Source organism: Massilia sp. CFBP9012, from assembly GCF_034045115.1.
Classification (GTDB): Bacteria; Pseudomonadota; Gammaproteobacteria; order Burkholderiales; family Burkholderiaceae_D; genus Telluria.
Genome location: NZ_JAXCWM010000018.1, coordinates 1 through 112,239 on the forward strand (window position 1 = coordinate 1; position 112,239 = coordinate 112,239).

Annotated in this window: 88 protein-coding genes and 1 tRNA gene; 41 read left to right on the forward strand and 48 right to left on the reverse strand. The window is 66.7% G+C overall.

Going from position 1 to position 112,239, the window contains the following annotated elements; all coding sequences use genetic code 11:
* Positions 1 to 134: 134 nt before the first annotated feature.
* Both SOM61_RS23815 and SOM61_RS23820 read right to left on the reverse strand, forming a co-directional pair.
* Entirely contained in the window at positions 135 to 1,646 is a 1,512-nt protein-coding gene (locus tag SOM61_RS23815; protein WP_320476377.1) for a tryptophan halogenase family protein, read from the reverse strand.
* A gap of 82 nt (positions 1,647 to 1,728) precedes the next feature.
* Positions 1,729 to 4,608 (reverse strand): TonB-dependent receptor, encoded by a 2,880-nt coding sequence (locus SOM61_RS23820; RefSeq protein ID WP_320476378.1) that lies wholly within the window; start codon positions 4,606 to 4,608, stop codon positions 1,729 to 1,731.
* Between the two features lie 442 nt (positions 4,609 to 5,050).
* Here SOM61_RS23820 and SOM61_RS23825 point away from each other — a divergent pair, with 442 nt between their 5' ends.
* On the forward strand, positions 5,051 to 6,904 hold the full coding sequence (locus tag SOM61_RS23825; protein WP_320476379.1) for a glycoside hydrolase family 13 protein: 1,854 nt from the start codon (positions 5,051 to 5,053) through the stop codon (positions 6,902 to 6,904).
* A complete protein-coding gene (locus tag SOM61_RS23830) occupies positions 6,901 to 9,807 on the forward strand; it encodes an alpha-L-rhamnosidase-related protein (RefSeq protein WP_320476380.1) in 2,907 nt (968 codons plus the stop codon). The genes SOM61_RS23825 and SOM61_RS23830 overlap by 4 nt, the downstream gene beginning before the upstream one ends.
* Positions 9,808 to 9,981: 174 nt before the next feature.
* On the opposite strand, the gene SOM61_RS23835 is transcribed toward SOM61_RS23830, so the two are convergent.
* The 4 genes from SOM61_RS23835 to SOM61_RS23850 form a co-directional block, all read right to left on the reverse strand.
* On the reverse strand, positions 9,982 to 10,977 hold the full coding sequence (locus tag SOM61_RS23835; protein ID WP_320476381.1) for a diacylglycerol/lipid kinase family protein: 996 nt from the start codon (positions 10,975 to 10,977) through the stop codon (positions 9,982 to 9,984).
* A gap of 74 nt (positions 10,978 to 11,051) precedes the next feature.
* Positions 11,052 to 11,594: a GNAT family N-acetyltransferase gene (locus tag SOM61_RS23840; protein WP_320476382.1), complete on the reverse strand. Its 543-nt coding sequence runs from the start codon at positions 11,592 to 11,594 to the stop codon at positions 11,052 to 11,054.
* Between the two features lie 6 nt (positions 11,595 to 11,600).
* Positions 11,601 to 12,128, reverse strand: coding sequence for a GNAT family N-acetyltransferase (locus tag SOM61_RS23845; protein ID WP_320476383.1), 528 nt, complete (start codon positions 12,126 to 12,128; stop codon positions 11,601 to 11,603).
* A 64-nt stretch (positions 12,129 to 12,192) separates the two neighbouring features.
* Complete coding sequence (locus SOM61_RS23850) at positions 12,193 to 13,497, reverse strand: amidohydrolase family protein (protein ID WP_320476384.1); 1,305 nt, start codon at positions 13,495 to 13,497, stop codon at positions 12,193 to 12,195.
* 184 nt (positions 13,498 to 13,681) lie between these two features.
* On the opposite strand from SOM61_RS23850, the gene SOM61_RS23855 reads away from it, so the two are divergent.
* The 3 genes from SOM61_RS23855 to SOM61_RS23865 all read left to right on the forward strand — a co-directional run bounded on the left by SOM61_RS23855 (position 13,682) and on the right by SOM61_RS23865 (position 18,135).
* Complete coding sequence (locus SOM61_RS23855; protein WP_320476385.1) at positions 13,682 to 14,434, forward strand: phasin family protein; 753 nt, start codon at positions 13,682 to 13,684, stop codon at positions 14,432 to 14,434.
* A 148-nt stretch (positions 14,435 to 14,582) separates the two neighbouring features.
* Positions 14,583 to 16,343 (forward strand): ABC transporter ATP-binding protein, encoded by a 1,761-nt coding sequence (locus SOM61_RS23860; RefSeq protein ID WP_320476386.1) that lies wholly within the window; start codon positions 14,583 to 14,585, stop codon positions 16,341 to 16,343.
* Positions 16,333 to 18,135 (forward strand): ABC transporter ATP-binding protein, encoded by a 1,803-nt coding sequence (locus SOM61_RS23865; protein WP_320476387.1) that lies wholly within the window; start codon positions 16,333 to 16,335, stop codon positions 18,133 to 18,135. Before SOM61_RS23860 ends, SOM61_RS23865 begins: the two co-directional genes overlap by 11 nt.
* Before the next feature lie 36 nt (positions 18,136 to 18,171).
* Here the strand turns inward: SOM61_RS23865 and SOM61_RS23870 are convergent, their stop codons facing one another.
* Positions 18,172 to 18,933 (reverse strand): DUF2243 domain-containing protein, encoded by a 762-nt coding sequence (locus SOM61_RS23870; protein WP_320476388.1) that lies wholly within the window; start codon positions 18,931 to 18,933, stop codon positions 18,172 to 18,174.
* Positions 18,934 to 19,263: 330 nt separating this feature from the next.
* Between SOM61_RS23870 and SOM61_RS23875 the strand changes: the two genes are divergently transcribed.
* Positions 19,264 to 21,345, forward strand: a complete 2,082-nt coding sequence (locus SOM61_RS23875; RefSeq protein WP_320476389.1) for a diguanylate cyclase — start codon at positions 19,264 to 19,266, stop codon at positions 21,343 to 21,345.
* A gap of 427 nt (positions 21,346 to 21,772) precedes the next feature.
* On the opposite strand, the gene SOM61_RS23880 is transcribed toward SOM61_RS23875, so the two are convergent.
* The 7 genes from SOM61_RS23880 to SOM61_RS23910 form a co-directional block, all read right to left on the reverse strand.
* On the reverse strand, positions 21,773 to 22,327 hold the full coding sequence (locus tag SOM61_RS23880; protein ID WP_320476390.1) for a porin family protein: 555 nt from the start codon (positions 22,325 to 22,327) through the stop codon (positions 21,773 to 21,775).
* A 246-nt stretch (positions 22,328 to 22,573) separates the two neighbouring features.
* A complete protein-coding gene (locus SOM61_RS23885) occupies positions 22,574 to 23,026 on the reverse strand; it encodes a DUF6130 family protein (RefSeq protein WP_320476391.1) in 453 nt (150 codons plus the stop codon).
* A gap of 11 nt (positions 23,027 to 23,037) precedes the next feature.
* The gene (locus tag SOM61_RS23890) at positions 23,038 to 23,457 is read right to left on the reverse strand and encodes an organic hydroperoxide resistance protein (protein WP_320476392.1); all 420 of its coding nucleotides are present in this window, start codon (positions 23,455 to 23,457) and stop codon (positions 23,038 to 23,040) included.
* A gap of 11 nt (positions 23,458 to 23,468) precedes the next feature.
* Positions 23,469 to 24,530: an alpha/beta fold hydrolase gene (locus SOM61_RS23895; RefSeq protein ID WP_320476393.1), complete on the reverse strand. Its 1,062-nt coding sequence runs from the start codon at positions 24,528 to 24,530 to the stop codon at positions 23,469 to 23,471.
* Between the two features lie 14 nt (positions 24,531 to 24,544).
* Positions 24,545 to 25,282 carry a 3-oxoacyl-ACP reductase family protein gene (locus SOM61_RS23900; protein ID WP_320476394.1) on the reverse strand — a complete coding sequence of 246 codons (738 nt, stop codon included), beginning with the start codon at positions 25,280 to 25,282 and terminating at the stop codon, positions 24,545 to 24,547.
* Positions 25,283 to 25,317: 35 nt separating this feature from the next.
* On the reverse strand, positions 25,318 to 25,839 hold the full coding sequence (locus SOM61_RS23905; protein ID WP_320476395.1) for a thioredoxin family protein: 522 nt from the start codon (positions 25,837 to 25,839) through the stop codon (positions 25,318 to 25,320).
* An 11-nt stretch (positions 25,840 to 25,850) separates the two neighbouring features.
* Positions 25,851 to 26,558: a cytochrome c biogenesis CcdA family protein gene (locus tag SOM61_RS23910; protein WP_320476396.1), complete on the reverse strand. Its 708-nt coding sequence runs from the start codon at positions 26,556 to 26,558 to the stop codon at positions 25,851 to 25,853.
* 192 nt (positions 26,559 to 26,750) lie between these two features.
* Between SOM61_RS23910 and SOM61_RS23915 the strand changes: the two genes are divergently transcribed.
* Both SOM61_RS23915 and SOM61_RS23920 read left to right on the forward strand, forming a co-directional pair.
* Positions 26,751 to 27,491, forward strand: coding sequence for a response regulator (locus tag SOM61_RS23915; RefSeq protein WP_320476457.1), 741 nt, complete (start codon positions 26,751 to 26,753; stop codon positions 27,489 to 27,491).
* Entirely contained in the window at positions 27,488 to 28,801 is a 1,314-nt protein-coding gene (locus tag SOM61_RS23920; RefSeq protein WP_320476397.1) for an ATP-binding protein, read from the forward strand. Before SOM61_RS23915 ends, SOM61_RS23920 begins: the two co-directional genes overlap by 4 nt.
* A gap of 3 nt (positions 28,802 to 28,804) precedes the next feature.
* On the opposite strand, the gene SOM61_RS23925 is transcribed toward SOM61_RS23920, so the two are convergent.
* A complete protein-coding gene (locus tag SOM61_RS23925; RefSeq protein WP_320476398.1) occupies positions 28,805 to 31,789 on the reverse strand; it encodes a sensor histidine kinase in 2,985 nt (994 codons plus the stop codon).
* Between the two features lie 145 nt (positions 31,790 to 31,934).
* Between SOM61_RS23925 and SOM61_RS23930 the strand changes: the two genes are divergently transcribed.
* The 4 genes from SOM61_RS23930 to SOM61_RS23945 all read left to right on the forward strand — a co-directional run bounded on the left by SOM61_RS23930 (position 31,935) and on the right by SOM61_RS23945 (position 35,964).
* A complete protein-coding gene (locus SOM61_RS23930) occupies positions 31,935 to 33,080 on the forward strand; it encodes a fumarylacetoacetate hydrolase family protein (protein WP_320476399.1) in 1,146 nt (381 codons plus the stop codon).
* Between the two features lie 81 nt (positions 33,081 to 33,161).
* Positions 33,162 to 33,929, forward strand: a complete 768-nt coding sequence (locus tag SOM61_RS23935) for a MipA/OmpV family protein (RefSeq protein WP_320476400.1) — start codon at positions 33,162 to 33,164, stop codon at positions 33,927 to 33,929.
* Between the two features lie 51 nt (positions 33,930 to 33,980).
* Positions 33,981 to 34,679, forward strand: coding sequence for a response regulator transcription factor (locus tag SOM61_RS23940; protein ID WP_320476401.1), 699 nt, complete (start codon positions 33,981 to 33,983; stop codon positions 34,677 to 34,679).
* Entirely contained in the window at positions 34,672 to 35,964 is a 1,293-nt protein-coding gene (locus SOM61_RS23945) for a sensor histidine kinase (protein WP_320476402.1), read from the forward strand. The genes SOM61_RS23940 and SOM61_RS23945 overlap by 8 nt, the downstream gene beginning before the upstream one ends.
* 10 nt (positions 35,965 to 35,974) lie before the next feature.
* On the opposite strand, the gene SOM61_RS23950 is transcribed toward SOM61_RS23945, so the two are convergent.
* The 6 genes from SOM61_RS23950 to SOM61_RS23975 form a co-directional block, all read right to left on the reverse strand.
* Positions 35,975 to 36,298, reverse strand: coding sequence for a hypothetical protein (locus SOM61_RS23950; protein WP_147936034.1), 324 nt, complete (start codon positions 36,296 to 36,298; stop codon positions 35,975 to 35,977).
* Positions 36,299 to 36,371: 73 nt separating this feature from the next.
* On the reverse strand, positions 36,372 to 36,983 hold the full coding sequence (locus SOM61_RS23955; RefSeq protein ID WP_320476403.1) for a hypothetical protein: 612 nt from the start codon (positions 36,981 to 36,983) through the stop codon (positions 36,372 to 36,374).
* Between the two features lie 2 nt (positions 36,984 to 36,985).
* Positions 36,986 to 40,642, reverse strand: a complete 3,657-nt coding sequence (locus tag SOM61_RS23960) for a tubulin-like doman-containing protein (RefSeq protein WP_320476404.1) — start codon at positions 40,640 to 40,642, stop codon at positions 36,986 to 36,988.
* Between the two features lie 20 nt (positions 40,643 to 40,662).
* A complete protein-coding gene (locus SOM61_RS23965; RefSeq protein WP_320476405.1) occupies positions 40,663 to 41,121 on the reverse strand; it encodes a hypothetical protein in 459 nt (152 codons plus the stop codon).
* Between the two features lie 20 nt (positions 41,122 to 41,141).
* Positions 41,142 to 42,656: a hypothetical protein gene (locus tag SOM61_RS23970; protein WP_320476406.1), complete on the reverse strand. Its 1,515-nt coding sequence runs from the start codon at positions 42,654 to 42,656 to the stop codon at positions 41,142 to 41,144.
* Positions 42,653 to 44,155 carry a hypothetical protein gene (locus tag SOM61_RS23975; RefSeq protein ID WP_320476407.1) on the reverse strand — a complete coding sequence of 501 codons (1,503 nt, stop codon included), beginning with the start codon at positions 44,153 to 44,155 and terminating at the stop codon, positions 42,653 to 42,655. The genes SOM61_RS23970 and SOM61_RS23975 overlap by 4 nt, the downstream gene beginning before the upstream one ends.
* Positions 44,156 to 44,393: 238 nt before the next feature.
* Here SOM61_RS23975 and SOM61_RS23980 point away from each other — a divergent pair, with 238 nt between their 5' ends.
* The 10 genes from SOM61_RS23980 (at position 44,394) to SOM61_RS24025 (ending at position 61,213) form a co-directional block, all read left to right on the forward strand.
* The gene (locus tag SOM61_RS23980) at positions 44,394 to 45,434 is read left to right on the forward strand and encodes a hypothetical protein (RefSeq protein ID WP_320476408.1); all 1,041 of its coding nucleotides are present in this window, start codon (positions 44,394 to 44,396) and stop codon (positions 45,432 to 45,434) included.
* A gap of 72 nt (positions 45,435 to 45,506) precedes the next feature.
* Positions 45,507 to 46,682: a GAF domain-containing sensor histidine kinase gene (locus SOM61_RS23985; RefSeq protein WP_320476409.1), complete on the forward strand. Its 1,176-nt coding sequence runs from the start codon at positions 45,507 to 45,509 to the stop codon at positions 46,680 to 46,682.
* Between the two features lie 76 nt (positions 46,683 to 46,758).
* Positions 46,759 to 48,189 (forward strand): serine hydrolase domain-containing protein, encoded by a 1,431-nt coding sequence (locus SOM61_RS23990; RefSeq protein ID WP_320476410.1) that lies wholly within the window; start codon positions 46,759 to 46,761, stop codon positions 48,187 to 48,189.
* Between the two features lie 100 nt (positions 48,190 to 48,289).
* Positions 48,290 to 50,665: a M1 family metallopeptidase gene (locus tag SOM61_RS23995; RefSeq protein WP_320476411.1), complete on the forward strand. Its 2,376-nt coding sequence runs from the start codon at positions 48,290 to 48,292 to the stop codon at positions 50,663 to 50,665.
* Positions 50,666 to 50,772: 107 nt separating this feature from the next.
* Complete coding sequence (locus tag SOM61_RS24000) at positions 50,773 to 53,136, forward strand: M1 family metallopeptidase (protein WP_320476412.1); 2,364 nt, start codon at positions 50,773 to 50,775, stop codon at positions 53,134 to 53,136.
* Positions 53,133 to 53,639 carry a DUF6702 family protein gene (locus SOM61_RS24005; RefSeq protein ID WP_320476413.1) on the forward strand — a complete coding sequence of 169 codons (507 nt, stop codon included), beginning with the start codon at positions 53,133 to 53,135 and terminating at the stop codon, positions 53,637 to 53,639. Before SOM61_RS24000 ends, SOM61_RS24005 begins: the two co-directional genes overlap by 4 nt.
* Before the next feature lie 23 nt (positions 53,640 to 53,662).
* Positions 53,663 to 55,735, forward strand: coding sequence for a TonB-dependent receptor (locus SOM61_RS24010; protein ID WP_320476414.1), 2,073 nt, complete (start codon positions 53,663 to 53,665; stop codon positions 55,733 to 55,735).
* Positions 55,736 to 55,800: 65 nt separating this feature from the next.
* The gene (locus tag SOM61_RS24015; protein ID WP_320476415.1) at positions 55,801 to 56,538 is read left to right on the forward strand and encodes a 2OG-Fe dioxygenase family protein; all 738 of its coding nucleotides are present in this window, start codon (positions 55,801 to 55,803) and stop codon (positions 56,536 to 56,538) included.
* A gap of 360 nt (positions 56,539 to 56,898) precedes the next feature.
* A complete protein-coding gene (locus SOM61_RS24020) occupies positions 56,899 to 58,062 on the forward strand; it encodes an efflux RND transporter periplasmic adaptor subunit (RefSeq protein ID WP_320476416.1) in 1,164 nt (387 codons plus the stop codon).
* 10 nt (positions 58,063 to 58,072) lie between these two features.
* Positions 58,073 to 61,213 carry an efflux RND transporter permease subunit gene (locus SOM61_RS24025; RefSeq protein WP_320476417.1) on the forward strand — a complete coding sequence of 1,047 codons (3,141 nt, stop codon included), beginning with the start codon at positions 58,073 to 58,075 and terminating at the stop codon, positions 61,211 to 61,213.
* Here SOM61_RS24025 and SOM61_RS24030 read toward each other — a convergent pair.
* From SOM61_RS24030 to SOM61_RS24060, 7 genes are all read right to left on the reverse strand, one after another.
* Positions 61,206 to 61,598, reverse strand: coding sequence for a diacylglycerol kinase (locus tag SOM61_RS24030; protein ID WP_320476418.1), 393 nt, complete (start codon positions 61,596 to 61,598; stop codon positions 61,206 to 61,208). The two genes, SOM61_RS24025 and SOM61_RS24030, sit on opposite strands and share 8 nt — an antisense overlap.
* Positions 61,576 to 62,352 (reverse strand): phosphatase PAP2 family protein, encoded by a 777-nt coding sequence (locus SOM61_RS24035; protein WP_320476419.1) that lies wholly within the window; start codon positions 62,350 to 62,352, stop codon positions 61,576 to 61,578. Before SOM61_RS24035 ends, SOM61_RS24030 begins: the two co-directional genes overlap by 23 nt.
* Before the next feature lies 1 nt (position 62,353).
* Positions 62,354 to 63,991 (reverse strand): phosphoethanolamine transferase, encoded by a 1,638-nt coding sequence (locus SOM61_RS24040; protein WP_320476420.1) that lies wholly within the window; start codon positions 63,989 to 63,991, stop codon positions 62,354 to 62,356.
* An 86-nt stretch (positions 63,992 to 64,077) separates the two neighbouring features.
* Entirely contained in the window at positions 64,078 to 65,319 is a 1,242-nt protein-coding gene (locus SOM61_RS24045; protein ID WP_320476421.1) for a sensor histidine kinase, read from the reverse strand.
* Positions 65,306 to 65,995, reverse strand: coding sequence for a response regulator transcription factor (locus SOM61_RS24050; RefSeq protein WP_147936051.1), 690 nt, complete (start codon positions 65,993 to 65,995; stop codon positions 65,306 to 65,308). Before SOM61_RS24050 ends, SOM61_RS24045 begins: the two co-directional genes overlap by 14 nt.
* Before the next feature lie 20 nt (positions 65,996 to 66,015).
* Complete coding sequence (locus tag SOM61_RS24055; protein ID WP_320476422.1) at positions 66,016 to 68,031, reverse strand: LTA synthase family protein; 2,016 nt, start codon at positions 68,029 to 68,031, stop codon at positions 66,016 to 66,018.
* Positions 68,032 to 68,197: 166 nt separating this feature from the next.
* A complete protein-coding gene (locus tag SOM61_RS24060; RefSeq protein ID WP_320476423.1) occupies positions 68,198 to 68,896 on the reverse strand; it encodes an ElaB/YgaM/YqjD family protein in 699 nt (232 codons plus the stop codon).
* A 444-nt stretch (positions 68,897 to 69,340) separates the two neighbouring features.
* Here SOM61_RS24060 and SOM61_RS24065 point away from each other — a divergent pair, with 444 nt between their 5' ends.
* Complete coding sequence (locus SOM61_RS24065; RefSeq protein ID WP_320476424.1) at positions 69,341 to 70,231, forward strand: cupin-like domain-containing protein; 891 nt, start codon at positions 69,341 to 69,343, stop codon at positions 70,229 to 70,231.
* Between the two features lie 10 nt (positions 70,232 to 70,241).
* On the opposite strand, the gene SOM61_RS24070 is transcribed toward SOM61_RS24065, so the two are convergent.
* The 5 genes from SOM61_RS24070 to SOM61_RS24090 form a co-directional block, all read right to left on the reverse strand.
* Positions 70,242 to 72,173, reverse strand: a complete 1,932-nt coding sequence (locus SOM61_RS24070) for a metallophosphoesterase family protein (RefSeq protein WP_320476458.1) — start codon at positions 72,171 to 72,173, stop codon at positions 70,242 to 70,244.
* Between the two features lie 110 nt (positions 72,174 to 72,283).
* Complete coding sequence (locus SOM61_RS24075) at positions 72,284 to 73,039, reverse strand: iron ABC transporter ATP-binding protein (protein ID WP_320476425.1); 756 nt, start codon at positions 73,037 to 73,039, stop codon at positions 72,284 to 72,286.
* A complete protein-coding gene (locus SOM61_RS24080; RefSeq protein ID WP_320476426.1) occupies positions 73,040 to 73,999 on the reverse strand; it encodes an iron chelate uptake ABC transporter family permease subunit in 960 nt (319 codons plus the stop codon).
* Entirely contained in the window at positions 73,989 to 74,984 is a 996-nt protein-coding gene (locus SOM61_RS24085) for an ABC transporter permease (protein ID WP_320476427.1), read from the reverse strand. Before SOM61_RS24085 ends, SOM61_RS24080 begins: the two co-directional genes overlap by 11 nt.
* 5 nt (positions 74,985 to 74,989) lie before the next feature.
* On the reverse strand, positions 74,990 to 75,940 hold the full coding sequence (locus tag SOM61_RS24090; protein WP_320476428.1) for a siderophore ABC transporter substrate-binding protein: 951 nt from the start codon (positions 75,938 to 75,940) through the stop codon (positions 74,990 to 74,992).
* 323 nt (positions 75,941 to 76,263) lie between these two features.
* Here SOM61_RS24090 and SOM61_RS24095 point away from each other — a divergent pair, with 323 nt between their 5' ends.
* From SOM61_RS24095 to SOM61_RS24105, 3 genes are all read left to right on the forward strand, one after another.
* Positions 76,264 to 76,995: a response regulator gene (locus SOM61_RS24095; protein ID WP_320476429.1), complete on the forward strand. Its 732-nt coding sequence runs from the start codon at positions 76,264 to 76,266 to the stop codon at positions 76,993 to 76,995.
* Entirely contained in the window at positions 76,995 to 78,365 is a 1,371-nt protein-coding gene (locus SOM61_RS24100; protein WP_320476430.1) for an ATP-binding protein, read from the forward strand. The genes SOM61_RS24095 and SOM61_RS24100 overlap by 1 nt, the downstream gene beginning before the upstream one ends.
* A 578-nt stretch (positions 78,366 to 78,943) precedes the next feature.
* Complete coding sequence (locus tag SOM61_RS24105) at positions 78,944 to 80,131, forward strand: DUF2325 domain-containing protein (protein ID WP_320476431.1); 1,188 nt, start codon at positions 78,944 to 78,946, stop codon at positions 80,129 to 80,131.
* A 1-nt stretch (position 80,132) separates the two neighbouring features.
* On the opposite strand, the gene SOM61_RS24110 is transcribed toward SOM61_RS24105, so the two are convergent.
* Positions 80,133 to 81,389: an aminotransferase class V-fold PLP-dependent enzyme gene (locus tag SOM61_RS24110; protein ID WP_320476432.1), complete on the reverse strand. Its 1,257-nt coding sequence runs from the start codon at positions 81,387 to 81,389 to the stop codon at positions 80,133 to 80,135.
* 159 nt (positions 81,390 to 81,548) lie between these two features.
* On the opposite strand from SOM61_RS24110, the gene SOM61_RS24115 reads away from it, so the two are divergent.
* Positions 81,549 to 82,523, forward strand: coding sequence for a LysR substrate-binding domain-containing protein (locus SOM61_RS24115; RefSeq protein WP_320476433.1), 975 nt, complete (start codon positions 81,549 to 81,551; stop codon positions 82,521 to 82,523).
* Between the two features lie 76 nt (positions 82,524 to 82,599).
* On the opposite strand, the gene SOM61_RS24120 is transcribed toward SOM61_RS24115, so the two are convergent.
* The 3 genes from SOM61_RS24120 to pepN form a co-directional block, all read right to left on the reverse strand.
* Positions 82,600 to 82,675, reverse strand: a tRNA-Thr gene (locus SOM61_RS24120).
* A gap of 139 nt (positions 82,676 to 82,814) precedes the next feature.
* The gene (locus SOM61_RS24125) at positions 82,815 to 83,816 is read right to left on the reverse strand and encodes a class 1 fructose-bisphosphatase (RefSeq protein ID WP_320476434.1); all 1,002 of its coding nucleotides are present in this window, start codon (positions 83,814 to 83,816) and stop codon (positions 82,815 to 82,817) included.
* Between the two features lie 31 nt (positions 83,817 to 83,847).
* Positions 83,848 to 86,517 carry an aminopeptidase N gene (gene pepN / locus SOM61_RS24130; RefSeq protein ID WP_320476435.1) on the reverse strand — a complete coding sequence of 890 codons (2,670 nt, stop codon included), beginning with the start codon at positions 86,515 to 86,517 and terminating at the stop codon, positions 83,848 to 83,850.
* Positions 86,518 to 86,701: 184 nt separating this feature from the next.
* On the opposite strand from pepN, the gene SOM61_RS24135 reads away from it, so the two are divergent.
* Positions 86,702 to 87,349, forward strand: coding sequence for a DUF4136 domain-containing protein (locus tag SOM61_RS24135; RefSeq protein WP_320476436.1), 648 nt, complete (start codon positions 86,702 to 86,704; stop codon positions 87,347 to 87,349).
* Positions 87,350 to 87,599: 250 nt separating this feature from the next.
* On the opposite strand, the gene SOM61_RS24140 is transcribed toward SOM61_RS24135, so the two are convergent.
* The 7 genes from SOM61_RS24140 to SOM61_RS24170 form a co-directional block, all read right to left on the reverse strand.
* Positions 87,600 to 88,952, reverse strand: a complete 1,353-nt coding sequence (locus SOM61_RS24140; RefSeq protein ID WP_320476437.1) for an enolase C-terminal domain-like protein — start codon at positions 88,950 to 88,952, stop codon at positions 87,600 to 87,602.
* A gap of 93 nt (positions 88,953 to 89,045) precedes the next feature.
* Complete coding sequence (locus SOM61_RS24145; protein WP_320476438.1) at positions 89,046 to 90,107, reverse strand: LacI family DNA-binding transcriptional regulator; 1,062 nt, start codon at positions 90,105 to 90,107, stop codon at positions 89,046 to 89,048.
* Between the two features lie 35 nt (positions 90,108 to 90,142).
* Complete coding sequence (locus SOM61_RS24150; protein WP_320476439.1) at positions 90,143 to 92,008, reverse strand: glycoside hydrolase family 2 protein; 1,866 nt, start codon at positions 92,006 to 92,008, stop codon at positions 90,143 to 90,145.
* A gap of 135 nt (positions 92,009 to 92,143) precedes the next feature.
* A complete protein-coding gene (locus SOM61_RS24155) occupies positions 92,144 to 93,064 on the reverse strand; it encodes a TIGR03571 family LLM class oxidoreductase (protein ID WP_320476440.1) in 921 nt (306 codons plus the stop codon).
* A gap of 4 nt (positions 93,065 to 93,068) precedes the next feature.
* The gene (locus tag SOM61_RS24160; protein ID WP_187271644.1) at positions 93,069 to 93,230 is read right to left on the reverse strand and encodes a hypothetical protein; all 162 of its coding nucleotides are present in this window, start codon (positions 93,228 to 93,230) and stop codon (positions 93,069 to 93,071) included.
* Positions 93,227 to 94,228 (reverse strand): quinone oxidoreductase family protein, encoded by a 1,002-nt coding sequence (locus SOM61_RS24165; RefSeq protein ID WP_320476441.1) that lies wholly within the window; start codon positions 94,226 to 94,228, stop codon positions 93,227 to 93,229. Before SOM61_RS24165 ends, SOM61_RS24160 begins: the two co-directional genes overlap by 4 nt.
* Positions 94,229 to 94,248: 20 nt before the next feature.
* On the reverse strand, positions 94,249 to 94,656 hold the full coding sequence (locus SOM61_RS24170; protein WP_320476459.1) for a methylglyoxal synthase: 408 nt from the start codon (positions 94,654 to 94,656) through the stop codon (positions 94,249 to 94,251).
* A 378-nt stretch (positions 94,657 to 95,034) separates the two neighbouring features.
* On the opposite strand from SOM61_RS24170, the gene SOM61_RS24175 reads away from it, so the two are divergent.
* The 12 genes from SOM61_RS24175 to SOM61_RS24230 all read left to right on the forward strand — a co-directional run bounded on the left by SOM61_RS24175 (position 95,035) and on the right by SOM61_RS24230 (position 107,253).
* Positions 95,035 to 95,868 carry a DUF2182 domain-containing protein gene (locus SOM61_RS24175; RefSeq protein ID WP_320476442.1) on the forward strand — a complete coding sequence of 278 codons (834 nt, stop codon included), beginning with the start codon at positions 95,035 to 95,037 and terminating at the stop codon, positions 95,866 to 95,868.
* 90 nt (positions 95,869 to 95,958) lie between these two features.
* Positions 95,959 to 96,684 (forward strand): YebC/PmpR family DNA-binding transcriptional regulator, encoded by a 726-nt coding sequence (locus SOM61_RS24180; RefSeq protein WP_123069365.1) that lies wholly within the window; start codon positions 95,959 to 95,961, stop codon positions 96,682 to 96,684.
* Positions 96,685 to 96,696: 12 nt separating this feature from the next.
* Entirely contained in the window at positions 96,697 to 97,962 is a 1,266-nt protein-coding gene (gene purD, locus SOM61_RS24185; RefSeq protein ID WP_320476443.1) for a phosphoribosylamine--glycine ligase, read from the forward strand.
* A gap of 85 nt (positions 97,963 to 98,047) precedes the next feature.
* Positions 98,048 to 98,959, forward strand: a complete 912-nt coding sequence (gene hemF / locus SOM61_RS24190) for an oxygen-dependent coproporphyrinogen oxidase (RefSeq protein ID WP_320476444.1) — start codon at positions 98,048 to 98,050, stop codon at positions 98,957 to 98,959.
* The gene (locus SOM61_RS24195) at positions 98,956 to 99,642 is read left to right on the forward strand and encodes a nicotinate-nucleotide adenylyltransferase (protein WP_320476445.1); all 687 of its coding nucleotides are present in this window, start codon (positions 98,956 to 98,958) and stop codon (positions 99,640 to 99,642) included. Before hemF ends, SOM61_RS24195 begins: the two co-directional genes overlap by 4 nt.
* On the forward strand, positions 99,642 to 100,364 hold the full coding sequence (rsfS, locus tag SOM61_RS24200; protein ID WP_320476446.1) for a ribosome silencing factor: 723 nt from the start codon (positions 99,642 to 99,644) through the stop codon (positions 100,362 to 100,364). The genes SOM61_RS24195 and rsfS overlap by 1 nt, the downstream gene beginning before the upstream one ends.
* Positions 100,365 to 100,372: 8 nt before the next feature.
* Positions 100,373 to 100,843: a 23S rRNA (pseudouridine(1915)-N(3))-methyltransferase RlmH gene (gene rlmH, locus SOM61_RS24205; RefSeq protein ID WP_320476447.1), complete on the forward strand. Its 471-nt coding sequence runs from the start codon at positions 100,373 to 100,375 to the stop codon at positions 100,841 to 100,843.
* A 28-nt stretch (positions 100,844 to 100,871) separates the two neighbouring features.
* Positions 100,872 to 101,489, forward strand: coding sequence for a Maf family protein (locus SOM61_RS24210; protein ID WP_320476448.1), 618 nt, complete (start codon positions 100,872 to 100,874; stop codon positions 101,487 to 101,489).
* A 68-nt stretch (positions 101,490 to 101,557) separates the two neighbouring features.
* A complete protein-coding gene (rng, locus tag SOM61_RS24215; protein ID WP_320476449.1) occupies positions 101,558 to 103,021 on the forward strand; it encodes a ribonuclease G in 1,464 nt (487 codons plus the stop codon).
* A gap of 75 nt (positions 103,022 to 103,096) precedes the next feature.
* Positions 103,097 to 103,618, forward strand: a complete 522-nt coding sequence (locus SOM61_RS24220) for a molybdopterin-dependent oxidoreductase (protein WP_320476450.1) — start codon at positions 103,097 to 103,099, stop codon at positions 103,616 to 103,618.
* A 145-nt stretch (positions 103,619 to 103,763) separates the two neighbouring features.
* Positions 103,764 to 106,175 carry a catalase gene (locus SOM61_RS24225; RefSeq protein WP_320476451.1) on the forward strand — a complete coding sequence of 804 codons (2,412 nt, stop codon included), beginning with the start codon at positions 103,764 to 103,766 and terminating at the stop codon, positions 106,173 to 106,175.
* A 130-nt stretch (positions 106,176 to 106,305) separates the two neighbouring features.
* Positions 106,306 to 107,253 carry a zinc ribbon domain-containing protein gene (locus SOM61_RS24230; protein WP_320476452.1) on the forward strand — a complete coding sequence of 316 codons (948 nt, stop codon included), beginning with the start codon at positions 106,306 to 106,308 and terminating at the stop codon, positions 107,251 to 107,253.
* Between the two features lie 6 nt (positions 107,254 to 107,259).
* Here SOM61_RS24230 and SOM61_RS24235 read toward each other — a convergent pair whose 3' ends face one another.
* From SOM61_RS24235 to SOM61_RS24250, 4 genes are read right to left on the reverse strand one after another with little or no spacing between them, the layout of a single operon-like run.
* A complete protein-coding gene (locus SOM61_RS24235; protein ID WP_320476453.1) occupies positions 107,260 to 108,063 on the reverse strand; it encodes an ABC transporter substrate-binding protein in 804 nt (267 codons plus the stop codon).
* A 15-nt stretch (positions 108,064 to 108,078) separates the two neighbouring features.
* Positions 108,079 to 108,732, reverse strand: coding sequence for an energy-coupling factor ABC transporter ATP-binding protein (locus SOM61_RS24240; RefSeq protein WP_320476454.1), 654 nt, complete (start codon positions 108,730 to 108,732; stop codon positions 108,079 to 108,081).
* Positions 108,729 to 109,436 carry an ABC transporter permease gene (locus SOM61_RS24245; protein ID WP_147936172.1) on the reverse strand — a complete coding sequence of 236 codons (708 nt, stop codon included), beginning with the start codon at positions 109,434 to 109,436 and terminating at the stop codon, positions 108,729 to 108,731. Before SOM61_RS24245 ends, SOM61_RS24240 begins: the two co-directional genes overlap by 4 nt.
* Entirely contained in the window at positions 109,436 to 110,338 is a 903-nt protein-coding gene (locus SOM61_RS24250; protein ID WP_414675060.1) for a formate dehydrogenase accessory sulfurtransferase FdhD, read from the reverse strand. The genes SOM61_RS24245 and SOM61_RS24250 overlap by 1 nt, the downstream gene beginning before the upstream one ends.
* A 197-nt stretch (positions 110,339 to 110,535) precedes the next feature.
* On the opposite strand from SOM61_RS24250, the gene SOM61_RS24255 reads away from it, so the two are divergent.
* Positions 110,536 to 112,038 carry a class I adenylate-forming enzyme family protein gene (locus SOM61_RS24255; protein WP_320476456.1) on the forward strand — a complete coding sequence of 501 codons (1,503 nt, stop codon included), beginning with the start codon at positions 110,536 to 110,538 and terminating at the stop codon, positions 112,036 to 112,038.
* Positions 112,039 to 112,239 lie beyond the last annotated feature (201 nt).

Genomic DNA, 112,239 nt, shown 5'->3' on the forward strand with positions numbered 1-112,239 from the left:
GGCGCTCGATGGCGGGAGGGTTACATCCGTCGAGCAATTGCTTCGCATCGCATTCGGGGCCATCAACAGCTAATGGGTACAGCGCCAAAAAAAGGCCGCCCGAAGGCGGCCGTGCGGCAGAGTTGACGAGCGCGCTAGGATTTTTTAGCCGCGCAATGCTTGGCGATGTATTCGTCATGCGACGGCATCACGTCCACGCATTTGCGGATCACGTCGCGCACGCTGCCCATGTAGTCGGCGATATCCGCCTCGGACTGGGTATCGGCCAGCGGGTGGTAGCCGTCGATCGGCATGTTCTGCCCTTCGAATACCTGCAACCAGCCGACTTCCGAAAACAGCTCATTATCGACGCGCACGATCTTGCCGCGCGAACGGTACAGGTCCATTTTCTGGCGCAGCGTTTCCGGAATCGCCATATTGGCGCACTCGGTCCAGTAGGCCGAATCGGTGCGCTGGTTCAGGTGGTAGTGCAGGATGATGAAGTCGCGCACGCGCTCGTATTCGAAGCGCGACTGGCGGTTGAACTCGATGCGGTCGGTCTCGCTGAAGCGGCGGTCAGGGAAGAATTCGACCAGGCGCGCGATCGCCGACTGGATCAGGTGGATGCTGGTCGACTCGATCGGTTCCAGGAAGCCGCCCGCCAGGCCGATCGCCACCACATTGCGGTTCCAGGCCTGCTTGCGCATGCCGGTGCGGAACTTGATCATGCGCGGTTCGGCCAGCGCGCGGCCGTCGAGGTTCGACAGCAGGGTCGCGGTTGCCTCGTCGTCGCTGATGAAGCGGCTGCAATACACATGGCCGTTGCCGGTGCGGTGCTGCAGCGGGATGCGCCACTGCCAACCCGATTTATGCGCAGTGGCGCGTGTAAACGGCGTCATCGCCGGCACCGATTCGCAGGGCACGGCCAATGCGCGGTCGGCCGGCAGCCAGTGATTCCAGTCTTCGTAGCCGGTCTCCAGGGTCTGCTCGATCAACAGGCCGCGGAAGCCCGAACAGTCGACGAACAGTTCGCCCTCGATGCGCTGGCCGCCTTCCAGCTCGACCGCTTCGATGAAACCGTCCGGCTCGCGCTGGATGGCGCGGGCAATCTTGCCCTCGATGCGGGTCACGCCGCGCGCCTCGCACAGTTTTCTCAGGTACTTCGCGTACAGGCTGGCGTCGAAGTGATAGGCGTAGGCGATGTCGCCCAGCGGCGAGTTCGGCACATCAAGGCGCGCCGGCATGAACTTGCCGGCCTTGGCCGCCATGCGCGTGATCGAGTATTCCTCGAGCGGGGCGGCCTTGCCCAGCGCGCGCATCTTGTGCCAGTACTGCTCGAACGGCACGGTGGCCAGGTCTTGCCCCATGCGCCCGAAGCCGTGCATATAGCGCTCGCCCAGCTTGCCCCAGTTGACGAACTCGACGCCCAGCTTGAAGGTGCCCATCGTCTCGCGCATGAACTCTGCCTCGTCGATCCCGACCACGCGGTTGAAGCGCTGGATCATCGGGATGGTTGCCTCGCCCACGCCGACGATGCCGATCTCGTCCGACTCGACCAGCCGGATATTGTAGCGGCCGTTCAGCATGCTGCTCAGCGCCGCCGCCGTCATCCAGCCGGCGGTGCCGCCGCCGACGATGAGGATGTCCTTGATTGCCTGGTTTTCCATATTTTCTGCCCTAGTCTCTTGCAACGAAAAACAACCCCCGGGGCCGGGGGCCGCGAGGGTTGCATTGTAGTGTGCCTTGCTATCAGAACTTGTAGTTGGCGCCGAACTGGTAGGTGCGGCCGTACTCCACGCGACGGGTGATCGAATCGCTGTTGTCGGTGTACTCCTGGTACGGTGCGTTGTTCCAGTTGTTCGCCTGGGCGAACACCGACATGCCTTTGGCGAAGCCCTTCTGGATCTCGTACGAGATCTGGAAGTCGACGATGGTCTCGCCCTTCACGAAGGTGTACTGCAGCGTGTCCGAGAAGTCGGGCGACTGGCCCAGGAAGTCCGAACGCTTGCGCGCCGCGGCGGCGATCTGGAAGCCGTTCTTCTCGTAGTACAGGCGCAGGTTGCTGACCTTGCGCGACAGGCCCGGCAGCGGGATGGTGGTCGCCGCCGTCTGCACATTGCCGAAGCCCAAGGCCGGCAGGTCGATCTTCGACGTCGTGTTCGAGTGGTTGGCCAGGATGCCGAAGCCGTCCAGCCATGGATGCACCATCTCGAGCGGCACGTTGATCGCCAGCTCGTAACCGCGGATGGTGCCGCCGTCGCCGTTTTCAGGACGGTTCAGCACACCGATGGTCGAACCGGCGAACGAGCCGGAGGTCGGCAGCGGCGTGGTCTCGGTGACCCACGGCGCGAAGTCGTATTCCGATGGCGTACGCAGGATGAAGGTGTCGAGCTTCTTGTAGAAGCCGGCCGCGCTGATATAGCCCTTCTTGCCGAAGTATTTTTCGTACGACAGGTCGAACGACTTGGCCTTGAACGGCTCGAGCATCGGGTTGCCGCCGCCGCCGCTGATGAACGGATTGGTCACGCCGGTGTTGACGCCGAAGCCGATGCCGCCGCGCAGGTCGTCCAGGGTCGGACGCGACAGCACTTGCGCCACGCCCATGCGCAGCACCTGGTCGTTCTTGAGGTCGAACGACAGGTTCAGGCTCGGCAGCACGTCCCAGTAGTCGTGTTCGCCGGTCGTGCGCACCACCGGGCAGGTGTCGGCGGTCTCGCCGGTGCAGTTGCCGCTGTTGTAGCCGCCGCCCATCTGCTTGGTGTGCACGAACTGGGTGCCGACGTTACCGCGGTATTCCAGGCCGAACAGTTCGCCGTTCAGGTCGCCCATGACGTAGGCGGTCTGCACGGTTTCCTTGACGTCCCACATCTTGGTGAGGATGTCGGCATTGACCTTCGGCGCCAGTTCGTACACCGAGCCGAGCGAGCCCAGTGGATTCCAGGTGGAGATCGGGATGCCGCTGGTGCCGGCCGTGTTCGGGGTGCTGCCCGGCATCGGCACCGCGCCGAAGCGGTCGCCGCCGATGATCATCAGGCGGCCTTCGTCGCCGGTACGGGCTTTTTCGCGGTCGGTGAAGTTGTAGCCGAACTGGAGCGCCGACATCGGGCCCCATTCGACGTTGCGCTTGGCGTTCAGGCGAATCGACTTGAGCGTGTCTTCGATGTACGGCTGGGCCAGGTAACCGGCCTGGGCCAGCGGATTGTCCGCCGTGCCAGACCAGCCGTTGACGTCGGTCAGGCGGGCGACGTTGGGGTCGGCGTAGTTCAGGCCGGTGCGCCAGGCGACATCGGTGAAGTTGCCGCCGTTGAAGCCGGTCCACGAAATCGTGTCCAGGTTGGCCGCATTGCCCGGCAGGCCGGCGCTGGTTTCATAACGCGAGCTCAGCTTGGTCGCCTTGGACCAGGTGATGTCGGCGCTGGTGCTCCACTCGCCCAGTTTCAGCTCGTTCTTCCAGCCGACGGTTTTCAGGTCGTCGTCCGCCGATTCGATGTGGTTGCGGACAACGGCCTTGTAGTTGGTCAGGGTGCCGCTGGTGGCGATGCCGTTCTGCACCGTCACGTTCTCCAGCACGCCGGCCGGATCGTACAGGCCCGAGGTGTTGGCGCCGACGGCGCCTTCCAGGCCGCTGCGCTTGTAGCCGGTTTCGCCGGCCGAATAGAACAGGTCGACCGTCGAACGGAAGTTGCGGTTCGGGCGCCATTGCAGCGAGGCGAAGGCGCCGTCGCGGTTGTGGTAGCCGGTTTCGGTGTCGGCGGTAAAGCCCATCGGCAGGATCACGTCGCGGCCCTGGTAAGGCAGGACCGAGGTCTGGCCGCCCCAGGCGTCGAATTTGCGCTGCTCGCCGCCGGTTTCGTCGTACGAGGTCAGGCCGACCGCCACGCCGATCGTGCGATTGGCGAACTGGTCGATGTACGACAGCGAGAAGCGGTCGCCATCGCCTTCTTCGGCAGTGCGCACGCCCAGGCGGCTCTTCTTGTAGTTGACGGCGATGACGCGCTTGCCGAAGTCGAGCGGCTGCACGGTCTTGAGGTCGATGGTCGCTGCCAGGCCCTGGCCGATCACGCTCGCGTCCGGGGTCTTGTAGATCACCACGCCGCCCATCAGCTCGGACGGGAACAGGTCGAATTCAGGATTGCGGGCGTTACCGGTCGAGGCCATTTCGCGGCCGTTGAGCAGGGTGCCGTTGAAGCTCGGCGACAGGCCGCGCACCGAGATTTCGGACGCGCGTCCCGAACCGCGGCTACGCTGGGCGGTCACGCCCGGCAGGCGCGCGATCGATTCGGCTACCGAGGAGTCCGGCAGCTTGCCGATGTCTTCGGCCGAAATCGCTTCGACGATGGAATTGGAATTGCGCTTGACCGAGATCGCCGCCTCGATGCCCTGGCGGATGCCGGTCACGGTGACGGTCGAGACGCTAGGGGCTGGCGTCGGGGTGGCGATGACTTCGCTGGTAGCCGCCGCGGTCGGCGTGTTCGGTGCGACGGCGGTCTGCTCTGCGCTGCCGGACGCCTGCGCGAAGGCCTGGCCAGCCAGCGCCGACAGCAGGACGGCACAGCCCGCGGCGAACGGGTTCAACGGGAATGCGGTACGCGCCGACTTGCCGGCGCGCCTGGTGGCGGTAGCTTTCATGTGTCTCCTCGGTGAAAGGCGGTTCCCCGCGGCGCGGCGTTGCCGCTGCCGGGGTCATTGCCTCGACAATTTTTATCAGCCCCGACCGAACGTCTGTACTAAAACTAGATGTTGCAGTCGAAAAACTGTGTGTATCGACAATAATGGCAGGTTTCGAAAAAAACAGTATCGCGCTCGTTGTAGCTGGGCTACAGAAATAGCCATGTTCGGCTGCGCGGAAGAAGGTTTCACACTGTTTCTAAAGGAAATCTTAAGATTCGAAGAGAGGATGCCCGTGTAGTTCCACTAGAGACGGCACGGGGTGTATTGATTGTTAGCGACCATTTTCTATAGTACTCTTTCGCTAACACAACAACACTTAGCGCCCGATCCGCACTCATTCTGCATGGGTTTGTAGTCTTACTACCTGGACAGTTGACGATGGGAACGGCGCTCAATAATCATGAGACAACTCCTCGCCAGCATCGTGCTGGGCGGCGCTTCGCTTGCCGTCCACGCCCAGACCCCCGATATCGCCCGCATGGAGCCGCCCTTCTGGTGGGCCGGCATGCAGCACGAGCAGGTGCAGCTGATGGTGTATGGCGACAAGATCGCCGACCTGGACCCGTCGCTGGCGTATCCGGGCGTGCGCATCGCCTCGGTGACCCGCACCCCGAACCGCAACTACCTGTTCATCGACCTGGCGCTCGACCCGAAGGTCAAGCCCGGCAGCTTCGACATCGCCTTCAAGGGCGCCAACCGCACGGCCAACTACACCTATCGCCTGCTGGAGCGCGAAGCCGGCTCCGCCGAGCGCCAGGGTTTCAGCAGCAAGGATGCGATCTACCAGATCATGCCGGACCGCTTCGCCAACGGCGATGCGTCCAACGACAGCGTCGAAGGCATGCCCGATAAACTCGACCGCAACGGCGGCCTGGGCCGTCACGGCGGCGACATCAAGGGCATCATCGACCGCCTCGACTACGTCGCCGGCCTGGGCTTCACCCAGCTGTGGCCGACGCCGCTGATCGAAAACAATATGCCGGGCTACTCCTACCACGGCTATGCAGCGACCGACCTGTACAAGATCGACCCGCGCTACGGCAGCAACGAGGATTTCAAGCGCCTGTCGCAAGAAGCGAAAAAGCACGGCATCGGCATCATCCAGGATGTGGTGCTGTCGCACATCGGCAGCCACCACTGGTGGATGAAGGACTTGCCGACGCCGGACTGGATCAACTACAGCGACAAGTTCGTGCCGACCCACCACTACCACACGGCGGTGCAGGACCCATACGGTTCGAAGGAAGATGCCGACAACTTCACGCGCGGCTGGTTCGTCAAGAGCATGCCCGACATGAACCAGTCCAATCAGCTGGTGTCGAACTACCTCATCCAGAACAATATCTGGTGGATCGAGTACGCGGGTTTGTCTGGGCTGCGGATCGACACCTTCGGCTATTCGGACAAGGCCTTCCTGGGCGAGTACACCAAGCGCCTGATGACGGAATACCCGAACCTGAACCTGGTCGGCGAAGAGTGGTCAACCAAGGTGCCGGTGGTGGCCTACTGGCAGCGCGGCAAGCAGAACTTCGACGGCTACCAGGCATACACGCCAAGCCTGATGGACTTCCCGGTGGCCGAGGCGATGCGCCGCGCGCTGGCCGATAAAAAAGGCGGCAACGTCTTCACCGACGTCTACGAGACGCTGTCGCTGGATTACCTGTATCCGGAGCCGGGCAACCTGGTGCTGTTCGCCGACAACCACGACATGTCGCGCATCTACAGCGAAGTGGGCGAAGACTTCGACAAGTACCGCATCGCCATGATCTTCATGATGACGGCGCCGCGCATTCCGCAGTTCTACACGGGCGACGAGATCCTGATGACCAGCGCCGTCGGCGAGCGCAACGACGCCACCTACCGCACCCCGTTCCCGGGCGGCTGGGCGGGCGACAAGGTCGATGCGTTTGCGGGCGCCGGCCTGAGCACGAAGCAGCGCACTGCACAGGATTTCGTGCGCAAGCTGGCCAACTGGCGCAAGGGCCAGCCGGTCATCCACAGCGGCAAGATGATGCATTACGGCCCGCAGGACAATACCTGGGTTTACTTCCGCTACAACGATGAGAAGAAGGTGCTGGTCGCCTTCAACAACAACGCCAAGGAGATGTCGCTGGACGTCGATCGCTTCCGTGAAATGCTCTCCGGCGTGGCCAGCGGCACCGACGCGCTGACCGGCAAGACCTATGACTTGCGCGAGAAGTTGACGCTTCCCGCACGCGCCGCGGTCCTCCTCGAGCTGGACGCGCCACGATGAAGCGCCATGCCATCGCCCTCGCCGCCCTGCTCTCTTGCGGGTCTGTTCTCGCCCAGAACATCGACGGCCTGTACGTGCGCGGCGCCTTCAATGGCTGGGGCACCGCCAGTCCGCTGGCGGCCAAGGGCGATGGCATCTACCAGGCCGACGTCGAGGTCATGCCCGGCAACCACGCCTTCAAGCTGGGCACGGGCGACTGGAGCGCCGAGTGGGTGATCGATCCCGATAAGAGCACCAGCGTCAGGCCCGATACCGACTACCGCCTGGAGCGGCAGTCCGGTCCCGAGACCTTCCTGTTCGTGCGCCAGCCGGGCACCTACCGCTTCACGGTCGATGCGCGCAATCCTGCACAACCCGCGCTCAAGGTGACGCGCATCGCCGACACCCAGCGTGGCGCCGGCCCCGATCCGCATGCCGGCCACGCGGCCCAGGCATCCCAGCAATGGCCGACCTGGGACGGCAAGGTGGAAACCGTGCGCTACTCGACGCCGGATGCGAACGCGCCGCTGCGCCGCTACGTCCAGTCGAGCACCATGCTGCTGCGCGATCCCGGCCCGCAGCACGTCGAGTATGCCGAAGAAGACGGCCTGCCGCGCGTACGCAGCGGCAACCTGGCGTTCGACGCCCTGTTCGCCATGGCCGGCCGCGAGATGCGCCAGAATTCGGTCAGCCAGATCAATGACGGCAACTACAACGGCGGCAATGCGATCGACTGCGCTTGCTTCGCCACCGGCGAGAAATGGGCGTATGTCTGGACCCGCGACCTGTCGTATGCGGCCGACCTGGGCCTGGCCCTGCTCGATCCGCAGCGGGTGCGCAACTCACTGGATTTCAAGCTCTCGGGCTGGCGCCCTGACATCACGGCCGCGCCGCAGATCCCGGGCACGCTGGACGGCCTGCAGATCGTGCAGGACACCGGCAGCGGCGGCAGCTGGCCGGTCAGCACCGACCGGCTGACCTGGGCCCTGGCGGCCGAGGAAACGCTGCGCACCCTGCCCGCCTCTGAACGTACACCGTTCGCCGCGCGCGCCTTGAAGGCGCTGTCGAACACGATCGAGATCGATCGCGTGGCCGCCTTCGATCCGGTGTCCGGCCTGTACACGGGCGAGGAATCCTTCCTCGACTGGCGCGACCAGACCTATGCCGCCTGGATTCCGGGCGACCTGGCCTCGATGGCCAGTTCCAAGGCGCTGTCGACCAACGTCGTGTATTACCAGGCGCTGAACCTGGCCGCGAAACTGGCGCGCGAGCATAACGAGTCGGACAAGGCGCAGCGCTACGCGCGCTGGGCAGCAGAACTGAAGCGGGCGATCAACGACCGCCTGTGGTTGAAAGACGCAGGTATGTACAGCAGCCTCACCGCTGGCCACCTGGACGACGCGCCGCTGCACAAGTTTGACTGGCTGGGCCAGGCGCTGGCCATCGTCAGCGGCGTGGCCGACGAGAGCCAGGCGCGCTCGATCCTGGCGCGCTATCCGCATGGCCCGCTGGGCGCCCCGATGATCTGGCCGCAGCAGATTGGCGCACCGGTGTATCACAACCGCTCGAGCTGGCCGTTCGTGACCGCCTATGGCCTGCGCGCCGCTGCCCAGGGCAAGAACGCGGCGGTGGCCGACGTGGCCTATGCTGGGCTGATGCGCGGCGCGGCGGTGAACCTGTCGAATATGGAAAACCTCGAGTGGCTGTCCGGCCAGCCGCTGCTGCTCGACGAGAACAAGCCGGGCCTGAGCGGTCCGGTGATCAACTCGCGCCGCCAGTTGTGGTCGGTCGGCGGCTATCTCGGCATGGTGATCGGGAATGTGTTCGGCGTGGAGACGCTGGACGACGGCATCGCGTTCAAGCCTTTCGTCACCGCCAAGTTGCGCCGCGAGACCTTCGGCGCAACGAACGAAATCTCGCTGCACGACCTGCGCCTGCAAGGCAAGCGCATCGACGTGCGCCTGCAACTACCTGCCGCGAGCGAGAAAGAGGGCTATTACGCCGTCGAGCGCATCGTCCTGAATGGCAAGCAAGTTGCCAGCACCATCCGCCTGACTGATCTGGCGGACAGCAACCGCATCGAGATCGTGCTCGGCAAGCTGGTGGCCGGCCAGCAGGACATCCGCCGCGTCAATGCCAATCCCTATGAAGAAGCGAGCGCCGTCTTCGGTCCGCGCGAGCCGACCATCGACAGCCTGGCGCGCGCAGCCTCTGGCCCGGTCACGCTGCAGATCGGCGCCAACGGCAATGCCGCCAACGTGCGCTACCGCGTCTACCGCGACGGCAAGCTGATGGCCGACAAGCTGCCGGCCGGGGCCTGGGTCGATCGCAAGGCCGGCGCCACGTCCTGCTACGCAGTCGAGGCCTTGTTCACCGACAGCGGCAACGTTAGCCACCACAGCCAGCCACGCTGCGTCGACGCGGGCATCGAGATTCCCGTGACCGATGCACGCGTCGCCTCGAACCTGAAGGCGACGGCGCCCGATGCGCGCTTCACCCAGGCTCACCTCAAGAATTGGGGCAAGCCGGATGACCGCTTCGCCGTCGAAGGCATCCGCATCGAGCGGCCGGGCGATTACCGCATCCAGGTGCGTTATCACAACGGCGCCAACCAGGTGAACCTGGGCATCAGCGGCGGCGTGAAATGGCTGGCACTGAAGGATGGCAGTGGCAAGGTCGTGGCCCAGGGCGTGATCCAACTGCCGCATGCGCCGCTGCTGCAGAAGGACACGCCAAGCGTGTATTCGACGCCGCTGGCGGCGCGCATCGAGGCTGGCAACGAGGCGGGCAACTACCGTCTCGAGATGACGGACTTCTACAATATGAGTTATCTCGACAGTAACCGCAGCTTCACCGGCGCCGGCGGCGCGGAGACGTCGAACCGGTTCGATATTTATGGGGTGCGGTTGTTGCGGGTGAAGTAAAGCCTGGCCAGATAGTCAGCTACCACGTCGTTCCCGCGAAGGCGGGAACCCAAGTTCGCGAGCGGGCCACTTCGTCGACCGACAGTGGTCTGCTGAAAACTTGGGTCCCCGCCTTCGCGGGGACGACGTTCTGGCGGCAACGATGGACTTTGAGACCGCGTGGATGCGCTGGTTTCAGGCCGTCTCGAACGTGCCGCCCGCACTCTCCACCGGCCGCGGCTCACCGCGCCCCTGCTCCAACACCAGCAGCTTGAGCCGCCCCTCGAGCACCCTGAATTCGAACGGCGTCGCCATCTTGCTCACCTCGCCGTCGGCCGCCACTTTCAGGCGCTTGCGGCCATAAAAAGACGGCGTGCGCACCGTCATGCTCTTGAACGCGAAGGCGACGACGTCGTCGCCCGCGCCGAGCTTGCCGAAAGCGCCGCGGATCAAGAGGCCCAGCAGCCCGAGCTTGCCCATCGGTTTGGGCGCCAGCGCCACCAGCTGCCCTTCTTCCACCGCCTCGGTCAGGCCTTCCATCCCGACCTGCTCCATCTGCAGCCGATTATTACCGACGAACAAAGTCGTGGTGCGTAAACGCTTTTCCTTGCCGTCGAGTTCGAGCGTGATCCGCAGGTGGCGGTGGGGCCGCAGCGCCATCTTGATCGCCGACAGGAAGGCCACGACGCGGCTGCGGCCATACTCGCGCTTGTCGTGCTCGCGCTCCTCGAGCAGCGCCGGATACAAGCCCACGCTGGCATTGACCAAGAAGATCTTGTTGTTGAGCATGCCAATCTGCACCGGCCTCACCTCGGCGCGCAGCATCGCATAGACCGCCTCGGCCAGGTCTTCCGGAATGCCGTGGGTGCGTCCAAAATAATTGAAGGTTCCCTGCGGCAGCACGCCGAACAGGCAGCCGGCCAGCACCGCCTGGTGCGCCACCGTGTTGATGGTGCCGTCGCCGCCGGCCGCTACCAGCACGCCGCCGTCAGCAAGGGCCTTGGCGGCCATTTCGCGCGCGATGTCTTCCAATCTCTCTGGATCTTCGACCACTTCCAGATGGCAGACCCGGCCCGACTTGTCCATGACCTCGCGGATCGTCGAGATACGCTCTTCGGTCTCGGAATGCCCGGAACCGGCATTCAAGACAATGTAGAAATGGGCGTCTGGCAGCAACTCGTTGGATGGCATCGGTGTCGTTTCGGTAAGCAGGCGTTGGAGATGCGCCATCGTACCACCGTCAATACCCGCACAAGGTGCGCTACTCAACCATCCAGATCGGCCAGGTAGACCTCTACCTCCGGCTGGCCGGGGGCCAGGCTGGCACGGCGCTCCAGGCGCAGGCCCAGGCGCTGCAGGAGCGCGATCGAGGCCGCATTGGCGGGCGCGACGATCGCCGCCAGGCGCCGGATGCCCAGCCGCGCCGCAAGACGCACCACCGCCTGCCCCGCCTCGAAAGCGTAGCCGCATCCGCGGTATTCGGGCAGGAAGGCATAGCCGATGTCGACGTGTTGCAGAGTGTCGCGCTTGACCAGGCCGGACAGGCCGATCGGCGCGCCGTCAGCCAGCCGCTCGACCAGGTACAGCGAATGGCCATATTTCTCCTGCATCGCGATCGGTCCTTCGAGCAGGCCGCGGCGCGCGGCGTCGACGGTGCGCAGCTTGCGGTCGCCGATATGCTCGATGAAGGCGGGGTCGTTGGCCAGCGCCAGGTAGAACGGGGCATCGTCCTCGGTGACGAGGCGCAGGCGCAGGCGGTCGGTGGTGAGGATCTCGGTCATGGCCGGGATCATATCGCGCTTGGCCAAGTTCTACTACTCGTCGGTGGTGGGCCAGTGGTCGGGATCCTGCAGCAGCTGGTACATCACATAGGCGTCGACATAGCCCAGCCGCTTGTGGCGGAAAGCCTTGGGCAGGGTGCCGACGATGGAAAAGCCCAGTTTCTTCCACAGCCCGATGGCGGCGGCATTGGTGCTGACCACGTGGTTGAACTGCATCGCCAAGAAGCCCAGGCTGCGCGCCTCGTTCAGGCTGTGTTCACCCATCTGGCGGCCGATGCCCGCGCCTTGCGCCGACGGGCTGACCATATACGAGGCGTTGGCCACGTGGTGGCCGCGTCCGACCTGGTTCGGCACCAGCTTGTACATGCCCAGCACCCGCCCCGCCGCACTCACGGCGACGAAGCTGTTCACGCCCTGGCCCAGCCAGTAATGATGGCCGGCCTCGCGCGAGGTGGCGTTGGTGAAGACATAGCTTTCACCGGCCACCACGTGGGCGCAAAAAATGGTCCAGATCGCCTCGAAGTCGGCTTCGACGGCGGGACGGATTTCAATATCTCTCACAACAGTCAGTATGCAAATGCCAGAACCCGGCGGTCAGTTATTTTGCCTGAAAACTCACAAATAATCACGGAGCGCCCGGATTTACGGGATTGTTGCCGTGGGGCATCCGGAAGTCGACGCCATCGGGCCGCCCGTCGAGGTACAGGCGGCTGGCGGCGGCCGGGGACTCGGCCACCACCCGGCCGCGCCGCAGCACGAGCCGGCGCGCCGCGCGCAGGCGGATCGCCTCGACCTTTGATCCGGCAGCCAGGATCACCAGGTCGGCGTGGCAGCCCGGCGCCAGGCCATAGCCCTCTAGACCTAGGATGCGCGCCGGCGTCGCGGTGACCGCGTCGAAGCAGGCCTCTATCGCCTCCAGCCCCGTCATCTGCGCCACGTGCAGGCCCATGTGCGCCACTTCGAGCATGTCGCCCGATCCCATGCCGTACCAGGGATCGAGCACGCAGTCGTGGCCGAAGGCGACGTCGACGCCGGCCGCCATCAGCTCGGGCACGCGGGTCATGCCGCGCCGCTTGGGATAGGTATCGTGGCGGCCCTGCAGGGTGATGTTGATCAGCGGGTTGGCGATCGCCGCCACGCCGCTTTCCGCGATCAGCGGCAGCAGCTTGCTCACATAATAATTGTCCATCGAGTGCATCGAGGTCAGGTGCGAGCCGACCACCCTGCCCTGCAGGCCGAGGCGCTGGGTCTCATACGCCAGCGTCTCGATATGGCGCGACAGCGGGTCGTCGCTCTCGTCGCAGTGCATGTCCACGCGCAAGCCGCGTTCGGCCGCGAACTCGCACAGCAGGCGCACCGACTCGGCGCCTTGCGCCATGGTGCGCTCGAAATGGGGGATGCCGCCGACCACGTCCACGCCCATGCCGATCGCGCGTTTCAGGTTGTCGAAGGCGGTCGGGCTGCGCAGCAGGCCATCCTGGGGAAAAGCCACCAGTTGCAGGTCGAGGTATGGCGCCACCCGGCGCTTGACGTCGAGCAGGGCTTCCACCGCCAGCAGGCGGTCGTCGCAGATGTCGACATGGCTGCGGATCGCCAGCAGGCCGCGCGCCACTGCCCAGTCGCAATAGCGCAGCGCGCGCTCGACCAGGGCGTCCTGGGTCAGCGTCGGTTTCAGCTCGCCCCACAGCGCAATGCCTTCGAGCAAGGTGCCGCTGCGATTCACGCGCGGCAAGCCATAGCTCAGCACCGCATCCATATGGAAATGGGCGTCGACGAAGGGTGGACTGACCAGGTCGCCAGCGGCATCGATTTCGCGCGCTCCCCGGGCAGCCAACCGTGGCTCGAGGGCGGCGATGCGGCCGTCGGCGATGCCGATATCGATGTCTTGCCGGCCGTCGGGCAGCGTCGCATTGCGAATCACGAGGTCCATATCAACTCCATCCTTGATTGGTCATTGTAGCAATTCAGGAACACGGTCCTTGAGCTAAATCAAACAATGCTGCGATGCAATATTACCCTTAATAAATAAGCCACCTTTGTGCGTTGCAACACCCGCAAATCGTGGGTACACTGGTCGATATTGCAGCGCGCCATACTGACCGATAGGAAATCCAATGACTTCACTTCCCGAGCAATTGTCCGCAGCATCTACCAGGCAACTGAGCGCCCAGCTGGATGCGCAGTTCCGCTTCTTCAATACTTTCGCCACGCAGGCGCTGGACAACGCCAGCCGTCTCGTGTCGCTCAACCTGTCGGCCTCGCGCGATTCGGTCGAGCGCTCGTCGCACACCTTGCGCCAGCTGATCGGGGCGACCCAGCCGCAAGACCTGCTGGTGCTGCGCACGCACGCCGAAGAACAGGTACGCAGCCTGCTCAACTACAGCCGCGAACTGGCCAACATCACCGCCAATGCCCAGCCATACGGCTTACGCACGATCGCGCCCCAGGCCGCATCCCCGGCCGTCGTCGCGCCGGTCGTTCAGAAAGCGCTGATTTCCGAGGCCGTGCAGGAAGCGCCGAAGGAGGCTATCCAGACTGCCGAGAAAGTCACCGGGGAGGTCACGGGAAAAGTTCCAGAAAAAGCCACTGAGCAGATCAAGCAGGCTGCCGAGCAGATACCCGAACCGGCAGCCGCGCCAGAGCCGTTCGTGGTCGCGCAAGCCGAGCCGATCGCGACGGCGGCAGAGGTGCAGTCGACTGTCCTCGAAGAGCCTGTTCCCGTGTCCGAGCAGAAGCCGATCGCCAAGGCCGCCGGCAAGGGCGCCTCGAAAGCGGCCGCGGTGCCGCAACCGCTTGCGGCCCCGGTCGAGGACAAGGATTCGGCCACCGTCACCCGCATCGGCACGTCGTCGAAGCGCCGTAAATAGGCTGCACGACAGGATGCGCGAATAATGCCGCAAAAAGCGCCGCAAAATGCGCGGCGAAATGCACGGCGAAATGCGCCGGATAGGCAAAACGACTACACTAGCGGGCTCTGGCCCGCTTTTTTTTCGGGCGCATTTCCAAGGATTTCGAATGAGTTTGTCCAGGCTGATCGGTGGCTTCGTGCGCCGGCATTGGCAATCCTATGCCTCGTCGGCCGCCATGCTGGTCGGCGTCGCGATCTGCACCGTCCTCATCCCGCGCAAGGTCGGCGCCATGGTCGACGCCCTCGCCGCCAACCGCCTCGGCCAGCACGACCTGCTGCTCGGGATCGCCGAACTGGTCGCGCTGGGCGCGGCGATCTACGTGCTGCGGGTCTGCTGGCGCATCCGGCTGTATTCGGCCGCCTACAACCTGGGCGTCGAGCTGCGCACCCGCCTGTACGCGCGCCTGGCGGCGCAAGGCCCGGCCTTCTACCAGCGCCAGCGCACCGGCGACCTGATGGCGCTGGCCACCAACGACATCGACGCCATCGAGATGGCGGCCGGCGAAGCCTTGCTGGCCGCCTTCGACGGCACGCTGACCCTGGTGATGGTGCTGGGGATCATGATGCTGGGCGTCGACTGGCGCCTGGCCCTGGTCGCGCTGCTGCCGTTCCCGCTGATGGGCCTCGCGTTCTGGTACATCTCGACCCATATCCACACCGCCGAAGGCGATGCGCTCAAGCGCTTCTCGGCCCTCAACGACCACGTGCAGGAGTCGCTGTCCGGCGTGCGCACCCTGCGCGCCCTGGGCCTGGAAGGTCGCAGCGCGAACCAGTTCGGCGAGCTGGCCGGCAACGCCGCGCAAGCCAGCCTGACGGCGCAGAAATGGGAAGCCGCCTACGAGCCGGCGGTGGGCCTCACGCTCACCGCCGCCACCGGCCTCACGCTCGGCCTGGGCGGCTACCTGGTGTGGCAGAACGAGCTCACGGTGGGCGCCCTGACCAGCTTCACGATGTACCTGGGCCAGCTGATCTGGCCGATGTTCGCGGCCGGCTGGGTGCTGACCCTGATCGAACGCGGCCGCGCCGGCCTGGCGCGCCTGCAACCGCTGCTCGACGCCCCGCTCTCGGTCGAGGACACCGGCACGGTCGGACAGGTCGGCCAGGGTCCGCTGGTGCTGGACAAGGTTACCTTCGCCTATGGCGGCCAGGGCAATCTGCAGCAACCGGCGCTCGATGGCGTATCGCTGCGGCTCGAGCCGGGCCACACCCTGGGCCTGGTCGGCCCGACCGGTTCCGGCAAGTCGACCCTGCTGCGGGTGCTGCTGCGCCAGGCCACGCCGCAGGCCGGCCGCGCCGAATGGGCCGGCCAGGCGCTGGACGCCTATCGCCTGTCGGCCTTGCGCAGCGCGACCAGCTGGGTGCCGCAAGAATCCTTTTTGTTCTCGGCCACGATCGCCGAGAACATCGCGCTGGCCCGTCCCGGCGCCTCGCGCGCCGAGGTGATCGCGGCGGCCCAGATGGCCGACATCCACGACGACATCCTGCGCTTCCCGCACGGCTACGACACGCCGGTCGGCGAAAAAGGCATCACGCTGTCGGGCGGCCAGCGCCAGCGGGTCGCGATCGCGCGCTCGCTGCTGGCCGACAGCCGCCTGCTGCTGCTGGACGACGCCCTGTCGGCGGTCGACACCGGCACCGAGACCCGCATCCTCGAACACCTGGCCGAGCTGCGCCGGGTGCAGCCGGGACGCGCCGCCATCATCGCCAGCCACCGGTTATCAAGCGTGGTCGCGGCCGACCACATCGTCGTGCTCAAGGCCGGCCGCGTTGTCGAAGCGGGCACCCACGATCAACTGCTCGCGCTGGATGGCTGGTATGCCAGCCAGTGGCGCTACCAACAACTGGAGGCCAGCCTCGATGCCATCTGACGCAAGCCTTGAGAAGTCCGTGGAACGCGGCGAACTGCGCAACCAGGCGAAGCTCGCCACGCGCCTGCTGCGCCGCGCCGCCGCGCCCGAAAAACGCCACCTGGCCGTCGCCACCCTGTGGCTGATCCTGGCCGCGGCCTTCGAAGTCATGGGCCCGCTGCTGGGCAAGGCCCTGATCGACGACCACCTGCTGCCGCGCAACCTCGACTGGACGCAGATGACGCTGCTGCTGGGCGGCCTGGTCGTCACCGGCTGGATCTCGAGCTGGGTGCGCTACCTGCAGCTGATCCGCCTGTCGGGCCTGGCGATGCGCTCGGTGCAGCGCCTGCGCGAATGGGTCTACGGCCACGTGCTGCGGCTGCCGATGGCGTTCTTCGACCGCGCCATCACCGGCCAGCTGGTCAGCCGCGTGACCAACGACACCGAGGCGGTCAAGACCCTGTACATCCAGGTCCTGTACGTCATGCTCGACAACTCGATCGTCCTGATCGGCACCATGATCGCGATGGCCTGGCTCGACTGGCGCCTGATGCTGATCGTGCTGACGCTGGTGCCGGCGGTGGTGGGCATCGTCTGGCTGTACCAGCGCCTGTCGGCGCCGGCGGTGACGCGCGCCCGCGCGCTGCGCAGCGACATCAATGCCCAGATGGCCGAGTCGATCGGCGGCATGAGCGTGCTGCAAGCCAGCAATGCCGAAGTGCGTTTCGGCGAGCGCTTCCTGGGCACCAACCGCAACCACTACACGGCGCGCGTGGCCGAGCTGCGCGCCAACGCCTTCCTGCTGCGGCCCGCGCTCGACCTGCTCAACGTCGCCCTGCTGGCGCTGGTGATCTTCGCCTTCGGCCAGCGCGAGGTCGGCGCGGTCGAGGTGGGCGTGTTGTACGCCTTCGTCAGCTATATCGCGCGCGTGGTGGAACCCCTCATCCAGATCACGATGCAGTTCAGCGGTCTGCAACAGGCGGTGGTGGCGGCGGCGCGCGTGAACACGCTGCTCGATGAAGCAGGCGCGCCGGAACACGATCCCAAGCGCGCCCACGACGACAGCGTCTTCTCGGCGACTGCGCCGGCGGTGCGGGTACGCAACGTGGAATTCGCCTACGTGGCCGGCCAGCCGGTGCTGCACGACCTGTCGCTCGACGTGCCGCAAGGCGCCTTCTTCGGCATCGTTGGGCACACCGGCAGCGGCAAGTCGACCCTGCTGTCGCTGCTGCTGCGCTACTACGTGGCCGACAAGGGAAGCATCGAGATCGGCGGCCTGCCGCTGGCCGGCATCGGCAACGAGCGCTTCCGCAACGAAGTCGGCCTGGTGCCGCAAGACCCGTTCATCCTGGCCGCCACCGCGCGCGAAAACATCGACATGGGCCGCGGCCTGCCGCTCGAGCGCCTGCAGGCGGCGGCGCGCGCGGCCCACGCCCACGACTTCATCACCGCGCTGGAAGACGGCTACGAGACCCAGCTGGGCGAAGGCGGCTCGCGTTTGTCGTCCGGCCAGAAGCAGCTGATCGCGATCGCGCGCGCGCTGGCGGGCGAGCCGCGCATCCTGCTGCTGGACGAGGCGACCTCGCGCATCGACAGCGCCACCGAGCAGATCGTGCAGGAAGCCCTGGAAGAGTTGCGCGGCAAGGTGACCATCATCGCCATCGCGCACCGCCTGTCGACCATCCGCGAAGCCGACCGCATCATCGTGCTCAACCACGGCAAGATCACGGAAGCCGGGCCGCACGAGGAACTCATGCGGATCGAGGGCGGCTTGTATCAGCGGTTGTATCTGTTGCAGCAGATCGCGGTGTAGGGTGGACGGCTCGGCCGTCCACCCTATGCTCCAGGTTCATATCCGGCTCCAGTTGAAGCAACCGGCCGGCGCGCCGCTGCCGCTCACCAGCAGCGCCCCGTGCCGGTACAGGTCCCAGCGGCGTGCTTTTGGCAGCGCCATCACAACCACGCCCATGGCGCGGTCGCTCCATACGAGGCGGCCGTCGACCGCGTCGAGCGCCGCGAACACCTCGCGCGGGCCGGCGCCGGGGTGGAATACGACGGTGGCCAGGTCTTGTCCCGGAGGCGGCGTCAGCGCCCAGGCGCCGGCGCCGGCCGTGCCGGCGGCCAGCAGGGCCATCGCCACGGTCGCATTGTGCATCCCACCGCCGCTGCCGCCCTGGCGGCGCAGCCAGCGCCAGCCGAGCACCACCGGTATGATTCCGAACGCGGCCAGCCACAGCACATCCCAGGCCAGCGGGTTCGGGCTGTCGATGCGAATGCGGTGGATGCCCAGCAGCCAATGCGAGAGCAGCGCATCGACCGAGTGCCAGACGCCGAACCCCACCAGCATCGCGCCCGCCAGCGGCCGGCCCCAATCGACTGCGCCGCGCCGCTGCGCGCGCCACAGCCCAACCAGGCCGGCCAGGGCGATCACGTACATCAGCAGGTGGAAGTAACCATCCCACAGCACCTGCAGGCGCAGGTCGTCGATGCCGGGCACCAGGCTCAGAAGGTGGTGCCACTGCAGGATCTGGTGCAGCAGGATGCCGTCGAAAAAACCGCCCAGCGCGAAGCCCAGCATCGCGCCCCACCTGGCGCAGGGTGACTTCCACATCGCGTTCTCCTCGTCGCCAATCGTGGCCCCCAGTATAGAAGCCGGCGCAAATCGGGATCGCACCGTTGTCGCCACAATTTGGTGCGTGATTTTTGCTATCGGTTACTTCCAACGGGCGACATTTTGTTGTCGCACTAGACACGCGATTCCAGCAATTTTGCCTGGATTGACAGGCTTCCCGGGGCAATCGCCTATCGCCGCGGGGACGCCCCCAAATCGGCTGTGTCATTTTTGTGACAATTAAAGAGAAAGTGAAATTTCTACTTTGCAACAGCCATATAATGGCCCAAACAACTTCCGCCGGACCGCCCCGGCGCGACGAGAAACGGCATGTTCGCTGTCCTGCATTGCGCATTCGCGCGCTCCCGCTTCCACGCGCTGGCCCTGGCATTGTGCGTGGCGGCGCCCATGGCGTTCGCCAGCGGCGTCCTGCCGCTGGACCAGCGCATTGCAGAGATCCGCGAACTCAATCGCTTCGTCCCTGAGCGCGCTCTGCCGAAGCTGAAAGCGCTCGAGGCGGAAGTCCGCAACGCGCCGCTGGCGCAGCGCATCGAATTCCTGAACCAGCTTGCCATGGCGCGCCATGGCCTCGGCCACCATGGGCAGTCCTTCACGCTCGCCAACGAGCTGATCGCCCTGGGCCGTGAATATGATCATGCCGGCGCGCTGGCCAAGGGCCTCCTGATGCAAGGGTATTCGGCCTTTGCCCAACATCGTCCGAGTGAAGCGCACCGCCTGGTCTGGGAAGCGGAAAAGCTGGCCAACACCACCGACGACATCGACCTGCGCGTACGCGCCGCGATCTCGTCGGGCGAATCGCATGCCGAGGAAGGCAATCTGCCGAGCGCCCTCGAGCGCCTGCAGGCGGCGGCCGCGCTGGCGCGTACGAAGGGCGAGCCGGTGCACGTGGTCATGGCGCTCAATTCGCTGGTGCGCCTGTACGCCCAGATGCGCGAGCCCGAAAAAGGTTTCGGCCTGCTGGACGAGGCGTTCGCCGCCGCCCGCAAGGCGGATTCGCCAGGCCGCATGGCGACCATCAGGAACGCCGAGTATGGGCTGGCGATCGATACCGGCCAGCGCGAACGTGCGCTGCGCGCGCTGCAGGAAGGACTGGCGCTGGAACGCTCGATCGGCGCCACCAAGCGCGTCGCGGTGTCGCTGATCAATCTGTCGGACTTCTATCTCAAGACCGGCGCCTACAAGCAAGCGGCGGGCTACGCTGAACAGGCGGTGGCGGCGGCGCGTCCGCTGAACGACCGCAAACTCGATGCGACCGCGCACCTGAACCTGGGCCAGGCCTATCTGGGCACCGGCCGCCTGGCCGAAGGCAAGCGCCAGATCGAGCTGGGCATGGCCGGCTACGAGGGGATCGGCGACAAGCCGGAACTGCAGAACGCCCTGGTCGAATACGGCCTCGCGCTGGAACGCGCCGGCGACCTGCCCGGCGCGCTGCAGGCCTATCACCGCGAACGCAAGATCTCGAACGAGCTGTTCGAACGGCGTCGCCAGCAGGCGATGCTCGACCTGCAGGAAAAGTACGAGGGCGACAAGAAGCAGCGCCAGATCGAGCTGCTGCGCAGCGAAAACCTGATCAAGTCGACCGAGATCGACAACCGCCGCCTGCAACAGCGCGTGTGGTGGCTGCTGGTCGCGGTGTTCGCGCTGACGGCGACCGTGGTCGGCCTGTTGTACCGCAAGGTGCGCCATGCTAACGCCCAGCTGCACGAAAAGAACCGCGAACTCAAGCAGCAGAGCGTGCGCGATCCGCTGACGGGGCTGTACAACCGGCGCCACTTTTTGGAGTACATGCGCGCACTGCCGGCGACGGGAGTCGAGGCAAATGAGCAGTCAGATGAGCAGACAGGCGGCGGCGCCTTGTTCCTGCTCGACGTCGACCACTTCAAGAACATCAACGACACCTATGGCCATGCGGCCGGCGACGCGGTGCTGACCACGATCGCGGCGCGCCTGTGCGAGATCCTGCGCGAGACCGACATGATCGTGCGCTGGGGCGGCGAGGAATTCCTGGCCTACCTGCCGACGGCGCCGGCCGGCACATCGGGGCTGGACGAGGTGGCCGGGCGCATCCTGGCCGGCATCGGCGCGACCGTCGTCGACCATGGCGGCACGGCCCTCTCCGTGAACGTCTCGATCGGCTATGCGCCCTTCCCGCTGTCGGTGGGCAAGCAGAACCTGGCGTGGGAGCGGGTGGTGAACCTGGTGGACATGGCGCTGTACCTGGCCAAGTCGCACGGGCGCAACCGGGCGTACGGCGTGCGCGGCTTCGCCGACGACAGGCTGGCCAGCATCGATGCGATCGAGCAGAACCTGGAGCATGCGTGGCGCGCGGGGCAGGTCGATTTGTCGGTCGTGATGGGCGAGCGGGAGCCGTTGAAGGCGGCGAATGGTTGAAGCAGTTCCACCGACAGCAGCTTGCCCTGGAGTGTCTTCAGGTCGAGCGCGGCGTCATCGGAAAGTAGCTCGACGACATAGGCGAGATCGCGCGGCAACGCTTCGCAGGCGTCCAGCTTGTTGACGAGCAGCGTGGACGCCGGGCCGTCGTCATGAGGAAACGCCTGCCGCAGGGACGAATCGCGCCCCCTTGTGCAGGGTCGATCGTGTGAAGCTTAGCCGGCCGCGAAGGAGCCGGCTGGCAGATGAGCTGTTCAGTAAACTTCTTGAGTTAGCATAAAAACGTCGTCCCCACGCAGGTGGCGACCTAAGTACTGCAAACGTCGTCGAAACGCTTGCAGGATTAGGTTCCCGCCTGCGCGGGAACGACGTATTTGACGGCTAGCTCAGCTAGCTTAACTTAACGCTATCAGCGGCTGGTAAGTCGTCAGAAGCCGTACTGCACGCCCACCGATACCACGTCAGCCTTGGCGCCTACGTCCTTCTTCTTGCCATAACGCTCATATTCGCCAACCAGCGCCACGTTCGGCGCCAGCGCATACTGCAAGCCCAGCGCAGCGTAGGCGCCGGTGTCGCGATTGGTCCGGCTGGCGTTCATGAAGCTGGTCTTGGTTTCGTTATACGACGCGCCCAGCTTTGCGTAGGCCGACAGCTCGGCACTCACCGGCATCGTGTATTTTCCCGCGATATAGGTGCGCGAGCTCTTTACCTGGGCATCCGGGAATTGAGGCGCTGCGGTCGCCCTGAAGTCTTCCTTGCCAAAGCGAGAGTGACCTGCTTCCACCGCCCAGTTCTGGTCGATGTTGTAGCCGCCGAAGATCTTGCCGCCGGCCTGCCAGTCATCCGTCGTCTGGTTCTTGGCGCCGGATACGGCGGCGCCGATATAGGGGCGCCCCGTGCCGCCCTCGGAAACGACGGTCTGGGCTTGTGCGGAACCGATGGCGGCCACGGCGGCTGCGAGCGTAATGAACAGTTTTTTCATGATGTCCTCTGTCTGGTCTGGTTCGCAATTCCTCATTGAATTGCGTATTGGAAAGGTAGCACCAATAGCAAGCCGAGCTGAACCGTTGATACGTAAGCGCTTGTAACCGCGGGATCCCCGGGCGTCGGCCTGCCAGCCGCCGAGGGCGACTAGCAGACACGATGCACGCCATTCGCCGCACGATCAGGCCCGATGCGATATATGTACGGCGTTACCTCTGGATACAACTTGGTCGCGACCTTGCGATCAATGCCCGTGCTGGCCTCCCGCCACCGCCGGCACGACGAATTCCACCGTCTTGCTGGCGATGACCATGTGCGTGGGATCGGCCAGTTCGATCAGCACCTTGTGCGGGCCGGGGGGCAGGCCCACCAGGATGATCGGCTCGTTGCTGGCGTCGGCCCAATGCCATGGCGTGCCGTCCACCGTCACGTGCAGGTGGCCGATGCGCGGCGACACGTCGAGCGCGCCCTTGTTATATACCGGCACGATGCGGATGTTCTCGGTGCGGTAGCCGATGAAGACCTGGCCTTTCGCCAGCGGTCCTGGCAGCGGCTGGTCGACGATCAGCCTCGGCGCCGCCTCGTTCTCGATCGCCACCACGGCGATCGGACGGGCGCCGCCGACATCGCCCTGGGCGAAGACCGGCAGGGACAGGGTGGCTGCGAGGCCGAGGATCAGGGTAGGAAGCAGTCGCATGATGCTCTCTCTCAGACGAGGTTGATCTGGACGTCGATATTGCCGCGCGTCGCCTTCGAATACGGGCAGGTCTGGTGCGCGCTGTCGACCAGCGTGCGCGCCATGTCCTGGTCCAGGCCGGGCAGGTGCACGTTCAGGCGCGCCTGCAGGAAGTAGGCGCCGCGGGCATTGCACAGGTCCACTTCGGCATCGACCGCCAGCCTGGCCGGCAGCTTCACGCCCAGCTTGCCCGCCGCGAGCCCGATCGCGCCGATGAAGCAGGCCGACCAGCCGGCCGCGAACAGCTGCTCCGGATTGGTGCCCGCGCCTGTCGAACCGGGCGAGGACAGCTGGATGTCCAGGCGGCCGTCCGCGCTGCGGGCCGCGCCATCGCGACCGCCCGAGGTGGTGTGGGTCTTGCCGGTGTAAAGCACGTTTGCATTGGTGTTCATGGTCGATCTCCTCAAATCCATTTGGCGACGTCGAGGATGGCCTGGGCGAAGTCCCGGGGCGCTTCCTGCGGCAGGTTGTGGCCGACACCCTTGGCGAGGTGGCGGTGTTCGTACTTCTTCAAGAATTTTTTGGCGTAGTTCTTCGGGTCCGGATGCGGCGCCCCGTTGGCTTCGCCCTCCATCGTGATGGTCGGCACCGCGACGTCGGGGAATGCCGCGAGGCGCCGCTCGATGTCTTCGTACTGCGGCTCGCTCGGCGCCAGGCCCAGGCGCCAGCGGTAGTTGCTGATCGAGATGGCGACGTGGTCAGGGTTGTCGAGCGACCTGGCCGAGCGGGCGAAGGTCGCGTCGTCGAACTTCCACTCGGGCGACGCCAACTCCCAGATCAGGCGCGCGAAGGCGTGCGTGTTTTCGCGATAACCGAGCTCGCCGCGCGGGGTGGCGAAGTAGTACTGGTACCACCATTGCAGCTCGGCCTTCGGCGCCAGCGGCTTGATATTGCCTTCCTGGCTGCCGATCAGGTAACCGCTGACCGAGACCAGCGCATTGAAACGCTGCGGCCACAGTGCGGCCAGGGTGTTCGCGATGCGGGCGCCCCAGTCGAAACCGGCGACGATGGCGCGCTCGACCTTGAGTGCGTCGAGGAAGGCCACGGCGTCGGCCGTGAAGCTGGCCTGCTGGCCGTTACGGAGCAGGTCCGGCGACAGGAAGCGCGTGCTGCCGTAGCCGCGCAGGTGCGGCACGATCACGCGGTAGCCGGCCGCGGTCAGGATCGGCACCACGTCGATGAAGGCGTGGATATCGTAGGGCCAGCCGTGGAACAGGACGATCGGCGTGCCGGTGCGCGGGCCGGCATCGACGTACCCGACGTCGAGCACGCCGGCGCGGATCTGGCGGATGTCGGTGAAGGTGTTGCTGGCCGGGGAAATCCCGCTGCCGGCGGCGGCGAAGCTTGCCCTGGCGCCGGCAGGCGCCGCCTGTGCGGCGCCCATCAGGCTGGCCTGGGCAGCCACGATGCCCAGCGCCGCGGTGCTCAGGAAACCCCTGCGTTTCAGGTTGGTGGTGTCGTTCATGGTGTTCTCCCGTATTACAGCGACATGCCGCCGTCGATGGTGAGGCTGGCGCCCGTCATATAGCCCGAATCCGGGCCGGTCAGGTAGGCCACCAGGCCGCCGATCTCGGCCGGCTGGCCGACGCGCTTCACCGGGATCAGGGGCGTGATCATCTCGAGCATGTCGGCCGTCAGGTCGGTCGCGATCGGGCCGGGCTGGATGTTGTTGATGGTGATGCCGCGCGGCGCCAGGTCGACCGCCAGGCCCTTGACCATCACCGCCACCGCGCCCTTGGTCATGGCGTACACGCTGGAACCCGGATGGCTGCTGCGTTCGGCGACATTGCTGCCGATGGTGACGATGCGGCCGCCCTCTCCCATATGCGGCAGGGCCGCCTTGATCGCCAGGTAGACGCCACGCACGTTCACGTCGAGCATGCGGTCGAGGTGGTCGATGCTGAATTCGGCCACGTCGGCGATGTGCAGGATGCCGGCGGCGACGACGACGATGTCGATGCCCCCGAAGCGTTCCACAGCCTGGCGCACGGCCGACTGCAGGTCGGCGGCATTGCCGCTGTCGGCCTGGATCGCCAGCGCTTCGCGGCCCTCCTGTTCGATGGCGATGACCACTTCATTGGCCTTGGCGGTGGCCGCGGCATAGGTCAGGGCGACGTTGGCGCCTTCCTGCGCCAGGCGCAGGGCGATGCCGGCGCCGATGCCGCGCGAGCCGCCGAAGACGAGTGCGATTTTTGCTTGTTCGGTGATGGTGTTCATGGTGGTTCTCCTTCGTGGGTTGAAAAAATGATGGCTTACGCCGCTTCGGCCAGCAGGGCCTGGATTTTGGCTTCGGTCTCCTGGTAGGCGCCTTCGCCGAAGTGCGTGTAGACGATGCGTCCGCGCTTGTCGATCAGGTAGACCGCCGGCCAATACTGGTTCGAATAGGCTTCCCAGGTGGCGTAGCGGTTGTCCTGGGCGACCGCATACGGAATGCCGAAGCGCTTGATCGCGGACTGCACGTTCGAGGTCGAGCGCTCGAACGGATACTCGGGGGTATGCACGCCGACCACGACCAGGCCCTGGTCCTTGTACTTCTCGTGCCAGCGCTTCACATGGGGCAGCGTGCGGATGCAGTTGATGCAGGTGTAGGTCCAGAAGTCGACCAGCACGACCTTGCCGCGCAGGCCCTGCATGGTGAGGGGCTGCGAATTGATCCATTTGTCGATGCCCGTGAATTCAGGTGCGGGCTGGACCTTGGCGATCGGCGCGCCATGGGACGAGGCGGCGTTGAAGAAGGTGGCGCCGGCGAGCAGCAGGGTGAACAGGCGTTTCATGATGATTCCTTTCAGAGCGAGATGAAGTTGGCGAGATGGGCGTACAGCAGGACGTCGTACTGGAAATAGATGGCGGTGGCGGTGGCCAGGATCAGCGCGCCGAACAGCTGTTGCAGGCGGTCGGCGTGGCGCGCTACGGCGCGGATCCGGGTGCGGACGAATTGGCCGCCGTAGGCGATGACGAGCATCGGGATGCCGGCGCCGATGGCGTACAGCAGAAGCAAGCCGGCCGAGCGGCCGATATCCTGGGCCTGGGCCACCAGCACCAGGATCGACGCCAGTACCGGGCCGGCGCAGGGCGTCCACACCGCGCCCAGCGACATGCCGAGCAACAGGCCACCGAGATTGCCGGCGCGGGCCTCGCCGCCGGCGGGCAGCGCGCGGCTCACCAGGGCGCTCAGGTGGTTCATTAACCACGCATACGGCGCCTTCCACAGCATCGCCACGCCAAGCACGGCCAGGATGGCCAGGCCCGCGTAGCGCAGCGTTTCGTGGGCCAGCACGACGTGCTGCGAGGCGCTGGCCAGCAGCATGCCGAGCGCGGCGAAGGCAATGACGAAGCCGGCCACGATGAACAGCGGACGTGTATTACGTTGTCCCTCGGCCCGGTCTTGCAGGGTGCCGCCCAGGACGATGGGCAGGATGGGGAGCACGCAGGGCGAGGCGATGGTCAGCACGCCGCCGAGCAGGGCAAGTGGTGCGTCGATGAGAGTTGGCATGGTACGGTCCTCCTGTTGGGATGACCGTATTGGACCGCCGTGGCGTATCCGGGATGTGTCGGGAATGGAGGTTCTTGCAATGTACTGTACCCGGCCCGGGCCCGGATACACTGGCATACAAAAGTGGTCGGCGGTTGAGATATAAAGGCAGCACTGCTACTCTTGAAACAGACTCCCTGCCAGGTGCCGACCATGGAACATACCGACCATATCCTGATCGTCGACGACGACCTCGAGATCCGCGAACTGCTCGCCAGCTACCTGGAAAAACAGGGCATGCGCGCGTCCACTGCAGCCAACGGCCGCCAGATGCGCGCGCTGATGGAACAGCACCAGTTCGACCTGGTGATCCTGGACCTGATGCTGCCGGGCGAGGACGGCCTGACCCTGTGTCGCGACCTGCGCGCCGGCAAATGGCGCGCCTTGCCGATCCTGATGCTGACCGCGCGCGACGAAGAGACCGACCGCGTGGTGGGCCTCGAGATGGGCGCCGACGACTACCTGACCAAGCCGTTCGCCGTGCGTGAGCTGTTCGCCCGCATCCGCTCGGTGCTGCGCCGCGCGCGCATGCTGCCGCCGAACTTCGAGGTCAAGGAGCCGGGCCAGTTCCTGGCGTTCGGCGGCTGGCGGCTCGACACCGTCGGCCGCCACCTGCTCGATGCCGAGGGCACGATGGTGGCCCTGAGCGGCGCCGAATACCGCCTGCTGCGGGTGTTCCTGGATCATCCGCAGCGCGTGCTGTCGCGCGACCAGCTGCTGAACCTGACCCAGGGCCGCGACGCCGACCTGTTCGACCGCTCGATCGACCTGCTGGTCAGCCGCCTGCGCCAGCGCTTGCGGGACGATGCGCGCGAGCCGCGCTACCTCAAGACCCTGCGCAGCGAAGGCTATGTGTTTTCGTGCGCGGTCGAGGTGGCGGACGGCCAGGCATGAGCGCTCCCCTGTTGCGCTGGCCGCGCACGCTGTTCGTGCGCCTGGTGCTGATCCTGTCGCTCGGCCTGGCGCTCGCGCATGCGCTGTCCTATGTCCTGATCATGAGCGAGCGGCGCGAAGCCACGGTGGGCCTGATGCTCGGCTACCTGGAGCAGGACGTCGCCAGCTCGGTGGCCCTGCTCGACCGCCTGCCGGCCGCCGAGCGCGCCGCCTGGCTACCGCGCCTGGAGCGGCGCACCTACAGCTTTTCACTTGGCCCCGGCGACCTTGGCCACCTGCCCGACACGGCGCATGCGCGCCGCATCGCCGAGGCCTTCATGGATGCCATCGGCAAGCAGTACCAGGTCACCGCGCGGGCGGTGCCGGGCCATCCGAACCGGGTGCAGGCGACCGTGATCCTGAGCGACGGCACGCCGCTGACGATCGACATGCGTCCGGCCGGCCTGCCGGTGTCGAACTGGCTGCCCGCCGTGCTGCTCGGCCAGCTGGTCCTGCTGGCGGCCTTCACCTGGGCCGGCGTGCGGCTCGCAACCCGGCCCCTGGCCCGCCTGGCCGACGCCGCCGACAATCTCGGGCCCGACCTCAAGTCCGCGCCGCTGCCCGAATCCGGCCCCCACGAAGTCTCGCGAGCGGCGCGCGCCTTCAATGCGATGCAGGCGCGCATCGCCAGCTACATGACCGAACGCACCCAGATATTGGCCGCGATCTCGCACGACCTGCAGACGCCGATCACCCGCATGCGCATGCGCGCCGACATGCTCGAAGACGGCGTCCAGCGCGACAAGATGAACCGCGACCTGCGCGAGATGGAGGCGCTGGTCAAGGACGGCGTGGCCTATGCGCGCACCCTGCACGGCACGCTGGAAGCGCCGTGCCGCATCGATGCCGATGCGATGCTGTGCAGCCTGGTCGGCGATTACCAGGACGCGGGACGCGCGGTGACCCTGCGCGGCAAAGCCGGCACTTCCATGGCAACCCGTCCCCACGCACTCAAGCGCATCCTTGGCAACCTGGTCGACAATGGTCTCAAGTATGGGGGCGCGGTCGAAGTCAGTGTCGGGCAGGCTGCAGCGGGCGAGCTCGCGATCCTGGTGCGCGATTTCGGCCCCGGCATTCCCGCGGAAGAGCTGGAGAAGGTCTTCGAACCGTTCTACCGCCTGGAGGCCTCGCGCAACCGCGATACCGGCGGCACCGGGCTCGGCCTGGCGATCGCGCGCCAGTTGGCGGCCACGCTGGGCGGCACCTTGGCACTGGCGAACCACCCCGAAGGCGGGCTGGAAGCCAGGCTGGTGATGCGCGACCTGGCCTAAAGCCTATCCCTGGCCGGCGGCGAGCGGCACGGCCAGCCGCACCGTCGTGCCGCGGCCGGCGACGCTGTCGACGGTGAGCTGCCCGCCGATCTGCGCCGCGCGCTCGCGCATCCCGACCAGGCCCCAGTGCCCATCGCGCCTGCCGGCCTGCAGCACCGCCTCCGCGATGCCGCGGCCGTCATCGGCCACCTCCAGCGCCAGCCGGCGCCGGCCATACGTCAGGCGCACGTCGATGCGCGTCGCGCCGGCGTGGCGGAAGGCATTGCGCATCGCCTCGCGCGCGATCTCGGCGACTTCCTCGGCCAGCGCCGGCGCCAGCCGCGCTGCGCTGCCGTCGACCTCGAAGCCGGCCACGACCCCGGGATGGTCTTCCTGCAGCCTGCGCAGCGCGTCGTCGATCACGCACTCCAGGGTGACGTTGTCGCTCATGCGCAGCTCCTGCAAGCGGTCGCGGCCCTCGGCAATGGCCTGGTCGGCTTCGTCCAGCACCTGTTCTAGCCTGGTGCGGGCCCGGTCGCCATCGGGCATGGCGCGCACCACGGTGTCCAGGCGCAGGGCCAGCGCCTCGACCGTCTGCAGGAAGGAATCGTGCAAGGTGCGGGCGATGCGTTCGCGCTCGGCGGTGCGCATCCGCAGACGCTCGGCCACCCGCCGGGTCAGGTGGCGCACGCGGTAGCGGTACAAAGAATAGCCCAGCGCCAGCGCCGCCAGCGCGCACGCGAGCTGGAACGGACGGCTTTCGAACAGGGACGGCGCGATCTCCAGCTCGAGCGACGCGGTATTGGCGCTGGCCACCCCGTCCTCGTTGCGCGCGCGCACCTGGAAGCGGTATGCGCCCGGCGCCACATTGGTGTACCAGGCAGCGCGCCGGTTGCCGGCGTCCTGCCAGTCGCGGTCGACGCCGTCCAGGCGGTACTGGAAACGCAGCCCTTCCGGACTGCGAAGGCCGAGCGCGGTGAACTCGATGCCAAACTCATTCGATCCCGCCGGCAGGGACAGCGGGCCAGCAGCGCCAACGGCCACGCCGCCGGCCTCGGCGCCAAGGATCGCGACCCGCGGCGCGTGCCCATTGCGCGACGATGGCGTGTTGTCGATGCTGACCACGCCGCCATCTGTCACCAGCCAGATACGCCCTCCTCCATCGGCCACCGCCGTGGGCATGCGGATCTCGGTCATCGCCTTCCCGGTGTAGCCGTCCTGCACGCCGAACAGCCGGTAGCGCAGCGGCAGGCCGGGGTCGGCCATGCTGCGCCGCCAATCCTGCGCGCGCACGTGCACTGCGCCACCCGCACCATTGAGCCAGCGGTCGCCCTCGGGCGTGACGTACATGCCGGTGACGTTGCGCAGCGCGTCCGGATCCGGGGCGCGCAAGAGCTGCACCCGGCCGTCCTTGAGCACGCCCATGCCGCGCGCGCCGCTGATCGTGATGTCGCCTTCGGCGAAGATGCGTGACGCCATGCCGACCGCGGACGCATCGTACACCTGCCTGACGCCGTCATCGTAGAAGACCAGCTCACCGTCGGCCAGGCCCAGCCACTGCTGGCCAGGTTTGGCGCCAGCCGTCGAGACGCCGATCTTGGGCGGCAGCGGAAAGGCGCTGCGCGGCAGCCACTTGCCATCGATCAGTCCCATCAGGCCGGTCGGGGCGGAGAATATCCACAACACCTTGCCGTCATGACCCAGGCCGGCAAGGCGCAACGCGGCCGGCTTGCCATCCGGTCCCGGTGGAAAAGGTATGCGTTCGACCGCGCCGCGATAGCGCACCTCGATGCCATGCGTTCCGGCCAGCATCAGCGCGCCCCGGTGGTCATTGGCGACCATCGTCGCATGCTGCCCGCGCTCGACCTGCGGTGCGCGGCCGGGCGCCATGCGCCACAAGGCGCCATTGCTGCGGTCGGCGGCCCAGACCACGCCATCGGTATCGCGCGCCAGGGTGTAGTAGTAGCCCGCCCCCGACAGGGGCGAGCGATGTACCCGCTGCTCGCGAAAGCGGTCCAGGCCATGCTGGGTCGCGACCCAGACATTGCCTTCAAGGTCTTCGAGGATGTATTCAGGATCGTCGCCCGACAAAGGTGGAGAAGCGACGACTTCGCCCTTGCCCTGTGCAGCGTCGAAGGCGGTATCCGGCAGCGTGCCGGCGCCATAGCGCAGGCGCAGTTCACGACCAGCGCCGAGCGACCACAGCGTGCCATCCCGGTCGAACAGCGCCGCGGGTCGTGCTTCGGCGCGATTGAACCCTTCCGGTGGCGGCAGCACGTGGCCATCCGGTGCACCAGGCAGCAGCGACATCCTGCCCCCGTTCGCCAGCCACAGGCGGCCGTCGGGCGACATCGCGAAGAACCCGCCATGCATGGCAACGCGCACGAAGCAGCCACGCTGGCGATCCAGGCGCCAGGCGCCTTCACGGTCCGACACCCACATCTGGCCATACTGGTCGACCAGCATATTGTGTACGCCGCCCACCTCCGGCACGCCATCGAACGGGACCGCCTGCCAATGCTGGCCGTCGAAACGGTGCACGCCGCGCTCCGCGCCGGCCCAGATGCTGCCGTCGGCGTCGATCGCCGTGGACAGGATGAGGCCGAGCGGCTGCTCGGCGTCAGGCAAGTCTTCCAGGCGGCCGTCCGGATGCAGCATCGACATGCCCGTGCTGGCATAGGTGATCGTCAGCCTGCCGTCGCGCTCCGCGCCCAGCGCGTAGATGCGATCGCGCGCCAGCATGCCGCGCCGCGGCAGTTCCACGCGTGTAAAACGCACGCCGTCGAAGCGGTACAAGCCATCATTGGTACCGAGCCATAGCCAGCCATCGGGCGTCTGCGCCATCGACATGATCCGTGACGGCGCGCCCTCGAGCGCGGTCCAGCGGGTGTGATGGATATTGGCCAGGCCGACCTCACGGTCCAGCGCCCAGGCAGGCAGGCCGGATGACAACAGGCACAGGGCCCAGAAGCTGTTCAACAGGAGTGACGGCAAGGAGAGGCGGGACATGGCTGCTGGATGACTCCTACTTGCGGTAGCAGAATTTAATACCAGAAATATACCCCATGCGTGGATATGCTGAGCAAGTATTGAACGACAACTTCGCGACATCGCCTCGCTACGATGCCGGTTCGCTCACCACCTGGAGTCCAACATGTTCCGCCTTCGTACCGTCCTTTCCTGCGCCAGCCTTGCTCTCGCTGCGGCCAGCACACCGGCAGCGTCGCCCGCCGATGCCGGCCCTGCTCTGGCGCCCCTCGCGCAGGCCCATACCTTCGCCCAGGTACGCCAGGGAGAACGGGTCCACACCCTGCTGGCATTGACGCTGGGCGCCGGCAAGCTCACCGCCATCGACCTGAGCGCGGCCAGCGGCCTGTATAGCCCGGACGCCTTCGACGTCGTCAAACGCTTCGACGCCGCCGCCCTCGACGGCCTGGCGCGGCAGGCGCGCGGAACCGTCAACCATCCGCTCGAGCGCCTGCTCGGCGTGGGACCGCGCGGCCTGGCCCACATCGCCGCCGGCACCAACTACCCGGCGCACGGCGAAGAAGTCGGCATGCACGAGGCCTTCCTGTTTCCCAAGCTGTCGGCGACCGGCGGCCCGCGCTCCACCGTCGCCGCCGCCCCCGGCGCCCTGCTGGACTACGAGGTCGAAGTCTGCGCGCGCTTCGACCGCGAACTGCGCTCGGGCGCCGATTTCGACGCCGCCCGCAAGGGCTTCTTCCTGTGCGGCGATTTCTCGGACCGCGCCACGCTGGTGCGCAATATCGACCTGCGCAATCCCGCCTCCGGCGACGGCTTCGCCGACGCCAAGAGCGGGCCGGACCGCTTCCCCACCGGCGCCCTGCTGGTGGTGCCGCGCGACTGGAAGGCCTTCCTGCAGGACGTCACCATCGCGACCCACGTCGATGGCCGCCAGCGCCAGCAGGCGAATGCGGGCGACATGATCAAGGACCTGCGCGCGATCGTGACCGAGACGCTGGACGGGGCGGAAAGCCGCACCTGGTCGTATGCAGGCAGCCGCATCCCGATGGTCGCACGAAAGGCGATCGGCACCGAGAGCGCTGTGCTGACCGGCACCGGCGACGGCGTGGTGTTCCAGGAGCCCGAGCCGGCCGTGATCAGGGCGGTGATGGGCGCAAAGGACCGCGCCGCGCAACTGGCGCAGATCGAGCGCTACCTGGCCGGCGAGGCCGCCAGGCGCATCTATCTGCAGCCGGGCAACCGGGTACGCCATTCCAGCAACTACCTTGGCTGGATCGACGCCACCGTCGTCGCGGCCGGTGCGCCGACCAGGTAAGCCACCGTGCCAACGACATTTCATCGACACGCCTGCCGCATAGTGCAGGCATTCAATCAGCGACCACCGACAGGACCATCCATGAAGCCCTTCTTTCTCTTTGCTACCCTTCTCGCCGTCTCCAGCCTCGCCAGCGCCCAGCAACCGCCGCGCTGGGGCCTGGGCGTCGGCGCCGCCGTCTCGGATTCGGTGTATGCCGGCGAAGGCACGCGCGTCACGCCCTTCCCGCTCGTGACCTACCAGGGCGAACGCTTCTACTGGCGCGGCATCGGCGGCGGCGCCCACCTCGTCAAACGCGGCGGCTTCGCGCTCGACGCAACCTTGTCGGCTCGTTTCGACGGCATCGACAGGGACGACTTCGGCGGGCCTGAACTGGCCGAGCGCGGCATCGACCGCGCCTTGCTGGAAGACCGCGACGACGCCTTCGACCTGGGCCTGGCCGCCAGCTGGCGCGGCGCCATGGGCCAGGTCGACCTGGGCATCAAGGGCGACATCACCAGCACCAGCAAGGGTTACGAGGCCAGCCTGACCTATGGGTATCCGGTCCAGTGGGGCGCCACGCGCATCACACCGAACGTCGGCGTCTCGCACCTGTCGAAGAAGCTCGCCAATTACTACTACGGCACCTTGCCCGAGGAAGTCGCGCGCGGCGTGGCCAGCTACCAGCCGGGCAGCGCGGCGGTGGCCCGCATCGGCGTCGACGTGATGCGCCCGTTCGCCGGCAACTGGGTCTTCATCGGCAACGTCGCCTACCGCAAGCTGCCGACGAAGCTGTCGGACAGCCCGCTGGTGGAGAAGGACAAGGACGGCTCGGTGTCGGCCTTCATCGGCTTCAGCCGCGGTTTCTAAGATTTTGGTGCGATACTGCTCCGGCCCTTTCAACCGACCTCGTTGCGCCCCATGATCAAGCAGCCCCTGAGCATACTCATCATCGAAGACAACGCCGGCCTGGCGGCGAACATCTACGACTACCTGGAAGCCTGCGGCCACCATCCCGACGCGGCGCCGGATGGCGAATCCGGCCTGGGGCTGCTGGCCATCAACCGCTACGACGCCATCGTCCTCGACTGGATGATGCCGCGCATGGACGGCATGACGATGCTGGGGCGGCTGCGCCAGGACATGAAGTCGCGCATACCGGTGATCGTCCTCACCGCGAAGGACCAGCTCGAGCACAAGCTGCACGGCTTCCTGACCGGGGCCGACGACTACGTGGTCAAGCCGGTGGCGCTGGCGGAGCTGGAAATCCGCCTGCGCGTGCTGGTGCAGCGCACGCGCGGCGCAGTGGCCGAATCGCAGGTGCTGGAGGTGGCCGACCTGCGCTTCGACCTCGGCACGCTCGAAGTGAGCCGCGCCGGCAAGGTGCTGTCGATGACGCCGGTGCGGCGCCAGCTGCTCGAACTCCTGATGCGCCGCTCGCCCGCGCTGGTGCGGCGCGAGGAACTCGAAACCCTGATCTGGAAGGACGACGTGCCCGACAACGACGTCCTGCGCTCGCATATGCACATGCTGCGCAAGGCGGTCGACGGCGATGCGCCGCGCAAGCTGCTCAAGACGATCGCGGGCAGCGGCTATCGGCTGGGGCTATCGGATGAATAAGCGCAGCCGCGGCATGTCCAGCCTGCAGCGCAAGATCAGCGCGGTGTTCGTCCTGTTCTTCCTGGTGATGGCGCTGGGCCTGACCATCCAGGGCAACCTGAGCCAGCACCTGATCGTGCATCCCCTGTGGGAGGAACTACTGGAATCGAGCACCGCCCGGATGCTCGCGGACGGCAGGCCGGCGCCCGCCGCGAAGCCGTCGCCGACGGGCCTGATCCGCGGCTGGCGCCTGGGCGCAGGGCCGATTCCGGCCGACATGCCGCCCTATTTCGCCCAGCTGCAGCCCGGCTACTACGACGAAGAGCGGATGGACAGTCATGAGTCGGATCTTAGCCATGCGGTGCTTGTGACGCCGGTCGGCGACGGAGAACGCATCGTGATGGCGGTCGACATCACCGACCTGGAGAACTACCAGAACAATATGGCCCTGGTCAGCGTGCTGATCGCGGTGCTGAGCGGCGCGATGATCGCCGGCTCGATCGCCTGGGTCTACCGCAGCCTGCGGCGGCCGATGGGGGTGCTGGCAGAGCGGATGGAAGAACTCGATCCCGAGCAGCCGTCGCAGCGCCTGGCGACCGACTTCGCCCTGAGCGAACTGCACGACATCGCCGTCCTCGTCAACGGCCACCTGGAACGGGTCGAACGCTTCATCGAGCGCGAACGCAGCCTGCTCGACCAGGCCAGCCACGAATTCCGCACGCCGATCGCCGTCATTGCCGGCGCCGTCGACGTGCTCAAGCTGCACGAGCTGCCGCCGGCCGCCGAGGCCCCGCTGGCGCGCATCGAGTCGACCGCCGAGAACCTCACCGAGATCATGTCGGCGCTGCTGTTCCTGTCGCGCGAGGACGGCAAGGCGCCGCTGGAAACCACACGACTGGATGCGCTGGTGCTGACGCTGATCGACGACCACCGGCATCTACTGGAGGGCAAGGATGCGCACTTCGTCGTCGACATGTTGGAGCCCCTGACGGTGAACAGCCCGGAAGCGATCGCGCGCATCGTGGTGGGCAATCTGCTGCGTAACGCGGCCGAGAACAGCTACCAGGGCGCCATCCGCGTGCGGCTGACGGAAGGTCGTCTCTCCATCCAGGACAGCGGCGCAGGTTTTGACACGGTCGCCGCCGCGCGGCGCTACACGCAGGCGCTGCGCAAGTCGGCCAAGCAGGGTGGCGGCCAGGGCCTGGGATTGTTCCTGACGCGCCGGGTGTGCGAGCGCTTCGGCTGGACCTTGACGATCTCGTCCAACCCCGCGCACGGCACGCTGGCGGAGATGACGTTCACTTAGAGGACAACGCTCAGTCGTCTTCCTTGATCTCGTCTGCCTTCTCCTGGATCTTCTCGCCGGCGCGTTCCACCGACTTGCCGACTTCCTCGGTGGCGCGATCCAGGCCGCGGCTGGCTTCCTCGGTCGCGTCCTTGACCTTGTCGCGCGCCTCGTCGACCGCGTCGTCGACCCGGGCCAGTTCGTCCTTCATCGAATCGGTCACCTTGGCGCTGGCTTCGTCCATCGCCTTGCCGATGCGTTCCGCCGGGCCGGCGCCATCCTCGTCGCGGCTGCAGCCTGCCAGCGCCATGAGCATCACCGGCACCAGCAGCGCCTTGGTCATGGTTGCCTTCATTCTCTACTCCTTGCGGTTTTCTCAACGCCGTCCATGATACACGGGGCCATCGGGCGTGGATGTACTTACAGGATCAGCCACCGCGCTTCGGGTCGGCCAGCGGATGACTGCGCCGGCGCCGCTCCTCGCGTGTGCAGGCGGCGGCTGCGGCATTGAGCGCATCCTGCACCTTGCGCAGCTGCTCTTTGCTGGCGCGCGTCTTGCGCAGCGCGATCAATTCGTCCTGCGCCTGTTTCGGCTTGCATTCCTTCGCCAACGTGACCGCCTCCTCCATGCGGCGCTCGATGCGCGCCTGGGTCGGCTTGGTCAGCATCCAGGCCAGCCATAGCAGGCCAAGCGCGATCAGCCACCAGCGCAGGCGGATCGGCTTGCGCGCCGGCGCGGTGGGCTGGGGCGCAGCGCTTGGGCGAATCGGTGGCGGCGCTGGCGGCCTGGGTGGCGGTGGCGGTGGAGGTTGCGATGGCGATGGCGGTGGCGGAATTGGCGCCGCAGGAACCGGGACAGGCGGCGGCGGCGGGACCACGACCGGCTCCGGCCGTTTCACCAAGGCTGGCGCCGGGGGCACGACCGGCGCGGCGACGGGTCGCTGCGCCGTGCCGCACCACGGGCAGAAATCGACCCGGCGCGGAAAGGCGCGTCCGCAGCCGACGTTCACGCAGCGGTGCAGGATCTGGGCTTGCTCCATGTTCAATCCTGGTCCGGATCCGGCACGCTGTCGTCGGGATCGGGTATGCCCTCATCCCGCGTCCGGCCAAGCACGATTGCCAATTCCGGCAACTCTCCCACCGTGCTCCACTTGCCGATCTTCGGATGCCAGCGCATGTCCCAGGCGCGGGTGGCATGATCGATCTCGCCGCGCGCGGCCTGTTCCGCGATCTCGTCGACCGTGAACGGCCCACGTTGGGCGCCGCCGAGGAAGAGCTTGAAACGCGGTGACGTCGTTGGCAGTGGCGGGGGCGCTACGTGGGCCGACCGTGGCACGAGGGCCTGCTCCGCCGCCGCCTCATCCGCCAGCAGAGCGGGCAGGATCACGCGCTTGTCGACCGCGCGCTCGACTTCCCAGCTGTAGGCGTCCTGACTCGAGCCGGGAACGGCCTCGGTCCAGCGTTCGACATGGCCGAGCAAAGCTTCGATGCGTGCCGGCCCCACCGCCGGATCGGCTGCCTGCGCGCGCCGGATCCAGCTGTCGTACAGGCGGCGCGCGGTGATGTTCGGCAGCGAAGGCGATGGCAGCTGGGCGCCGGTCTCGTCGACTTCCAGGCGCGGTTCATACACGCGCAGCTGGTAGTAGCGCATCAGCGCCGCCAGCAGGCCAAGGCGCTGCGGGCCGAGCTTGGCCAGGCGCGCCTGGACGGCCGCAACGATCCCCTCGCGATAATAGGGCGGCAGGCCGTTGGAGCGGATCGCGAATTCGTTGCCTACCTGGAGCCATTCGCCGGACCCCGCTTCGACCTCGAACAGGTACTGGCCGCGCGGCTGGAAGGCCGCCTCGCGGTCGCCCAGCTCCGGTTTGCGCCGGATGACGCCCAGCGCGATCGCCTGCAAGTACCACTCGTAATCGTCGGCCAGCCGTCCCAGCTCGTCCATCGACGGCGAGATCGGATGACGAAAACGTGTGGCGTCGAAATGCAGGTGGGTCGGAATCTTCGGGTTCTCGATCTGGTACGAGGCGCGCCAGGTCGGCAGGCCGCGCAGCACCGTCATCGGATAGCCGGACAGCTCGATATAGCACACCGCCCTGCCGCTCACGCCGGTGTTGACGATCGACACCAGCTCGCCATGGAAGTAGCCGGTCGGCACGGCGGCGCGGATCTCGGCCTCCATGCGCCGCCACGCGATCGGATCGCCCACGCCGATGAAGCACTTGAACTGGTCGGCATTCGGCGTGAACTCGGCCGAGAAGCGCGCATTCACCCACGGCATCGCGCTGCGGATCCACTCGGCGAAAATGCGCTGGCGCTCCTGCGGCGACAGGCTCGATAGCCGTTCGAGCAGCGGATCGGCGCTCTCCTGCTGTTCCAGATCCTGGCTGGACAGCTGCAACTGCGCGCGGCGGAACAGCTTGAGCAGCAGCTCGGCGCGCAGGCGTTCGTCGCCCAACTGCGGGAACAGGCGCGCCGAACCGCCGAATTCGAGCAGCACTTCCTCGCTCCAGATGCTGGTGTCGCCGCTCAAGCGCACGGGCGCCGGGGTCGTATCAAAGCCGAGCTTGATCGTGGTCGCATGTTCCTGGCGCGCGTCGGCGCGCAGCTGCATGATGCGCTGGTCCACCGCTCCGAGCATCGCCTGCACGGCGCGCCGGCCTTCCTGGAACTCGCCGGCGATGCCGCTCCACTGCGCATGCCCCTGTTCATCGGTCGATTGCGGATCGCCCAGCCAGCCGGACAGGGAGCGCATCACCTCGATCGACTGGCCGGCCGCCACCGCGAGCAGGTGGAAGCGCAGGTAGTCGGCCAGATCGCGCTTGAGGTGGCCCATCACTTCGCGCGCCTGCGGCTCCTTGCCGAACAGGCGTCCGGCGGCCTGGCCCAGGTTGTTCAGCGACTCCTCGACCTGGCGCGTGCGCAGCGCGTCGCGGATGTCGCGGTAGCGCCGGCCATTGCGTTCGGCATGGGCCAGGTCGCGCTGCGACAGGCGCGCCTTGACCTGCTCCAGCAGCGACAGCACGAATTCCAGACCGCCCTGTCGGCGGTCGTCGAGCAGGGCGTACAGGCGCTCGCGCACCCTGCCCTTCAGGCGGTTCGACAGCTCGCCGGTATGGCGCTTGATGCGGTCCTCGCTCGTCTCGGCGGTGGCGCCGGCCTCGCGGATCGCGTCGCGTTCGAGCTGCGGCAGCAGTTCGGACACCTTTTCGCGCCACAGCTTGATGTCGTAGGACGCCATGATGCGGTCCATCTCGAGCTGGACCCGGCTTTCCACGCGCTCGAGGAGCGAGCGGCCATCGCGGTCCTGCAGCAGCGCGGTCGTCAGCGCGTACTCGGTGAACGGCGTGACGTCTACCGAACCCTTGCGCAGGTCGGGGAACTCGTCGAACGGCCGCTCGGTCATCTCCATCTGCTCGCGCATGAAGGCATCGCGCTCGGCGTCGCCGGCGCGCCGCGCCGCATTGTTCCCACTTGCGCCATCGGCGCCGGCAAGACCGAAAAACGCCTTCACCATCAGCGCCGCCAGCTCATAGGCGCGGATGTCTTCATGCAGGCTTTGCTGGGTGTCGAGCACCGACTGGCCGAAGCTCGAATACACCTTCGAGTACGACAGCCGCATGTCGCCGAAGCGCGCCTCGGGCACGCGCGGGTTGTACGGTCCCAGCTTGTGCTGCTGCTGGTTGACCGCCACCGAGCGCTTGCGGTTGGCGAAATCGGCCGAGGCGAAGTCTTCGAACAGCGTGTCGGCCACCATCTGGTAGACGTCCTTGACGTCGAGCGTGGCCTTGTTGGCCAGGTTGGCGGTGTCGACGAAATACACATCGTCGTAGGGCGCGCCGCGGCCCGCGATGCTGTCCGGCTCCGCCCACGCCACACTGGCGTTCATGTCGCGCATCGCCGTCTCGAGTTCCATCAGGGTGGCGTAGGCATTGGCCTCGGTGCGCTCCTTGTTGGCCTTGGCGAAACCGGACGGCATCAACAACACCAGGTCGACCTGGCTGTCGGACACTTCCTGGCGCGCGATCGCCTTCGACAGCCAGCCCAGGTCGAGCACGCTGCCGGCGCCGGTGCCGCCGGCGGCGGAGGCGATGACCACGATGCGGAACTTGGAGGTGTCGACCTGCAGCCCGAGGCGCTGGTAATTCTCCTTGCGCTCGATGCCGGCATTGCTGCTCAGGTAGTTCAGCGCGCCCTTGATGCGGCCGCGCAGCTTCGGATACTTGTCGAACAGGTAGAGCCGCGCCAGCGCGCGGATCTGGCCCGCGCCTTTCGACGGATCGATGCCGAGCGAGCGCAGCTTCTTGGGCCGCAGCGGCATCCAGCTTTCGATCAGCGGAAAGCGCGCCAGGCTGTCGTCGGACTCGTGGTATTGCGGCAGGTCGAGCGGCTCGACCAGGCGTTCTTCGTCGGTCAGGCGCACCAGTTCGTACCAGGGATCGGTGCGCTGCGACTTGCCCTCGTCGATGACGGCATTGTTATCGAGGTCGAAGTGCAGGAAGCGCGCCACCGGGAAGTCGGCGATCGATTCGACCCGGGTCGGATGGCGCCGGTTCCAGACCGCCGACAGGATGCGGCGCCGGATGCGCATCATGACTTCCATGCCGGTGCCGCCGGCGCCGATGAACAGCGTCGGCCGCAGGTCGACCTTCAGTTCGGCCGGGCGGGCGTTGACGCTTGATGGGTTCGGGAATTCTGCCATGGTGTAAAAACTCCCTCTTTTTAACGACGGCCGATGAACAGCGAGGCGACCAGCGCTACCAGGCCCACCGCCACCAGCGGACCGGTGACGGCGAAGGTCAGGAAACGGCTGGCATTGATGATGGCCAGCACCGCCGCCGCCGACAGGAAGCCGAGGCCGACGAACAGCAGCCAGCCCGCATTGCCGGCCGAGGAAGGCGCCACGCGCTTCCTCACCAGATGGTGCACATAGGCGCCGCGCGCGAAGAAGTAGACGCTGATCAGGATCAGGAACACGATGCCGCCGATCGCCAGGTCGCGGTCCGAGGTGTCGGCGACAGGCAGCGTGTGCGGATCGACCGGCATCACCTCGACCGGGCGGGTGGCGGTGTCGGGCAAGGTCCGTGGCAGCGAGTCCTGCGGCGAAGCCGACTCCTCCGGCAGCTTGAAGCCTGGATCGGCGGGCGATGGAGCATCGGTCGGTGGTTGGGTTGCCTGCATGGCGTTTTCCTTTCTTGTCTTTAGCGGCCCAGCCGCACTTGCGCGCCTTCGCGCACATCGATCAGCCGATGGCCGAACAGCGTTGTTTTCAGTTGCGCGACCTGTTCGCCATGGCGGTCATGGATCGCCTGTGTGGTGCCGGCGCGGCCGCGCATAGTGCGCATCTCCTCGTCCACCGTCACCTGCACCTTGCGCGGCCGTGCCCAGGCCCAGGCGGCGGCCGCGAGCAGCGCCAGGAGCGCGAGCAAGGCGCCGACCAGCGCCAGCAGCGGCCCCATGCCGTAATGGACGCGCACCTCCACCGGCAGCACCGCCGTCGACGCCTGCACCCGCGCCGGCGGGATGAAGATGTCCGGCAGCGGATCGCCCGGGAACAGCGCCGCCATGCGCTGGCGGAAAGCCTGCGACAGCGCCAGCTCCTGGTCGGCCAGGTGCAGCTCGATCCGGCCCGGCAGCACGTAGGCGGAACCTGCGGACTTGAGCGCGGCCAGCGACCATTTATCGGGAATCTGCGCCACCGGCAGCGCCATGCTGGAGCCCAGCGGCGCCGGCTGGCCGGGCGCCAGCGCGCGCACGCGCTGGGTATCGAGCGCGATCGGGCGGCTCTCGCCGGCCAGCAGCGAGCGCGCGCTCAGGGTGGCGGAGCTGATCGTGTACGGATACATCGTGTTTTCCAGGTTCCATTCGATGCGCGCCTGCGGCGTGCGCGCATCGGGAGCGACGTCGGCGCGCAGCACGCCGCGCGCATCCGAGGCGAACGAGACGCCGGGCGCATTGACGACGCGCCGCGGCGCCAGCCGCACGGTGTCGCGGTCGAGTGGCTTGAGGCGCGCTGGCGGCTCGGTGATCACCCGGGCGATGCGTCCGGAAGCCAGCAGCGCATCGAGCGCGGCCGCGCCTTGCGGCCCGACGGCGAAGGCGTATACCATCAAGCCGTTCGCGCTGTAATGCTTGCCCGCTACCGGCATACGCAGCGGGAAGGCCAGCGCCTTCGCGATCGCGTCGCCGCCGTGGATCAGCGCATAGAATTCGCGGTTGCGGGTGGCCGTGGCCTGGTCGTTATTGGGGCTGTTGCGGTTGTTCGTCACCAGCCAGACGATGCCCGGCCTGCCCTTGAGCACCTGGCCGGTTGCGGCGCGTACCGCTTCGCCAAGATCGGTGTCGGCCAGCGCGGCGCCTCCCGGCTTGCGCGCCGTGTCCAGGCTGGCGATGGCCTGCGCCACGCGCGCGCGCACCGGTTCCTCGCCCGCCTTGAACGACAGCAGCGCGCGCGGCGACGGCGCCCCCTCCCCGGCCTGGTTGAAGCTCGCCAGCACCAGCGCGTCTCCCGGCTGGACCACGCTGCCCGCCAGCGCCGCCACCAGCGGCTTGAAGGGCGACTTGGGATCGCTGTAGAACGGCTCCATCCAGCCCGAGTTCTGCACCAAAAAAACATGTGGGATGGGCTGTGAAGCGGCTTGCGCGCACAGCGACACGCCGGCCAGCAGGGCCGCCGCCAGTGGACGTGCGATCGTCTTCATCATCGTCGTGATCACAACGGCTCGTCCAGGCGCCAGCCGCGCATCTGGTTCCAGTCCGGATGGTGCAGCCACAGGCAGCCGCCCGCCACCACCGGCACGCACTCGAGCGGACGGGAAAGGCGCGCGATCTCGTCCAGGATCACGTTGCGGCGCCCGATCCATTCGACGGTGGTACGCGGGATGATGCGTGCGTTGTCGCCGGTCCCCAACGCTTCTTCGGCGCGGAAGTTCGCCTTGTGCAAGCGCAGCACCAGGCCGCTCGGCTGGCTGCGGTTATTGTTAAAGCTGCGCAGCAGCGGCAGCACCAGCGTGTCGTCATGGTGCGGGTCTTCGACGTGCTCGTTCGACCACGGCTCGTCCAGCACCGGATGCCCGCGCCGGAACAGGAAGTTGGCGAAGCCCAGGCGCGCGCCGTCGATCGCCATGCGCGCCGGCAGGTGGTCGAAGCCGGCGCCGAGTTCGAGGTAGGAGTAACCCTGGCCATCGTGCCCGATCTGCCACAGGCGGCCGTCGCGGCCCTGGGTCGGCCCGCCGAAGTCCAGGCGCGGTTGCCAGTGCAGCGGCCATGGTGCAAATTGCGGCGCCTCGCCCGGGCGCCAGGTGAGCTGGCCCTGCGCGTGCAGCCAGAACAGGCGGCCGTCGTAGCCGAGCGGACGGCTCCAGCCGGCGGCCGGCGCATCGGGGCAGGCATATTCCTGCACTTCATCGAGGTCCAGGCGCATGCTCCACAGGCGCACGCCTTCGCTGCCTCCCGCGAGGCAGGCCAGGTGGCGCCGCATGAGGCCGGGCGCGGCCACGATGGGCGCGGCCAGCACGCTCTCGGTGCGGTAGGTTTCACTGACCGGGTCGATCCAGAGCCGCTGCAGGCCGTCCAGGCCGGGGACCACGCCGGCCTCGCCGCGGCGCGCATCCAGCGCCGGGATCCAGGCGTGGCTGGACGCGGTGAACACCAGGCTGGCGGCGCCCGCTTCTGGCGTGAGCACATGCCAGCTGGCGCCCAGCGGATCCCAGTACTGCAGCACGCCGCGGGTGTGGGCCAGCGCCAGCAGGCGTTCGCCGGGAAAGCCGAAGCCGGCGGCGGCGAACACCGAACAGGCATTGGGCGGCGCAGGCATGGTCAGGTCGCAGCGGCCCGGCGTCGGCGCCGCCGGCCGTTCTTCGAGGCTGTCGCCGAGCGGTAGCGACGTGACCGGCAAGCCGTGCGGCACGTGGCGCGGCAGCATGTCGTCCCCACCCGGTCCCCACCACCCGCGCGCTCGCGCGGCGGCGCCACCCAGGCGCAATAGCGGACGTCCGCAACGCGGGCAATAGGCGAAACCTTCGGGATAGATCGGAGAACAGCGGCAATCGAGGGGCAGCGAGGCGCCGAGCACGTGGGCGACGTCGGGCAGGCGCTGGCGCGCGCGCCCGTGCCAGTCAACCGGGCCCAGGCCCTCGCTGGCGAGCAGGGCGAATTCGCCGCTTGTCTCGTCTTCCTGCCAGATGCTGGCAGGCGTTTCCCATCTGTATGCCATTGCTGCCTTTCGCTCTGCCAAATAATTTTTCGAAACACTACCCGCAGGCCGCGTCATTGCTGTTGCTCAAATGATAGCTCCGTGAACTGGCGCGCGGCGCGCCGTTCACGAGGTAGCGTCGCGCGATCCCGGACGCATCAATAATCGAACTCATCGCGTGCCCCGGCGGGGAACTTTCGGCAGACATACGTATAATGGCCGCCTGCCTTTCCACCTCTTCAGCCCTTCCGATTCCGCCATGACCGCTGCCGATCCACACGCCGACCTCCCTTCGCATGCCGTCGATGCCGCCACCAGGCATCTAGCCGACGTGCTGACGATCGCGCTCGAACACGGTCCCGCGCAGCGCGCGCTGGTGGTGTACGACACCCGCACCGGCCTTTCGCGCGCGCTGCTCGAAGGCTACCGGCGCAACCTGCCGGATGCGACCTTCGTCGACTTCGACGGCGTGACGCCGGAAGCGGTACTGGCGGCGTTCGGCACGATGGTGGCGGGCGAGCTGGTGGTGCTGCTGCAGTCGTCGAACTTCCGCCTCGACGGCTTTCGCATGCGGGTCGAGCTGTTCAAGCGCGACCTGAAAGTGATCGAGCACGTGCACCTGTCGCGCATGCCGGGCATCCAGGGCGAGCACTACATCGACGCCCTGGCCTACGACCCCGCCTACTTCCGCGGCACCGGCCGCGCGCTCAAGGAGCGCATCGACCGCGCGCCGCATGGCCGCGTGGTCGGCGGCGGCGAGACGCTCACCTTCGCCTCGCCGTTCGAGCCGGCCAAATTGAATATCGGCGACTACAGCGACATGAAGAACGTCGGCGGCCAGTTTCCGATCGGCGAAGTGTTCACCGAAGCGCTGGACCTCGAAGCGGTGCACGGCCGGGTGCAGATCCACGTGTTCGGCGACACCAGCTACCGCTCGAACCACCCGGACCTGCCGGTGACCCTGGTGATCGAGGCCGGCCGCGTGGTAGGCACCGAGAACGCGACGCCGGCCTTCCAGCAGGTGCTGGACAATATCCGGCTTGAGGAAGGCGAAGTCTGGGTGCGCGAGCTGGGCTTCGGCCTGAACCGCGCCTTCACGCGCGAGCTGCGGGTCGACGACATCGGCACCTACGAGCGCATGTGCGGCATCCACCTGTCGCTCGGCGCCAAGCATGGCGTGTATCCGAAACCCGGCTTCAAGCGCAAGGATGCGCGCTACCACATCGACGTGTTCGCGGTGACCGATGCGGTTTACCTGGGCGAGGAACGGGTGTACGCGGACGGTCGCTGGCTGGCCTGATGTCGGCCTGATGCCGGCCCGGCGCGGCACGATCGCGTGGTATGATGGCTTATTGTAAAACGGGAGCCCATCATGCCGGACTCGCTATCGAGTCATGTGAGGGAAATCCAGGCCATCGCCGCCGTTCCGAGGATGCTGGAAACCGTTGCCGCGCTTACCGGCCTGCGCTTCGTCTGCATCGCCCACGTCACCGCCGACAGCTGGACCGCCTGCGCAGTCCATGACGGCCTGGGATTCGGCCTTGTCCCCGGCGCGACGCTCGACGTCACCACCACGCTGTGCGAGGAAGTGCGCGATTCCCGGCAGGCGGTCGTCATCGACAGCGTGCGCGACAGCGAGTGCTACCGCGACCACCACACCCCCCGCATCTACGGATTCCAGAGCTATTTTTCGATTCCCATCTTTCGCCCCGACGGCTTTTATTTCGGCACCTTGTGCGGTCTCGATCCGGAACCGGCCCGGCTGAGCGAGGGCCCTACCATCCCGACCCTGACCCTGTTTGCCGAACTGGTGTCGCGCCAGCTCGAAACGGAGCGCTCGCTGAGCGCGGCGCGCACCGCGCTGTTGTCCGAACGCGACACCGCGGAGCTGCGCGAACAGTTCATCGCGGTGCTGGGCCACGACCTGCGCACGCCGCTCTCGGCGATCCTCACCGGCGCCGAACTGCTGGCGCGGCGCCACGATGACCCAATGACCCGCCAGCTGGTGGAACGGATGCGCAGCAGCGCGCTGCGCATGTCCGGGCTGGTGGATAACGTGGTCGATTTCACGCGCGGGCGCATGGGTTCGGGACTGGCGCTCGACCTGGCCCGCCATGCCGACGTCGACCGGGTGCTGGAACAGGTGATCGACGAACTGCGCAGCGTATATCCCGGTCGCGCCATCGCCAGCAGCATCGCGCGCGGCCTGACCTTGCGCTGCGATCCCCAGCGCCTGGCGCAACTGCTGTCGAACCTTCTCAAGAATGCGCTGGTGCACGGCGCCGAAGGGTCTCCGATCGAGGTACGCGTCGACATCGACGACAGCCGTTTTTTGCTGGAAGTGCGCAACGAGGGGCCTGAGCTGAGCCCCGACGTCATGGCGCAACTGTTCAAACCCTACTGGCGCGCCCGCTCGCGCAGCAAGGACGACGGCCTGGGACTGGGCCTGTACATCGTCGACCAGATCGCGCAAGGCCATGGCGGCACGATCGGCGTGCGCTCCGGCGCGAACGGCACCACCTTCACCTTCAGCATGCCGGCCGCATAAAATCCATACGGCGCTTGCCCGCCTTGGCCGGCATCTCCATACTATTGGCCATTTGTCCACATCGTATGGAGAGCACATGTCCGTCGAAGTGCCTGTAGCACCGCGTTCGCGTTTCTTCCTGATCGCCGCCCTGGCGATGCCTTTCGCCCATGCCGACGACGCCGCCATCGCCCGCGTCGAAGCCGGCCTGCGCCCGGCCATCGCGCTTGCGAATGCGCCGGTCAAGACCGAAAGCCTGCAGGAGGCGATGACGCGCCTGAAGGTGCCGGGCGTGAGCGTGGCCGTGATCCACGACGGCAAGGTGGCCTGGAGCCGCGGCTACGGCGTGGCCTGGGCCGGCGGGCCGGCGGTCACGCCGGACACCCTGTTCCAGTCTGCCTCGCTCAGCAAGCCGGTGTCCGCAATGGCGGCGCTGCGCATGGTTGAACAGGGAAAGCTGCAGCTCGACGCCGGCATCGACAACGCGCTCACCAGCTGGAAGCTGCCATCCAAACTTGGCCAGCCTAGCGTGCGCCAGCTGCTGTCGCACACTGGCGGCACGACCGTCTCAGGTTTCCCCGGTTACGCGGGAGGCAAAAGCGTGCCGACGCTGGTGCAGGTGCTGGACGGCGCCTGGGCCGCCAATACCAAGGCGGTCAAGGTCGACACGACGCCGGGCGCCAAATGGCGCTACTCAGGCGGCGGTTATACCGTGCTGCAGCAGGCCATGATCGACCGCGCCGGCAAGCCGTTCGACGCCCTGATGCAGGAATCGGTGCTGGCGCCGCTGGGCATGCGCGAGAGCACCTTCGCCCAGCCGCTCCCGGCGGCATTGCAGGCCAGGGCAGCACGCCCTCACGATGACGAGGGCAAGCCATTGCGTGGCGGCGCCTACACCCACCCCGAGCAGGCCGCGGCCGGCCTGTGGACCACGCCGAGCGACTTGGCGAAGTTCGTCATCGCGGTACAGCAAGGCGCGGCGGGCGCCGACAACGGCGTGCTGTCGCCGGCCATGACTCGCACCATGCTGACCCCGGTGATGAGTGACTACGCGCTGGGCCTGGGTATCGGTGAAAAAGGCAAGCGCTTCGCCCATGGCGGCAGCAATATGGGATTCAAGGCGTTCATGATCGGCTGGGTCGAAGGCGGCGACGGCGCGGTGATCCTCACCAACGGCGACAATGGCGGCGAACTGGCGGACGCCCTGACGCGCGCCATCGCCCATGAATACAAATGGGCCGGCAACCAGACCCGCCTGCGCACGACGGTCGAACTGGCACCGCAGGACAGGCAGGCCCTGGTCGGCAAATACCGGATCGAAGGCTTGGGCACCTTCGAGATCGCCGAGCGCGAGGGCCAGCTGATGGTCAGCAACCGCGACATGCCATGGGAGCCGCTGTATGCCGAATCCGACAAGCTGCTGTTCATGGTGTCGCGCCCGATCGAGCTGCATCGCCTTGACGCCGACAGCGGCGTGTCCGTGCTGGGCACGTCGTCGCGACCGTATAAACGCGTAGGCAGCCGGTAGTAAACACGCATATTTCAGGATTTTTACAAATCCCCTGAGCAGTTGATTGATATCAGGATTAGAATTCTTTTCTTACATCAACAACAAATCCAGGGGAATCATGTTCCGTTTGCCTATCGGCGTGGCAGCGCTATGCCTTGCCACGTCAGCGTTCGCGGCCGCACCCTTCGACGACAAATTCCGCCAGCTCGACGAACTGCTGCCGACGCCGGGGTCGATCCGCACCGCGTCCGGCGCCCCGGGCCACGCCTACTGGCAGCAGCGCGCCGACTACACGATCCGCGCCACGCTCGACGAGAGCAAGCGCGCGCTCTCCGGCGCCGGCACGGTGACCTACCATAACAATTCCCCGGATACCCTGAAGTACCTGTGGCTGCAGCTGGACCAGAACATCTACAAGCCGGGGTCGGACGCGCGCCAGAGCGCCGCCCTCCCCTCGCGCAATGCCTGGACCGGCGCGACCGCGCAGACCGGACTGAAATTCGACGGCCTGCGCACCCTGCTCGAGCAGCAAACCTTCCCCGGCGGCTTCGACATCCTGGCGGTGAAGGACGCGAACGGCCGCGCGCTGCCGCATATCATCAACAAAACGATGATGCGGATCGACCTGCCGCAGCCGCTCAAGCCGGGCGCGCGCGTGACCTTCAGCATCGACTGGCGCTACAACATCAACGAACAGAAGGTGCTGGGCGGGCGCGCCGGCTACGAGAAGTTCGACGACAATAACGACCTGTTCGAGATCGCCCAGTGGTTCCCGCGCATGGCCGCCTACTACGACGTCCATGGCTGGCAGCACAAGCAGTTCCTGGGCGCGGGCGAGTTCACCCTGGAATTCGGCGACTACGACGTGCGCATCACGGTGCCCGCCGACCACGTGGTCGCGTCGACCGGCGAGCTGCAGAATCCGGGCGATGTGCTCACTGCCGCCCAGCGCGAACGCCTCAAGCAGGCGCGCACCGCGAAAAAGCCGGTCATCATCGTCACCCAGGCGGAAGCCGAGGCGGCCGAGAAGGCGCGCAGCGCAGTGAGCAACGGCGCGACGAAAACCTGGCACTTCAAGGCGAAGAACGTGCGCGATTTCGCCTTCGCCTCGAGCCGCAAGTTCATCTGGGACGCGCAGGGCGTCAAGAGCGGCGACGTCGACGTGCTGGCGATGTCCTACTACCCGAAAGAGGGTAATCCGCTGTGGGAGAAATACTCGACCCAGGCGATCATCCACACCATCGAGCAGTACAACAAGTACTCCTTCGACTACCCGTACCCGACCGCGATCTCGGTCAACGGCCCGGTGGGCGGCATGGAATACCCGATGATCTCGTTCAACGGCCCGCGTCCAAGCAAGGACAAGAAGACCGGCGAGATCACCTATTCGCAGCGCACCAAGTATGGCCTGATCGGCGTGATCATCCACGAGGTGGGCCACAACTACTTCCCGATGATCGTCAACTCGGACGAGCGCCAGTGGACCTGGATGGACGAGGGCCTGAACACCTTCGTGCAATACCTGGCGCAGCAGGCCTGGGAAGAAAACTGGCCGGACAGCCGCGGCGAGCCGCGCCGCATCACCGACTACATGAAGAGCCGCAACCAGGTGCCGATCATGACCAACTCGGAGTCGCTGCTGCAGTTCGGGAACAATGCCTACGCCAAGCCGGCCGCCGCGCTGAACGTGCTGCGCGAGACAGTGCTGGGCCGCGAGCTGTTCGACTTCGCTTTCAAGGAATACGCCCAGCGCTGGAAATTCAAGCGCCCCACCCCGGCCGACTTCTTCCGCACCATGGAAGACGCGTCCGGCACGGATCTCGACTGGTTCTGGCGCGGCTGGTTCTACACCACCGACGCGGTCGATGTGAGCGTGGACGGCATCACCGAATACACGGTCTCGAGCCAGGATCCGGAAGTCGAGAAAGCATTGCTGCGCGCGCGCCGCGCGGAGGAACCGGTGTCGGTCACGAAGCAGCGCAACGAGGGGATGGCGCGCCGCGTCGATGCGCATCCCGAGCTGAAGGACTTCTACAACGAGAACGACGACTTCACCGTCACCAACAAGGACCGCAACCGCTACCAGGAAAAGATGGCCGGTCTGGAGGACTGGGAAAAGGCGCTGCTCAAGGAAGGCAAGCACCTGTACCTGGTGGACTTCACGAACGTGGGCGGGCTGGTGACGCCGCTGGTGGTCGAGATCGAACTCAAGAGCGGCAAGAAATATATCGAGCGGATTCCGGCGGAGGTGTGGCGTTATTCGCCGGCGAAGATCACCAAGCTATTCGTGCTTGATGAGCCGATGGTGGGACTGACCCAGGACCCGTACTGGGAGACGGCCGACGTCGACGTCAGCAACAACAGCTGGCCGAGGAAGGCGACGCCGTCGCGGCTGGAGTTGTTCAAGACCGAACGTGATCCGAACAATCTGATGCGCGACTTTAATACCAAGCTGAAGGCCAAGGAGAGCGGCGACGCTGCTCCGGCGGAATGATCGGCGGCCACTCCTTTTGTTGAACGCGTGGACGGCGTAGCCGACTCGGCGTCCCCGTCCACCCTACGCCGGCTCCCTGCCGGTGTTTCACTTTCTGTTGTCACTACATGAATCTCAAGCACCTGCAGGCGACCATCGCCGCCCTCGTTCTCTCTGCCTCCGCCAGCGCCGCCGGTCCCGTCTTCGACGACAAGTTCCGCCAGCTGGACGAATTGCTGCCGACGCCGGGCGAGACCCGCAACGCGGCCGGCGCGCCCGGCCACAAGTACTGGCAGCAGCGGGCCGACTACCGGCTGCGCGTGACGCTCGACGAGAACAAGCGCTCGCTGTCGGGCGCCGGCACCGTGACTTACCATAACAATTCGCCGGACACGCTGACCTACCTGTGGGTGCAGCTAGACCAGAACATGTTCCGCAGCGATTCGGACAACCGCAATATTGCCACCCTGCCTTCGCGCGATGCCTGGCAGCCGCGCGGAAATGACGGTGTCAAGTTCGACGCCCTGCGCTTCACGCTCGAGGCGCGCAAGTTCGACGGCGGCATCCACATCGCCAGCGTCACCGGCAGCGACGGCAAGCCCCTGCGCCACACGATCAACAAGACCATGATGCGGATCGACCTGCCGCAGCCGCTCAAGCCGGGCGCGCGCACCTCGTTCAACGTGGCCTGGAGCTTCAACATCCCCGAGATGAACGTACTGGGTCGCCGCATGGGCTTCGAGCGCTTTGATGACGGCAACGACATCTACGAAATCGCCCAGTGGTTCCCGCGCATGGCCGCCTACTACGACGCGGCCGGCTGGCAGAACGCGCAATACCTGGGCGACGGCGAGTTCACCCTCGAATTCGGCGACTACGACGTCCAGATCACGGCCCCCGCCGACCACGTGGTGGCGTCCACCGGCGAACTGCAGAACCCGGGCGACGTGCTCACCGCAGCACAGCGCGATCGCCTTAAGCAGGCGCGCACGGCGAACAAGCCGGTCATGATCATCACCCAGGCCGAGGCGCAGGCCAACGAGAAAGGCCGCGCCACCGGCACCCGCACCTGGCGCTTCAAGGCGCAGAACGTGCGCGACTTTGCCTTCGCCACCAGCCGCAAATTCATCTGGGATGCGCAGGGCATCAAGAGCGGCAAGCAGGACGTGATGGCGATGTCCTACTACCCGGCCGAGGCCAATCCGCTGTGGGAAAAATATTCCACTCCGGCCGTGATCCACACCATCGAGCAGTACAACAAGTATTCGTTCGACTACCCGTATCCGGTCGCGATCTCGGTCAACGGCCCGGTGGGCGGCATGGAATACCCGATGCTGTCGTTCAATGGGCGCAGGCCGGTGAAGGACGCCAAGACCGGCGAAATGACGTATTCGAAGGCCGCCAAGTATGGGCTGATCAGCGTGATCATCCACGAGGTGGGCCACAACTACTTCCCGATGATCGTCAACTCGGACGAGCGCCAGTGGACCTGGATGGACGAGGGCATGAACAGCTTCGTGCAGTTCCTGGCCGAAGAGGCCTGGGAAGAAGGCTATCCGTCGCGCCGCGGCGAGGCGCGCGACATCGTCTCGTACATGCGCAGCACGAACCAGGCGCCGATCATGACGAACGCCGAGTCGACGCTCCAGCGCGGCAACAACGCCTACGCCAAGCCGGCCACCGCGTTCAACATCCTGCGCGAGACCATCCTCGGCCGCGAGCTGTTCGACTTCGCCTTCAAGGAATACGCCGAGCGCTGGAAATTCAAGCGCCCCACCCCGGCCGACTTCTTCCGCACCATGGAAGACGCGTCCGGCACGGACCTCGACTGGTTCTGGCGCGGCTGGTTCTACACCACCGACGCGGTCGACATCAGCGTCGACGGCATCACCGAGTACACCGTCAGCAGTCAGGACCCGGAAGTCGAGAAGCTGCTCCTCCGCGAACGCGCCAATGGCGAACCGGTGTCGGTCATGGACCAGCGCAACAAGGGTATGGCGCGCCGCATCGACGCCCATCCCGAGCTGAAGGACTTCTACAACGAGAACGACGAGTTCACGGTCACCAACAAGGACCGCAACAAGTACCAGGAAACCATGGCCGGCCTGGAGGACTGGGAAAAGGCGCTGCTCAAGGAAGGCAAGCACCTGACCCTGGTCGACTTTGCCAACAAGGGCGGGCTGGTGATGCCGTTGATCGTCGAGATCGAACTCAAGAGCGGAAAGAAGATCATCGAGCGCATTCCGGCCGAGGTGTGGCGTTACTCGCCCAAGCAGATCACCAAGCTGTTCGTCACCGACGAACCGATCGTGGGCCTGACCCAGGATCCGTTCTGGGAAACCGCCGACATCGACACCAGCAACAACAGCTGGCCGCGCAAGACCGCGCAGTCGCGCCTGGAGTTGTTCAAGACCGAGCGTGATCCGGGCAACCTGATGCGCGACATGCAGACGCCGCTGAAGGGCGCCGCCGCGCTGAAGGCCGCGCAATGACATGGCGCGGCTTCAAGGCGCTGTGCCTCGCCCTGCTGCTGTGCGTCAGCACAGTAGTGAGCAATAACGCGAGCGCGCACCGCTTCCACTTCGGCATGACCGACATCTCGTACAACGAGCGCACCGGCAGCACCGAGATCGTCCACACCTTTACGGCGCATGACATCGACGCGCTGCTGCTGAACCTCTACCAGCGCCAGTTCGACCTCTCCGACCCCGAGGACCAGGACGTGCTGCGCCAGTACGTCGAGCGCCAGTTCTGGCTCGCCGCCACGGACGGCAAGCGCCTGCCGCCCAAATGGATCGGCATGACGGTCGATGCCAACAGCGTCGTCATCTACCAGGAAATCGAGAACACGCCCCTTAGCCGCGCGACCACGATCCGCCAGGGCGTGCTGATCGACTTCCTGCCCGAGCAGGTCAATACCGTCAACCTGGGCGCGGGCGGCACGGTCCGCTCCCTCACCTTCACCCGCCAGGCGCTCGAGCAGCCGGCGCAGTAACAGATACCTTTTCCAAGAGTTCCATGATTCTTCGTCCTATCGCCTGCGCGCTGGCCGCGCTGTTCGCCACGTCCACCGTCCATGCCGACGACTTCCAGCTGCAGCGCGTGCTGGTCGAAGGTGCGCGCGCCTCCCAGCTCGGCATCGCCGATTCGGCCGGCGCCGGCAGCGCGGGCGCGAAGGACCTGGCGGGCCGCATCGCCTACCGCCCGGGCGAACTGCTCGAAGTCACGCCCGGCCTGATCGCCAGCCAGCACAGCGGCGAGGGCAAGGCCAACCAGTTCTACCTGCGCGGCTTCAACCTCGACCACGGCACCGATCTCGCCACCTGGGTCGACGGCATGCCGGTCAACCAGCGCAGCCACGCCCACGGCCAGGGCTGGACCGACCTGAACTTCCTGATCCCGGAGCTCGTCGGCCGCCTCGACTACCGCAAGGGCCCGTATTCGGCGCGCGAAGGCGACTTCTCGTCGGCCGGCGTGGCCTCGCTCACCTATGCCAACCGGCTGGTGAAAAACCTCGCCTCGGCCACCGTCGGCCAGGACGGCTACCGGCGCGCGCTGGTCGCCGGCTCGTCCGAGGTGACGGGCGGCAGCCTGCTGTACGCGCTGGAAGCGATGCACAACGACGGTCCGTGGACGCGGCCGGACGACTACCGCAAGCTCAATGCCGTGCTGCGGTTCAGCCAGGGCTACGCCAATAATGGCTGGAGCGTCACCGCGATGGGCTATCGCGGCGACTGGGACTCCACCGACCAGATCCCGCTGCGCGCGGTGCGGGATGGCCACCTGGGGCGCTATGACCTGGTCGACGACAGCGATGGCGGCGAAGCGCGGCGATTCAGCCTGTCGGGCATCTGGCGCCGGACCGACGCCGATTCGGCCAGCAAGGTCAGTGCCTACGCGATCCGCAACCAGCTCGCGCTGTTCTCGAACTTCACCTATTTTCTGAACGACCCGGTCAATGGCGACCAGTTCGCCCAGCCCGACCGCCGCGTCACCACCGGCGTGGACGCCACCCACACCTGGCATATGCACCGCACCGAAACGCTGTCGTCCGACCTGACGGTGGGCTTTCAAGTCCAGAACGACAATATCTTCAACGGCTTGTACGACACGCGCCGGCGCCAGCGCATCGCGACCACGCGCGAAGACCACATCGTCGAGACCAGCGGCGCCGTCTTCATCGAAAGCGCGACCCGCTGGAGCGATGCGCTTCGCACGGTGGCGGGTGTCCGGGCCAGCAACTACCGCTTCCGCGTGGACGGCGACCGGCCGGAGAATGCCGGCAAGGCGCACGACACGCTGGTCACGCCGACGCTGAACATCGTCTACGGCCCGTGGGCGTCGACCGAGCTGTATGCCAACTACGGCCATGGCTTTCATAGCAACGATGCGCGCGGCACGGTGGCGACCGTCGATCCGAAGACGCTGGACGCGGTCGATCCGACGCCCGGCCTGGTGCGTTCGCGCGGTGTTGAGTTCGGCGTGCGCACCGAGGCGATCCCGAAGATGCAGACGTCGCTGGCCGTGTACCGCCTCGACTTCGATTCCGAGCTGACCTATATCGGCGACGCCGGCAATACCGAGGCGGGCGATCCGAGCCGCCGTTACGGCATCGAGTTCTCGAACTATTACCGCCCACTTAAATGGCTGTCGATCGACCTGGACGCGGCGTGGGCGCGCGCCCGCTCGCGTGGCGGCAATCCGGACGGCGACCGGGACGCCGGCCGCCGGGACGCCGGCCGCCGCATCCCCGGCGCCATCGAAGGCGTCGCCCAGCTGGGCGTGACCGTGGACCCGAACGGCCCGTGGTCGGGTTCCCTGCGCCTGCGCTGGTTCGGCCCGCGTCCGCTGGTCGAAGACAACAGCGTGCGCTCGAATTCCAGCCTGACGCTCAATGGCCGCATCGGCTACCGGCTGGCGAACGACCTGCGCCTGGAGCTGGAAGCCTTCAATCTCACCAACCGGCGCGCCTCGGCCATCGACTACTTCTACGAGTCGCAGTTGCAGGGCGAGGCCGAGCCGGTGGCGGACGTGCACTTCCACCCGATCGAGCCGCGCTCGCTGCGCCTGACCCTCGTCAAACAGTGGTGATCCAGCACATCTGTCATTCGACGGGGGCTGTCACTCGTAAAGACGAAAAGTGCTACGCTAACGGGATGACTACACCGCAACTCCCCTATCTCGCGCCGTCGCAGCTGACGGATGCCCTGCGCAGCACCGGTTATGCCGTGCTGCGTCCCGCCGACGTGGCCGCCCTGGCCGGCTGCGGCATCGGCGAGCTGGACTCGCTCGTGCCGAGCTGGGACCGGCTCGAGCTGGACGAATACCTCAAGGACGGCGGCCGCTACCGCCGCCGCCGTCATTCCTGCTTCATCGACGACGCCGGCCAGCTGACGCAGACGCCACACCGCGCGCACTGGCAACCGGTCGAATACAACGCGCTGCACGGCGGCATGCACCGCCTGTTCGCGCCGATGGAAGCGGCCACCGTCGCCAACCCGGCCTGGGACAGGCTGCTGGTCGCGCTGGGCGGGGTCTGTTCGAAGGTCGCGGGCCAGCAGCGCTGGTTCGTCGAAGCGCACCAGTTCCGCATCGACACCGCCGACGGCATCGGCCGCCCGACGCCCGAAGGCGCACACCGCGACGGCGTCAACTTCGTGGCCGTCATCCTCATCAATCGCAAGGACATCAAGGGCGGCGAGACGCGCGTGTTCGATGCCGACGGCCCGGCCGGCCAGCGCTTCACCATGCTCGAGCCCTGGACCCTGCTGCTGCTGGACGACGCCGCCGTGATCCACGAATCGACGCCGATCCAGCCGCTGGGCGACCATGGCTACCGCGATACGCTGGTGCTGACCTGGCGCACCAATGCCTTCCAGGGCGAAGACGCCTGAATCTCTTCCACAAGCAAAAAAAACGCCCGCGAACCTGATGGTTGGCGGGCGGGAATCCAATTTTCGGAGAAAACTGGAGGAGACAGTTCCAATATAGTCTTTTTTATTGTGCAGTGCAATACGGTAGAAGTACTGTAGTTGTTTCAATAGAGGAAGCCCTCTAAATCAGGCTGGCGGCCTGGACGTTTGCGGCAGTGCGCCATTTCCCTTTCCCTCGAATTCCCTCCTTTTCGGCCGCCCTCCGGCCCAATAAACTCCTCTATCGGGCCAACTGCCCTGGCCATGCTGCGGCGCGTGCGCACGGGTTGGCCGTAGCGCTTTTGCTACACTTCTTTGCTATAGCCAAAAGACATAGAGACCATGATAAAAATTCGCGCTCCGCGTACGCTCGTCATTGCCCTGGGCGCCGCAGCCCTGTGCGCCACCGTTGCACTGGCCACCGCTAACCGCGCCACCGCCAAGGATGAAAAAGCGCCGCCGCGCCCCGCCCTGAGCGTCAGCACTGCCCGCCCCGCCACCACCAACCTGCCGATCAACCTCACCGCCAACGGCAGCATCGCCGCCTGGCAGGACGCCGTGATCGGCAGCGAATCGAACGGCCTGCGCCTGGCCGAGGTGCGGGTGAATGTCGGCGACGTGGTCAAGAAGGGGCAGGTGCTGGCGGTCTTTGCCGACGAAACGGTGCGCGCCGAGATCGAAGGCGCGCGCGCCGCGCTACTCGAAGCCCGGGCCAACCTGCAGGAAGCGAAGGCCAACGCCGACCGCGCCCGCGCGTTGGAGAGCTCGGGCGCGCTGAGCGCGCAGCAGGTCACCCAGTACGTCACCGGCGAAATGACCGCCTCGGCGCGCGTCAAATCGGCCCAGGCCACTCTCACCCAGCAGCAGCTGCGCCTGAAGTACACGCAGGTGGTCGCGCCCGACAGCGGCGTGATCTCGGCGCGCAGCGCCACCGTCGGCGCCGTGGTGGGCGTCGGCACGGAACTGTTCCGCATGATCCGCCAGGGGCGCCTCGAATGGCGCGCCGAAGTCGTGGCGCAGGACCTGGGCCGCATCAAGCCCGGCGCCAGGGCCACCGTGCGCGCCGCCAGCGGGGCGGAGATCGCCGGCAAGGTGCGCACCGTGGCGCCGTCGGTCGATCCCCAGACCCGCATCGCCCTGGTCTATGTCGACCTGCCGCCGGCGCTGTCCAGCAACACGCCGCTCAAGGCCGGCATGTTCGCCAGCGGCCGCTTCGAGCTGGGCGCGTCGAACGCGCTCACCGTGCCGCAGCAGGCGGTCGCCGTGCGCGATGGCTTCAGCTATGTGTTCCGATTGAATGCCGACAGCCGCGTGAGCCAGGTGAAGGTGACCCTGGGACGGCGCCTGGGCGAGCGGGTCGAGGTGGTGAGCGGCGTGAACGCCGACATGGCGATCGTGGTCCAGGGCGCCGGCTTCCTCAACGACGGCGACCTGGTGCGCAATATCGCCGCCCCGCCAGCGCCGGCGCCGGCGCCGGCAGCCGCACGCGCCACCGCAGCGCGCTGAGGACGACACGATGAATTTTTCCGCCCTCTCGATCCGCAACCCGATCCCGGCGATCATGCTGTTCGCCTTGCTCACCGTGGCGGGGCTGCTGGCCTTCAACGCCAGCAAGGTGCAGGACTTCCCGGACATCGAGCTGCCGATCGTGACCGTCACCGCGACCCTCGACGGCGCCGCTCCCGCCCAGCTCGAGACCGAGGTCGCGCGCAAGATGGAAGACTCGATCGCCACCCTGCAAGGCATCAGGAACATCTATACCCGCGTGCTGGACGGCGTGGCCACCATCACGGTGGAGTTCATCCTCGAACGCGATCCGGCCGATGCCGTCAACGACGTGCGCGACGCGGTCTCTCGCGTGCGCGCCGACATGCCGGCCGAGCTGCGCGACCCCACGGTGAGCAAGACCGCCACCGCCGGCCGCGTGGTCTCGACCTTCACCGTGGCGGCCAGCGAAGGCTCCGGCCTGGATGACCAGGACCTGAGCTGGTTCGTCGACAACGACGTCTCCAAGCGCCTGCTGAGCGTGCCCGGGCTGGGCGCCGTCAAGCGCGTGGGCGGCGTCACGCGCGAAGTGCGGGTCGAACTCGATGATCAACGGATGGCCGCGCTGCGCGTCTCGGCGCTGGACGTCTCGCGCCAGCTGCGCAATGTGCAGCGCGAGGCCCCGGGCGGGCGCGGCGACGTGGCCGGCGTCGAGCAATCGGTGCGCACCCTGGCCACCGTGCAGACCGCGCAGCAGTTGGCGGCGATGGACATCCCTCTGCCGGACGGCCGCCACGTGCGCCTGGACCAGGTAGCCAACGTGATCGACACGGTCGAGGAGCAGCGTGCACTGGCCGAGCAGGATGGCCGCAAGGTGGTCGCCTTCGAAGTGTTCCGCACCCGCGGCGCCGGCGAGATCGACGTTGCCACCGGGGCGCGCGCCGCCATGGAACAGCTGGGCAAGGAAAATCCCAAGCTCGTGATCAAGGAAGTGATCGACAACTCCTACTCGGTCGAAGAAAACTTCGACGCCTCGATGCACATGCTGTACGAAGGCGCGCTGCTGGCGGTGCTGGTGGTGTGGTGGTTCCTGCGCGACTGGCGCGCGACCCTGATCGCCGCGGCCGCCCTGCCGCTGTCGGTGATCCCGGCCTTCCTGGGCCAGTACCTGTTCGGCTACACGCTGAACATGGTCACGCTGCTGTCGCTGGCCCTGGTGGTCGGCGTGCTGGTCGACGATGCGATCGTGGAGATCGAGAACATCTCGCGCCACCTCCACATGGGCAAGACGCCGATGCAGGCCGCGCTGGAAGCGGCCGACGAGATCGGGATGGCGGTGATCGCCACCACCTTCGCCCTGGTGGCCGTGTTCCTGCCGACCGCCTTCATGGGAGGCATCCCCGGCAAATTCTTCAAGCAGTTCGGCTGGACCGCGGTGCTGGCAATCCTGGCGTCGCTTTTGGTGGCGCGGCTGCTCACGCCGATGATGTGCGCCTACCTGATGAAGGCGCCCAGGCATATCCACGTCGACGCCCAGGGTAACCCGCAGGCACCGCAGGACGGCCCGCTGATGCGCCGCTATCTCGCCGTCATGCAGTGGTGCCTGCGCCGGCGCGGCCTGACCATGCTCGGCGCGGCCCTGTTCTTCGTGGGCTCGCTGGCCCTGGTGCCGCTGCTGCCGACCGGCTTCATGCCGCCGGCCGACCGCTCGCAGAGCCAGGTCAGTGTCGAGCTGCCGCCGGGCGCCACCCTGGCCCAGACCCATGCGGTGGCCGAGCAGGTGCGCCAGCAAGTCATGAAGGTGGACGGCGTGAAAAGCGTGTTCAGCTCGATCGGCGGCGGCTCCAGTGGCGACGCCTTCTCGCCCGGCGCGGCGGCAGAGGCGCGGCGCGCCGTGCTGACCATCGCCACCGTCCACCGCAGCGACCGCGACGTCAAACTGGGCGTGATCGAGAACCGCATCCGGCAGGCGCTGGTGGACATCCCCGGCGCCCGCTTCACGGTCGGGATACCGGACGCCGGCACCAAGATGCAGCTGGTGCTGCGCAGCGAGGACGCGCAGGCGCTCACGCTTGCTGCGCGCCAGGCCGAGCGCGAGCTGCGCACCCTGGGTGGCATCGGCAACGTCAGTTCCAGCGCCTCGCTGGTGCGCCCCGAGATCATCGTGCGGCCCGACTTTGCGCGCGCGGCCGACCTGGGCGTGACGGCGGCGTCGATCGGCGAAACCGTGCGCGTGGCCACCGCCGGCGACTACGAGCAATCGCTGGCCAAGATGAACCTGGACGAGCGCCAGGTACCGATCCGCGTCAAGCTGCCGGATGCGGTGCGCGCCGACCTGGATGCGATCGGACGCCTGATGGTGCCCGGCGCGAACGGCCCGGTGCTGCTGTCGACGGTGGCCGACATCACGATGGAAAGCGGCCCGGCCCAGATCGACCGCTTGAACCGCAGCCGCAACGTGACGCTCGACGTCGAGTTGTCCGGCCGCGCGCTCGGCGAAGTCAATGCCGAGGCGCGCGCGCTGCCGGTGTTCCGCTCGCTGCCGTCCTCGGTGACCATCGCGGAGCTGGGCGACGCACAAGAGATGCAGGCACTGTTCAACAGCTTCGGGGTGGCGATGCTGATCGGGGTGCTGTGCATCTATGGCGTGCTGGTGCTGCTGTTCTCGGACTTCATGCAGCCGGTGACGATCCTGGCGGCACTGCCGCTGTCGATCGGCGGCGCGTTCGTCGCCCTGCTCTTGACCAGCAATGCGCTGTCGATGCCGACCATGATCGGCCTGATCATGCTGATGGGGATCGTGACCAAGAACTCGATCCTGCTGGTCGACTACGCGATCCTGGCGCGCGAAGCCGGCATGAACAGGTTCGACGCCCTGGTCGACGCCTGCCACAAGCGCAGCCGCCCGATCGTGATGACCACCATCGCCATGGGCGCCGGCATGCTGCCCCTCGCCCTGGGCTTCTCGGGCGACCCGAGCTTCCGTTCGCCGATGGCGGTGGCAGTGATCGGCGGCCTGATCACCTCAACCTTGTTGAGCCTGCTGGTGGTGCCGGCCGTCTATACCTATATCGACGACCTGGAGCACTGGCTCAAGCGCCATGGGCGCAGGCTGCAGCGCAAGCCGGCGCCGGCGCCCACGAAGGCCGAGGAGCACAGCCCGGCTAAATGAACAGCAGCGGCAGGACGAGCACACCCCAGGTCAGGGCAGCGAGCATGACGGCCAGCGCGACGGCAGCGCTGCCCAGGTCCTTGGCGCTCTTGGACAAGGGATGGCGCTCCAGCGAGATGCGGTCGACCACCGCCTCGATGGCGGAATTGAGCAGCTCGACCACCAGCACCACGACCAGCACGGCAACCAGCGCCAGCCGCTCGAGGACCGGCAGCGGCAGCAGCGCGGCGGCCAGCATGGCGGGCAAGGCCACCAGCAGCTCCTGGCGAAACGCGTGCTCCGATTGCCAGGCGAACTTCAGGCCTTCGGCCGAATAGCGGGACGCGGACAGTATCCGCCCGAGGCCCTGCTTGCTCTTGAATTCACTGATCTGCGGTTGCGACATTGACGGCTTCCGATAAGGGATTGAAAGGCGCCTTGCGGCGGGATGGCCGCGCCCGCAGGACGGCGGCCAGGAACAGGACGATCGCGCAGGCGATCCAGATCGACCACAGGGTGTGGGTCATGAAATGGGCGCCGCGCAGCTGCTGCAGATAGCCGACCGCCGCGCCGAACGCCAGCGCGAGTGCAGCCACCGCGCTTGCCATGCGCGGCCGCGCCGGCAGCCAGTACACCGCCAGCGACAACAGCCACAAGGCGCTCGACGCATGCCCGGCCGGCAGACACTGTCCGGCGACGGCGCCGGCGGGCAAGGCCTCGAACAGGCGCACATAGGGTTGATCGCCGCCATAGCGCAGCAAGTCCCACGGACAATGCGAAGTGCTCAACTGCTTCAGCATGCTGATCGCCACGGGCACCAGCAGCGCCGACAGCGCGACGATGCGCAGCCGCAGGCGCGTTTGCTCGCTCATGCCGGCGCGCGGCCAGGCCAGGTCGGCCACGGCACGGCCGACAAATCCGACAGCCAACAGCATCAGCAGCCACTTCAGGATCACGTGGCTGAAGGTCTCGGCCAGCCAGGCATGGCGCCAGGGGAAGACGCCGCCGGCGGCGTCGAACACCGCATCGGCCAGCGCCAGGTCGATATCGGTGCAGCGGCCGATCCAGATGATCACCAGCGCGGCGGCGGCCAGCGCCGCCGCCATGCGCCGGATCGCCCGCGCCGGCAGCAGCGCATTAGATGTGGCGACGACGCCCATCTCACGCCCCGCGCACGCAGGCATGGAAGATATCGAGCCGCGGATTGAGCACCGCCGTATTCACGTCGAGCATGCCGAGCACCGAGTGGAACACATTGTCGTGCGACAGCGGCTCGTTGCGGCGCAGGCCCAGGCAGCGGCGGTCGATGCGAAAGCGCACGCTGAAGCCGTCCGACATCCACAGCATCATCGGCACCTCGGTCTGCTCGCGCGGCGCGAACATATAGGGCGTGCCGTGCAGATAGACGTTGTTTTCGCCCAGCGATTCGCCGTGATCCGAGAAGTACAGCATCGCGGTATCGACGTCCTCGCCCTGGGCCAGCGCGCGCAGGCGGTCGATGGTCGTGCTCAGGAAGTAGTCGGTGTACAGGATGGTGTTGTCGTAGGCGGCGCGGATCGATTCGCGCGTACAGGTCTCGAACTGGTTGCTGGTGCATACCGGACCGAAGCGGCCAAAGGCCTGCGGATAGCGGCTGGCATAGGCGGGACCATGACTGCCCTTCTGGTGCAGCACCACCACCATGTCCCTGCCGCCGCGGCGCAGTAGTTCGGGCAAGCCGTCGAGGAGGACTTCGTCGTGGCATTCGCCGCCCTCGCACCGGCTGCCCGGCCTCGGCCGCGACAGGTCCTGGTAGCGCACGCGGTCGCATACGCCCTTGCAGCCCGAATTATTATCGCGCCAGACGACGTCGAAGCCGGCGTGCGCGAGCACGTCGAGCAAGCCTTCCTGGCGCTCGGCCTTCGACTGGCTGTAGTCCTCGCGGCCGAAGGCCGAGAACACGCAGGGCACCGATACCGCGGTCGCGGTGCCGCAGGAATGCACGCGCGAGAAGTTGATCAAGCCGCCCTGCCGCGCCAGCAGCGGATTGGTGTCGCGGGGGTAGCCATTGAGCGAGAAATTCGCCGCGCGCGCCGTTTCGCCGACCACGATCACGGTCAGCGTGCGGCGCTGCGCGCCCTTCCACGTGGCGCCCTTGACGGCGTCGCGCCCTAGCGGCGCGACCACGATGGGGGCGGCCCAGCGCGCACGCAGGTAGCCGTGGGTCGCCTGGATGAAGTTGGTCGGTGTGAGCAGGAAGCGTAGTTCGCGATGTTCGTGCAGCGCCGGCGCCAGGCTCTTGTACAACAGCACCAGCAGCAGGAGCGCCAGCAGCAGCGAGCCGCCGGCGATGCCGGCGCGTTCGAGCAGCCCGCGCGCGCCGCGCGGGAACGCGATCCTGGCGCGCCAGATCGCCCACGCCGGCAGCACGCCGAGCAAGCCGATCCTGGCCGCCATCTGCCAGCTGATCAACTCCGTGGCCTCGCGCGTATCGGTCTCGAACACGTTCTGGATCATGGCCTTGTCGATGACGACGCCATAGGTCGCGATGAAGTAGCCGGCGGCCGATGCGGCCAGCACCAGCGCGATCAGCACCGGCTTGGCGACCAGGCGGAAGCTCGCGAGAGTCAGGCAGGCGTTGAAGAACAGGACCACGATCAGGAACGAGCCCGCCAGCAGCGGCAAGCTGGCCAGCGTGACGCCACCCGCGGCGCTGCAGAGGACCGACCAGAACTTGACGTTGCCCACGCTGGCCAGCAACAAGGCCACGGCCAGCACCAGCACCGGCGCCTGTATACGCCTGCCGAACAATCTCTCCACGCTTCCCCCTCGAGCAGCACAGTCCGATGCGGACTGCAGTGCCTGAAGAGTAAGGAGGCGCGCTTCAGGCCGGCGTCAAGCCGGCGTCAGGATTGCGTGAAGTCGCCTGGAAACACGATCGTGAAGCGGCTGCCGCCGCCCTCGCGCTGTTCATGGATCAGCGTGGCGCCGAGGTATTCGCAGATGCGCTTGACCAGCGACAGGCCCAGGCCGGTCCCGGCCGAGCCGCTCGATGGAATCGCGGCCGCATCCCGCTCCAGCGTCTGGCGCACCGCGTCCGGCAAGCCCGGGCCGGTGTCTTCCACGCTGACGCGGCCAGGTTCCAGCACCACCGTCACCTGCCCCCGCTCGGTGTACTGGCAGGCATTGCGGATCAGGTTGGCGATCGCGGACACGCACAGCTCGGCCGGTGCGCGCACGCCGATGGACGCCGAGCCGGTGCAGCGCAGGACCACCGGTTTATCGGCCACCATGTGCTGGTAGCGATCGGTCTCGGTGCGCGCGATATCGCCCACCGAGACCGCCGGGAACAGGCCGAGTTCGGGCTTACGCGCCAGCAGAAGCAACACAGTGACGCACTCGGTGGCTTCCTGCGCGGCGCGGTAGATGCGCCGGGCCGGCGCCCGCACCGCGGGGTTGTCGTTGTTCTCGACCAGGATTTCGGCTGCGCCCATGATGACCGTCAGCGGCGTGCGCAGTTCGTGGCTGACGTCCCCGGTGAAGAAGCGCTCGCGGTCGAGGAAGGCGCGCAGCTCGCTGGTATGCGCGTCCAGGGCCCGCGCCAGGATGCCCAACTCGTCCTCGCGCGCCGTGTGCGGCAGCGCCAGCGCGCCCCGGCCCACCGCATCTGCCAGTTCGCGGATCGGCGTGACGATCCGCATGCCCACGAAGCGTCCCAGGAACAGCGCCAGGATGACGAAGCCGACAAAGAAGGCGGCGAACATCGAATACACCAACAGCTCGATCTGCTCGTAATCGCTTTCATGGTCGACCACGACGTAGGGCCCCGCTTCGTCGCTGCCCGCCAGCACGTGCAGGCCGATGCCGTCGATCTCGGCCTCGGACACGCCGGCCGGCAAGCCGCGCAGCGACAGCGGAATGTCGTCGCCGCGGTGGAAGCGCAGGCCGGCCGGCAGGTCGGCGGGCAGCCCGGCGGCGGCGCGCGGGCGCGCCCACTTCTCGACTTCGGCCAGGCGTTCGTCGACCAGGTGCACCTCGATGCCCTCGACCACCAACGCCGCCAGCACCGCAAAGAACAGCGACAGCACCACGCCGAACAGGATGAAGGCCCTGGTGATCGGCCGGCTCAGCGAACTAGCCGCGCGCATCTGGCAAGGCGAGCTTGTAACCCACGCCGGCGATGGTGTGCACCATGGGGAAGGCGAACGGCTTGTCGATCGCCTGGCGCAGCGCATGGATATGCGTGCGCAAGGCATCGCTTTCGGGACGGTCCTCGCCCCACACGGCCTGCTCAAGCGCTTCGCGCGGCACGATGCGCGGGGCCGCCGCCATCAGGCAGCGCAGCAGCACGTAGCCGGTCTTGGTCAGGGCGACCCTGACGCCGTCGCGCGCGGCCTCCTGCTGGTCGGGATCGAACACCAGCGGGCCGAAGCGCAGTTCGCGGCTGATCGCGTGCTGGCCGCCGGCGCGCCGCGCCAGGGCCTTCAGGCGCACATCGAGTTCGACCAGAGAGAACGGCTTGACCAGGTAGTCGTCGGCGCCGCTGTCGAAGCCGGCCACCTTGTCGTGCAGGGCGTCGCGCGCGGTCAGCATCAGCACCGGCGTGGTGGACATCAGCTCGGAGCGCAGCTTCTGGCACAGCTCCAGGCCGTTCAGGCCGGGCAGCATGACGTCGAGGACGATCACGTCATAGGTGTTCTCGGAGGCCAGCGCCAGGCCGCCGTAGCCGTTGCGGGCCGAATCGAGCGTATAGCCCTTCGGCTCCAGGAATCCATAGAGGTTGGCGAGGATGTCGGGATTGTCTTCGACGATAAGGATGCGCATGCGCTTATTGTAAGACGGCGTCAGCGCGGCCGGTAGCGTTGTTCGCGATACAGCAGCGACGGCAGGATGACGTGCGCCATCGCCTTGTCGGCCTGGGCCCGGGCTGGCGCGCCCTCGCCCGGATCGAATTGCCCGCTGGCCGCGTCATAGCGTGCCGCCAGCGGCGACTGGCCGGGACGCAGCACGGTGGCGCTGGCGCCTTCCAGGTAGGCGAAATAATCGTTGAACTGGATCAGGGCGCGGCCCGGCGTGGTGGCGTCCTTGACGAAATCACGCCCGATCATCGGGTGGTTGCTGGACACGCCCAGCAGCGACAGCAAGGTAGGCCCCAGGTCGACCTGGCTCGCGATGGTGGCGATGCGCTTCGGCTCGATGTCGGCGCCCAGGATCAGGCCGGGGATGTGGAATTTCTTGATCGGCACCAGGCTGTCGCCGTAGACCCGGTTGTCGTGGTCGGCCACGATCAGGAATACTGTGTCCTTCCAGTAGGCTTGCTGCTTCGCTTCGCGGATAAACTTGCCCATTGCATGATCGGCATACTTGACGGCGTTGTTCACGGTCTGCTTGTCCGGGTCGTGCAGGTCGATCTTCCCGTCCGGGAATTCGAACGGTTCATGGTTCGACGAGGTGAAGATCAGGCTGAAGAAGGGCTTGCCGCCGTCATGCAGCTTTTTCAGGCGCTCGAGCGATTTGTCGAACAGGTCTTCGTCCGACGCGCCCCAGCTGCCGACGAATTGCGGCTTCATGTCGCCGATGTCGACGATGCTCTGGAAGCCATTGCCGGTGAAGAAGCTACGCATATTGTCGAAGTGGGCCTCGCCGCCGTAGACGAACTCGGTGTGATAGCCCTGGCGGCCCAGCCCGTCGGCCAGCGTATAGAAATTGTTCTGCGACAGAGACAGTTTCACCGTGCTGCGCGCAGGCGTCGGCGCATAGCCAGCCACCACCGCCTCGATGCCGCGCACCGAGCGGGTGCCGGTGGCATACAGCTGCTCGAACCACCAGCCCTCGTCCTTGAGCTTTTCCAGCTCCGGCGTCACCGGCAAGCCGCCCAGCGACTTCACGAAGGTGGCGCCCAGGCTTTCCTGCAGCACGATCACGAGATTGAGTGGCTTGCTGCGCGCGATCGCCGCCTGCTGGTAGTGCATGGTCGGCAGTTCCGGATTCGGGAAGCGGTAGTCGCGCAGCCACGGCGCCGCCTTGACCTCGGCCAACACCTGCTCGCGCGGAAAGTCGCCATAGATTTCCGAAGACTTCGCCTCGTTGCCCATCGAGCGGATCGCATCGAGCACCGACCAGGCCGAGTTGATGACGAGAGAATTGACCATCGCATCGCCGGTCAACGCGAACATGGCGGGATTGGCCGGGCGGTGGCCCGTAGTGGAACGGATCTGCACGAACACCAGCAGGCACAGGATGGGCCAGGCCAGCAGCAGCTTGCGGCTCGGCCACATCGTCATGCCGGCCGCGGTGCGTCGCAGCAGGCGCACCAGCGCGATGCCGAGAATGACGGTCAGCGCGCAGCCCAGCAGCAGCGCGGTGCGAAAGCCATGCCACAGGGTGGCGAACACTTCTTGCGGATAGCCCAGGTATTCGATGAAGAGGCGGTTCGGACGCGCATCATATTGCATGATGAATTGTGGCGAGGCCACTTCCATGAACACGATAAAGATCAGCGCGAAGCCGGTCCAGGCTACGCTGGCCCTGCGCCACAGGCGGGCGCTGCGGGCATGCGCCAGCAGCGGGGCCAGCAGCAGCGGAACCGCGATGAAGTAGCCCAGCAGGATCAGGTCGGCGCGTACGCCCTGCAGCAGGATCTCGGGCACGATGCCGGTCGCTGCCACACGTGGCCATTGCCATGCGATCAGTGCGATCCGAAAAGCCGACAGGAGGAGCAACCCGATGCACAGCAGCTGGACCAAGGGAGCGAAGGGACCGGCCCATGCGGTGATGCGCGCGAGTCCGGCGGCGCGATGCCGCTCCATTGCCGGAGCACCATTGATGCCCTTAGGCAGATGAAGTTTCTCGATGGTCATGCTATGCATGCTAGGTTGCATGCCGTCATCGAGATGTTAGTCAGGCGTTAAGAAAGCGTTAAATCAGGCGGCGAGAGAAAGCCGGGGACGAAAAAAAGCCCGGCCAGCGAAAGCCGGCCGGGCCATCCGGGAAGCGCACCAGACGGCGCGCCTCCTTGCAACAAGATCAGTCGCGGTAGTTACGATACTCGTGACGGTCGCTCGAGCCACCCAGCAGCTTGGCCAGGATGAAGCCCACGCCCACCGCGGCCAGCAGCGCGCTGCCCGGGTTGTTCTTGACGTATTCCTTGCCCTGGGCCGACAGGTCCGAGCATTTTTCGCTCAGCTGGGCCGAACCGCCACCGAATTTCTCTTGAGCCGAGCTCAGCAGACCGGTGACCTTGTCGACGCCGGCGTGGGCGCGCGAAGCCAGGTTGTCAACGACAGGCTGGGCGGCTTGCGCTGCCTTGTCGATGCCTGCGTGCACCTTGTCTGGCGAGATCGACGAGATCGCTGCCTTGATGCCGCCGACCGTCGATTGATCGCCGTTCGCATCGGACGACGAGGTCGACGATGGGGTCGACGACTGGCTCGACGACGATGCGCCCAGGCCGCTGTTGCCCAGCGAGCCGCTGCTGCCTGCTGCCGAACCGATGCTCGACGACGACGAGCCGGTGCTGCCCAGGTTGCCGCTCGACGAAGCGCTTTGCAGGCTCGACGACGACGGCGAAGAGCCGGTGCTGCTCAGGTTCGACGATGCGCTCTGCTGGCTGCCCGACGAAGCGGTAGTGCCCTTGTTCAGGCTGGAATCCTGGCTCTTGCCAATGTTCGAACCGGACTTGTTGGCGTCGATGCCTTTACCTTCGTTAGACTTTTGATTATCCATGATGTATCCCTCATAAAATGTATGACCAACGCGGAGTAGACCGATATTCGACTATCACCACATTCTTCCTTGAATCAGTCCGATACTAAACGCGGGAACGAAAGCTGCCTGCGGTACATCAATGGCGGCGCGGCTTCATGCCCAAGATCAGTTTATTGATTCACTGACCTCAAACCACCGCAAAGCTTCCATCGATGCCCCAGGCTCATCGTCCCGACCTCGGGGCGAGCGCCCTTCCAGGGCTTCGTCACGAGCGCAGTATCGAACCAACTGCGTCGCGATACCAAAAATACAATGGACCAGTATTAAGAGACCGTGCGCTGACTAACAGAGCCGTTCCATCCGCCATAAAAGCTGCTTTTTATCAATTGACGACGGGGTGGAAGGCGTGTTGCGAGTACCATACGTGGTTTCGCCCGACTTGGGCGTCCAGTACGACATCAGATGGCAGTAGAAAAAGTTACAGGCAAACGCCTGCCGCCGCGCCTGGCCCTGCCGGCAGCGGACGAGGCGGCGGCGAAAAAACAGGCCGAGGCCGAGAAAGCGGCGCAGATACGCGGCGTGGCCTCGATCGCCGCGATGCGCGACGCCATCCGCCAGGCCGCGCGCCAACTCCCTCCATTTACCGCCGTGCCGCGCCTGGCCCGGCTGGATGCGGCCGGCTTCCGTGCGCGGGCGGCGGCCGGCATGCCCTTCCTGGTCAGCGGCATCGTCAAGCGCTGGCCGCTGGCCGATCTGACCGCGCACGACTTGCGCGAACAGTTCGGCCATCTGCCGGTGCGCGCCCGCATCGGCGACTACGTCAATACGGCCTTCGCGCCGGATCGCGCAATGCAGGACATGCTGCTGCGCGACTACCTCGACCTGACGCCTCCCGACGCCGCATCCGGTCTGCCGCCCTATGTGGGCAACCTGTCCCTGCGCGAACTGAACCGGCTGTGCCACTGGCCGGCCTGGTTCGAGAAGATGGGCCCGCCCCGCTTCTGGATCGGCCCGGCGCGCACGGTGACGCCGCTGCACTGCGACTACGACGACAATATCTTCGCCCAGCTGTGGGGGACCAAACGGATTTTCCTGGCGCCGCCGCACCATGACGCCTTTCTGTATACGCGCGAAGCCAATCCGCTGCTGTTCGGCTCCCCGGTCGACCCGGAAGCGCCCGACTACGATGCCTTCCCACTGGCGCGCCAGGCGGCGCTGGTCGAGATCATCGTGGAGCCCGGCGACATGCTGTACGTGCCGGCCGGCTGGTATCACCAGGTGCGGGCCCTGAGCTTTTCGCTGTCGTCGAACCGCTGGGCACGCGGCCAGCCGCTCGCGCTTTCGAAGGGCTAGGCGGCGCGGCCTACGCGGCCCGCTGCGATTCCTCGGTCGCCGGCGTGGCGGCTTCGGCGTCGTCCAGCACCACGAACTCGGTCGATGGCCGGCCATCGGCGTTGTGCTGCACGATGCGGCTCGGGCGGCCCTGGGCGTCGAGCCATACCTGGCCGATGCCGGCGCCGTTCCAAAGGCGCTCTCCGCTCGTGCGCTGGTCGGGCAGGCGCGGACGCAAGGCCAGGTCGCGCCGTTTGGTGAACCAGTTCAGCGGCGAGCGCGGCGAATACAGCCAGCGGTTCAGGCGGTCGAGCCAGTCGAGCAGCCGGCGCGGAAACTCGTTCTTGATGCCGCTGCTGGTGATCTGCCACACGTGCTGCGGACGATCCGATTCGCGCACCTCGACGTCGTAGACGAAGGAATAGTGCACGTCGCCCGACAGGATCACGTAATTGCCCGGGGTGCGCGAATGGCGGAAGATATTGAGCATGCTGCTGGCCGCGCCGCGGTGCGCCATCCAGTTCTCGGCGTCGACCGTCAGGGCCAGGCCGGCGAAGGTGGCGATCCGCTGCACCACCTCGATCAGCTTGACGCCGAACATCGGCGCCGCCGAGACAATCACGGCCGCCGTCTCGTCGAGCAGTTCATGTTGCAGCTCGGTCAGCGACTCCCAGTCCATCAGGCCCGACGGATGACCGGGCGTGCGCCGGTTGCGCCAGCGCCGGGTGCGCGTATCGAGCACGATGATGGCGGGCTGGGTGCGCAACATATAGTCCCACTGGCGAAACGCCAGCAGGCGCTGGATCAGCGCGTCCTGCGCGCCTGGCTCGAGTCGTCCCCGCGCATCGGGCGCGGCGCTCAAGTCCACCATCGCGTCGAGCGCCTCCGTGAACACGTCGGGCCGGTTGCCCCAGCCCTGGCAAAGCATATAGGCCATCAGCGCATTGCCGATGATGCGGCGCGAGAACGGATGCTCGTAGGCGGTCGTTTCCCACTTCGCCGACAGGTTCCAGTCGTCGGTGATGTCGTGGTCGTCGAAGATCATCAGCGTCTGCACGTGCGCCAGCAGGCGCGCGGCGCGCGGCAGCTCGGCGCAGAAACCCTGCAGCGCCGCGCCTTCGCGCTGCCAGCGTTCGACGTGCTTCGGCTTCAGGGGCGGCATCGCGGGCTCGCCTACGATGCGCCACGGCGTTGGCGACCATACCAATAAATACATCGCCATCACTTCGGCCAGGGTCACCAGGTGGTTGTGGGCGTTGGCGGTGGTGAAGATCGGCTTTTCAGAGCCGCCGAAGAAGCGGTCGCGCAAGTCGTCATTCGACTTGAATGCGGGCAGCAGGTCTTCGCGCCGGTAATAGCCGGCCGGGTGGGCATACAGCTCTTCGCTGTCGTCCACCACCGCGCCTTCCAGGCATTCGCCGTACAGGCCCAGGCGATCGATCAGCGCATGGATGGCCGCCAGCATCGGGCCGGCCACGTCGTCGGCATACACCTGGTCGCCGCACAGCATGAGCATGGCGGGCCGCGCGCCGGCCTCCCCGATGCGATCGGCCAGCAACGCGTCAGCGCAGGCCAGGCCGTCGCGCGAGCGGTGGTGCGGCTTGCGGCAGGAGCCGTAGAGGATGTCGTCCATGCGGCCGCGCAGCACGAAACTGGGCCGGCTCGCGCCTGCGTGCAGCAGGTGCGGCGCCCAGTGGGCGATGCCTTCGCCGCCGCCCAGGACCAAGTCGTACTCGATCAGGGTGTCCTGCGGCAGCGGCTCATCCAGGGCGACGTCGATCAGGTGTACATATGCATGGCGGCCGACGCGGATCACGCGGCAAGCCGCGCCGTCGAGCCGCAAGCGGCGCGGCTTGCCGCCCTGCGGCGCCAGCTCCAGGCTCAGGTCGAGCGCATCGCTGCCGACGAGCCACAGCAACAGGCGGCCCGGCTCGATACGGCGCAGGATGGGGCCGGCCAGCACGGGCGGGAGGTCGGCGGAAGGAACAGTCTGGATCAACGCGGCACGGTCTTCAAGGGAAACGATCGGCCGAGTGTAGCAGATGGCGTTCGCTCATCCGCGCGCGATCGCGTTCAATAGTAAACGCAAATGCGCTGGCCATCGACCTCATGCACCCGGATGTCGAGCTGGTACAGGTCGCGCAGCACCTCGGGCTGGATCAGCTCGAGCGGCGTGCCGTGGTAGGCCACTTTCCCGCCGCGCATGGCGACGATGCGGTCGGCGTAGCACGAGGCAAAATTGATGTCGTGCAGGACCAGGATCACGGTCTTGCCCAGCTCGCGCGAGGTGCGGCGCAGCAGCCCCATCATGTCGACCGCATGGCGCATGTCGAGGTTGTTGAGCGGCTCGTCGAGCAGCACGTAATCGGTATCCTGGCACAGCACCATGGCCACGAAGGCGCGCTGGCGCTGGCCGCCCGAGAGCTGATCGAGATAGCGCCCGGCCAGGTCTTGCAGGTCGAGGTAGCCGAGCGCGCGTTCGACGTGGGCCGCATCGTCGATCGTCGGCCGGCCCTGCGTATGCGGATAACGGCCGAAGGCGACCAGGTCGCGCACTGTCAGGCGCATCGGCAGGTGGTTGTCCTGGCGCAGGATGGCCAGGCGCCTGGCCAACTCCTTGCTGTCGCCGTTGACCACATCGATGCCGTCCACCAGCACCCTGCCCGCGCTCATCGGCAGCAGGCGGCTGATCATCGACAGCACGGTCGACTTGCCGGCGCCGTTGGGGCCGATGATGGCGGTGACGCCGCCGGCCGGCAGGGTGAGCGTCACGTCGTCGACGACCACGGTGTCGGCATACCGCTTGCTGATATGGGAAATCTCGATCATCTAGGACTTTCTACGGGTGATCAGGAACAGGAACAGCAGGCCGCCGACGAACTCGATGACGACGCTGACGGTGGCGTTCAGTTCGAGCACGCGCTCGAGCAGCACCTGGCCGCCGACCAGGAACACCACGCCCCACAGCACGGCCATCGGCAGCAGGTAGCGGTGCTTGCCGGAGCCGGCCGTCACATAGGCCAGGTTGCTCACCAACAGGCCGAAGAAGGTGACCGGGCCGACCAGGGCGGTCGACACCGACACCATCACCGCGATCAGGGCCAGCGTGAACATCACCGTGCGCCGGTAATCGATCCCGAGGTTGACCGCGATCTCGCGGCCCAGCGCCAAGACGTCGTACTGGTGGCGCAGGCGCCAGGCCGCCAGCGAGGCCAGGCCGATGGCGATCGCCGCCACCCACAGGAGGCCGGTCTGGATCGCATTGAAGGATGCGAACATGCGGTCTTGCAGCACCATGAACTCATTGGGATCGATCAGGCGCATCACGAAGCTCGACAGGCTGCGGAACAGGAGCCCGAACACGATACCGGCCAGCAGCATCAGGTGCAGGCTGTGCGCCGCGCCGTTGAACAGCGCCCGGAACAGCAGGCAGGCGAAGCCCGTCATCAGGATCACCTCGACCGCGAAGCGCAGGTTCGGGTTGCCCGTCTCGGTCAGCGGATCGATGCCGAGGCTGAACACGATCACGGCCTGGATCAGCAGGTACAGGGCGTCGAAGCCCATGATCGACGGCGTCAGGATGCGGTTGTGGGTAATCGTCTGGAACAGCATGGACGATACCGCGATCGCATACGCCACCAGCAGCATCGCCGCCAGCTTCGCGCCGCGGAACGGCAGCACGAAGTCCCAGTTGTCGCCGGCGCCGATCAGCATGAAGGCTGCGACGACCGACAGCGCCAGCGTTGCGAGCAGGGCCAGGCGCGCTTTGGGGGATATCTCAAGCGTCACGTGAACGACCTCGCAGCAACAGGAACAGGAACAGCGCGCCGCCGATGATGCCGACCACGGTGCCGATCGGGATCTCGTAGGGATACACGACCAGGCGGCCGATGATGTCGCAGGCCAGCACGAACAGGCCGCCGAGCAGCGCGACCCAGGGCACCGAGCGGCGCATATTGTCGCCAAACAGGATGCTGACCACGTTCGGCACGATCAGGCCCAGGAAAGGAATGCTGCCGGCCGTGACCACCACCACCGCCGAAATCGCCGACACGATCAGGAGGCCATAGAAGGTCAGGCGCTTGTAGTTCAGCCCCAGGTTGGTGGTGAACTGCTGGCCCATGCCGGCCACCGTGAAGCGATCGGCCGCGACCCAGGCGGCGAAGGCCAGCAGTGCGCCGAGCCACAGCAGCTCGTAGCGACCGCGCAGCACGCCGGAAAAATCGCCGACGGTCCAGGCGTGCAGGGTCTGCAGCATGTCGTGGCGGAAGGCGAAGAAGGTCGTCACCGCCTGGATCACGCCGCCCAGGATCAGGCCCACCAGCGGCACCAGGTAGGGAGAACGCAAGGGAATGCGGCGCAACAGGCCGAGGAACAGGAAGGTGCCGGCCATCGCGAATGCGGCCGCCACCAGCATCTTGCCGAACACCGGGGTATCGGGCGCCAGCAGCGCCAGCGCCAGCACGCCCAGCGTGGCCGCCTCGATGGTGCCGGCGGTGGAGGGTTCGACGAAGCGGTTACGCACCAGCATCTGCATGATGAGGCCCGCCACGGCGAGGGACATCCCGGCCAGCAGCAGGGCCAGGGTCCGCGGCAGGCGGCTGACGACCAGCAACTGCCAGTCGGTCGACTGCGTGCCCGCCAACAGGCCGGCGAAGCTGAAGTCGCCGGCGCCGATGGCTACGCTCAATGCGACCAGCGCCGCCGTTAATAGTACCGGCAGCGCCAGCCAGGCGTGCGAGATGTGTCGCGCAGCGCGCACGCTTGCTGCCATCGTTATCAGCGTCCCGCGGTGTTCAATGCGCGCGACAGCTGGTCGACGTTTTCCTGCAGCGCGGTGATGCCGGCGCCGCCCAGGGTGTACCAGTTCAGGCCATCGAGGTAGACCACGCGCTTGTTCTTCCAGGCGTTCGACTGGCGCACCAGTTCATTGTCCAGGAATTTGGCGGCGGCCGTGCCTTCGCGGCCGATGGCGGCGTCGCGGTCGATCACGAACAGCCAGTCGGGATTGGTCTTCTGGATGAATTCGAAGGAGATCGCCTGGCCGTGGTTCGAGGTGTCGAGCTTGGCCACCGCCGGCTTGATGCCGAAGGTGTCGTGCAGGACGCCGAAGCGCGAGCCCGGACCGTAGGCGCTCATCTTGCCGCCGGTGGTCAGAACGATCAGGCCGGTGCCGGCCGTCTCGGCCTGCTTCTTCAGGGCGGCGATCGAGCCATCCAGCTTGTCGGTCAGTTCCTTGGCGCGCGCCTGCTTGCCGAAGATGCCGGCCAGGGTGTTGACGTTGTTCTTGGCGCTGGCGACCAGGTTGGTGCGGTCAGGCGTCATATCGATGGTCGGGGCGATCTTGGCCAGTTGCGCGTACTTGGCCTGCGAACGGCCGCCGACGATGATCAGGTCGGGCTTGGCGCCGTGGATTTTTTCATAGTCCGGCTCGAACAGGGTGCCCATCCTGGGCGCGCTGTTGTAGCGCGCCAGGTGACGCGGCAGCGGACGCGCGGTGGTGCTCATGGTCGGCACGCCGGCCACGTTCACGTCCAGCGCCGACAGGTTGTCGAGGGTGGTGGCATCGAGCACGATGACCTTCTTCGGGCTGGCCGGGACTGCGGTGGTGCCGCTGGCATGCTTGATCTGCACGGTGTTCTGGGCTTGCGCGGTGAGCGTGCCGAAGGCCAGGGCTGCGCCGACCGCCAGCACTGCGCGGCGGCCTTGGAAGATGTTCTTGATGGTCATGTCGGTATTCCTGTCTCGTTCAACAAATTGGATAATCAAAAGCGTGGGGTCAGAAGCGCGTGGCAACCCCGAGCCACAGGCGGCGCCTTGGCCGCGGCGTGGGCGCTCACGGCCATGGCGCCGTGGAGCGCGGCCGCGATGGCCATCCGCTTGAACCATGTCCTTGTCGTGTGCTGCATGCGCTTCGTTCTTGTGTCCTTCAAATTTCTTTCATGCGGCGAACACCTATTGCCAGGCCGGCGCACGGTGAATGATAATGATTATCATATGCAATTAACCGCCAGAAAGTTTGTCAAGTTGTGGCAAACCTTGGTATCCCAGCAATGAATCCTGTTTCCAGCCCATCCCGTATCCTCGTGGTCGACGACCATGCCGACATCCGCGACCCGCTCGCCGCCTTCCTGCGCCGCCACGACCTGGAGGTGCTGACCGCCGCCGACGCCGCGGCCGCGCGCGCGCTGCTGCGCCAGCATCCGATCGACCTGGTGGTGCTCGACATCATGCTGCCCGGCGAAGACGGCCTGTCGCTGTGCCGCCACCTGGCCGAGACCAGCAGCACGCCGGTGATCCTGCTCACCGCGATGGCGAGCCAGGAGGACCGCGTGGCCGGGCTCGAGATCGGCGCCGACGATTACGTCACCAAGCCCTTCGATCCGCGCGAACTGGTGGCTCGCATCAAGGGCATGCTGCGGCGCCTGGGCCGCGCCACGGCCGGCTGGCACGGCCGCCGTTACGCCTTCGGTGACTGGACGCTGGACATGGCCAGGCGCGAGCTGCGCGATGCCGGCGGCGAACCGGTGGCCTTGAGCACGTCGGAATTTCGGCTGCTGGGCGTGCTGGTCGAGCGCGCCGGCAAGGTGCTGAGCCGCGACGAGCTGCTCGACCTGACGCGCGACGGCGAGGTGCAGAACTTCGACCGCAGCATCGACAGCCAGGTGAGCCGGCTGCGCAAGAAACTGGAACTCGATCCGCGCCGGCCTCGCCTGCTCAAGACTTCCTGGGGCGACGGCTATGTGTTCACGGCCGACGTCAAGGCGCTGCCGGCGGCCAGCTGATGCGCCTGATCCCGAAGACCATGGGCGGCCAGCTGGTCGCGACGCTGCTGGTGGCCGTGCTGCTGGCGCACGCCGCGGCCATCGTGGCGCGCCAGCTGACGCCGGACGCCATGCATCCGCTGGCCGCGCGCTATATGCTCGACCGCATGGCCGGCATCTACCAGTCGCTGCGCCTGTCGCCGGACAAGGGCGAAGAGATGCTGGCGGCGATCGGCTCGCCGACCGCGCGCTACTGGCTGGCCAGCGGCGCCAACGCCGCCAGCCCGGCGATGAACGAGGCCGAACGCAGGCAGGCGCAGGCCCTGGCCGAACGCCTGCCTGCTATGTCGGCGTCGGCGCCGGCGCCGCGCAGCTGGGTGCAGCTGACCGACCATGCGCCGGGCGACGATGGCGTCAAGCAGGCCGGCATGCTGGCCTCGGTCGAGCTGCCGTACGGACGCTGGCTGGTGGGCTACCAGCAGTCGCCCGGCGGCAGTCCCTGGTGGCGACCGCTGCACTTCTCGATCCCGGTGAGCACCCTGCCGGTGCTGCTGGTGGCCTTGCCCTTCATCGGCCGCATCCTGCGTCCGATCCGCGCGCTGGAGCGCGCCGCCGAGCGCTTCAGCCGCGGCGAGCATGACGGCCCGCTGCCGGTGACCGGCCCGCGCGAGGCGCGCGAGCTGACCGCCGCCTTCAACACGATGGCCGAGCGCCAGCGGCGCTTCATCGAGGACCGCACGCGCATGCTGGCCGCGATCAGCCACGACCTGCGCACGCCGATCACTTCCTTGCGGGTGCGGGTGGAGCTGATCGACGATCCCGAGCTGCGCGCAGCGATGATCCGCACGCTCGAGACGATGGGCCTGATGGTCGAGCAGACCTTGCGCTTCGCGGCCGATGACTGCATCGGCGAACCGTCGCAGGACGTCGACCTGGCGGCGCTGATGCGCGAGCTGGCGGCGGAGTTGGCGCGTCCCGGCAAACGCATCCGCTACGCCGGCCCTGACCGGCTGCCCTACCGCTGCCGCCCCGTCGCCCTGCGCCGCGCCGTGGGCAACCTCGCCGAAAACGCGATCCGCCACGGCACCGAGGTCACGCTCTGCGCCAGCGCGCCGCGAGAGAACAGCGACAGCGAAGTAATCCTGGCCGTGATCGACAACGGCCCCGGCATCCCGGCGAGTGAATTGGAGCGCGTCTTCGAACCCTTCGCCCGCCTCGACAGCGCCCGCTGCCGCGACACCGCCGGCGACAACGGCCACGGCAGCGCCGGCGGCAGCGGCGTCGGCCTCGGCCTCTCCATCGCCCGCTCCTGCGTCGAAGCCCACGGCGGCACCCTCACCCTCACCAACAACACCCCCGGCCTCACCGCCACCATCGCCCTCCCCACCTAACCCTCCCAATTAGGGTCAGAGTAGAATTATTGAGCAATTTCTCCGCAATCCCGATAATGAGGGTCAGAGTAGAATTAATTGCCAAGAACTTGCAATCAAATGTTAGCCAGGCCGCTTTCACAGCGCCCTGTTTGAAATAAATTTCAAAACAATTCTACTCTGACCCTAATTATCTTGGTCGTTGAATCGCTGCCTCTAGAACCTTGCCATTTCACAGGGGGGAATTATTCATCGAGCCGCAATAGCGCTTACTTAATTCGATATTCTCGTGCAATTTATGAACCCTTAAATAATTAGGGTCAGAGTCGATTTATTGAGCAATTTCTCACCAAATTGGATTAATTGGGGACAGAGTCAGCTTGACCGGAAATTTCCTCTCAACTGAGCAATTAGGGTCAGAGTCGAATTAAAAGCAATTCTGGAGAATTGCTCAATAAATCTACTCTGACCCTCATGTTGGGGGCGGGGTGGCGGGCGCACGGGTGAAGATTTCGCTTGCGCGGCGTGGTGGGTGAGATAGAATGATGAATGAGAATCATTATCATCTGATACCACTACCTTGCGTCGAGAGGAACGATATGTGCGACAAACACGCTGCGAACGTACCCTGCCCTGCTGACGGCCTGCAGGGATCGCGCCGGCGGCGCGTGTGGGAGCTGTCCCATGCCTGCCATTGCCCGCTGGTCGGGGTCGGGTTGCCGCTGGGCGGCTTGCGCAAGCTGGTGGAGAAGGTGACGGGCGGGAAGGTGTTGCACGACGATTACGACATCCACGTCGGCACCGTCAGCGAGTGCGCGCTGCGCACGCCGGTCGCCGATGCGGTGCAGAAGGAACTCGAGCGCCGCTATGCGCAGCATGTGCAGCGCTTCCGCGCCGCCAAGACCACCGAGCAGGTCGAGGCCATGTGGGAAGCGGCGGTGGCCGCCGGCGATGTCGCCGGGGCGTTCTGGGCCGGGCTGTCGCATCCGCGCTGTACCACCGCGCTCGAAGAAAAGATGTGCCGCGATATCCATATGGTGCAGCACCAGGCCGGGGCCTGCGCGCGCGCCGATATCAACAAGTTCAATGCGGTCGTCGCCGACAACGCGCGCCTCGAACGCGAAGTGGCGCGCCTGCAGGAGCGCTGCAATGCGCTGGGGCTGGAAAAGGCGCAAGAGAGCGAACGCCTCGAGAACCAGCTGCGGGCGGCGCGGGCGGCGACCATCGCGCGCGATGGCGACGTGCAGGCCCTGCGCGCCCAACTGGCGCGGCTGCAGGCCAGCATTCCCGACCTCGACACGCGCGAGCGCCTGGCCGAGCGGGTGGAGCAGATGGAGGCGCGTGAGCAGGCGCTGCGCGCGCAACTGGCCGAGCTGAAGGCGGCGCGTGTATCCGCGCCGGCGCCGGAAGCCGAAGTGGCAGCGCCCGCCCCGATCCAGGTGGCGCCCGTCGCGATGCCGGTGCGCCTGGAAAACCGCAGCGTGCTGTGCGTCGGAGGCCGCAGCAGCAGCGTGCCGATCTACCGCAATATGATCGAGCGCGTCGGCGCCCAGTTCGCCCACCACGACGGCGGCCTCGAAGACAGCAGCAGCCAGCTCGACGCCAGCCTGGCCGCGGCCGACCTCGTGATCTGCCAGACCGGCTGCATCAGCCACAGCGCCTATTGGCGCGTGAAGGACCATTGCAAGCGCCACGGCAAGCGCTGCGTCTTCGTCGACAACCCGAGCGTCTCGAGCCTGGTGCGCGGACTGCAGGAAGCCGCCACCGAGGAAACCCAACCAGGTTGAGTCAGGCGGCCAGCGCGCGGATCGCCGCCACCAGCCGGTCCAGCTGCGCCGTGGTCGTGAAGTACGAAGGCGTGACGCGGATGCAGCTGCCGCCGACGGGGCCTTCGCGCGCCACGGTGAAGATGCCATGACGCTCGGCTAGCGTGCGCGCCAGCGCCACGTTGTCCTCGAACGACGTCTTTCCTTTCAGGCGGAACGAAGTCACCGCGCCGGTCATCCCCGCGTCGTCGGGCGTGAGCACCTGCACGCCCGGCAGCGCGCGCACCCGTGTCACCCAGTAGTCGCGCAGAGAACGCAGGTGCGCCGCGCGCGCCGCCAGCGGGATGCGCGCATGGAAGGCCAGCGCGCTCGGAATCGTCATCACCGCCGCCACGTTCAGGGTGCCGGCGTTCACGCGCGCGCGGATGTCGGTCGGCGGATGCTCGGTGTTGCCGCAATCGATGTCGATGTCCTGCAGGCGGCCCTCGCGCACGTAGAGGAAGCCCAGCCCGAGCGGCGCCCCGATCCACTTGTGCAGGTTGGCCCCGACGAAGTCGGCGCCCAGGTCGGGGATGCGGAAATCGAGCTGGCCGAACGATTGCGCGATGTCCACCACCACGTCGACGCCGCGTTCACGGGCCATGCGCGCGATCTCGGCCACCGGCAGCACCAGGCCGGTGCGATGGTTGATGTGGGTGAGCAGCAGCAGCCGCGTGCGCGGATGGCGCCGCAGCGCCTCGGCGTAGGCGTCGATCACGTTCTGGCGCGTGGCCGGCTCGGGGATCGTCACCGAGACCAGCCCGGCGCCGCGGCGTTTGGCCAGCTCGCGCATGGCGTCCATCACCGTGCCGTAGTCCAGGTTGCAGATCATGACCGCTTCGCCGGCCTTCAGGAGCCGGTAGTTCAGGATCAGGTTCTGCAGCGACTCCACCGCGCTGCGCGTGATCGCGATCTCGCCTGGCGCGGCGCCAGCATACGCCGCCAGCTGCGCGCGGATCGCCGTCATGTCTGCGCGGTCGAAGCGCGTACGCAGGTAGTGCGTGTTGTGGCGGTTCAGGTAGTCGAGATTGCGCTTGTAGTCTTCCAGCACCGGGCGCGCCATGATGCCGTAATAGGCGTTTTCCAGGTTGACGATGTCGCCGGCCACGTCGTAGCTGGCGCCCAGGCCGGCATCGTCGGCCGCGGCGGCGGCGGCCGGCCAGGGCAGCGCCGCGCTCCCGAGGCTCAAGCCTGCGGCGGTGCGCAGCAGCTTGCGGCGGCGATTGACGATCGGTTTCATGGAAGCTCCCGCGAGAATGGATGTGCAGCAAAGTATAGGCAGGCCGGCGCGATGCGCCTGCCCGGCGAGTGATCACCCCATAAGCGCCATTGATACCCCCGCTCGACAGGGGTGCGGCCGGGTTAGAATCGGAACCACCTTCACCACCGGACAATCGCCATGCTCAGCCGCGACATCGAGATCTTCCGCACCGTGATGACCTCGGGCTCCGCTACCCGCGCCGCCAAGGTGCTGGGGTTGTCGCAGCCGGCCGTCAGCATGGCGCTGCGCCGGCTCGAGGAACGCGCTGGCCTGGAGTTGTTCCAGCGTCCCGGCGGCAAGCTGCAGCCCACCCAGCAGGCGCAGGCCCTGCTGGCCGAGGTCCAGCGCCACTTCGTCGGCATGGACGTGATCGAGCAGCGCATCCGCAGCCTGAAACAGTTCGGCGCCGGCCGCGTGCGCATCGCCGCCTTTCCCGGCCTGGGCACCGGTTTCGTGCCGCGCGTGCTGGCCGACCTGGCAGCCGCCGGCACGTGCAGCATGGTGTCGCTGCAGGTGATGGGATCGCAGGACGTGCGCAGCCAGGTGCTGCGCGACGAGGTGGAGCTGGGCATCGCGGCCCAGGACATCTCGACCGCCGGCGTCGAGCACGCGCTGTTCGCGCACTACTTCGGCGTGGTCGCCCTGCCCGCCGGCCACGCGCTGTCCCGCAACAGCGTGATCACGCCGAAACAGCTGGCGCGCCATCCCTTCGTGGCACTGCAACCGGACGATGCGGTGAGCCTGCGCCTGGATGCGATTCTGCACGCCCACGGCGTGCAGCTGCAGACGACGGTCGAAACCTCGTACACCTTCAGCCTGTGCGAACTGGTGCGCAACCGCATCGGCGTCGCCCTGGTCAATCCGGTCACGGCGGTCGACTACCTCGACGCGGGGCTGGTGTTCCGTCCGTTCTCGGAGCGGCTCGAGTTCACGGCGCTGACGATGTGGCCCGCCGGCCGGCCGCTGTCGCCCTTTGTGCGCCAGATGCTGGGCGCCATGCGCGCACGGCTGCAGGCGGACATGGACCGGCTGCGCGCGACGATGCCGCCGGCCGCGGGCAAGGTGGCGCTGCACCAGTTCCAGCCGCTGGAGACGCCAGCGGCCGGGCGATAACACGAAGTCGATAACACGAAACCCAAAAGAAAAAGGGCTACAAGCCTGAGCCTGTAACCCTTTATCCTGCAAATCTTGGTGCCGCTGACCGGAATCGAACTGGTGACCTTCGCATTACGAATGCGCTGCTCTACCGACTGAGCTACAGCGGCGAAACCTGTGCTTCGCCTTGCCTTTCGGCGCACGACGACGTAGCCGCCGTGACGAAAGAACCATATTCTAGCAAACAATGCGGCAAACTTGCTAGTGTGTATCGCTAGCGTGCCGCATTATCGGCCGAAAAGTAGAAATTCAGGCCCCGTGATAGCCCGTGACGACCTCGACTTCTTCCTTCGAGCCCAGGAACACCGGCACGCGCTGGTGCAGCTTGGTCGGCGGGATGTCCAGGATGCGGCCACGGCCGTCGGTGGCGGCGCCGCCGGCCTGCTCGACGATCATCGCCATCGGGTTGGCTTCGTACATCAGGCGCAGCTTGCCCGGCGATTGCGGGTCGCGCAGGTCGGCCGGATACATGAAGACGCCGCCGCGGGTCAGGATGCGGTGCACGTCGGCCACCATCGAGGCGATCCAGCGCATATTGAAATCCTTGCCGCGCGGGCCGGTTTCGCCCGCCAGCAGCTCGTCCACGTAGCGCTGCACCGGCGGATGCCAGTGGCGTTTATTGGACATATTGATGGCGAATTCTTTCGTCGAGACCGGGATCTGCATATCGCTCTGGGTCAGCACCCACGAACCCATCTCGCGGTCCAGCGTGAAGCAGTGCACGCCGTTGCCGGTGGTGAGCACCAGCATGGTCTGCGGGCCGTAGACCGCATAGCCGGCCGCCACCTGGGCGGTGCCGGGCTGCAGGAAGTCCTGCTCGGTCGGCTGGTTCATGCCTTCCGGCGCCTTCAGCACCGAGAAGATGGTGCCGATCGAAACGTTGACGTCGATGTTCGACGAGCCGTCCAGCGGATCGAACAGCAGCAGGAACTCGCCCATCGGATAACGGCTCGGGATCTGGCGGATGGTTTCCATCTCTTCGGACGCCATCGCCGCCAGGTGGCCGCCCCACTCGTTCGCTTCCAGCAGGATTTCGTTGGAGATCACGTCCAGCTTCTTCTGGACTTCGCCCTGGATGTTCTCGGTCTCGGCGCTGCCCAGCACTTCGCCCAGCGCGCCCTTGCTCACCGAATAGCTGATGCGCTTGCAGGCGCGGGCCACGACCTCGATCAGCAGGCGCAGCTCGGCGTTGATGTTCTGGTGCAGGCGCTGCTCTTCGACCAGGTATTGCGTCAGACTTACGCGTTTCATGACTTCCTCAGGTTTGGTTTAAATATTGTTATCAATTCGCGAGCGCTTTGGTGACCACTTCGCGTACGTCGTTCGACAGCTTGCCCTGCCCCGCCACGCGCTGCAGCGCGGCCTTCATCTGTTCTTGCAGCGCCGGCGCGTAACGGCGCCAGCGGTCCATCGCGCGCGCCAGGCGGCTTGCGACCTGCGGGTTGAGCGCGTCGAGCGCGATCACCTGCTCGGCCCAGAAGGCGTAGCCGCTGCCGTCCGGCGCGTGGAACTGCACCGGATTGTTCATGCAGAAGGCGGCGACCAGGCTGCGCGCGCGGTTCGGGTTGCGCAAGGTGAAGGCCGGATGGCGCATCAGCGCGCGCACGGCCGCAACAATGGTGGTCGGGGCCGCGGCCTGCATCATGAACCACTTGTCCACCACCAGGGCCTCGTTCTGGAACTCCTGGTAGAACTCGTCCAGCGCGTCGGCCGCTTCCGGCACGCGCGATGCGATCAGCGCGCCCAGCGCGGCGGCGCGGTCGGTCATATTGCCGGCGTCGTCGAACTGGCGCTGGGCCAGCGCCACGCTATCGTCGTCGGGCGCCGCGTTCAGGTAGGACAGCGCCAGGTTCTTGAGCGCGCGCTTGCCGGCGGACGCGGCATCCGGGCTGTACGCCCCCGGCGTCAGGTTGGCCTCGTACTGCGCCAGCAGCTCGCTGCGCAGGCGCGCACCGATGTCGGCGCGGATGAACTGGCGCGCGATGTGCACGGCCAGCGGGTCGACGCCGTCGATCTGCTCGGCCACCATGCCTTCGGACGGCAGCAGCAGCGCCTGTTCGCGGAAGGCAGGGTCGAGGGTTTCGTCGACCAGCACCTTGCGCATCGCCTCGATGAAGGTCTCGTCCAGGTTCAGGCTGGCGCCGCTATTGCCCTTGGCCGCGGCCTCGCCGGCCAGCTTGAGCAGGCGGCTCATGGCTAGGCGCTGGCCCGCTTCCCAGCGGTTGACCGGGTCGCTGTCATGGCTGAACAGGTGCAGCAGGTCGGCATCGGTATAGCTGCCCTGCAGGACCACCGGCGCCGAGAAGCCGCGCAGCACCGACGCCACCGGCTGCTCCTTGACGTCGGTGAAGACGAAGGTCTGCTCGGCCTGGGTCAGCTCGAGCACCGCCGTCGCGCCGCGGTCGACGCTATCGACCACCAGGCGCATGTCGTTGCCGGCGGCGTCGAGCAGGCCGACCGCGACCGGGATGTGGAACGGCAGCTTCTCTGGCTGGCCCGGCGTCGGCGGGCAGGACTGGATCAGCTTGAGCGTGTAGGTGTGGGCGGTCTCGTCCCAGCGGCCCTCGAAGCGCAGCACCGGGGTGCCGGCCTGGCTGTACCAGCGTTCGAACTGCGTCAGGTCGCGGCCGTTGGCGTCGGCCATCGCGCGCCGGAAATCGTCGCACTCGACCGCCTGCTCGTCATGACGCGCGAAGTACAGGTCCATGCCCTTGCGAAAGCCCTCGACGCCGAACAGGGTCTGGTACATGCGCACCACTTCGGCGCCCTTCTCGTACACCGTCACCGTATAAAAATTATTGATCTCCACGAAGGAGTCGGGACGCACCGGGTGCGCCATCGGGCCGGCATCCTCGGGGAACTGGTGCTGGCGCAGCGTGCGCACCTGGTCGATGCGGGTCACGGCGCGGCCGGTGTCGGTGCCGATCATGTCGGCCGTGAATTCCTGGTCGCGAAATACCGTCAGGCCTTCTTTCAGCGACAGCTGGAACCAGTCGCGGCAAGTCACGCGGTTGCCGGTCCAGTTGTGGAAGTACTCGTGCGCCACCACCGCCTCGATGCCCTGGAAGTCGACGTCGGTCGCCACCCGCGGGTTGGCCAGCACGAACTTGGTGTTGAAGATGTTCAGGCCCTTGTTTTCCATCGCGCCCATATTGAAGTCGCTGGTGGCGACGATCATGAAACGGTCCAGGTCGAGCTCGAGGCCGTATTTCTCTTCGTCCCAGCGAATGCTGTGCTTGAGCGACTGCATCGCATAGTCGGTCTTGTCCAGGTTGCCTTCTTCGACCCACACCTGCAGCAGGGCGTCGCGGCCGTCCGCCAGGCGGAAGGTCTCTTCCTGGCACACCAGTTTGGCGGCCACCAGCGCGAACAGGTAAGAGGGCTTCTTGAACGGGTCTTCCCACAGCGCATAGTGACGTCCGTCGTCGAGGTCGCCTTCCTGGATCAGGTTGCCGTTCGACAGCAGCACCGGGTAGCGCGCCTTGTCGGCGCGCAGCATCACCGTGTACTTGGCCATCACGTCCGGGCGGTCCGGGAAATAGGTGATGCGGCGGAAACCTTCGGCCTCGCACTGCGTGAAGAAGTTGCCATTCGATACATACAAGCCGCTGAGCGTCGTGTTCTGCTCGGGCACGCAGACCGATTCGATCTCGAGCACCACTTCATCGGGCGCCGCGTGGATGACCAGCAGATTATCGGCCAGCGTATAGTCGGCCCCGACCCCGGCCCCGGACAGGGTCTTGCCGTTCAGGCGCAGCGCCACCAGTTCGATTTCCTCGCCATGCAGCTCAATGGCCCGCCCGCTGGCCGCCGGGTTGCGGCGCAAGGTCAGGCGGTTGGCCACGACCGTACGCGCAGGATCCAGGTCGAAGCCGAGCTCGACAGTATCCACAAGGTAAGTCGGCGGGTTATAGTCTTTGCGGTAAATGGTCTGGGGCGTATCGGTGCGCATAGGAAGGGTCCAAGAACACAGTGGAGAAGTGCTTATTTTACCAACAAGCTTTTCCGGTGCTTCGTTCGATTCCATGTATCGCAGTGTATGCACGGTAACGGGGTGTAAAACCCGGTTCATTGATCTTGAACAAGCGGTAAGCTTGATCATCGACGAAATTCCGCACAAATATTTTGGAGACTGTATGAAACGCCTCATCATGGTCGCCGCCGGCACGGCGCTCGCGCTGCTCCTGGGCGGTTGCGCGACCACCATTCGCAGCGACGTCACGACCTTCCACCAATGGCCGGCCCAGATACAAGACAAGAGTTATGTGTTCGAGGTGCCGTCACCGCAGGACGACACACTGGAATGGCGCAGCTACCAGGAACTGGTGCGCGCCCAGCTGGCGCGCCAGGGCTTTAGCGACGCCGACGGCGCCACGCCGGCGCTGACGGTGGCGATGCGCTTCACTACCACCGACCTTCCGGTGCGCGTGCTGGAACCGATCATGACGCCGTACTTCTATCCGGGCGCACGCTACGGCTACGGCTACCGCGGCTTCAATCGCCGCTACTGGGGCGGCTGGTACAGCCCGTTCTACGATCCGTTCTGGGGACCGTATCCGGCCTACCAGACCTCGATCGAGCACCACTACCGGCGCGAGCTGCAGGTCTCGATCAAGTCGGCACGCGACGGCAAGCGCCTGTTCGACGTCACGGTACACAACACCAGCCGCAATATGTCGACGCCGGAAATCATGCCGGCGCTGGTGCACAGCGCCTTCGAAGGCTTCCCGGGACCGTCGGGCGTGGCGCGGCGGGTCGAGGTGAAGCAGGAGCCGAAGCGCTGATTCTAGCCACCACCTGATTCAACACCACGTCATTCCCGCGCAGGCGGGAATCCAAGTCTTAAGCGTTTCGACAGCACCAGCAGTTCTTGGGTCCCCGCCTGCGCGGGGAGTCGTTACTGCCAGTGGCAGTAACGACGTTTTGTGGCCACGGATTCAATGACCGAATGCGGTCTGCAGCGGCGCAAAAAAAAAAGGCCCGTCACGCAAGGCGCGACGGGCCAACGAGAGACAACGGTAATGCCAGCGCGCCTCAGCGCACCATGCACGGTTTCTTGCTATCGAACTTCCAGTTCGGAACGAGGTACTGCATCCCCACCGCATCGTCGCGCCCGCCCAGCCCCATCGCCAGGTAGCGTTGATGCGCGGCCTCCACCGCCTCCATATCGAGTTCCACGCCCAGCCCGGGCGTCGTCGGCACGGTGACCATGCCGTCCACGATGCACAGCGGATTGCGGGTCAGGTGCTGGCCGTCCTGCCAGATCCAGTGGGTGTCGATCGCCGTGACGTCGCCCGGCGCCGCCGCCGCGCAATGGGTGAACATCGCCAGCGAGACATCGAAGTGGTTGTTCGAATGCGAGCCCCAGGTCAGGCCCCAGGCTTCGCACATCTTGGCCACGCGCACGGTGTCCTGCATGGTCCAGAAATGCGGGTCGGCCAGCGGGATGTCCACCGCCCCCAACTGCACCGCGTGGGCCAGCTGGCGCCAGTCGGTGGCGATCATATTGGTGGCGGTGCGCAGGCCCGTGGCGCGGCGGAACTCGGCCATCGTCTCGCGGCCCGAATAACCGCCTTCCGCGCCGCAGGGATCCTCGGCATAGGCCAGCACGCCTTTCATGTCGCGGCACAGCCGGATCGCGTCCTGCAGCAGCCAGCAACCGTTGGGATCGAGCGTGACGCCGGCCTGCGGGAAGGCTTCCTTGAGCGCGCGCGCCGCCTCGATTTCCTGTTCGCCGCGCAGCACGCCGCCCTTGAGCTTGAAGTTCTTGAAGCCGTAGCGCTTCTGCGCGGCGCGGGCCTGGGCCACGATGGCGTCGGTGTCCATGGCCACTTCATGGCGCTGGCGCAGCCACTCGTCATCCGCATCGGGCTCGCTGGCATAAGGCAGGTCGGTAGCCTTGCGGTCGCCCACGTAGAACAGATAGCCCAGCATCTCGACCTGGTCGCGCTGGCGGCCATCGCCCAGCAGGTCGGCCACCGGCACGCCCATGAACTTGCCCAGCAGGTCGAGCAGGGCGCATTCGACGCCGGCCACCGCGTGGATCGTCACGCGCAGGTCGAAGGTCTGCTGTCCGCGCCCCGCCGCATCGCGTCCGGCGAAGGTCGTGCGGATCGAGCGCAGCACGCCGTTCCAGGCGCCGATCGGCTGGCCGACGACCAGCGCGCGCGCATCCTCGAGCGTCTGGCGGATGCTCTCCCCACCCGGCACTTCGCCGACGCCCTGCTGGCCGCTGCTGTCGGTGAGGATCACCAGGTTACGGGTGAACCACGGCGCGTGGGCGCCGCTGAGGTTGAGCAGCATGCCGTCGCGGCCCGCGACCGGCACCACACGCATCGCGGTAATCGTTGGCGTGCCACCCGGCGTCGAAGATTCCATGGTCATCATTCTCTCCCCAAAAGCTATGTTACCGGTATCAATTGAGATCGATGATACCGGTATCTTGGTGTTGAAGTCAATACGCTGAAAGGGCTTTGACAGCTAGCTGCTGCCGCGTTCGACGATCACGAAGCCGACGTCGCGCACCGGCTCCTCCACCGGCCGGCCTTCGGCGCGGTCGATGATCAGCTGGGCGGCGGTGGAGCCGATGGCGGTGCCGTCGATGCGCACCGTGGTCAAGGGGGGATGCAGGTCGCGCGAGAACGCCAGGTCGCCCAGGCCGACCACGGCCAGCTGCTCGGGCACCCTGATGCCCAGCGCCAGCGCTTCGAGCAGCACGCCCTGGGCCATCATGTCGGAACTGCAGAACACGGCGTCGATGCCGGGATCGCGCGCCAGCAGCTCGCGCAGGCTCGCGCGGCCGCTGCCGAGCGTGGTCGGCGCCGGCACGATGCAGGTCGGCACCGCCGCGCGGTCCGCGCCCAGCCCCGGCTGCAGCGCCAGCACGGTGTCGGCGAACTGCCGGTTGCGGCGCACCGCGCGTTCGTCGTCGGCGCTGATGGCGGCGATCTTGCGGCGCCCGCGCCCGTGCAGGTATTCGGCCACCGCCTTGCCGATCTGTTCGTGCGAGAAGCCCACCAGCATGTCGATCGGGCTATCGGTCAGGTCCCAGGTCTCGACCACCGGGATGCCGCTGGCCAGCAGGCGGCGCCGGCCCTGCTCCGAGCGCATGATCCCGGTCAGCACCACGCCATCGGGGCGGCGCCCGATGATGGCCTCGAGCAGCGCGTCCTCGCGCGAGTTTTCGTAGCCGGCCTGGCCCAGCATCAGCTGGTAACCGCGCGCGGCCAGGCCGTCGGTGAGCGCCTGCACCATCTCGAGAAAGACCGAGCCGCTGATGGTCGGCACCACGGCCGCCACCATGCGGCTCTTCTTGGAGGCCAGGCCGCCGGCCAGCAGGTTCGGCACGTAACCCACCCGGTCCACCACCTCGCGCACGCGCTGCAGGATCTCGGGCGAGACCGAATCGGGATTGTTCAGCGCGCGCGAGACGCTCATCGGGGCCACGCCGGCCAGGCGGGCGACGTCGCGCACCGTGGGCGTGGCGCCCTTGCGGCTCTTGCGGACTGTGGCTGGTGCGTCCTTCGGGGCGGGGGTTTCCATGGCCGCGATTCTAGCACCGAGGTATGCCGCGCCCTCTATCGGTATTTCTGCTGCATGCCGTCATAGAAGCGCTTCAAAGTATGGAAGGCCTTCTTTTTCTGGCCGGTGTCCGAGATCAGGCCCTTGCGGTTCCAGAAATCCTGGTACTGCGGATGCGGGCGGCGCGGCGAGCGGAAGTCGGCCAGTATCCATGGCGTCATGCCGCGCAGGCCGGGGATCGCGGTCAGCAGCTTGAACTGGTTCTGGTACAGGCGTTCCTGGTATTCCTCAGTCCAGCGGGTGGCGGCGTCGCCGTGATGGCCGCCCAGCGCATCGGCGCCGAATTCGCTGACCACCACCGGTTTGTTCACCTTGATGTCGAAGTGATAGTTGAGCATGTCCTCGGGATCGCTCCAGTACCAGCCGGCGTATTCGTTGAAGCTGGCCAGGTCCAGCTTGCCGGCCAGCGGATCCTCGACCACCACCCGCTGGCCCTCGCGGTGCACTTCGAGCGCCGCCGCCACCAGGCGCGTGTCGTCCAGGCCGCGCACGGTGTCGGCCAGCCGGCCCATGAAGACGTTGCGCGGCTCGCCCACCGGGGTCTCGTTCCCGATCGACCAGACGATGACGCTGGCGCGGTTCTTGTCGCGCACCACCATATCGGTCAGCTGGCGGTCGGCGTTGCGGTAGGTGTCGGGATTGGTCCACGAGATGGTCCAGTACACCGGCACCTCGGCCCACAGCAGCAGGCCCATCTCGTCGGCCAGGCGCGACATGTGCTCGCTGTGCGGATAGTGGGCCAGGCGCACGAAGTTGGCGTTGAGCTCCCGCGCCCACTGCAGCATCATGCGCATATCGCCCTCGCCGCGCAGGCGTCCCTGGGCCAGCGGATTCTCGTCGTGCAGCGAGATCCCGCGCAAAAAGATCGACTTCCCGTTGAGCAGGATGTCCTGGCCGCGGGTTTCGATGGTGCGGAACCCCACCCTGTCCTTCACCGTGTCCGGACCGGCCGCGATCTCGACGTCGTACAGGGTCGGCGCTTCGGGCGACCAGTAGCGCAGCTTGCCCGCGGGGATGTCGATGGCGGCGCGGCCGCTGGCGTCGGCCTGGACCGTGGTCCGGATGCCGGCCGCGGGAATCGTCACGCTGACGCTTTGCTGCGGCTGGGCGCCGGCCAGCTGGACGAAGCCCTGGATACGTTTCAGGTCGCCCTTGGCCAGCTGCACCTTGTAGTCGGCGATATAGGTGGCGGGGACTTCGGCCAGCAGCACGTCGCGCGTGATGCCGCCATAGTTCCACCAGTCGGTGTTCACGGTCGGGATCTCGTCCTGGTGGCGCATATTGTCGACCTTGACCACCACGAAGTTGCGGCCCTTGTTCAGCTTGCCGCTGACGTCGAACTGGAACGGCGTGAAGCCGCCCTTGTGCGTGCCCAGCTTCTTGCCGTTCAGGTAGACGTGGGCCTGGTAATTCACGGCGCCAAAGTAGAGGAAATAGCGTTTTCCCTGCTGCGGCTCGGCATTGAACACCTGGCGTATCCACACCGTGCCTTCATAGAACAGCAGCTTTTCATCCTGCGAATTCCAGTCGCCGGGAATCTTGAGCGTGGGGGACAGGTCGAAGTTGTACTCGACCAGTTCGCCCTTCTGCGGCGGGCCCAGGTCGTCATAGAAGCCGCCCTTGCCCGAGGGCGTCGTGTCGAACGGCTCGCGCCGGTAGTTGTAATAGCCCGTCTCGTAGGGGTCGACGATGTAGTTCCAGCGGCCGTTCAGGCTCAGGTACTGGCGGCCGTAGATGTTCTGCAGCGGCGCGGACGCTTGCGCCTCGGTCGCCGGCGTCGGCGCTTGCGCCATTGCGTTCACATGCCAGGACAGGACCAGCGCACACAGCGCCGCCCCCAATGCATTGCCAAGATGCTTCATGGTTGTCTCCCGCTCTCCGGCTGGCGGCGTCCGGTGTGGTTTTTTGTTACCGGTATCTAGTGCTGAACTATCGTAGCGGGACAGTTTTGTTGTGTCAACAAAATGCTGGGCGGCGACACCTTTGTGAAGACAGGCCTAGAGCCGGGGCAGGATCTCGGCGCCCAGTTCGCGCAAGACGTCCTCGACAGGCCGCGTGCCCCGGTGCAGGTTGAACAGGATGTGCGCAACGCCGAGTTCGCGCATGCGTTCAAGATAGGGGGCGAGCGCATGGCGGCCGGTGCGCAGGCCAAGCTCGATCGCTTCGGCAGGCGCCGCCGGATCGTCCAGCAAGTCCAGCTGCACCGACTGGATGAAGGGCTTGCGCATGCCGGGCGAGCGCTGGTCCTGCGCCATGTGCCAGAGGGCGATCCGCCCTTTTTGCCGGTCTTCTTCGCGGTGATAGCTGGCCCAGGCATCGGCATGTTCGGCGATCCACTGCAGCGACTGGCGTGCGCTGCCCACCGCGAGCATTGGGATAAGCGCCTGCGGCGGGGGCAAGACGCGGTACTCTTCCGTTTCCACGGCCGGCGCCGGCGCGAGCGCGGCGCGCACGGCGTTCCAGTGCTCGCGGAAGGCCACGTCGCGTGTATCGAGGTCGGCCCCGAAACGCGCGAATTCCTCGGGCCGGTCGCCCGACCCCAGGCCCAGCAGCAGGCGGCCGTGGCTGATCCGGTCCAGGCTCAGGGCCGCCTTGGCCACGTGCAGCGGATGGCGCAGCGGCAGCACGATGGCGCCGGTGGCGAGCGCGATCCGCCCGGTCACCGCCGCCAGCGCGGCCAGCCACAGGAAGGGATCGTCCAGCGCCGCGGTCTCGTTGGCGCTGCCCTGCGGGATCATCAGGGGCACGTCGCGGGTCCACAGCGCTGCAAAACCCAGCGCGTCGGCCAGGCGCGCATGCTCTTGCGCCAGCGCCAGGTCGGCCAGGGCGCCGGACTGTCCCGCCATGGGCGTCATCAGCCCGACCGTCAGGCGGCCGGGGACGAATACCTGCCCGTATGCGCGATTGAAGTCCTGCATCGGTTCAGGTGAAATAGGCTTCGGAGCCGAAGGTAAGCGCCACCACCACCAGCATGGCCAGCACCAGCACGATCAGCAGGCGCCCGAACTTCGGCGCGCCGTCGCCGGATGGCGGCACGGATGGCGGCAACTGCGGCAGCGGGTCGTCGTCGCGCGCGTCCCTCATGACGCCAACTCCGACGACAACTCCGGCAGCAGCACCGTCGAACCGGTCGTGCGGCGCGCTTCCAGCGCGCGGTGCGCCTCGCCCGCCTCGGCCAGGGCGAAGGTCTGGCGCACCTCGACCTTCACCTTGCCGCTGCCGACCATCTCGAACAGCTCGGCCGTCATCGCCTCCTGCTCTTCCTGGTTACTCATGTAGTCGAACAGGGTCGGCCGGGTCAGGAACAGCGAGCCGCGCCTGGACAGTTCGGCCGGGGCAAACGGCTCGACCGCACCCGAGGCGTTGCCGAAGCTGACCATCAGGCCACGCCGGCGCAGGCAGTCGAGCGAGGCGGTGAAGGTGTCCTTGCCCACCGAGTCGTACACCACCGGCACGCCCTCGCCCCCAGTGAGCTCGCGCACGCGCGCCACGATGTCCTCGTCGTTGTAATTGATGACGTGGGCCGCGCCGTGGCGCAGCGCCAGCTCGCCTTTTTCCTTCGAGCCCACGGTGCCGATCAGGCGCACGCCGAGCGCGCGCGCCCACTGGCAGGCGATCAGGCCGACGCCGCCGGCCGCGGCGTGGAACAGGATCGTGTCGCCGGCCTTCACCGGATAGGTCTGGCGCAGCAGGTATTGCACCGTCAGGCCCTGCAGCATCATGGCGGCCGCGGTCTCGAAGCCGATCGCATCGGGCAGCCTGACCAGGAAGCGGGCCGGCATGGTGCGCACGCTGGCGTAGGCGCCCAGCGGCCCGCCGGCATAGGCCACGCGGTCGCCCGGCCGCACATGGGTCACGCCCTCGCCCACCGCCTCGACCACGCCCGCGCCTTCCTTGCCGAGATAGCCGGGCAGCGGCTGCGGATACAGGCCGGTGCGGAAATACACGTCGATGAAGTTCAGGCCGATCGCGTGCTGGACGATGCGCGCCTCGCCCGGCCCGGGGGCCGACGCCTCGACGTCGACGTATTCCATCACTTCTGGGCCGCCGGTGGCGGCGATCCGGATCGCTTTGGCGAGCATGGTTTCTCCTGTGGGATTGGTCAGGCGGCGCTGCGCGCGCCCATCAGTTGCGACAGCACCAGGCGCGCGGTCGAGACGTTGGTCGCGCACGGGATATTGTGCACGTCGCAGGCGCGCACCAGCGCGTTGATGTCGGGTTCGTGCGGCTGCGGCGTCATCGGGTCGCGCAGGAAGATCACGCAATCGATCAGGCCGTCGACCAGCAGGGAACCGATCTGCAGGTCGCCGCCGACCGGCCCCGAATGCTTGCGCTCGACATTCAGGCCCAGCTCGCTGATCAGGCGCCCGCCGGTGGTGCCAGTGGCCGACAGGGCGCAGCCCTGCAGGAACTCGCGGTACTCGGCGGCGAGCGAGATCATGTCGTCCTTCTTCTTGTCGTGCGCGATCAGGGCAATGCGTGGGGCGGCGGTCAGGGGCGTGGTGGTCATGTCGTGGGCGGCGGCTGGTATGGTCGGGACGCTCATAAGAATACCGCATTCGATCAAGCGGTCATATAAACCACTGACTGCGCCATAACGTTCTGAAGGCGATCAATATCTGCGCAAGGCTGTGGCGGCGGCGCCGAAGTTCGGCGTCACGACGGGGGCAATCGCGGCGCTGCGGCATCGCGCGTGTGGCAGGAGAGTTGCACCACTGGCGTCAGCACCAGGCGCATCGGGCGACGGCGGCCTCGGCGTCAAGGCGCATCCCGCCGCGCCCGCCGAACGGGGTCGATATGCGCGCGGTCGAAACCATGCATCTCAACCAACAGGAGAATTCATCATGACCCGGAAGACAGAGCGCACGGGGCCACCGGGAGCGCGGCAATGAACCTGCGTGACGTCGAAACACGTCTCGGCCGCGACCGCTTCTTGCTGCTGGCCCTGATCGTCGTATCGCTGCTGGCCAGCCTGTGCTGGGCCGGCCTCGTGCTGGGCGGCCTGGTGCTCGGCAGCGCGCCCCTGGCCGCGGACGCGGCAGCCAGCGGCGTCGGGGCCGCGGGTACGGCCGCCGCCGCGGGTACGGCCGCCGCCGCGGCCAGCGCCGCGCCCTCCCTGGCCTACCAGGCCGGCCAGCTGGCGCTGGTCTTCCTCACCTGGGCCGGCCTGTGCACGGCCATGATGCTGCCCCTGGCCAGCCGCGCCACGGTGCTGTTCGCGCGCATCGCCGGCGAGCACGCGGCCCAGCGTGCGCGCCTGCGCACCTGGCTGTTCGTGCTCGGCTACCTGGGCGCCTGGACCGGTTTCGCGCTGCTGGCCGCGATCGCCCAATGGACGCTGCACGAATCCGACCACGACGGCGCCGTGCGCCACCCTCTGCTGCTCGGCCTGGCCATGGTGGCGGCCGGCGTCTACCAGTGGACACCCGCCAAGCATGCCTGCCTGGAGCACTGCCGGGCGCCCCTGCCCGGCATCCTGGCCGGCTGGCGCGACGGCCTGCCCGGCGCGTTCTGGCGCGGCGCCGCCCACGCCCGCCAGTGCCTGGGCTGTTGCTGGCTGCTGATGCTCCTGCTGCTGGCCGCCGGCCCGGACAACCCGGCCGCGATCGTCGTCGTCGGCCTGTTCGTGCTGGCCGAGATCCGCCTCGCCAGCGGCCACTGGATCGCCTGCGCGGGCGGGCTGTCGCTGCTCGCCCTGGGAACCAGACTGTTGTTTCCATGACAGTCAAACCTGAGCCTGACGACGAATTTGCAAGGGGGGCCTATGCTAGAATATCGGCCACTCTTGCATACCGTCTAAGGAATTCTCGACATGGCTGGACACAGCAAATGGGCCAATATCAAGCATAAAAAAGCCGCTACCGACGCCAAGCGCGGCAAGATCTGGACGCGCCTGATCAAGGAGATCACCGTGGCCGCGCGCATGGGCGGCAGCGACATCCCGTCCAACCCGCGCCTGCGCCTGGCGGTCGAGAAGGCCGCGGACGCGAATATGCCGAAGGATAACGTCACCCGCGCGATCCAGCGAGGCTCGGGCGAGCTCGAAGGCGTCAACTACGAAGAAGTTCGCTACGAAGGCTATGGCATCGGCGGCGCGGCGATCATCGTCGACTGCCTGACCGACAACCGTGTCCGCACCGTGGCCGAAGTGCGCCACGCCTTCAGCAAATTCGGCGGCAATATGGGCACCGAAGGCTCGGTCGCCTTCATGTTCACGCACACCGGCCAGTTCCTGTTCGCGCCGGGCGTCGACGAAGACAAACTGATGGAAGCCGCGCTCGAAGCCGGCGCCGACGACGTCATGGCCGACGAAGAAGGCGGCTTCGAAGTGCTGTGCGATCCGCACGCCTTCTCCTCGGTGAAAGAAGCACTGGAAGCAGCCGGCTTCAAGGCCGAAGTGGCCGAAGTCATCATGAAGCCCGCCACCGAGACCGTGTTCACGGGCGAGGAAGCGGTCAAGATGCAGAAACTCCTCGATGCGCTGGAAAACCTGGACGACGTCCAGGAAGTCTTCACCAACGCCGTGATCGAAGAATAATTGGTAGCGAATATGAAAATCCTCGTAGTCGGCTCGGGCGGCCGCGAACACGCGCTGGCGTGGAAACTGGCCCAATCGGAACGCATCCAGACGGTCTTCGTCGCGCCCGGCAACGGCGGCACCGCGCTCGATGCGCGCCTGGTGACGGTCGACGTGACCGATCCTGAGGCGCTGGCCGACTTCGTGGTGGCAGAAGGCGTGGCCCTGACCCTGGTCGGCCCGGAAGCGCCGCTGGCGGCCGGCATCGTCAACCTGTTCCGCTCGCGCGGCCTCAAGATCTTCGGCCCCACCCGCGAGGCGGCCCAGCTCGAGAGCTCGAAGGATTTCGCCAAGGCCTTCATGCACCGCCACGGCATCCCGACCGCGAAGTACGAAACCTTCTCGGACGCCGCCGCGGCCCACGCCTACATCGACGCCAACGGCGCCCCGATCGTCATCAAGGCCGACGGCCTGGCGGCCGGCAAGGGCGTGGTGGTGGCGATGTCGCCCGACGAAGCCCACGCTGCGGTCGACCACATGCTGTCCGATAACGCCTTCGGCGACGCCGGCGCCCGCATCGTGATCGAGGAATTCCTGGCCGGCGAAGAAGCCAGCTTCATCGTCATGTGCGACGGCAGGAACGTGCTGGCGCTGGCCACCAGCCAGGACCACAAGCGCCTGAAGGACGCCGACCAGGGCCCGAACACGGGCGGCATGGGCGCCTACTCGCCGGCGCCGATCGTGACGCCATCGATGCATGCGCGCGTGATGCGCGAGATCATCAACCCGACCATCCAGGGCATGGCGCGCGACGGCATCCCGTTCACCGGCTTCCTGTACGCCGGCCTGATGATCGACGCCGAGGGCAATCCGCGCACGCTCGAGTTCAACTGCCGCATGGGCGACCCGGAAACCCAGCCGATCATGACGCGCCTGAAGAGCGACTTCGCCACCGTGCTGGAACATGCCTGCAACGGCACCCTCGACACGGTCGAGCTGGAATGGGACCGCCGCACCGCCGTGGGCGTCGTGATGGCGGCCGCCGGCTATCCGGACAGCCCGCGAAAGGGCGACGTCATCGACGGCATCCCTGCGGAAGTACCTGAATGCGTCACCTTCCACGCCGGCACCCGCCTGGTGGACGGCAAGCTGCAGACCAGCGGCGGCCGCGTGCTGTGCGTGGTGGGCCTGGGCGACAGCGTCAAGATGGCGCAGAAGCAGGCGTATGAAACCGTCGAAAAGATCCATTTCAATGGCGCGCAGTACCGGCGCGACATTGGCTGGCGCGGCGTAAAGTAAGCCTTTCCCAACCAACGCCAGATGTAGCCATTCGGTGGGCCGGTGTACAATCGGCCCACTTTTCATTCCCAGTTGCTCATTCTTCATGTCTTCCCCCAACCCCGCCGTCATCAAGGCCTGGCTGCTCGAGCTCCAGGCGCGCATCGTCCATGGTCTCGAACAGGTCGATGGCACACCGTTCCTGCGCGAGGAATGGCAGCGGCCCGAGGGCGGCGGCGGCATTTCGCGCCTGGTCGAGGAAGGCAATGTCCTCGAACGGGGCGGGGTGAACTTCTCGCACGTGCGCGGCGCCACACTGCCGGCGTCGGCCACCGCCGTGCGTCCGGAACTGGCGGGCCGCGCCTGGGAAGCGATGGGCGTGTCGCTGGTGCTGCATCCGCGTAACCCCTATGCCCCGACGGTGCACATGAATGTGCGCTTTTTTGAAGCGACGGCGCCCGGCAAGGACCCGGTCTGGTGGTTCGGCGGCGGCATGGACCTGACTCCGTATTACGGCGAAGTCGAGGACGCGCGCCACTTCCACCAGGTCTGCCACGACGCGCTGGCGCCGTTCGGAGAAGGCTTGCATCCGCGTTTCAAGAGCTGGTGCGACGATTACTTCTACCTGAAGCACCGCAAGGAACCGCGCGGCGTCGGCGGCATCTTCTTTGACGATTTCAACGAGCTCGGCTTCGAGCAGTCGTACGCGCTGGTGCGCAACGTGGGCGAACGCTTCCTGGACGCCTACCTGCCGATCCTGCAACGCCGCAAGGACCAGCCATATGGCGAGCGCGAGCGCGACTTCCAGGCCTACCGGCGCGGCCGCTACGTCGAGTTCAACCTGGTCTGGGACCGTGGTACCCTGTTCGGCCTGCAGTCGGGCGGACGGACCGAGGCGATCCTGATGTCGATGCCGCCGATCGTCAAATGGCGCTATGACTGGCATCCCGAACCCGGCAGCCCTGAAGCACGGCTGTATTCCGACTTCCTGGTGCACCGGGACTGGCTGGCGCCGTGACCGGGGCTGCCGGCACGCCTGGCCGCAACCGCTGCATCGCCGTCCTCGGCGGCAGCTTCGATCCGGTGCACCAGGGCCACGTCGCGCTGGCGCGGCTGTTCGCCGGCCTGTTGCAGCCGGACGCCTTGCGCATCCTGCCGGCCGGGCAGCCGTGGCAAAAGAATGGCCTCCAGGCCAGCGACCGCGACCGGGTCGCGATGCTGGAACTGGCTTTCGACGCCTTGAAGAGCCCGAGCCTGCCGGTCACGATCGACCTGCAGGAAATCGAACGCAACACGCCAACGTATACGGTCGAAACCCTGCGCGCGCTGCGCAAGGAGCTGGGCCCGCGCGCCTCGATCGTGTTCCTGATGGGCGCCGACCAGTTGCGCAAGCTCGATAGCTGGAACGAGTGGCGTGAACTGTTCGCCCTCGCCAACCTGGGCGTGGCGACGCGTCCGGGCTACGACCTGGCGCAAGAAGCATTGCCACCGATGGTGGCCCAAGAACTGTCGACGCGGCTTGCAACGCCCGACACCGTGCGCCTGCTGGCGCACGGAAAAGTCTGCCTCGCGCCGACGCTGGATGTGGACCTCTCGTCCAGCCAGCTCCGTGCGGCCTTGCAATCCGGCGCGGATGCTAGCGCGCTCGGGATGGCGCAAGTGCTAGACTATATTCAACAACATAACCTGTACAAAAACTAATGGATATCAAGAAACTGCAAACCCTCGTCGTCGACGCCCTGGAAGACGTGAAGGCCCAGGACATCGTCCTGTTCGACACGACCCACCTGACCAGCCTGTTCGACCGCATCGCCGTGGCCTCGGGTACGTCGAACCGCCAGACCAAGGCGCTGGCCGCCTCGGTGCGCGACAAGGTCAAGGCTGCGGGCGGCGACGTGATCGGCCTGGAAGGCGAAGACACCGGCGAATGGGTGCTGGTCGACCTGGGCGACATGATCGTCCACATCATGCAGCCGGCCATCCGCCAATACTATCGCCTCGAAGAAATCTGGGGCGAGAAGCCGGTCAAGCTGGGCGCCGCCAAGCGCAAGTCGACCGTCGAGGGCATCGAAGCCGACGCCGCCAAGCCGAAGTCGAAGCACCTGGCGGCCAACCAGGCGCAGGAAGAAGCCAAGCCGGTCAACGAACGCAAGCCGGCCGCCAAGCGCGCGACCAAGGCCGCCGCAGAGACCGCCGCCAAGCCTGCTGCCAAGAAAGCGCCCGCGAAGAAAGCCGCCGCCAAGGCCGTCCCGACCGGCAAGACCGTGAAGGTTGCACCGAGCAAGACCGAAGTCGCCGCCGTCGAAGCGACCAAGGCCAAGCCGCCGAAGCGCGTGACCAAGGCTGCCGCACCGAAGGCCGCCCCGGCCGCCGATGCGCCGGTCAAGAAGGTGATCCGCCGCATCAAGAAGGACGCTGAGTAAGGGTCCTCATGCAGTTGATCATTGCCGCGGTCGGCCACAAGATGCCGGCCTGGATCGAGTCCGGCTTCACCGAGTACACGAAGCGCATGCCGCCCGAGCTGCGCATCGTGCTCAAGGAGATCAAGCCGGTCGAACGCTCTGGCAGCAAGACCGCCGCCACCGCGATGGCGCTCGAACGCGAGCGCATCGAGGTTGCCCTGCCGAAGGGCGTGCGCATCATCGCCCTGGACGAACGCGGCAAGGACCTGACCAGCGTCGGCCTCTCGCAACAGCTGGAAACCTGGCAGCGCGACGGCCGCGACACCGCCTTCCTGATCGGCGGGGCCGATGGCCTCGATCCCGAGCTGAAGGCGCGCGCCGAAGGACTGATCCGCATCTCCAGCATGACCCTGCCGCACGGAATCGTCCGGGTCATGCTGGCGGAACAGCTCTACCGCGCCTGGTCAATTACCCAGAATCATCCTTACCACCGGGTCTGAAGAAACCCGGCAGCGATCAAGAACAGCGATGAAAAACCAGCACAATAAAATCTACCTCGCTTCCAAGAGCCCGCGCCGGCGCGAACTGCTGCGCCAGATCGGGGTCGATTTCGAACTGATGCTGCTACGCAGCGACCCGGGCCGCGTGGTCGACGTCAGCGAGGATGTGCTGCCGGGCGAAGACGTCCACGCTTACGTGGCGCGCGTGGCCCGGGCCAAGGGCGCCTTCGCCTTCAACCTGCTGCTGCAGCGGCGCCAGCCGCTGCGCCCGGTACTCACGGCCGACACCACCGTCACCATCGACGGCGAGATCCTCGGCAAGCCAGCGGATAACCGAGAGGCGGTCGCCATGCTGGAACGCTTGTCCGGCCGCACTCACCAGGTACTGACCTCGGTGGCGGTGCATTCCCAGCACGTGGCCGAGCAGGTCACGCAAGTGTCGAATGTGCGCTTCGCCACCCTCACTGCGGCCCGGATCAGGGCCTATTGCGCCACGCTGGAACCCTACGACAAGGCCGGCGGCTACGGCATCCAGGGTCCGGCGGCGCTGTTCATCGAGCACATCGAGGGCAGCCATTCGGGCATCATGGGCTTGCCGCTGTTCGAGACCGCCAACCTGCTGCGCAAGGCGGGATTGGCAATCTGATTGCCCGCTTCGGCCCCAGGGCCTGCGCGTGTATCATGTCACCCTGAACAATACGCACGGCAGGGTCCATGAACGAAGACATCCTCATCAACATCACACCGCAGGAAACGCGCGTCGCGCTGATCCTGCAGGGCGCGGTACAGGAGCTGCACATCGAGCGCACGCTCACGCGCGGGTTGGCGGGGAACGTCTATCTGGGCAAGGTGGTGCGCGTGCTGCCGGGGATGCAGTCGGCCTTCATCGACATCGGCCTGGAGCGCGCCGCCTTCCTGCACGTGGCCGATATCTGGGAAGCGCGCAGCCACGACGGCGGCAACGCCCCGCTTACCCCGATCGAAAAACTGCTGTTCGACGGCCAGGTGCTGACCGTGCAGGTCATCAAGGATCCGATCGGCACCAAGGGCGCGCGCCTGTCCACCCAGATCTCGATCGCCGGCCGCATGCTGGTGTATTTACCGCAAGACCACCACATCGGCATCTCGCAGAAGATCGAAAAGGAAGCCGAGCGCGAACGCCTGCGCACGCACCTGCAAAGCCTGCTGCCGGCCGAGGAAAAAGGCGGCTACATCGTGCGCACGATGGCCGAGGAAGCCTCGAGCGACGACATCGCCGCCGACGTCGACTACCTGCGCAAGACCTGGGGCGCCATCGTGCAGGGCGCGCGCACCCTGCCGCCCACCACCCTGCTGTACCAGGACCTGAGCCTGGCCCAGCGCGTGCTGCGCGACTTCGTGCACGACGAGACGGCCAGCATCCAGGTGGACTCGCGCGAGAACTTCCTGAAACTGGCCGAATTCGCCCAGATCTACACCCCGAGCGTGCTGTCGCGCATGGCGCACTACACCGGCGAGCGCCCGCTGTTCGACCTGTACGGCGTGGAAGAGGAAATCCTGCGCGCGCTGGGCCGGCGCGTGGATCTCAAGTCCGGCGGCTACCTGATCGTCGACCAGACCGAGGCGATGACGACCATCGACGTCAATACCGGTGGCTACGTCGGCGGGCGCAACTTCGCCGACACGATTTTCAAGACCAACCTGGAGGCGGCGCACGCCATCGCGCGCCAGCTGCGCCTGCGTAACCTGGGCGGCATCATCATCCTCGACTTCATCGACATGGAGAACAACGAGCACCGCAACGCGGTGCTGGCCGAGCTCAAGAAAACCCTGGCGCGCGACCGCACCAAGGTCTCGGTGAGCGGCTTCTCGGCACTGGGCCTGGTCGAGATGACGAGAAAGCGCACCCGTGAATCGCTGGCCCACATCCTGTGCGAACCGTGCCCTGCCTGCTCCGGCAAGGGCCAGGTGAAAACCAGCCGCACGATCTGCTACGAGATCCTGCGCGAACTGCTGCGCGAAGCCAAGCAGTTCAATCCGCGCGAATTCCGCATCGTTGCCGGGCAAGAGGTGATCGACCTGTTCCTCGAAGAAGAATCGCAACATCTGGCCATGCTGGGCGACTTTATCGGCAAGCGCATTTCGCTGCAGGTGGAGAAGGGCTATCACCAGGAACAGTACGACGTGATCCTGATGTAGGACAGGCCGGCGGGGCATCCAGTTGGACGAGGTCCGCGTAGTTCACTACTCGACGACCAACCGAAGAGGAAATCCATGCTCCGCCTGCTCCATCCCGTCCTGCTGACTGCCTCCCTTGCCCTTGCCTGCCCGGCCTTCGCGCACGGTGCGCCACCGGTATCTGCCGAGCGCGCGCTCACCATCGGCGGCGGCGTCGAACGCAGCCTGACGCTGGACGTCGAGGCCTTGCGCCAGCGTCCGGCGGCCGAACTGGCCGAAGTGCGCGTGGCCGGCAAATTCGGCGTCAGGAGCGTGGTGCGCGGCGTGCGCCTGCGCGACCTGCTGAAGGACGCCGGCATCGTCGCCCGCGATCACAACACCGTCAAGAAGCTGGCCATCATCGCCACCGCCGACGACAAATACGCAGTGGTGTTCTCGTGGAACGAATTGTTCAACGCCAGTGCCGGTGAGAACGTGCTGGTGCTGTTCGAGCGCGACGGCAAGCCGCTCCCCCATGCCGAGGGTCCGCTGGCGCTGCTGTCCGCCGATGACTTGCGAACCGGCCCGCGCCATGTCAAGTGGTTACGCTCGATCGAGGTGCGCCAGGTCGTGGAATAGATGAGCCATAGCCCCACCCTATGATTTTGATAGAAATTATTTGACGCTAATCGTGCACTGTGTGTGTCATCCCACAGTGGGCGCCTTTCTTGCTGGGCTATGTTGTTGAGGTTAATTCATAACCCCACAACCAGCGAGGACAAGGATGCCCACTTCCAAACACACCAGCCCGGTCGACGGCGCAGGTTCGATCCTGAGCACCGTCTCGGGCCCCTCCGATGCCAACCCACCGCAGAGCCTCGGTGTGAGCAACCCGGTCGCCGACCGCCTGCTCGACAAGATTCCTTCCGAGCAAGAGCTGGCGGCCGACCGTCCCTACAACGCCACCAAGGCCAGCGAATACGGCGATGCCGCGCGCACGCCAACCGAAGGCGAGCAATTCAAGCCCACGACCCACGCCGCCACCGGCAGCACCGCCAGCGAGATCATCGCCAACGACAAGGTCGGCTCGGGCAATCCGCCAGAAGGCGAGAACCCGACCACCGACCCGCTCGACCGCGTGCGCGTCGATCCGGCCAAGCGCCACCTGACCACCAACCAGGGCGTGCCGGTGGCCGACAACCAGCACTCGCTCAAGGCCGGCCTGCGCGGCCCGACCCTGCTGGAAGATTTCATCCTGCGCGAGAAGATCAGCCACTTCGACCACGAGCGCATCCCCGAGCGCGTGGTGCATGCGCGCGGCTCGGCCGCCCATGGCTACTTCGAGGCCTATGACGACTTCAGCGCGCTGACCCGCGCAGTGCCGTTCTCGAAGAAGGGCAAGCGCACCCCGCTGTTCCTGCGCTTCTCGACCGTGGCCGGCGAACGCGGCTCGACCGACACCGCGCGCGACGTGCGCGGCTTCGCGGTCAAGTTCTATACCGAGGAAGGCAACTGGGACCTGGTGGGCAACAACATGCCCGTGTTCTTCATCCAGGACGCGATGAAGTTCCCCGACCTGGTGCACGCGGCCAAGCCGGAGCCGCATCACGCGATGCCGCAGGCGGCCACCGCCCACGACACCTTCTGGGACTTCGCCTCGCTCTCGCCCGAGATCGCGCACATGCTGATGTGGACGATGTCGGACCGCGCCATCCCGCGCAGCTACCGCACCATGCAGGGCTTCGGCGTGCACACCTTCCGCCTGATCAACGCCCAGGGCGAAGCGCGCTTCGTCAAATTCCATTGGACCCCGATGCAGGGCACCCATTCGCTGGTCTGGGACGAGGCGGTGCGCATCTCGGGCGCCGATCCCGACTTCCACCGGCGCGACCTGTGGGAGGCGATCGAAGCCGGCAACTTCCCTGAATGGGAACTGGGCCTGCAGGTCTTCACCGAAGAGCAGGCCGCGGGCTTCCCCTTCGACGTGCTGGACCCGACCAAGATCGTGCCGGAAGAACTGGTGCCGCTCACGCCGGTGGGCAAGATGGTCCTGGACCGCAACCCCGACAACTTCTTCGCCGAGACCGAGCAGGTGGCCTTCTGCACCTCGCACGTGGTGCCGGGCATCGACTTCAGTAACGACCCGCTGCTGCAAGGCCGTAACTTCTCCTACCAGGATACCCAGCTCACCCGCCTGGGCGGCCCGAACTTCCACGAGATCCCGATCAACTCGCCGATCGTCCAGATCCAGAACAACCAGCGCGACGGTTTCCACCGCCAGGCGATCAACCGCGGCCGCGTGAACTACGAACCCAATTCGCTGGGCGGCGGCTGTCCTTTCCAGGCCGGCAAGATGGGCTTCACCAGCTTCCCCGAGCCCATCAGCCAGGACAAGGTGCGCGGCAAGCCCGAGCTGTTCGCCGACCACTATTCGCAGGCGCGCCTGTTCTGGCAAAGCCAGACCCCGGCCGAGCAGAACCACATCGTCAACGCCTTCCGCTTCGAGCTGACCCGGGTGCAGACGCCGGCGGTGCGCATCCGCACGCTGGCCCTGCTGGCCAACGTCGATGACACCCTGGTGGCGCGCGTGGCCCAGGGCCTGGGCCTGGAGGTGCCGCAACCGCTGCCGCTGGCGACCGATGCGCCGATCCCGACCTATCCGCCGTCGCCGTCGCTGTCGCTGCTGAGCCGTCCGGGCCAGACCGGCATCAAGGGCCGCCGCGTCGCGGTCCTGATCGCGAGCGGCGTGGACGACAAGGCAGTCAAGAAGCAGTACGCGAGCCTCCTCAAGGACGGCGCCGTGCCGCGCATGGTCGGCAATATGCTGGGCAAGGTGACCGCAGTTGATGGCGACCCGATCGACGTCGAGATCTCGGTCGAGGCCGGGCCGTCGGTGATGTACGACGCCGTGATCGTGCCGGACGGCGCGCCGGCGGCCGAGGCGCTGGCGAAGAATGCCCAGGTGCTGGAATTCCTGCGCGAGCAGTACCGCCACGGCAAGCCGATCCTGGCCTACGGCACCGGTTCCGACCTGCTGGCCAAAGCCACGATCCCGCAGAAGCTGCCGGACGGCTCGGCAGATCCGGGCCTGATCCTGGGCGACCCGGCCAATGCGGACCTGGCGCTCGACGCCTTCAAGACCGCGCTGGCCGGCCATCGCGTGTTCGCGCGCGAGACCGATCCGCCGTCCGTCTGATCCCGGCCATGGTGGGAAAGAGTTAGTTTCCCACCCGCGTCGATCGTTATAATCGTCTAGCGGCGCCGCGAAGTTCGCGGCGCCGCTTTCTTTGTCAATACTACTTTTTCAACCAGCAGGAAAGTCTCCGATGTTCTGTTCACATTGCGGCGCCCAGATGGCGCCCGACGCCGCCTATTGCTCCGTCTGCGGCAAGGCCGCCGGCACCGCCCCGGTCAACCTGGACAAACCTTCCGCGCCCGCGCAGCACACCGAAGGCGATATTCCGGAAGGAGTCAAGGGCTGGAGCTGGGGCGCCTTCCTGCTCAACTGGATCTGGGCGATCGGCAACCGCAGCTGGATCGGGCTGCTGGCAATGGTTCCCTACGTCGGCTGGATCATGGCGTTCTGGCTCGGCTTCAAGGGACGCGAGATGGCCTGGAAGAACAAGCAGTGGGAGAGCCTGGAGCATTTCAACCGGGTCCAGCGAAAATGGTCCCAGTGGGGGATCGGCATCACGATCGCCGCCATCGTCCTGGCCGTGCTGGCGGCCATGTTCGCGCCCGACGTCGTGGATGTGGAGCGTACCGTCACGGTCGAGCGCAGCGAAGCGCCAGCGGGCGCGAACGACGCCGGCGTCACCGCGCGCGGCATCATCGACAGCAATGCCGACAACCTGCCGGCCTCGCTGTCGACCGTCGCCGGCCTGCTCGACCGCCGCACGAATGCCGACGGCAGCCGCGCCGTCACCCTGGGCGGCAGGGTCTTGTTCAGCGGCGAGGACGCCGGCTGGCAGTTCCCGCTGCGCAGCTTCACGCTGTCGAGCGGCAAGGAGGCGATCCTGATGGCCAGCAGCGGCGGCCGCGGCGCCAGCTGCGAGACCATGTTCTTCTTCCTGCTCGCCGATGCGTCCGGCGTCAGGCCGACGCCGATGTTCGGCACCTGCGCGGCGCGCGGCAGCTTCGTGCAGCGCGGCGATGCCATCGAGATCGAACTACCGGACGTCAACGGCGCCTCGACGATCGTGCTCGAAAATGGTGTCGTGGTCGAGGACGGCCAGGTGGTCAGCCTGACCGGCATGAACGATCCGTCGCGCTGAGCAGGATCAGCGTAGCGGCGCGAAGAACAGCTGCTCGCCGGCCGGCTTGAACGAGGCGATGCGCGCCTGTCCGTCGGGCGAGGTGATCCACTCGATCAGCTGTTTCGCGCCCTTGTAGTTCACCCCCGAATGCTTCGCCGGATTGACGGCGATGATGCCGTAGGGGTTGTACATGCGCTTGTCGCCTTCCACCACGATCGCCAGCCCCGTCTTGGCCTTGTAGGCGCCATAGGTCGCGCGGTCGGTCAGCGTGTAGGCGCGCATCTCGGCGGCCATGTTCAGCACCTCTCCCATGCCCAGGCCCGCCGACACGTAGTTGGCGCCCTGCGGCTTGACGGTGGCGCGCTGCCAGTAGCCCTTTTCCATCACGTCGGTGCCCGAGTTGTCGCCGCGCGAGATGAACTTGACGTTGGTCGCCGCGATGCGCTTGAAGGCGTCGACCACGTCCTTCGAGCCCTTGATGCGGGCCGGATCGGATTCCGGGCCGACCACGATGAAGTCGTTGTACATCACGTCGCGCCGGTCCACGCCCCAGCCTTCTTCGACAAACTTGTCTTCCATCTCGCGTGCATGGACCAGGGTCACGTCGACGTCGCCGTTTTTCGCCAGTTCGAGCGCCTTGCCGGTGCCGACCGAGATCACGTGGACCCTGGTATTGGTCTTGGCTTCGAACACCGGCAGCAGGTGCTTGAGCAGGCCCGAGTTCTCGGTGCTGGTGGTGGTCGACAGCTTGATCACTTCCTGCGCCAGTGCCAATGGCGAGGCGAAGGTAGCGCACAACAGGACGGCGAGCAGTGAACGGCGTTGCATGATGATCTCCTAGGGTTATCGTACTTCGAGTTGTCCTTCGCGCAGCTTGAGCCGCCGCACGCCGGGCAGGTTGATCAGGTCGCGGTCATGGCAGGCCATCACCACGCTGGCGCCCTGCCCGACCAGGGTCGGGATCAGCCCGATCACCTGCTCGCGCGCCGCACCGTCGAGGTTGGCCGTCGGTTCGTCCAGCAGCAGCAGGCGCGGTTGCAGCACGCGCGCGCGCGCCAGCGCCACGCGCTGCTTCTCGCCGCCCGACAGGCGCGCCGGATCGTTGTCGCGCAGGTGCAGCACGCCGGCCCAGGCCATCGCCTCGTCGACCAGGCCGCGCACCCGGCCCCGGTCCACGCCGCGCACCAGCAGGCCGTAGGCGATGTTGTGGCCGACGCTGGTCGAGAACATGATCGGATGCTGGTGCACATAGACGATGGCACGCCGCAGCGCCTGCGGATACGGGTACAGCGGCAGGCGGCTGCCTTCGAATTCGACCGTGCAGGCGTCGCACCGTTCCAGGCCGCCGAGCATGCGCAGCAGGGTGCTTTTTCCGGTGCCGTTGGCGCCGGTCAGCACATAGGCGCCGCCTTTCTCGATCTCGAGCCGGGCGACGTCGAACAGCAGGCGCTCGCCATAGGCCTTGCGCAGGCCGTGCACCGTGAGTAGCGCCGTCATAGCCGTGCCCCGGGATTGTGCGCCTCGCCCTGCAGCAGCACCAGCACGCCGTTCATCAACAGCGCCAGGGTCACCAGCACGATGCCCAGCGCGATGCCCTGGGCGAACTCGCCCTTGCTGGTCTCGAGCGCGATCGCGGTAGTGATGGTGCGCGTCTCGCCTTCGATATTCCCGCCCACCATCAGCGCGCAGCCGACTTCCGAGATCACGCGCCCGAAACCGCTGATCACGGCCGCCATCACGCCGTAGCGCGCCTCGTGCAGCACGGTGAACATCACGCGCATGCGCGAAGCGCCGTGGGCGATCGCGGTCTCGGCGTAGCGCGGGTCGAGCGCCTGCACCGCCGCCAGCGTGAAGGCCAGCAGCACCGGCAGGCCGATGATGAATTGTCCCAGCACGATGCCTGGCTGCGAGAACAGCCATTCGAGCCCGCCCAGCGGCCCGCGCCGCGACAGCATCAGGTAGAGCAGCAGGCCGATCAAAACGGTGGGCAGCGACAGCGCGGCCTGGGCCAGCCAGACCGCGATGCGGCGCCCCGGAAAGCGGTGCATGGCGATCAGATAGCCGAGCAGCACCGCCGGCGGCGTGGCCAGCATCAGGCCCAGCAGGCTGGTCTTGATCGAGACCCAGACGATGTGCCACAGGGCCGGGTCGCCGCTGAACAGCAGCGCGAAGGCGTGCGTGGTGGCGTCCAGCAGGGCCATTAATCGCGGGGTTCGGTGTCGGCGCGCAGGTCGGGACGAACGTAGGGGGTGTCCAGCAGCTGCGGTTCGAACACCAGGCGTTCATGCCCGGCCAGCAGCAGGAAATGGCGTCCGCTGCAGCGCGCCAGCAGCGACATGCCGACCCGTTCGGCCACCATCTGGCCCATCTGCGTCGTGCCCGAGCGCGACAGCAGGAAGGGAATGCCCATCTGGGCGCCCTTGATCACCATCTCGGACGTGAGGCGGCCGGTGGTATAGAACACCTTGTCGGCGCCATCGACGCCGTCGAGCCACATCAGGCCGGCGATGGCGTCGACCGCGTTGTGGCGGCCGACGTCCTCGACGAAGTACAGCAATTCTCCGTCGCCCGTGAACAGCGCGCAACCATGCACCGAGCCGGCCTGTTTGTACACCGACTGCTGGGTACGGATGGTGTCGACGATGCGGTAGACGCCAGCCTGCGCCAGGCGTGCATCCGCGGGCAGCGCGATCTGATCCACCTCGTCCATCAGGCCGCCGAACACCGAGCCCTGGCCGCAGCCGGTGGTGACCACCTTCTTCGCGGTGCGCGCCTCGACGTCGTCGATGCCGTGGCGGGTGACCACGGCCACCGCGTCCACCGACCAGTCGACCTGGATCGACACGATGTCTTCCAGCGCGCGCACCAGGCGCTGGTTGCGCAAGTAGCCCAGCACCAGCGCCTCGGGCGCGCCGCCCAGGGTCATCAGGGTGACCAGCTCGCGCCGGTCGACGTAGATCGTCAGCGGCCGTTCGGCCGGGATGGAAATGGCGGAGCGGCGTCCGCGCTCGTCGATGGCCAGCACCTCGTGGGTCAGGACCGCGCGCGCCTCGGACAGCAGCAGCCGCCCGGCTGGGGATCCTTGGCGCGCATCGCTGCGCATCACGCTGTGCAACCCGTTGCCGCTTGCGTCCTTCCTGGCCAAGACACTGTCTCCTGTCGGTTGTTGGCGGTTTTACAAAACAGTATAAACCTCCAGCGTGGCGCACGGCTGAAACCATTTACTTTTATGCAAGTTCGCTTGCGATGCACCGCGCCAGGCGGTATAAAGTCTGCCCCTGTCGATCCATCGCCCGCCTCATGCAGTCCACTGACTATCGCCGCATCAGCGACATCCTGCGCCACGGCGCCGCCCGGCGCCCGGACGCCCCGGCCCTCGTCGAGGACGGCCGCACCTGGTCGTATGCGCAGCTGGCCGCCGTCGCCGACACGCACGCTGCGCTGCTGCGCGACCTTGGCGTGCGTCCCGGCGACCGCGTGATGCTGGTGGCCGAAAACTGCGTGGCCCAGGTGGCGCTGCTGTTCGCCGCCGCCGCCATCGACGCCTGGAGCGTCATCGTCAATGCGCGCCTGAGCGAGGGCGAGCTGGATACCATCCGCACGCACAGCGGCGCGCGGCGCGTGCTCTACGTGACGGGCAATTCACCGGACGCCGCCCGGCACGCGGCGCGCGCCGGCGCCCTGCCCTGCGCGGGCGACATGGGTGGCGTGGACGGCGTGCTGGCAGGCGGCCTGGATCCAGCCTGCCTGCCCGAGCCGATGGAGGCCGGCGACCAGGTCGCGGCCCTGATGTACACCACCGGCACCACCGGCCAGCCCAAGGGCGTGATGCTGAGCCACGCCGGCCTGTTGTTCGTGGCCGCGACCTCGAGCCGGCTGCGCGGCTTGACCCCGCAAGACCGCGCCTGGGGCGGCCTGCCGGTCTCGCACGTCTATGGATTGACCTCGGTGCTGCTCGGCACCCTGTACGCGGGCGCCTGCCTGCAGCTGGCGCCGCGTTTCGATGCCGGGGCCCTGCTGGCCTCGATCCGCGCCGGCGAGCTGACCATCGTGCAGGGCGTGCCGGCGATGTATGCCCGCCTGCTGGCGATGATGGGGGAAGCTGACGGGCCGCTGTCGTCGCGCCTGCGCTTCTGCTACGCCGGCGGCTCGCCGCTCGATCCGGCCCTCAAGCGCGCGGTCGAAGCCATGTTCGGCCTGCCGCTGCACAACGGTTACGGCCTGACCGAGGGCGGGCCGACCGTCAGCCAGACCCGCCTCGACGCCCCGCGCACCGACACCTCGGTCGGCCTGCCGATCCCTGGCGTCGAGGTGCGCATCGTGGCGCGCGATGGTCTCGACGTGGCGCCGGGAGAGACCGGCGAGCTATGGATACGCAGCCCGGGACGGATGCGCGGCTACTACCGCGATCCTGCCGCCACCGCGGCCGCGCTGCAGCCAGGCGGCTGGCTCGCGACCGGCGACCTGGCGCGCCAGGACCCGGACGGCGCCCTGTTCCTGCTGGGCCGCACGCGCGAATTGATCATCCGCTCAGGCTTCAATGTCTATCCGCTGGAGGTCGAGACGGCGCTGAACGCGCATCCGGCGGTCGTGCAGTCGGCCGTGGTGGGCCGGCCGCTGCCGGCGGCCGAGGAAGAAGTGGTGGCCTTCGTCGAGGCGCATGGGGTCGACGAGGCGGCGCTGCAGGCCTGGCTGCTCCCGCGCCTGGCGCCCTACAAGCGCCCGGCGCGCATCGTGTTCATGGACGCGCTGCCTGCTGCGCCGAGCGGCAAGATCCTCAAGTCCCGCTTGCCGATGGCCTGAAGCTGCCGCACGTCGCCCCCGCGCAGGCGGGGGCCTAGGTTCTCCAAGCCGCAGATACTGCCGAACGTAGCGTCAGCGCTAGCAACCTTAGGTTCCCGCCTCCGCGCACTGGTGTCCGGAATAATTTCGGGCGCTTGAATAAGCCCGCTTCATAGGAAAAACCACGTCGTTCCCGCGGAGGCGGGAACCCAAGTGTGCCCG

Coding starts and splice junctions, on each gene's coding strand:
- SOM61_RS24000 (WP_320476412.1), top strand. CDS start 50,773: ATGAATCTCAAGCACCTGCAGGCGACCATCGCCGCCCTCGTTCTCTCT.
- SOM61_RS23850 (WP_320476384.1), bottom strand. CDS start 13,497: ATGGACCTCGTGATTCGCAATGCGACGCTGCCCGACGGCCGGCAAGAC.
- SOM61_RS23905 (WP_320476395.1), bottom strand. CDS start 25,839: ATGAAACGCCTGTTCACCCTGCTGCTCGCCGGCGCCACCTTCTTCAAC.
- SOM61_RS23955 (WP_320476403.1), bottom strand. CDS start 36,983: ATGGAGCAAGCCCAGATCCTGCACCGCTGCGTGAACGTCGGCTGCGGA.
- rlmH (WP_320476447.1), top strand. CDS start 100,373: ATGCAGTTGATCATTGCCGCGGTCGGCCACAAGATGCCGGCCTGGATC.
- SOM61_RS24090 (WP_320476428.1), bottom strand. CDS start 75,940: ATGACCATCAAGAACATCTTCCAAGGCCGCCGCGCAGTGCTGGCGGTC.
- SOM61_RS23915 (WP_320476457.1), top strand. CDS start 26,751: ATGGAACATACCGACCATATCCTGATCGTCGACGACGACCTCGAGATC.
- SOM61_RS23940 (WP_320476401.1), top strand. CDS start 33,981: ATGATCAAGCAGCCCCTGAGCATACTCATCATCGAAGACAACGCCGGC.
- SOM61_RS24235 (WP_320476453.1), bottom strand. CDS start 108,063: ATGCAACGCCGTTCACTGCTCGCCGTCCTGTTGTGCGCTACCTTCGCC.
- rng (WP_320476449.1), top strand. CDS start 101,558: ATGAACGAAGACATCCTCATCAACATCACACCGCAGGAAACGCGCGTC.
- SOM61_RS24025 (WP_320476417.1), top strand. CDS start 58,073: ATGAATTTTTCCGCCCTCTCGATCCGCAACCCGATCCCGGCGATCATG.
- SOM61_RS24230 (WP_320476452.1), top strand. CDS start 106,306: ATGTTCTGTTCACATTGCGGCGCCCAGATGGCGCCCGACGCCGCCTAT.
- SOM61_RS24250 (WP_414675060.1), bottom strand. CDS start 110,338: ATGCGCAGCGATGCGCGCCAAGGATCCCCAGCCGGGCGGCTGCTGCTG.
- SOM61_RS23900 (WP_320476394.1), bottom strand. CDS start 25,282: ATGAACACCATCACCGAACAAGCAAAAATCGCACTCGTCTTCGGCGGC.
- SOM61_RS24180 (WP_123069365.1), top strand. CDS start 95,959: ATGGCTGGACACAGCAAATGGGCCAATATCAAGCATAAAAAAGCCGCT.
- SOM61_RS24045 (WP_320476421.1), bottom strand. CDS start 65,319: ATGCGCGCGGCTAGTTCGCTGAGCCGGCCGATCACCAGGGCCTTCATC.
- SOM61_RS23995 (WP_320476411.1), top strand. CDS start 48,290: ATGTTCCGTTTGCCTATCGGCGTGGCAGCGCTATGCCTTGCCACGTCA.
- SOM61_RS24005 (WP_320476413.1), top strand. CDS start 53,133: ATGACATGGCGCGGCTTCAAGGCGCTGTGCCTCGCCCTGCTGCTGTGC.
- purD (WP_320476443.1), top strand. CDS start 96,697: ATGAAAATCCTCGTAGTCGGCTCGGGCGGCCGCGAACACGCGCTGGCG.
- SOM61_RS23990 (WP_320476410.1), top strand. CDS start 46,759: ATGTCCGTCGAAGTGCCTGTAGCACCGCGTTCGCGTTTCTTCCTGATC.
- SOM61_RS24220 (WP_320476450.1), top strand. CDS start 103,097: ATGCTCCGCCTGCTCCATCCCGTCCTGCTGACTGCCTCCCTTGCCCTT.
- SOM61_RS23820 (WP_320476378.1), bottom strand. CDS start 4,608: ATGAAAGCTACCGCCACCAGGCGCGCCGGCAAGTCGGCGCGTACCGCA.
- SOM61_RS23855 (WP_320476385.1), top strand. CDS start 13,682: ATGACTTCACTTCCCGAGCAATTGTCCGCAGCATCTACCAGGCAACTG.
- SOM61_RS23910 (WP_320476396.1), bottom strand. CDS start 26,558: ATGCCAACTCTCATCGACGCACCACTTGCCCTGCTCGGCGGCGTGCTG.
- SOM61_RS24240 (WP_320476454.1), bottom strand. CDS start 108,732: ATGACGGCGCTACTCACGGTGCACGGCCTGCGCAAGGCCTATGGCGAG.
- SOM61_RS24110 (WP_320476432.1), bottom strand. CDS start 81,389: ATGAAACCGATCGTCAATCGCCGCCGCAAGCTGCTGCGCACCGCCGCA.
- SOM61_RS23935 (WP_320476400.1), top strand. CDS start 33,162: ATGAAGCCCTTCTTTCTCTTTGCTACCCTTCTCGCCGTCTCCAGCCTC.
- SOM61_RS24170 (WP_320476459.1), bottom strand. CDS start 94,656: ATGACCACCACGCCCCTGACCGCCGCCCCACGCATTGCCCTGATCGCG.
- SOM61_RS24020 (WP_320476416.1), top strand. CDS start 56,899: ATGATAAAAATTCGCGCTCCGCGTACGCTCGTCATTGCCCTGGGCGCC.
- SOM61_RS23865 (WP_320476387.1), top strand. CDS start 16,333: ATGCCATCTGACGCAAGCCTTGAGAAGTCCGTGGAACGCGGCGAACTG.
- SOM61_RS24165 (WP_320476441.1), bottom strand. CDS start 94,228: ATGCTCGCCAAAGCGATCCGGATCGCCGCCACCGGCGGCCCAGAAGTG.
- SOM61_RS23975 (WP_320476407.1), bottom strand. CDS start 44,155: ATGGCATACAGATGGGAAACGCCTGCCAGCATCTGGCAGGAAGACGAG.
- SOM61_RS23960 (WP_320476404.1), bottom strand. CDS start 40,642: ATGGCAGAATTCCCGAACCCATCAAGCGTCAACGCCCGCCCGGCCGAA.
- SOM61_RS23815 (WP_320476377.1), bottom strand. CDS start 1,646: ATGGAAAACCAGGCAATCAAGGACATCCTCATCGTCGGCGGCGGCACC.
- SOM61_RS23965 (WP_320476405.1), bottom strand. CDS start 41,121: ATGCAGGCAACCCAACCACCGACCGATGCTCCATCGCCCGCCGATCCA.
- SOM61_RS23980 (WP_320476408.1), top strand. CDS start 44,394: ATGACCGCTGCCGATCCACACGCCGACCTCCCTTCGCATGCCGTCGAT.
- SOM61_RS24035 (WP_320476419.1), bottom strand. CDS start 62,352: ATGGGCGTCGTCGCCACATCTAATGCGCTGCTGCCGGCGCGGGCGATC.
- SOM61_RS24255 (WP_320476456.1), top strand. CDS start 110,536: ATGCAGTCCACTGACTATCGCCGCATCAGCGACATCCTGCGCCACGGC.
- hemF (WP_320476444.1), top strand. CDS start 98,048: ATGTCTTCCCCCAACCCCGCCGTCATCAAGGCCTGGCTGCTCGAGCTC.
- SOM61_RS23895 (WP_320476393.1), bottom strand. CDS start 24,530: ATGAACGACACCACCAACCTGAAACGCAGGGGTTTCCTGAGCACCGCG.
- SOM61_RS24105 (WP_320476431.1), top strand. CDS start 78,944: ATGTGCGACAAACACGCTGCGAACGTACCCTGCCCTGCTGACGGCCTG.
- SOM61_RS24125 (WP_320476434.1), bottom strand. CDS start 83,816: ATGAAACGCGTAAGTCTGACGCAATACCTGGTCGAAGAGCAGCGCCTG.
- SOM61_RS24075 (WP_320476425.1), bottom strand. CDS start 73,039: ATGATCGAGATTTCCCATATCAGCAAGCGGTATGCCGACACCGTGGTC.
- SOM61_RS24150 (WP_320476439.1), bottom strand. CDS start 92,008: ATGAAGCATCTTGGCAATGCATTGGGGGCGGCGCTGTGTGCGCTGGTC.
- SOM61_RS23985 (WP_320476409.1), top strand. CDS start 45,507: ATGCCGGACTCGCTATCGAGTCATGTGAGGGAAATCCAGGCCATCGCC.
- pepN (WP_320476435.1), bottom strand. CDS start 86,517: ATGCGCACCGATACGCCCCAGACCATTTACCGCAAAGACTATAACCCG.
- SOM61_RS24160 (WP_187271644.1), bottom strand. CDS start 93,230: ATGAGGGACGCGCGCGACGACGACCCGCTGCCGCAGTTGCCGCCATCC.
- SOM61_RS23925 (WP_320476398.1), bottom strand. CDS start 31,789: ATGTCCCGCCTCTCCTTGCCGTCACTCCTGTTGAACAGCTTCTGGGCC.
- rsfS (WP_320476446.1), top strand. CDS start 99,642: ATGGATATCAAGAAACTGCAAACCCTCGTCGTCGACGCCCTGGAAGAC.
- SOM61_RS23830 (WP_320476380.1), top strand. CDS start 6,901: ATGAAGCGCCATGCCATCGCCCTCGCCGCCCTGCTCTCTTGCGGGTCT.
- SOM61_RS24115 (WP_320476433.1), top strand. CDS start 81,549: ATGCTCAGCCGCGACATCGAGATCTTCCGCACCGTGATGACCTCGGGC.
- SOM61_RS24135 (WP_320476436.1), top strand. CDS start 86,702: ATGAAACGCCTCATCATGGTCGCCGCCGGCACGGCGCTCGCGCTGCTC.
- SOM61_RS24085 (WP_320476427.1), bottom strand. CDS start 74,984: ATGGCAGCAAGCGTGCGCGCTGCGCGACACATCTCGCACGCCTGGCTG.
- SOM61_RS24145 (WP_320476438.1), bottom strand. CDS start 90,107: ATGGAAACCCCCGCCCCGAAGGACGCACCAGCCACAGTCCGCAAGAGC.
- SOM61_RS24030 (WP_320476418.1), bottom strand. CDS start 61,598: ATGTCGCAACCGCAGATCAGTGAATTCAAGAGCAAGCAGGGCCTCGGG.
- SOM61_RS24175 (WP_320476442.1), top strand. CDS start 95,035: ATGAACCTGCGTGACGTCGAAACACGTCTCGGCCGCGACCGCTTCTTG.
- SOM61_RS24155 (WP_320476440.1), bottom strand. CDS start 93,064: ATGCAGGACTTCAATCGCGCATACGGGCAGGTATTCGTCCCCGGCCGC.
- SOM61_RS23860 (WP_320476386.1), top strand. CDS start 14,583: ATGAGTTTGTCCAGGCTGATCGGTGGCTTCGTGCGCCGGCATTGGCAA.
- SOM61_RS23870 (WP_320476388.1), bottom strand. CDS start 18,933: ATGTGGAAGTCACCCTGCGCCAGGTGGGGCGCGATGCTGGGCTTCGCG.
- SOM61_RS24210 (WP_320476448.1), top strand. CDS start 100,872: ATGAAAAACCAGCACAATAAAATCTACCTCGCTTCCAAGAGCCCGCGC.
- SOM61_RS24245 (WP_147936172.1), bottom strand. CDS start 109,436: ATGGCCCTGCTGGACGCCACCACGCACGCCTTCGCGCTGCTGTTCAGC.
- SOM61_RS24140 (WP_320476437.1), bottom strand. CDS start 88,952: ATGATGACCATGGAATCTTCGACGCCGGGTGGCACGCCAACGATTACC.
- SOM61_RS24055 (WP_320476422.1), bottom strand. CDS start 68,031: ATGACCATCGAGAAACTTCATCTGCCTAAGGGCATCAATGGTGCTCCG.
- SOM61_RS24015 (WP_320476415.1), top strand. CDS start 55,801: ATGACTACACCGCAACTCCCCTATCTCGCGCCGTCGCAGCTGACGGAT.
- SOM61_RS24060 (WP_320476423.1), bottom strand. CDS start 68,896: ATGGATAATCAAAAGTCTAACGAAGGTAAAGGCATCGACGCCAACAAG.
- SOM61_RS23920 (WP_320476397.1), top strand. CDS start 27,488: ATGAGCGCTCCCCTGTTGCGCTGGCCGCGCACGCTGTTCGTGCGCCTG.
- SOM61_RS24225 (WP_320476451.1), top strand. CDS start 103,764: ATGCCCACTTCCAAACACACCAGCCCGGTCGACGGCGCAGGTTCGATC.
- SOM61_RS24065 (WP_320476424.1), top strand. CDS start 69,341: ATGGCAGTAGAAAAAGTTACAGGCAAACGCCTGCCGCCGCGCCTGGCC.
- SOM61_RS23930 (WP_320476399.1), top strand. CDS start 31,935: ATGTTCCGCCTTCGTACCGTCCTTTCCTGCGCCAGCCTTGCTCTCGCT.
- SOM61_RS24100 (WP_320476430.1), top strand. CDS start 76,995: ATGCGCCTGATCCCGAAGACCATGGGCGGCCAGCTGGTCGCGACGCTG.
- SOM61_RS23880 (WP_320476390.1), bottom strand. CDS start 22,327: ATGAAAAAACTGTTCATTACGCTCGCAGCCGCCGTGGCCGCCATCGGT.
- SOM61_RS24010 (WP_320476414.1), top strand. CDS start 53,663: ATGATTCTTCGTCCTATCGCCTGCGCGCTGGCCGCGCTGTTCGCCACG.
- SOM61_RS23835 (WP_320476381.1), bottom strand. CDS start 10,977: ATGCCATCCAACGAGTTGCTGCCAGACGCCCATTTCTACATTGTCTTG.
- SOM61_RS23945 (WP_320476402.1), top strand. CDS start 34,672: ATGAATAAGCGCAGCCGCGGCATGTCCAGCCTGCAGCGCAAGATCAGC.
- SOM61_RS23890 (WP_320476392.1), bottom strand. CDS start 23,457: ATGAACACCAATGCAAACGTGCTTTACACCGGCAAGACCCACACCACC.
- SOM61_RS24050 (WP_147936051.1), bottom strand. CDS start 65,995: ATGCGCATCCTTATCGTCGAAGACAATCCCGACATCCTCGCCAACCTC.
- SOM61_RS23875 (WP_320476389.1), top strand. CDS start 19,264: ATGTTCGCTGTCCTGCATTGCGCATTCGCGCGCTCCCGCTTCCACGCG.
- SOM61_RS23885 (WP_320476391.1), bottom strand. CDS start 23,026: ATGCGACTGCTTCCTACCCTGATCCTCGGCCTCGCAGCCACCCTGTCC.
- SOM61_RS23950 (WP_147936034.1), bottom strand. CDS start 36,298: ATGAAGGCAACCATGACCAAGGCGCTGCTGGTGCCGGTGATGCTCATG.
- SOM61_RS23825 (WP_320476379.1), top strand. CDS start 5,051: ATGAGACAACTCCTCGCCAGCATCGTGCTGGGCGGCGCTTCGCTTGCC.
- SOM61_RS24095 (WP_320476429.1), top strand. CDS start 76,264: ATGAATCCTGTTTCCAGCCCATCCCGTATCCTCGTGGTCGACGACCAT.